Here is a 115,343-nt window from a genome sequence, read left to right on the forward strand (position 1 = left end):
ACCATCCACGAGAAGGACTTCGCCAAGCTCAAGAAGGTCGACATCTCACAGATGACCGACGACGAGGCGCAGGCGTTCCTCGACCGCTACAGCCTGATGTCCGACACCGGGAAAACGGACCACGGGCTGGAGTACATCACCCGGCCGACCGGCATGGGCCCCGAGCACTTCTTCGACAAATCCGTCTTCGGCCACCTCACATTCGACTAGGGGCCGACCGCCTTGACGAGTTGCGACCAGCCGTGTGACCAGTCATGACCAGCACATCCGACAAGCCTGGAGTTCCGTTGAGTCCCAGCCCCTTCGTCTACCGCAAGATCCTCGGTCCCTGGGCGCTGTACGCCGAACTCTCCGCCGCCGTCTCGACGCCGCCGACGCCGCCCGACGGCGCACGCCGGGTCACCGATCACGTGTGGCTGCACGTCCTCGACGACGCGGCCACCGAAGAGGACGTGACCCAGCTTGAGTTCGGCCTCCGTCAGGTGGCCGCGCAAATCGAGGGCTCACACCAGAGCGACCTCGTCGTCATCGAGGTCAACACGCTCGACTACATGCCGACCGACTACCAGCCGGAGGCCGCCGCCGCGGCCGTCGCCGAATGGAGCGCCCGCGAATTCGGCTTTCCGCCCCCGGCCGTCGAAGTGACCTTCGACCGCGCCACCGGCTACACCCTCACCTGGCCGCCATCCCACTGAAAACACCCTGCGGATCACTTCGGCGCCCCCGCCATGATGTCGCCTCCGGACACGCTTCTGGGGCGCAATTGACGCAGTGGCCGACGACGGAGCGCGTCGCGGTCGAGCGCGCTCACGAGGCGTTGCTGGCATTCGGAGTGAGCGATGGTCGGCCCATGTGGGAGGTCACCGACCTCATCGAGGGAATCGCACATGCAATGGGCGGCCTGGAACAGCGGCTTGTTCATCAGGGCGCGCTACGCGGTCCGGGGTCGGACGTGGATTGAAGGACAACGAGAAAAAGCCCCGGGCGATAAACCCGGGGCTTTGGCAATGGAGCGGATGACGGGAATCGAACCCGCGCTCTGAGCTTGGGAATCACAGGGGCGCGCGGTCGGTGAAGCTGCAGGTCGCGACCTATCGGCGGGCGGGCGGTTGCTTGTCGGGTGTGCGGAGCCTGACCGTGGTTGGCCGAGCCGTACCTGTGCGTCTGGCGCGATGTGGTGCGCGGCTCGACCAGAGCGGCACCTCGGCTGTCGGCCGGATCTCGGCCGTGCGTAGTTCCACCGGATACAACGGCAGTACCGAGAACTGGCAGACGGACATGGCGACGGTGTACGACGGCGCCGGCCGCGCCGTCGATGCGCTCGACATCACCGGCCAGGACACTCATACCGACTTCACACCGGCCTGGACCTCCGCAGGCGGAAACACCAACGCCGTCGGCATCACCACCTACAACGCGCAACGGTGGAAGGAGGTCTCCACACTCGATCCGCTGCGCGGTGTGCCGACCGAGGACATCGACGCCAACAACCGCGTCACGGACATCAGTTACGACGCACTTGGCCGACGCACTGCGGTCTGGCTACCAGGCCGTGACAAGGACGGCGGACAGAGCGCGGACATGACGTTCGCCTACTCGATCAACCCGGGCGCGGTGGCCGCCCCGGGGGGCACGATCACCTCTCCGGGTGCCCCGTCCACGGTGACCACGAAAACGCTGCGCGAGGACGGCACCTACGCAACGTCCATCGCGATCTACGACGGGATGCTCCAGTCCCGCCAGACGCAGAGCACCGCTGCCGGAGACAGCAACTCCGGCCGGATCATCTCCGACACCTTCTACGACTCCCACGGCTGGCCGACGGTGTCGTACGCCCCGTACTCCGAACCCACCGCGGTCCCCGGCACCACACTGTGGGCCGCCAACGAGAACGAAGTCCCTTCGGAGACCACCACCGAATACGACGGCGAAGGCCGCGCGGTCACCAGCACGCTGTGGCACCAGGCCGTCCAGCAGTGGCACACCACCACCGCCTATCGCGGTGCCGACGAGACCGACACCACCGCACCCGTGGGCGGCCGCACCACAGCCAGCTTCACCAACGCGCTGGGGCAGATCACCAGCAACGTGGTGAAGAACACCGGTGCGACCGTCACTCTCGCCGCCGGCCAGACCATCCCGTCCGGCACCTCGCTCACCTCCGACAGCGTACGGCTGACGATGCAGGCGGACGGAAACCTGGTCCTCAGCGCATTGGCCACCGGGACGACCATCTGGTCCAGCGGCACGAGCGGCAACCCCGGCGCCTTCGCTCAGTTCGGCACTGACGGAAACCTCGTCGTCCGCACCACGGCGGGCACGTCCAAGTGGACCACCGGTCTCACCGCCACCACTGGCGCAACCTTCCAGGTGCGCAACGACTCCACTGCGGCCGTCGTCTCCAGCGCAGGCGGCACGCTCTGGCACCAGGGAACCGCGGACGCCGTCCGGGCTGCCGACGCCACCACCCGCTACACCTACACCCCCGACGGCCAGGTCGAGTCCGTCAAGGACACCGCCGGCAACACCTGGTCCTACGGATACGACTTCCTTGGCCGCCCGACGACCCGGACCGACCCCAACGTCGGGCAGAGCAGTCTCGACAAATACGACATCGCCGGAAATCTGTTGCAAAGCACGGATTCCCGCGGCCAGGTCATGTCGTACAGCTACGACTGGGACAACCGCGTCACAGCCGAGTACAGCGGCGCCTGGTCGGCCACGCCCGACGCCACGAAGGAACAGGCGTCCTGGGTCTACGACACGCTGGCCAAGGGGTACCCGACCTCCGCTACCCGCTACCTCAACGGTGCCACGGGGACGACGAGCAAGGCGTACACCCAGGCTGTGACCGGCTACAACGCCGCCTATCAGCCGTCAGGTTCCACGGTGACCGTGCCCGCCGCGGACGGGTTTGCCGCCGCCGGGCAGAGCCAGCCTCCCGCGAGCGGCACTGTCACGTACAGCACCACCAACGCGTACACGCCGACCGTCGGTCTGCTGTCGACCGTTAAATACCAGGCAGACGGCAAGCTCCCGGCCGAGGACATCGACTTCGGATATACGCAGCAGGGAAACCTCGACGGCATCGGCGGGTTCATCAGCAGCTCCAACACGCCGTCCTACCTCGACACCGCGGTCCACGACCCGTTCGGGCGAGTGCTGCAGACCAACTACGGCCCCACCGGCAAGGAATTGGCGACCTTTGCCCAGTACGACGTCACCACCGGCCGCACCACACAGACATCAACGATGGTGCAGACCTCAGTCACCGCCCTTGATGTCGTCGACTACCGCTACGACCAGTCGGGTCAGCTCACCGCTGCCGACGACCTGCAGAACAACACCACGCACGACACCCAGTGCTTCAGCTACGACTCGTTCCAGCGGCTGACCGCTGCTTGGACCGACACCGCGGGAATCACGAACCCGAGCAGCGCCCCGGTCGGCAGCGTCGGCCGCTGCAACACCGCTTCCGTGCAGACGAGTACCACCACACCCGTCAAGACGACGACCGTCGGCGGCCCGGCACCGTACTGGCAGAGCTACAGCTACGACCTGCTCGGCGACCGTACGGGCATGGTCGACCACGACTCCACCGGCAACGCAGCAGGCGACTCCACTCAAGCCACCTCCTACACCGGCGCCAACGGCACGACCAGCGTGGCATTGCCCGACCAGGCGGGCGCCACCACTACGACAAACCCGACCACCGGCACCGCGACCTCGACGCCCGCGTACACCGACCCGACGCACGGCGGTGTCAACGCGGGCGACACGACCAATCGCAAGGTGGCCTCGACCGGACCGCTGATCAGCGGATTCGCTCTGAGCGGCGGCGGCAGGAAATGCGTCGAGGACGCCGCGTCCTCCACCACGCCCGGCGCCAAGGTACAGATCAACACCTGCGGTACCGCCAACGCCCAGAAGTTGTCGGTCGGCACCGACGGCACCATCCGGGTGATGGGTCTGTGCCTGGACACCACCGGTAACGCCACCACGTCGGGCACAAAGATTGTCATCGACACCTGCTCTGCAGATGTCACCCAGAAGTGGAAGATCACCAGTGCCAACACGGTTGTCAGCGCAGCTGCCACCACGATGTGCCTCACCGACCCGGCGGCCAGTGCCACCAACGCCACCCAGCTGACGCTGGCGGCCTGCGGAAGCAGTGGACAGACCTGGACCAACGCCGCGGTCGGAGCCGTGTCCGCCGGCCAGACGCAGACCTTCACCTATGACGCCGAGGGTCGTACCGCGAGCGTAGCCACCGGTAACGGAGCACACACCAACACGAGCAAGTACCTCTACGACGCTGACGGCAGCCTGCTGGAGCAGACCGCGGCAGTCGACAGCACCGACACCACCCGGGTCCTCTACCTCTTCGGTGGCACCGAGCAGATCACCCTGAACGTCGCCAACAGCACACTGACCGGCCTGCGCAACATCACCGGACCCGACGGCACCACCGTCACCCGTTCCAGCACCGGCACGGTCACCTACCAGGTCGCCACCGTTCAGGGCACCGCCACCACCGCCGTCGACGCCACCACACTGGCGGTCACCCGCCGTTTCTACGACCCCTACGGCAATCCGCGCGGCGCCAAGCCGACGACCTGGGTGGCTCCGGACGAGAATCGCGGCTTCCTGGGACAACCCACGGACGCGGCCACCGGACTCGACCTGCTCGGCGCCCGCAACTACGACTCCGCTCAGGGCCGTTTCCTGACAGCGGACCCGCTCTTCCAGGCGGGCGACCCCAACCAGATGGGCGGCTACGCCTACGCCGCCGACAACCCGGCCAGTGGTTCCGACCCCACCGGATACGACGACTGGTACAACGACCCGTCGATGAACACGTGCGCCATCGATTGCGGCCCGCCCCCCGGCAATCCTGACGCGGGTAGCACCTCCACCTCCTCCACCACCTCCAGCGGGAGCACTTCGAGTACTGGCAAGAAGAGCGGTGGTGGCGGTTGCCACAGCTTCTGGAGCTGTGCGGGCCACGTCGTTGAGAAGGCCGCACCATACGTGGCCGTGGCCACGGTCGCAGTTGTCGCAGTGACGGCTGTCGGGGTTTGTACCGGGGAGTCTCTCGGTGTTGCTGGACCAGCTTGTGCTGAGGCCGGAACCGCAGCGGTCGTTTCCTCATGTGCCGCCCTCATGGGCGACTGCGGCCCCGGTGTGGGAGGCGACCCCACCAGCGAGGACTCCGGCGAGGATTCAGGCGCGGCCAAGTCCGCGGAGACCGACGGCGGCAAGGCCAAAACGCCCACGGCCGGCACGAAGGCCTTCGAGGACGCAGCTGGTGATGGCCACCCGGCCCCCGCCGACAACTGGGAAGCGGACCCCGCCCAGAACAGGGCCGTAGCCGAGCCGAGCGATCCGGCTACGGGCACTGAAAAGCCCAGCCCACGGGGAACCACCTCACGCGGACCGCGCGGCGCGAAGTCTCGTCCCGCGTACCTGCACAAGGAAGCAGCCCCCGCAGACTGGTCACCGGCCGAGCGAACCGACCGAGGTGATAATCTCGCCCGTTCCGCGGCCGTCGACAACCGCGTCTCGAAACTCGCCACTCGATCGTATGTCTCGGGTTATCACACCGAGACTGGCGAGATGGCAGTTGCCTCGTCCGGTCCGGATGTCTTGGGCTGCGAAGCCACCTATTGCGCAGAAGGGAATGTGGTCCGCGCACTGGGCGGGGACTGGACGAAGGTGCGTCTTGGCATCGCCTACACAACGAAGGCTGTGACAGGGTCGGATCCAAGAGAATATGAGCCGGCTGCGAAGAGCGTCTGCATAAAGTGTCAACTTGATTATCCACCCAGTGCCTTCGGTCCGGGTGTCGAGGGCGAGCCGGGTGGAGTATGGTGATGTGGCCTTGAGTAAATAGTAAAGTAAACAGGAAAGTAAGTCGGGTGCTCCAGTACGACTTGCTCCCATCCTAGTTCGAGGAGCTGAATTAATTGAGTCTTGCGCGAAGAGAACTAGGTCGGCAGGACTGGGATGCGGTGGAGTGTGGTTGCGGAGAATCGGCGGTACATCTGATCGCGCTGCTGGAATCCGCGATCGACGGGAACCCGGGTGTGCTGCGCGCTTTGGACGGGCATGTGTTCATCCAGTCGATCCTGATGCCCCCTGCGCCTGCGGTGTGCACGGTTGTCATGGCGATGTTCGCCGACGGGCTGCCGCCGGCCCAGGTGGAAGAAGCCACATGGGCTGTTCTCGGGTTTGCTGCCGGAGAGGAAGATGGCGATTCGATCGAGTCGGGCTACTATTGGCGCTGCTTTGAGACTATTCGCGATGGTCTTTTGTTGCTGTATCAGGAGTTTTTGAGGGAGCACAGTTACGAAACCGGTGGATATCTCGATGACATTCTTGAGATTATGGAATGGGACGCCTCGCGTCTAGCGCACTATCGAAGCCGGCCCTGAATATCTACCACCGGGCGTCCTTGACTGCGCGTGCCCAGAATCGGTCTTGACAAAAAATAAGCCCCAGGTTTTCGACCTGGGGCTTTTTTATGGAGCGGATGACGGGAATCGAACCCGCGCTCTGAGCTTGGGAAGCTCATGTTCTACCATTAAACTACATCCGCGTGAAGGCCCTGGTGGGGGTGGCTTCGTGGGGGAGTCTACCGCATGTGGGGGGTGGGGTGGGGCGTAGGTTGGGGGCGGAGTGGTGAGTGGGTGCGCGGTGGGTTGATCCCCTAATGTGTGGCTTTGTCGTCCACGCCGGTTGGTTGGGGAAGGGACTTGATGGAGCGCACCGTTGTTCGTTGTGCCGAGGGGCATGTGTTCAGTACGGCTTCGTTCCCGATGCAGCATTTGGGGGCCGAGCGGTTGGGGCCCGGGCGGTTGTTGAGGTGTCCCAAGTGCGCGCGGCTGAGGCACGCGGTGCCGGTGGCCGGGGGCGGGGAGAAGCGGTAGTCGGAGGCCGGTGAGGTGGCGGCTCCGGGCCGGAGGATTGGGTCGGGGCCGCTCCGGGCGCGTAACCTTCGGGGCGTGCTTCTCTCTGACAAGGACATTCGAGCCGAAATCGACAACGGACGCGTGCGCGTGGACCCGTTCGAGCCGTCGATGGTGCAGCCGTCGAGTATTGATGTGCGGCTGGACCGGTTCTTTCGGGTGTTCGAGAACCACCGGTATCCGCACATCGACCCGGCGGTGGAACAGCCGGACCTGACGCGGCTGGTGGAGCCGGAGGGTGACGAGCCGTTCATCCTGCATCCGGGGGAATTCGTGCTCGGGTCGACGTACGAGGTCATCTCGTTGCCCGACGACATGGCGTCGCGGCTGGAGGGGAAGTCGAGCCTGGGGCGGCTGGGGCTGCTGACGCACTCGACCGCGGGGTTCATCGACCCCGGTTTCTCCGGGCATGTGACGTTGGAGCTGTCGAATGTCGCGACGCTCCCGATCAAGCTCTGGCCCGGAATGAAGATCGGGCAGCTCTGCCTCTTCCGGCTGACCTCGCCCGCCGAATTCCCTTACGGATCGCAGCAGTACGGCTCCCGCTACCAGGGGCAGCGCGGGCCGACGCCTTCACGGTCCTTCATGAACTTCCACCGCACCAAGGTCTGAGACCCCGGGGCGGGTCAGATCAGCGGCAGCTTGAACAGGCAGAGAAGCGCGATCAGTTGGATCGACGCCGCCCCGAGCGCCTTCGGCCACGGCAGGTCGTGCGACTTGCTGACCATCGAGGTGAGCAGCGCCGCGCAGCCCAGCCAGGTGAGCCAGCCCAGGAGTTGGACGAAGCTGTTGGCGCCGCCGAGGAAGAGCGCGAAGAACAGACGCGGGGCGTCGGTGAGCGTCGTGATCAGGAGCGAGAGCCCGATCGTCGGCGCCCAGGCGCCGTCGCCGCCGAACTGCAGCGCGAGGGTGTTGGTGACCGCGCCGAGCGTGACCGCGGAGATGACGACGGCGACGGCCGTGGTGAGCACCCACGGGATGCTGGTGGTGAGCGTCGCGTCCAGGACGTCGCTGCGGGCGGCGTCGAAGCCGAAGACGGCGAGCAGCCCGTAGAGGAAGGTCACGGTCAGGGCCGGGCCCCAGACCGTGTGGTCGCGCATTTGCCAGAAGGTACGGCCGGGGCGCAGCACGACGCCGCTCAGCAACTCCTTCCAGTGCAGCCGCGGACCGACCGGCGGCGCGGCGGACTGACCCGCGCGGTACGTCGCCACGTTGTCGCCCGAGTACGGGGGCTGGGCGTACGGGGGCTGGGTGTACGGGGCCTGTGCGTGCGAAGGCTGCGCGTACGGCTGCTGCCCGGCGTACGGATCGACGTACGGCTCCTGGCCCTGGCCCGCGAACCCGGCGCCCAGCGTGAACGCCTTCGTCTGGCCGGGCGACTCGTCGTACCCGCCGGGCTGCCCCGCCGCGGGCGCGTAGTACTCCGGCTCGCCGGGAGGCGTTCCGTACGGGCTCTGCCCGTGACCCGAGCCCTGCCCGTGACCCGCGCCGTATCCCGGCCCCTGGCCGGGACGGCCGCCCCGGCCACCGCCCTCACCGTGTCGATTCCTGAATCCAGCCACGTCATCGAACGTACCCGGTAAGCCGCCGCACCGCTCCTGTCGGCCGGTCCGCCGCCGCCCATTGCTGCCAACCTGTGACACGCGGCGGCGAACCCGTCGACGGACCCCCGGGCAAACCCCTAGGGGAACCCGTAAGGGCTGGTGAGGCCCCGGATCAGGCCGTCCCGGCCGGCGCTTCCTCGCTCAGCTCGGCCGCGTCCGCCGGCGCCTTCACCGACTGGAGGAGAAGCTGCGAGACGTCCACGACCTGGAGGGCCTCCTTCGCCTGGCCGTCGTTCTTCTTGCCGTTGACGGAGTCGGAGAGCATGACCAGGCAGAACGGGCACGCGGTGGAGATGATGTCCGGGTTGAGGGAAAGCGCCTCGTCGACGCGCTCGTTGTTGACGCGCTTGCCGATCCGCTCCTCCATCCACATCCGCGCGCCGCCCGCGCCGCAGCAGAAGCCGCGCTCCTTGTGGCGGTGCATCTCCTCGTTCCGCAGACCGGGCACGGACGCGATGATCTCGCGCGGCGGTGTGTAGACCTTGTTGTGCCGCCCGAGGTAGCAGGGGTCGTGGTACGTGATCAGGCCCTCGACCGGCGTGACCGGCACCAACTTGCCCTCGTCCACGAGGTGCTGGAGGAGCTGGGTGTGGTGGACGACCTCGTACTCGCCGCCGAGCTGCGGGTACTCGTTGGCGATGGTGTTGAAGCAGTGCGGGCAGGTGGCGACGATCTTCTTCGAGGCGCGCGGCTTGCGCGTGGAGGGGTCCACCGCGCCGTCCTCGTCGAGGGACTCGCCGAAGGCCATGTTGAGCATGGCCACGTTCTCCTGGCCGAGCTGCTGGAAGAGGAATTCGTTGCCCAGGCGGCGGGCGGAGTCACCGGTGCAGTTCTCGTCGCCGCCCATGATCGCGAACTTGACGCCCGCGATGTGCAGGAGTTCGGCGAAAGCCTTGGTGGTCTTCTTCGCGCGGTCCTCCAGGGAGCCCGCGCAGCCGACCCAGTACAGGTACTCGACCTCGGTCAGGTCCTCGACGTCCTCGCCGACGACCGGCACCTCGAAGTCGACTTCCTTGACCCAGGCCAGGCGCTGCTTCTTCGGCAGGCCCCACGGGTTGCCCTTCTTCTCCAGGTTCTTGAGCATCGTGCCCGCCTCGCTCGGGAACGACGACTCGATCATCACCTGGTAGCGGCGCATGTCGACGATGTGGTCGATGTGCTCGATGTCGACCGGGCACTGCTCGACGCAGGCGCCGCAGGTGGTGCAGGACCACAGCACGTCGGGGTCGATGACCCCGTTCTCCTCCGCCGTGCCGATCAGCGGGCGCTCGGCCTCGGCGAGCGCGGCGGCGGGGACGCCCGCGAGCTGCTCGGGCGTACCGGTCTCCTCGCCCTCGGCGTTCTTGCCGCCGCCGGCCAGCAGATACGGCGCCTTGGCGTGCGCGTGGTCGCGCAGCGACATGATCAGCAGCTTGGGGGAGAGCGGCTTGCCGGTGTTCCAGGCGGGGCACTGCGACTGGCAGCGCCCGCACTCGGTGCAGGTGGAGAAGTCGAGGATGCCCTTCCAGGAGAAGTGCTCGATCTGGGAGACGCCGAACTGGTCGTCCTCGCCCGGGTCCTCGAAGTCGATGGGCTTGCCCGCGGAGACCATCGGCTGGAGCGCGCCGAGCGCGACCGGACCGTCCGCGTTCCGCTTGAACCAGATGTTGGGGAAGGCCAGGAAGCGGTGCCAGGCCACGCTCATGTTGGTGTGCAGGCCGAGCACGATCGCCCAGATCATCGTGACGCCCAGCTTGACCATGGCGACGGCGTAGACGGTGTTCTGGAGGCTGCCGGTGCTCATCTTCCGGAAGGCGGCGACCAGCGGGTACGAGACGAAGTACGCGGCCTCGTAGTGGTCGACGCCGTGCAGGGCGCCCTCCAGGCCGCGCAGCGTCAGGATCGCCAGGCCGATGATCAGAACGACGTACTCCACGAAGTACGCCTGCCAGGCCGTCGAACCGGTGAAGCGGGACTTGCGGCCGGCGCGCGAGGGCAGATTCAGCAGCCGGATCACGATCAGGGTGAGGATGCCGAGGGTGGTGAGCGCCGCGATGAACTCGGTGTACACCTCGTACGGCAGCCAGGTGCCGATCCACGGCAGGATCCAGTCGGCCTTGAAGAGCTGGCCGTACGCGTTGACGATCGTCAGGCCGAGGGTGAGGAAGCCGACCGCCACGAACCAGTGCGCGACGCCGACGACGCCCCACTTGTTCATCCGGGTGTGGCCGACGAATTCCCTGGCCAGGGTCGTGGACCTGGCCACCCAGTCGTTCGTGCGGGAGCCCGCGGGCACGGGCTGGCCGAGCGTGACGAACCGGAAGATCTGCGCGACGGCGAGGCTGATCAGGGCGACGCCGACCGCGGTGAGGACCAGCGACACGATGATCGCGGCGAGTTGCATGTGGGCTCCTCGGGCCTGCGCGGCGGTTCAGTGGGAGGGGGCCGTGGGTTCAGGATCGGGCGGGAAGGCTTCGTGCTGGGCAAGGTCGTACGGGCAACGCTTGTACAGGGTCGTACGAGTCGTGCGGGTCGTACGAGCAAGGTCCCGTACGAGTCGTACGAGCAAGGTCGTACTAAGCGGTAACTTAATCCGGTCTCCGCTGAGATTACCCGCGATCCGCGGGCGCATACAGCCGTGCAACTCGTGATCTGCGTCGCGGTGCGGCCTGTCGCGCCCTGCCGTGACCGGCTCAGAGCCGCTCCACGCTCTCACCCCGGCACCGGTTCCGCGTGTCGAAGACGTACGTCGCCGCCCGCGCGACCATCGTGTAGTCGAAGACGTCGTGGTCGGTCGCGACGACCACCACATCCGCCGCCGCGGCCTCCTCCTCGGTCAGCTCCACGCACAGCAGGTCGGCGGGGAGCCGAGCCGGGTCCGCGTACGGCTCGACCGCGCGCACCCGGGCGCCGAGCGCCGTCAGCCCGGCCGCGATGGCGAGCGCGGGCGATTCGCGAAGGTCGCCGCTGTCGCGTTTGTAAGCGAGACCCAGCAGAAGGACGCGGCTTCCCTCGACCGGCCGCTGCCTGGCGTCGAGGCCCGCCGCGATCCTGTCCACTACCTGGGTGGGCATCAGCCCGTTGATCTCCTCGGCGAGCGCCGCGAAACGCAGCAGACCGCGGGGGACCGGCAGCCGGTGACCGCCGACGCCGGGGCCGGGGTGGAAGGGCAGGAAGCCGTACGGCTTGGTGGCCGCCGCGTCGATCGCCTCGCGGATGTCGGTGCCCATCGGCCCGGTGACGGTGGCCAGTTCGTTGACCAGGGCGATGTTCACCTGGCGGAAGGCGTCCTCGATGAGCTTGGTCAGCTCGGCGGTGCGCGGCGACGAAACCGGCACCGTATTGCGCACGATTCGGGAGTAGAAGCCGTCGACGGCGAGGAGCGATCGTACGTTCACACCGGAGACGACCTTGGGGGTGTTCTCCAGCCGCCACCGGGGGTTGCCGGGGTCGGTGCGCCCGGGGCTGTAACCCAGGTGGAAGGCGCTGCCCGCGGTCAGGCCGCTGATCTCCTCCAGGACCGGCCGCAGCAGCTCCTCGGTGGTGCCGGGCACGGTCGTGGACTCCAGGACGACGGTGGCGCGCGGGCGCAGGTGCGGGGCCACGGCCCGGCCCGCGTCCACGATCGCGCCGCGGTCGGGGACGCCGTCGTGGACCGGTACGGGGACGGTGATCACGCAGACGTCGAAGTCGCGGGCGTCGGCGTAGTCCGTACTGGCCCGGTAGCGGCCGGAGGCGAGGGCCTCGGCCAGCCGCTCCGCGGGGACGTCGCCGACGCGGGAGTCCCCGGCCGTCAGCCGTTTGACCAGCTGTTCGTCGATGTCGATCCCGGTGACCGTGAAACCGGCCTCCGCCGCCCGCAGTGCCAGCGGCAGCCCGACATGGCCCTGGCCTACGACGACGACGTGCCGGCTGTCTTCGGTGGGTTCCATGACGCTTAAATTAGCTCTAATCGTGACAAGTATGGCAAAGGCGACATTAAGTTCATCGGATGTCGGGCCACCGCGCGAGCGGGCCATGACGGACGAGGCGCCACGATCACGCGGGAGGAGGCGGGCATGCGGGCCGTGCTGCGCTGGGTCGCGATCGGAGCCGGGCTCCTCCTCGTGGTGACGGCGGGTCTGGGCTGGGCGTCCTACCGGAAGTTCAGCGGCAACATCCACACCGACCGGGCCGCGGAGAAGGTGCTCGCCCGGTACGCGAAGGAGCGGCCCCGCGCGCTGGTGCCGCAGGCGCGCAACATCCTGATGCTGGGCTCCGAAAGCGGCCAGGGCGGCCAGAGCGGCCAGAGCGGCCCGAGCGGCCAGGGCGCCCCGAGCGGCAGCGGAGCCCATGGCGGCCAGAACGCCGAGCGCGGCCCGGGCTCCGGCGCGCCCCCGGGTGAGGACACCTCCGACGCCGCCGTCCTGCTGCACCTGTCCGCCGACCGCCGCCACGCCGCCGCCGTCGGCGTACCGCGCTCCCTGAAGGTCGGCGTGCCGAGCTGTCCCCGCCCGGACGGCGGTACGAGCCCGGCCGCGTACGAACCCTTCGGCCGCGCCTTCAGCGGCGGCGGGGCGGCCTGCTCGATCCGCGCCTTCGAACGGCTCAGCGGCATCCGCGTCGACCACCACATGGTGGTGGACCTCGCCGGGTTCGACCGGATCGAGGCCGCGGTCGGCGCCCACGCCGGTGAGCGCCGCCGCGAGCTGTTGCGTACGCTGACCCGTGAGGCGCGCGGGGCGGACACGCTGCGCCATCCGGCCCGGTTCTTCGGCCTGGTCGACACGGCCACCTCGTCCCTCACGGCCGATCCCGGACTCAGTACGCTGCCCGCGCTGTACGAGCTGGCGGGAAGCCTGCGCAAGGTGCCGGACGGCGCCCTCGCCTTCCGTACGCTGTCGGCCCGGCCGGCCGAGTCCGGTCCGCTGCTGGCGGCGCTGCGCGCGGACCGCCCGGTGCCTGCCTCTCCAAGCCGCTGACGCGGCACCTCGCCGCACCTCGCCGCACCCCATCCGACCTGCGAGAACATCCGCCCTGCGCACATAAAGCAGAGATAAGTTGAGTGGGGTCGACTCACGTCTGTTGACAGAAGATCCCGGGTCGTGCAGTCTTGAGTCAGTTCCACTCAAGTCAGCAGGAGGATTTCACCATGGCACGTGCGGTCGGCATCGACCTGGGCACGACTAATTCCGTCGTCAGCGTTCTCGAAGGCGGCGAGCCCACCGTCATCACCAACGCAGAGGGCGCCAGGACCACGCCGTCCGTCGTCGCCTTCGCCAAGAACGGCGAGGTGCTCGTCGGCGAGGTCGCCAAGCGCCAGGCTGTCACCAACGTCGACAGGACCGTCCGGTCGGTCAAGCGCCACATGGGCACCGACTGGAAGATCAACCTGGACGGCAAGGACTTCAACCCGCAGCAGATGAGCGCCTTCATCCTGCAGAAGCTCAAGCGGGACGCGGAGTCGTACCTGGGCGAGAAGGTCACCGACGCGGTGATCACCGTCCCCGCGTACTTCAACGACTCCGAGCGCCAGGCCACCAAGGAGGCCGGTGAGATCGCGGGCCTCAACGTGCTGCGCATCGTCAACGAGCCGACCGCCGCCGCGCTGGCCTACGGCCTCGACAAGGACGACCAGACCATCCTGGTCTTCGACCTCGGTGGCGGCACCTTCGACGTCTCGCTGCTGGAGATCGGCGACGGCGTCGTCGAGGTGAAGGCCACCAACGGTGACAACCACCTCGGTGGTGACGACTGGGACCAGCGCGTCGTCGACTACCTGGTGAAGCAGTTCCAGTCCGGCCACGGCGTGGACCTGGGCAAGGACAAGATGGCCCTCCAGCGCCTGCGCGAGGCGGCGGAGAAGGCGAAGATCGAGCTGTCCTCGTCCACCGAGACCTCGATCAACCTGCCGTACATCACGGCGTCCGCCGAGGGCCCGCTGCACCTGGACGAGAAGCTCACCCGCGCCCAGTTCCAGCAGCTCACCACCGACCTGCTGGAGCGCTGCAAGACGCCGTTCCACAACGTCATCAAGGACGCCGGGATCCAGCTCTCGGAGATCGACCACGTCGTCCTGGTCGGCGGCTCGACGCGTATGCCCGCCGTCGCGGAGCTGGTGCGCGAGCTGACCGGCGGCAAGGACGCCAACAAGGGCGTCAACCCGGACGAGGTCGTCGCCATCGGCGCGTCCCTCCAGGCCGGTGTGCTCAAGGGCGAGGTCAAGGACGTCCTGCTGCTCGACGTCACCCCGCTGTCCCTCGGTATCGAGACCAAGGGCGGCATCATGACCAAGCTGATCGAGCGCAACACGACCATCCCGACCAAGCGCTCCGAGATCTTCACCACGGCCGAGGACAACCAGCCGTCGGTCCAGATCCAGGTCTACCAGGGCGAGCGCGAGATCGCGGCGTACAACAAGAAGCTCGGCATGTTCGAGCTGACCGGCCTGCCGCCCGCCCCCCGCGGGATGCCGCAGATCGAGGTCACCTTCGACATCGACGCCAACGGCATCATGCACGTCGGCGCGAAGGACCTCGGCACCGGCAAGGAGCAGCGGATGACCGTCACCGGCGGCTCCTCGCTGCCCAAGGACGAGGTCGACCGCATGCGCCAGGAGGCCGAGCAGTACGCGGACGAGGACCACAAGCGCCGCGAGTCCGCCGAGACCCGCAACCAGGGTGAGCAGCTCGTCTACCAGACCGAGAAGTTCATCGCGGACAACAAGGACAAGCTCCCCGAGGACGTCAGGTCCGAGGTCGAGACCGCGGTCGCGGACCTCAAGGAGAAGCTGAAGAACGAGTCGACGGACGACGGCAACACCGCCGCGATCCGCGAGGCCACCGAGAAGGTCGCGGCCACCAGCCAGAAGCTGGGCCAGGCGCTGTACGCGCAGACCGACGGCGCCTCCGGCAGCGCGACCGCCGACGCCCCCTCCGACGGTCAGGCCGACGCCGCCGCGGACGACGACGTGGTCGACGCCGAGATCGTCGACGACGAGAACGCCAACAAGAGGGACGGTGCCGCGTGACGGAGGAGCCGAAGGGCTTCGAGTCGGAGCCCGACGTCCCTTCAGAGGCCGGCGAGGAGCAGCCGGACGCCGCCGCGAAGGCCGCCGGGTCCGCCGATGAGGCGGGCCCGGCGGCCCCGGCCCCGGACGGGGACGCGAAGGAGCTGACGGCCCTGCGGGCACAGCTGGACCAGGTGCGCACCGCGCTCAACGAGCGCACCGCGGACCTCCAGCGGCTCCAGGCCGAGTATCAGAACTACCGCCGCAGGGTGGAGCGGGACCGGGTCGCCGTCAAGGAGGTCGCGGTTGCCAATCTGCTCACCGAACTGCTCCCGGTGCTCGACGACATCGGCCGGGCGCGGGAACACGGCGAGCTGGTCGGCGGCTTCAAGTCGGTCGCCGAGTCGCTGGAGACGGTGGCGGCGAAGCTGGGGCTGCAACAGTTCGGCAAGGAGGGCGAGCCCTTCGACCCGCTGGTGCACGAGGCCCTGATGCACAGCTATTCGCCGGATGTCACGCAGACCACATGCGTGCAGATCCTCCAGCCCGGGTACCGCATCGGGGAGCGCAATCTGCGGCCCGCCAGGGTCGCGGTCGCCGAACCGCAGCCGGGCAGCCAGGGCAAGGACGAGTCGGCGGCGGAGAAGAAGGCCGACGAAGAGGAGACCGGTGGCCCGGACGAGGGCTGACGGCGTAGAAGTAAGTGGGCGTAGGAGTGTGCCGGTCACCGGCGGCGCGCCTGGAAGTGGTGGAGAGGAGGGACGTCGGGGATGAGCGTCAGTAGGGACCTGTTGGAGAAGGACCTGTACAAGGTCCTCGGCGTGCCCAAGGACGCCACGGACGCCGAGATCAAGAAGGCGTACCGGAAGCTCGCCCGCGAGTTCCACCCGGACGCCAACAAGGGCGACGCGAAGGCCGAGGAGCGCTTCAAGGAGATCTCCGAGGCCAACGACGTGCTGTCCGACGCCAAGCGTCGCAAGGAGTACGACGAGGGCCGCGCGCTGTTCGGGAACGGCGGCTTCCGCCCCGGTCCCGGCGCGGGCGGCGCCGGCGGCTTCAACTTCGACCTCGGCGACCTGTTCGGCGGCACGGGCGGCCAGCCCGGCGGGCAGACCACCGGCGGGCAGGGCGGCGGCTTCGGCGGCGGCCTGGGCGACGTCTTCGGCGGTCTGTTCAACCGGGGCGGCGCGGGCACGCGGGTGCAGCCGCGCCGCGGCCAGGACATCGAGTCCGAGGTGACGCTGAGCTTCACCGAGGCGGTCGACGGGGCCACGGTCCCGCTGCGGATGTCCTCGCAGGCGCCCTGCAAGGCGTGCTCCGGCACCGGCGACAAGAACGGCACGCCCCGGGTGTGCCCGACCTGCGTCGGCACCGGGCAGGTCTCGCGCGGCGGCGGTGGCGGCTTCTCGCTCACCGACCCGTGCGTGGACTGCAAGGGCCGCGGCCTGATCGCCGAGACCCCTTGCGACGTCTGCAAGGGCAGCGGGCGGGCCCGTTCCTCGCGCACCATGCAGGTCCGTATCCCGGCCGGTGTCACCGACGGGCAGCGGATCCGGCTGCGCGGCAAGGGCGCGCCCGGCGAGCGCGGCGGCCCCGGCGGCGACCTGTACGTGGTCGTGCACGTCGGAGCGCACCCGGTCTTCGGGCGCCGCGAGTCCAATCTCACGGTCACCGTGCCGGTGACCTTCGCCGAGGCGGCGCTCGGCGGCGAGATCAAGGTGCCCACCCTGGGCGGCCCGCCGGTCACCCTCAAGCTTCCGGCCGGTACGCCGAACGGCCGTACGCTGCGCGCCCGCGGCAAGGGCGCCATGCGCAAGGACGGTTCACGGGGCGATCTGCTCGTCACCATCGAGGTGGCGGTGCCGGAGAAGACCGAGGGCAAGGCGCTGGACGCGCTGGAGTCCTACCGGGAAGCGACCGCGGGGCACGACCCGCGGGCGGAGCTGTTCAAGGCCGCAAAGGGAGCGTGACCTGAATGAGCGTCGACGGAAGCGGTATGAGAGGCCCGCGCGGCCGTAATCCCTACCAACTGACCGAGGAGTCCCCGGTCTACGTCATCTCGGTGGCGGCCGAGCTGTCCGGGCTGCACCCGCAGACCCTGCGTCAGTACGACCGCCTCGGGCTGGTCTCGCCCGACCGTACCGCCGGGCGCGGCCGTCGCTACTCCACCCGTGACATCGAGCAGCTCCGCGAGGTGCAGCGGCTCTCGCAGGACGAGGGCATCAACCTCGCGGGCATCAAGCGGATCATCGAGCTGGAGAACCAGGTCGCCGCCCTCCAGGCGCGCGTGGCCGAACTCTCCGCCGCCGTCGAGGGCGCCGCCGCCGTCATCCAGCAGCGCGAGGCCGCCGTGCACGCCTCGTACCGCCGCGACCTGGTTCCCTACCAGGACGTCCAGCACACCAGCGCGCTGGTGGTCTGGCGGCCCAAGCGCGACGGCTGACGCCCGCTCACCCGTACGGCCCACGGCTCCTTACGACGGACGGTCCGTCTCCCTCACCCGAGGGAGACGGACCGTCCGTCGTCGTGCGTCCGGTCGGCGGCGCCGGTCAGTGGAGCGCGGCCGGGACGACCTGGACGGAGTCGCCCACGGCGCGCTCGCCCGTCGCGTCCGAGGGGTTGTTGGCGAGGGTGCCGTCGACGGCGAAGGTGGTGGAGCCGCCGCCGTCGAGGTTGAGGGCCTGGACGGCGCCCAGGGAGCGCATGAAGGCGGCGGCCTCCATGAGTGTGAAGCCCTCGCTGCCGCCGCCGGTCTGGCGGCCGTCGACGGTGACCAGCAGCAGGCGGCCCCGGTCGTCGATCCCGGCCAGGGTGCGGGGCTGGCGGCCGTTGGCCCAGACGTAGCCGAAGGACAGGTCGAGCGGGTCGACGACGCCCTCGGCCGCGGCGTCCACGGCGATCCGGCCGTCCTGGACGAGGGTGGGGGCGGCGCTGACGACGCTGTCGTCGGGGCCGAGGGCGAGGATCTCGCCCTCGGTGTCGCGGATGGTCGTCCCGACCGATACGCGCTCACCCGTACGGGCGTACGCGGTCAGCCAGTCGGCGGCCGAGCCGATGCCCTGGAGCACCGAGCCGTCGGCGGGGACCCGGCCGCCGCGCGCGCCGACGGACACCACGTCGCCCCGGGCGTCGAGCACGGCCTGGACACCGGTGCCGGTGGGCAGGGCGGCGCCGAAGGCGGGGGTGAACACCACCAGGTCGTCCTTCTCGTAGCAGGTGACGTCCTGCCAGGGCAGCTCGCTCGGGGTGCCGCCGGGGCGCCCGCAGTCGCGGACCGTGCCGGGCAGCCGGTTGACGCCCTGCACGGCGTAGGACGCGCCGCCCGCGCGGGCGGTGGCCGTGCTGTTCAGGTCGGCGATACGGAAGTGCCGCCCGCCGTCGGCGAGCACCAGGGCGGCGCGCGCGCCGGCCGACATCGACTCCAGCCGCCCGTCGTAGGCGCCGAGTCCCGACTGGGTGCCCTGGATGCCGCCGGCGTTGGTGATGACGAAGAAGCCGCCGTTGACGGCGACCAGGGAGCCCAGCTTCCTGGCGACCGACGACGGGGTCTCGCGGCGCGCGACGTCGCCGTCGTGGGTGCCCGCGACCGTGCCGCGGAACACGCGCGGGTCCACGGTCGCGATGTGGATGTTCTGCACGTCGGCGGGCTGGTCGGCGTCGTAGCCGGTCCACTCGACGGCGGTGAGGAAGCCCGCCGCGGTGACGGGCTGCGCGGCGGCCGTGGCGGCGGCCTGCGTGGCGTACCCGCCGATCCGTACCCGCAGGCCCATCGTGCCGTGCGGGGTGTCGCTGTAGGCGGGCCACCGGACGGTCTCGACGCGTGGCGCGAAGCCCGCCGCGCGCAGCCGCGCCGCCGTGTCGTCCGCCCACGCCCTGTCGCTCACTTCGAGCCCGGTCGGCGCGCCGGTCAGCCTGCTGGTGGCCGGCCGCTGGACGGTGACGGTCCAGGACGGCGCCGCGTCCGCGCGCCGGATCGTCCCGGTGCGGACCTGGAGGCCGGGCGCGAGGTCCCGCGTCGTCCACCGCGACGAGACGGGGTTGCGGTGGCCGGTGGCAGCCGAGGGGTCCGGCCCGTGACCGGGCACGGCGGCCTGGGCCGTCGAGTCGAGGGCGAGCGGTACGACGGCGGCGAGTACGGCGACGGCGGCCACGACGGTGCGGACGCGTACCCGCGCGGCACCCTTGGTGTGCTCCATGAAGACCCCTTCACGTACGACGGCTGACGGCTGACGACTGCGGGCGGGCGGCTTCCGCGCCCGATGAGAGCCGTCCTACGCGAAGACCCCGCCTTGTGGGGGTGAGTTCCGGGCGAACAGCCGACGAATGCCGTCATCCGCCGTACGCCGTACGGGCGTTGCGGCTGTTACGCGTGTTGTGGGCGTTACGCCGACGGCGTGCCGTGATACCCCCTCACGCGTTGCCCATCGCCCGGGTCAGGGCGATCTCGATCACGACGCGGTCCGGGTTGGGGGAGGGCGTGCGGCCGTAGCGCTCGGTGTAGCGGCGTACGGCCTCGGCGACGCGGTCCGGGTCGGCGGAGACGCTGGCCACGCCTTCGAGGGTGGCCCAGATCCGCCGCTCGACCTGGCAGACCGCGACCCGCGCGCCGCCGGGGCCCGCCGCCAGGACGTTCAGGGCCTTGGTGCTCCTGCCGTTGGCGATGACGCGGGCGAGCCCCGCCTCGGGGTCGTACGTGACGCCGACCGGGACGACGTGCGGGGAGCCGTCGGGGCGCGGGGTGGTGAGGGTGCACAGGTGCCGCTCGCGCCAGAAGGCGAGGTAACCGGGTGCGGGGGAGCGGGGATCGGATGCCATGGACGGGACGGTACGCGGAGGCGCGCGGGCGGGTGCGCAGGGGGCGGCCGCGGGCTCGTACGGGCCGGCCTCCGGCTCGTACGGGTCAGGAGCGGGCTCGTACGGGTCAGGCCCGGGCTCGCACAGGTCAGGTCAGGCGGACCGGGAGCGCGGCGGTGCTGTTGCCCACGAAGCCCGGCAGCGGCGGGAGTTCGGCGTCGGGGACGGCGAGGGCGAGGCCGGGGTACGCGGCGTACAGGCCGCGCAGGGCGATCACCGCTTCGAGGCGGGCCAACGGCGCGCCCAGGCAGTAGTGGCTGCCGTGGCCGAAGGCGAGGTGCCGGTTGGCGGGGCGGGTGATGTCGAAGCGGTCGGCGTCGGGGCCGTACTCGCGCGGGTCGCGTCCGGCGGCGGCGTATCCGGCGAGGACGGCTGTACCACGCGGCACAGAGGTGCCGTCAACCACCAGATCGGTGATCGGGTAGCGGAACGGGAAATTCGCCACCGGGCCGTCCCAGCGCAGCGTCTCCTCGACCACCGCGTCCCAGGACACCTCGCCCGCCAGCACGAGCGCGAGCTGGTCGGGGTGGCCGCACAGGGCGCGTACCGCGTTGACGATCAGATTGAGGGTCGTCTCGTGCCCGGCGACGATCATCAGCAGCAGGGTGCCGGTCAGCTCGGCGTCACTGAGGCGCCCGCCGGAGGCAGCGCGGGAGCCGTCGCGGGAGCCGCCCGAGCCGTCGCCGGAGCCGTCACCGCTCTCCTCGCCGCGCGCCGCGATCAGCGCGCTCGTCAGGTCGTCGCCGGGTGCCGCGCGCCGCTCCGCGACGACCTGGCCGAGGATCGCGTACGTCTCGCGCTGCGCGGCCATCGCGTCGGCCGCGGAGCTGCTGGTGCTGACGATCAGGCGGCTGAGGGCGTGCAGCCGGTCCCGGTGGGCGGGGGCGATGCCCAGCAGCTCGCAGATCACGCCCATCGGCAGCGGATAGGCGTAGCACTCGCGCAGGTCGACCACGCCGTCGGCGTCCGCGCGGCCGGGGAGCGCGGCCAGCAGCTCGGCGGCCTGGGCCTCGATCCGCGGGCGCATCGCGGCCACCCGGCGCGGGGTGAACGCCTTGGTGGCCAGGCCGCGCAGCCGCCTGTGGTCGTCGCCGTCCGCCGTCGTCATGCCGTTGACCAGCGCGAAGGCGTTGAGCTGCCACTGTTCGGGGACCTCGCCCCGCTGGAGGGCGGCGAAGTGCGCGGCGTTCTTGGCCACCTTGGGGTCGGCCAAGAAATCGCGCAGCTCCTGGTAACGGGAGACGATCATCCCGGGGACGCCGTCCGGCAGTGTCACGGGGCAGACGGCCCCCGCCTCGCGCAGTGCGGCGGCGTCCGCGTGCAGCGCGGCGCCGGTCGGGTCCATGGAGTGCGCGTCGCTCATGGGAGTCCTCACGGACGGCGGGTATGGAGGAGTCAAGCGGACATGCGGCCGTACGGACAAGCGCAGATGCGGCCAAAACGGCTGGAGCGGACCCCAACTCCGCTGCCTTCCAGCGGAGTTGAAGCAGGCATTGTCGCACCGCCGCCGGGATTTACTCAACGTTCATACAAAAACACATCTGCTCGCCGCGGGGTCCGGCGCGCGGACTCTCCGCCCCGTTCCCGACGTCTCCGTGTGACCGTTCCCGAAGTCGCCCCAAAGTCACCTTGAGTGGAATAGACTCAACTTGCCTCATGTTGCTCAAGGCAGGTTTACGCCGATCGCATCGGAGCATCGGACACGTCGATCAAGAGGAGGAGCCGACGCCAGTGGACGCCGAGCTGACCAACAAGAGCCGGGAAGCGCTGAACGCCGCCAACGCCCGGGCCGTCTCCGAGGGCAACCCGGACCTGACGCCCGCGCATCTGCTGTTCGCCCTGTTGAGCGGCACGGACAACGAGAACATCCTCGACCTGCTGGCCGCCACCGGCGCCGACCCCGATACGCTGCGGGCGGGCGCGGAGCGGCTGGTCGCGGCTCTGCCGAAGGTGCAGGGCTCCACCGTCGCGCCCCCGCAGGCCAACCGCGACCTGCTGGCCGTCATCGCGGACGCCTCGCAACGCGCCAAGGAGCTGGGCGACGCCTACTTGTCCACCGAGCACCTGCTGATCGGGACCGCCGTCAAGGGCGGACCCGCCGGTGAGCTGCTCGCCGCCCAGGGCGCCAAGGCCAAGAGCCTGCTCGACGCCTTCGAGACCGCCCGCGGAGGGCAGCGCGTGACCACCCAGGACCCCGAGGGCACGTACAAGGCCCTGGAGAAGTACGGCACCGACTTCACCGCCGCCGCCCGCGAGGGCAAACTCGACCCGGTGATCGGCCGCGATCAGGAGATCCGCCGCGTCGTCCAGGTGCTGTCCCGCCGTACGAAGAACAATCCGGTGCTGATCGGCGAGCCCGGCGTCGGCAAGACCGCCGTCGTCGAGGGCCTGGCCCAGCGGATCGTCAAGGGCGACGTGCCCGAGTCGTTGCGCGACAAGCGGCTGGTCTCGCTCGACCTCGGCGCGATGGTCGCGGGCGCGAAGTACCGCGGCGAGTTCGAGGAGCGGCTGAAGTCCGTCCTGGCCGAGATCAAGGACAGCGACGGCCAGGTCATCACCTTCATCGACGAGCTGCACACCGTCGTCGGCGCGGGCGCGGGCGGCGACTCCGCCATGGACGCGGGCAACATGCTCAAGCCGATGCTGGCCCGCGGCGAGCTGCGGATGGTCGGCGCGACGACGCTGGACGAGTACCGCGAGCGGATCGAGAAGGACCCGGCGCTGGAGCGCCGCTTCCAGCAGGTGCTGGTCGCCGAGCCGTCCGTCGAGGACACCGTGGCGATCCTGCGCGGCCTCAAGGGCCGCTACGAGGCGCACCACAAGGTGCAGATCGCCGACTCCGCGCTGGTCGCCGCCGCCACCCTCTCCGACCGCTACATCACCTCCCGCTTCCTGCCCGACAAGGCCATCGACCTGGTGGACGAGGCCGCGTCCCGGCTGCGCATGGAGATCGACTCCTCGCCGGTCGAGATCGACGAGCTCCAGCGGGCCGTGGACCGGCTGCGCATGGAGGAGATGGCGCTCAAGAACGAGACCGACCCCGGCTCCGTACAGCGGCTGGAAAAGCTCCGCAAGGACCTCGCCGACCGCGAGGAGGAGCTGCGCGGGCTCAACGCGCGCTGGGAGAAGGAGAAGCAGGGCCTCAACCGGGTCGGTGAGCTGAAGGAGCGGCTGGACGACATCGGTACGCGGATCGAACGCGCCCAGCGCGACGGCGACTTCGAGACCGCGTCCAAGCTGCTCTACGCCGAGAAGCCCAAGCTGGAGGCCGAGCTGGAGGAGGCCACCAGGGAGGAGGAAGAGGCCGCGGCCCAGGGTCCCTCGACGAACATGGTCAAGGAGGAGGTCGGCCCCGACGACATCGCCGACGTCGTCGCCGCCTGGACCGGCATCCCCGCGGGCCGCCTGCTGGAGGGCGAGACGCAGAAGCTGCTGCGCATGGAGGAGGAGCTGGGCAAGCGGCTGATCGGCCAGACCGAGGCCGTACGCGCCGTCTCCGACGCCGTACGCCGCTCGCGCTCCGGCATCGCCGACCCCGACCGCCCCACCGGCTCCTTCCTCTTCCTCGGCCCCACCGGCGTCGGCAAGACCGAGCTGGCCAAGGCGCTCGCCGACTTCCTCTTCGACGACGAGCGGGCCATGGTCCGGATCGACATGAGCGAGTACGGCGAGAAGCACTCGGTCGCCCGGCTGGTCGGCGCGCCTCCCGGCTACGTCGGGTACGAGGAGGGCGGCCAGCTCACCGAGGCGGTACGGCGCCGCCCGTACAGCGTCGTGCTGCTGGACGAGGTGGAGAAGGCGCACCCCGAGGTCTTCGACATCCTGCTCCAGGTGCTGGACGACGGACGGCTGACCGACGGGCAGGGCCGTACGGTCGACTTCCGCAACGTCATCTTGATCCTCACCTCCAACCTGGGCAGCCACTACCTGGTCGACCCGGCGCTGGACCCGGCGCAGAAGAAGGAGCGGGTGCTGGAGACGGTCCGCGCGTCCTTCAAGCCGGAGTTCCTGAACCGGCTGGACGACACCGTGGTCTTCTCCGCGCTCGACCCGACCGAGCTGCGGCAGATCGCCCGGCTCCAGACCGACCGGCTCGCGGACCGGCTGCGCGACCGCCGCCTCACCCTCGAAGTCACCGACGGCGCCCTCGACTGGCTCGCCGAGGAGGGCAACGACCCGGCGTACGGCGCCCGGCCGCTGCGCCGCCTCGTGCAGACCGCGATCGGCGACCCGCTGGCCCGCGCGATCCTGTCGGGCGAGGTGATCGACGGGCAGAACGTACGGGTGGACCGGGCGGCCGACGGCCTGATCGTGGGGCCGACGACGGGGCCCGACCTCAGCAAATGAGGTGCCCGACGGGCAGGTGGTGACGCTCTTCGGGGGCGGGTGGTGACGCGCTTCGCGGGCAGGTGGTGACCCCCATCACCGGCGGGTGGTGACGCCTTTCACCGGCGGCCCCCCGGCGGTACGCCCAACGCGTATCGCCGGGGGTTGCCACCGCCCGGCGGGAATGGGGGAGGATGGAGGAGAAACGTCTCGAAGGGAACCTTCACCGTGAGCATCGACCCGTCCTCGATCCCCAATTTCGGGGGCCAGGACCCCGAGCCGAACGGACCCGCCGGCAGCGTGGTCATCCCTGACCAGGAACTGGTCAAGCAGTTGCTCGAACAGATGGAGCTGAAGTACCTCGTCGACGAGGAGGGCGACCTCGCCGCGCCGTGGGAGGAATTCCGCACGTACTTCATGTTCCGCGGCGAGGGTGAGCAGGCGGTCTTCGCCGTCCGGACCTTCTACGACCACGCGTACTCGGTCGACGACAAGCCTCAGCTCCACGAGGTCATCGACGACTGGAACCGCCGCACCCTGTGGCCCAAGGTCTACACGCACACGCACGACGACGGCTCCGTCCGTCTGATCGGCGAGGCCCAGCTCCTGATCGGCCTCGGCGTCGGCCTCGAGCACTTCGTGTCCAGCACGGTGAGCTGGGTGCGCGCGTCCATCGAATTCGACAAGTGGGTCGGCGAGACGCTCGGCCTGGAGAAGGACGTCGAGGGCGGTACGGACGGCGGCGCCGAGGGCGACGGCGGCAGCGACGACTGACGCGGTCCCCTCGCTTCGGAGGGGCACGGGTCCGTCAGAGGGGCACGGGGACGACCGTCAGCAGGTACGTCCCGTAGCCGAGTGAGATCCCGGCCAGCGCCGCCACCGTCACGGCGGCGGTGCGCGGCCGGGCTTTCGCGAGCGCCGCCGCGCACGGCACCAGCAGCGGGAAGGCGGGCAGCAGGAAGCGCGGCTTGCAGGAGAAGAAGCCCGCGCCGCCCAGCGCGATCACCACCAGCACCGCCGCGTACACCAGCAGCGGCAGCGGCATCCGGTCCAGCAGCGCCAGTACGAGCAGGACGGCCGCCGCCGCGCACACCGCCGTCGCCATGTAGGCGGAGAGTGTCTCGGGTTCGAGCACCATGTGCTTGACGTAGTGCAGCGCGTAGTGGCCGAAGTCGAACCGCGAGCCCCAGCGGGTCTGCACGTCGAAGTAGCCGCGGACGGCTCCGGTCCGCAGGCCCACCCACCCGAGGTAGCCGCACCAGCCGAGCGGCGCGGCGACGGCCGCGGCCCAGGCCCGCCAGTCGCGCGGGTCCCTGCGGCAGTGGGCGAGGGCCGCGATCGAGACGGCCGCGGCCACGGCGACGGCGTTCGGCCGGGTCAGCCCGGCGAGTACGGCCAGCAGCCCGGCGGTCAGCCAGCGGCGCGTGACGGCGGCGTACAGCGCCCAGGCGGCGAAGGCCGTCATCAGCGACTCGGTGTACGCCATCGACAGCACCACCGAGTGCGGCAGCAGCCCCCATACGAGGACCAGCGCGGTCGCCGTCCTGCGGCCGTAGCGGTGCTCGGTCACCGCGTAGATCCCCCACGCGGCGGCCACCGCGCCCGCCCACGCCACAAGCAGCGCGCACGCCACCGAGCCGACCGGGAGCACCGCGTCGGCGGCGCGCACCGTCATCGGGTAGAGCGGGAAGAAGGCCAGATCGTCGTACCGCAGGCCCGGCGCCTCCCAGGCCGGGATGAAGGTGCCGTAGCCCCACTCCGCGATCCGGTGGTACCAGAGGCCGTCCCAGCTCAGGCCGAGCAGATCGCGCGGGTGGCGGTGGGTGCGGTGCGCCCACAACGTCAGCACCACCAGGCCCGCCATCCGGGCCACGACGAAGCCCGCCACCGCGGGGCCGGCCCCCGTCGCCGCCCGCACGGCCAGTGCTTTCGGCGACGACGTCACCGGTTCGACGACGACCAATGGACCCGGCTCCTCGGGGGGCTCGCGAACTTCTCTTAGTCGGACAAACCGACTATCGCGCTCCGCGCCCCGTGGTCCGGGTCTGACACGCCCGAGGAGGACGCACGTTCACCCACGGTCGGGGGTGCCGGGGGGTCGCTTTTGCGGTCACCGGGTGATGGCGGGGTGACCGGCGCGGGCGGTTGCTGGGGCGCCGGTGGGTGACCGGCGTGACCGTCGCCGAGCGGTCCCGGGGCGACCGGCTCGGGCCGTCGCCGGGTGATCGTCGGGCCGCCCCGGCCCCCGGCTTAGGGTGCGGACATGACTTCCGCATTCGCCCGCAGCCTCACCCCGCACGAGCTCACCGCAGGTGACCTGCGTCTGCGCCCCTTCGCCGAGTCCGACGAGCCCGCCGTCGCCCGCGCCATGGAGGACCCGGAGATCCTGCGCTGGGCCGGTGGCCTGGCCGTCAACGCCGCGCCGGTCGCGGACCGCGCCGCCATATGGCTGGCGCCGCGGCTGGTCTCCTGGCAGAACGGTTCGGCCGCGCTCGCCGTCACCGACGCCGCCTCGGACGACCTGCTCGGCTACGTCACCATCCGCGACGTCCACCGCGTCCCCGGGCAGGCCGAGGCCGCGTACTGGGTCACCCCGGCCGCCCGTGGCCGCGGCGTCGCCGCCCGCGCCCTGCACGCCGCCGCCGGCTGGGCCTTCGCCGTCCCCGCCGCGGGCGGCCTCGGCGTGTACCGCATCAGCCTCGACCACTCGCTGGCCAACCCCGGCTCCTGCCGGGTCGCGGCCCGCGCGGGCTTCCGTGAGGAGGGCCTGATGCGGGCCTTCTTCCTCGACCCGGCGGGCGCGCGCCACGATTCCCATCTGCACGCGCGCCTCGCGACGGACGCGGTCGTGCCGCCCGCGTGAGGCCGTCGGGCCCTACGCGTCCTGCTCCAGCACGGACAGCACGTTCCCGGCCGGGTCGGTGAACCACGCGATCAGCGGGCCGCCGCCGCGGAAGATCCCCTTCTCGTCCGTCGGCATCCCCTCGTACCGCTCGAACCGCACGCCCCGGCGGCCCAGCTCGTCCACGGCCGCGTCGATGTCCGGCACGGGGAAGTTGAGAATCGTGAAGGTCGCGGGCCGGTGGTCCGCCCCCTTCGGGTACACCAGCACATTGCGGTCCCCGGCGAGGTGCAGCGTCAGCAGCCCGTTCGCCTCGGACACCCGGATTCCGAGCGTCTCCCCGTAGAACTTCCTCGCCGCTTCCACGTCGTCCACCGAGAATCCGCTGAACGCCTGCGTCTGTCCGAACATGACCGCTCCCTGTTCCTCGTAGGTACACCTCCCCCTACGACCGCCGGGGCACGGAAAACTCATCGCTCCCCGGGAATCGGTCCGTCCTGTCGGTCCTTGAGGTCAGCTCTCATAGTGGTAGCGGCACTGTGCGATCAGGACGCTGTCCTCGGTGACGCGGTAGATCAGGCGGTGCTCGTCATTGACGCGGCGTGACCAGTAGCCCTGGAATCCGTGCTTGAGGGGTTCCGGTTTGCCGATCCCCTCGTTGCCGTTCCGGGCGATATCCGCGATGAGGGTGTTGATGCGCTTGAGGATCTTCCGGTCCTGAAGCTGCCACCACAGGTAGTCCTCCCAGGCGCGGGAGGAGAAGGTGATCTTCACGTGCGGCCCTTATTCGTCCGTCGTGTCCGTCACGAGTTCGCGTACCGTGCCGCCGCCGTTCTCCAACTCGTCGATGGACGCGAGGAGGCGCCGGGCATTCGCCGGGCTGCGCAGCAGGTAGGCCGTCTCCTTCAGGGACTCGTAGTCCTCGAGGGAGACGATGACGACCGGGTCGTGTCCGGCCCGGGTGATGACGACCTCTTCGCGGTCGTCGTTGACGGAGTTGAGCACTTCGGCGTACCGCGCGCGCGACTCCGAGTACGTCATGGTCTTCATAGTCGGCCTCCTTTACGTACAGGAAATTGTACGTCGATCTCCTGGGGTGTGACAAGCGCCGGAGCGCCCGGCGCGACTGTCACCGTCGTGACCGTGTCACCGCCGCGTCCTGACCAGCAGATACACGAAGTACGGCGCCCCGATGACCGCTGTCATCAGGCCCGCGCCGAGCTGGGCGGGAGCGATGACCGTGCGGCCGAGGAGGTCGGCGACGGAGACGAGGGTGGCGCCGAGGAGGACGGCGACGGGGATGACGCGGATGTGGCGGCGGCCGACGAGGGCGCGGGCGGCGTGCGGGGCGACGAGGCCGACGAAGCCGATCGTGCCCGCGGCGGCGACCGCGGTGGCGCTGAGCAGGACGCTGACGCCGAGCAGGCCGAGGCGGGTCGGCCCGAGGGCGAGGCCGAGCAGGCGCGGGGTGTCGTCGTCGAGCGAGACGAGGTCGAGTTCGGCGCGGCGGGAGAAGGCCACGGCGGCGCCGACGACGAGGACGGCCGCGACCGGCAGCACATCGGGCATGGTCCTGCCGTACGTCGAACCGGACAGCCAGATCAGCGCCTTCGTCGCGTTGAACGGGTCGGTGAGGACGATGAGCAGGCTGATCAGGGCCGAGGTCCCGGCGGCGGCGCCGACACCGACCAGGACGAGCCGGTTCTGCTGGAAACCGCCCCGGGCACAGAGCCCGAAGACGACCGCGGCGGTGGCCGCCGCGCCCGCGAAGGCCGCGCCCGCCACGCTCCACGACCCGGCGGTCGGCACGGTGGTGACCAGCAGCACGGCGCCGAGACCGGCGCCGCCCGAGACGCCGAGGATGCCGGGCTCGGCGAGCGGATTGCGGGTGACGGCCTGGACGAGCGTCCCGGACAGGGCGAGCGCGGCGCCCGCCAGGAGCGCGGCCAGCACGCGGGGCACGCGGGTGTCGAGGACGAAGGTGACGACGTGGTCGGCCCTGCCCTGCGCCCAGTTCACGACGTCGCCGAGCAGCAGCTTGGTGTCGCCGAGAAGCACCGCCGCGACGGCCGCGGCGACGAACACGGCCACGAGTACGGCCAGGACGGCGACGAACGCCGCCCGGCTGGGGATACGCAGCCGGTCCGGCGCGGCGGACGCGCCGGAGCCGCGGGTGCGCAGCGCGATCACGACGAGGAACACGGAGCCCGCGACGCTCGTGATGACCCCGGTGGGCACGGCGACCGCCGACTCGGCGCCGACCGTGGCCCGCAGCAGCACGTCGGAGCCGAGGACCAGCGCCGCGCCGGCGAGCCCGGCGACCGGAACGGCCGCCCGCGCCCTGACCAGACCGCGGAACCGCCGGGCCAGCGGGCGGACGAGCGCGGGCGCGCACAGGCCGACGAAGCCGATCGGCCCGGCCAGCGTCACCGCCGCCGCGGACAGCAGCGTCGTGAGCAGGACGACCGTGACGCGGGTGCCCAGGACCGGCACGCCGAGCCCGCGGGCCGCGTCGTCGCCGAGCGCGAGCGCGTCGATGCGGCGGCCGGCCAGCAGCAGCCCGAGCAGGGCGAGCAGGGCGATCGGCGCCATCTGGTTCACGCCGTCGAAGCCGTTCTGGCTGATGCTGCCCTGGCTCCACTGGTAGAGGCCGTTGGTCTGCTCGGGGAAGAGCAGGAGCAGCGCGTCGGTGACCGAGCCGAGGCCGAGCGCGAGGGCGCTGCCCGCCAGCACCAGCCGTACGGTCCCGGCCCCGAGCCCGGACAGCGCGAGCACCAGCGCCGCCGCCGCGAGACCGCCGACGAACGCGACGCCCGAGGAGGCGAGCAGCGGCAGCGAGGCGCCGGTGACGGTGAGGATGCCGAGCGCCAGGTACGAGCCCGCGTTGACCGCGAGCGTGTCGGGCGCGGCGAGTACGTTCCGGCTGACCGCCTGGAGCGCGGCGCCGGCCGCGCCGAGCGCGACGCCGACGACGAGGCCCGCGACCATGCGCGGCAGCCGCGAGGCGATGACCACGGAGGCGTCGCCGTGCTCCGCGCGTCCGGTCAGCGCCTTCCACACCTCGCCCGCGCCGACGTCGGCGGTGCCCTGCGTGATGTCGACGACGGCGAGGACGGCGACCGCGAGGACGAGGACGAGGACCAGTCCGGCCGTCACCGCGGCCGCGCCCTGGGCGGGCGCGGCCGTCCGTGCGTCGGCCGCGGGCTCGGTGGTGCGCGGGGGAGTCGTGACGCTCACGGCGCTGCTTCGCCCTTTCGCTACTTCGTGAGGGCGGCGACGACGGCGTCCACGTACGCCTCCATCGACGCGGGACCGCCGAACATCCAGACGCCGTCGGGCAGTCGGCTCACGTGGCCCGCCTTGACGAAGGGCAGCGACTTCCACACGGCGTTCTTGGCGAGGGTGTCGGCGAAGGGGTCGCCGTCGGAGGCGTTCGCGATGTAGGTGAAGCGGATGTCGCCGAGCCCGGTGAGGCCCTCGACGTCGGTGGTGGCCAGGCCGTAGTCCTTGTCGCCCTTGACCTTCCAGGCGTTCGTGAGGCCGATCCGCTCGTTGACGTTCCCGATCAGGGAGCCGCTGGTGAACGGGCGTATCGAGACCTGGTTGGCCTGCACGTACCCGTCCCCGAAGGCGTACGGGGTCCCGGCGAGACCGGCGTCCGCGAGAGCCTTCTTGCCCTCCGCGAGCTTCGCGTCGAACGCCTGCTTGACCTCGGCCGCCTTCTGCGTGGTACCGGTCGCCTGCGCGATGAGGTCGAGGGACTTCGTCATCAGGCCGATCTGGTCGGTGGAGTCGGCGGACCTGATCTGGAGGACGGGGGCGATCTTCCGCAGTTGGGTCACGGCGGACGAGGTGAGGTCGGTGGTCGCGACGATGAGGTCGGGCGACAGGGCCGCGATCGTGTCCATGCTCGGCTCGCCGCGGGTGCCGATGTCCTTGGGGGAGTTCTTCAGCGGGGCGGCCTTGTCCCAGTCCGTGTACCCCTTCACATCGGCGACGCCGACCGGGTCGACGCCGAGCGCGACCAGGTCCTCGACGACGTTCCACTCGGTGCCGATCACCTTGGTGGCGGGCGCGTCGAGGCGTACCTCCGTACCGCTGGCGTCGGTGAGGGTGATCGGCCCCGGGGCCGAAGCGGAGGCGGACTCCGTGGTCTTGACCGACTCGTCGGCGGCGGAGTGCGTCGTTCCGCATCCGGTCAGGGCGAGGGCCGCGACGGCGGCGACGGTGGCTGCGGCGGCGGGTACGGGGAGGCGTCTCATGAGGTGGGGTGGAGCCTTTCGCTTCTGGTCCGGTCGCTTGTGGTCGGGTCGTTTGTGTTCCGGTCGCTTGTAGTCCGGTCGTTTGTGGTCCGGTTCTCGGTCTGGCTTCTGCTGTGGTGGCGGCCGACGGCACGGGTCCGCAGCCGGCCGGTCGAGGGGTCGGTGTCGACGTCGACCCGGATGCCGTAGACCTCGGTGAGGCGTTCGGGGGTCAGGACGTCCTCGGGGAGGCCGTCGGCGACGATCCGGCCGTCGTGGAGCAGCGCGACGCGGTCGGCGACGGCCGCGGCCTGGTCGAGGTCGTGCAGGACGACGCCGACCGCGATCCCGTGGTCGTCGGCGAGGTCGCGGATCAGGTCGAGCAGTTCGATCTGGTACCGCAGGTCGAGATACGTCGTCGGCTCGTCGAGCAGCAGCACGCCGGTCTCCTGCGCGAGGCAGCTCGCGAGCCAGACCCGCTGGAGCTGTCCCCCCGACAGGTGCTCGACGCCCCGCGCGGCCAGGTGCTCGACCCCGGTCAGCGTCAGCGCCCGCTCCACCGCGCCGGTCCCGCCGGGGTCCGGCCGGCCCCAGCGCCCCCGGTGCGGATACCGGCCGAACTCCACGACATCCCGCACGCTCAGCCCGCTCGGCGTCGGCCGCCCCTGGGTCAGCAGCGCCACCTGCCGCGCGAACTCCCGTGACGTGAGCTGGAATCCGTCCGTCCCCGCGTCCAGCGTCAACGCGCCCTCCCGGGCCCGCTGCAACCGCGCCAGCGTCCGCAGCAGCGTCGACTTCCCACTGCCGTTCGGCCCCACCAGCGCCGTCACCTCGCCCGGCCGCAGCGACACGGCGGCGTCATGCACGACATCCACCCGGTCGTACGCGACCGTCATCCCTGTGGCCGCCAACTCATGCCCCCGCGAGGGCATCCCGCCGCCAGCACTCTCCCCAGCTCTCACACCGCTTAGGTTAGCCTAACCTAATCCCCCCTTCCCGCCGGGGTCACCTTTGCCCCTCCGGGACCCGCGCCCCCGCGTCCGAACCCGGCCTCTCTAGGCTCCCCTGGTGGACACCTTGGGGGCCGGAGCGCCCTGGCACGTTCTGGAAGAGGTCCCGCCCGGGCGCGAGCGGACACCGGGGCTGCTGGCCGGACTCCTGACGGCTGCCGACCGGCGCGCCTCCTGGGCGGAGTTGGACAAGCGCCTCCGCGATCACGTCGGAGCCCCGTACTTCGCCCCGGCCGCCGCCGCTCTCCTCGGTCTTCTCCCCCCCTCGACCCGCACCACCGCCGCAGGGTCCTCGATCTGCTCGCCCGGCAGGCCCGCCTGCTGTCCGGGAAGCGGTGGCGGGAGGACCGGCTGGCGCTGGCCGCGCTGGTGGCCGGCCGGCCGCGGGTGGTCCCGTTCCTGTCCGACCCGCACGCGGGCGTGCGGACCTGTGCCGCCGTGTTCCTGGGGGAGGTCCCGGGCGACGACGCGTCGGCCCTCGACGGCCTCAGGAAGCAGGCGGCGGCTGAATCGGACCCCACGGCCCTGCAAGCCCAACTACTGGCGCTGGGAAGCCTGTCGGCGCACGGCGCGGTCACCGACGCGTCCTGGTTCCGGCCCTGGCTGACGCACCCCGACCCCCTGGTCCGGCTGGCCGCGATCCGGGCCGCCTTGCCGACCGCGACAACGTCCGCCGCCGCCAGGGGACTCGGCGGCACGGCCGGAAGCGCCTTCGTCGCGTTCGGTGCCGCGTCCCTGCCCGACGTGCCATGGGGGTCCCAGGGGCGCGAGGCGGTCCGCGGCTTCGCGGAACCGCTGCGGGCGCAGCCGCGGGAGGCGCGGGAACTGGTCGGCGCGTTGACCGGGGCCCCGAGGGCGGACCTGCGCCGCGCCGCCCTGGTGGCAGCCGACGCCCAACTGCGGTACTGGCGGCGTCCGTCGGCCGGACTGTGGGAAGCGGTCGTCGCCGGACTGGACGACGAGGACCGGGTCCGCGCGCAAGCGCTCGACATCCTCGCCGGGGGCGGAGCGGCGGTGACCCCGTACGCGGACCGGCTGGCGCGCTTCGTCCAAGAGCAGGACCGGGCCGCCACCTCGACGTCGACCGTCGATCTGGCAGTGCGGGCGCTGATGGGCGCGGCCGACGACCGTGCCCTGCCCCGGTATCGGGAGCGCTTCGGCAGCCATTACCTCAGGGGCGAGCCGCCGCCCCTGCGGTGGGCGCCGCACTTGCTGCCCGCCTTCCGCGAACGGCTCCGCGGCGGCCCCGGCGCCCGGGGCATACCCGAGGTGCTGAACGCCCTCACCGCGTGGGGCCCGTCCGCCGTGCCCGCGACACCGGAGTTGGCCGGACTGCTCGACACGACGTACGCCGGGCCCGCGGCCGACGCCCTGGGGCGGATCGGTCCCGCGGCCCGCACGGCGGGCGGCGAGGCGGTGGCCGACCTGCTCGCCGGACTCGCCCGCGGTGACCTGCGTCCCCCGCGCGGCGCCGACGGAATCGGCTGTGTGCCGCCGCCCGCGTCGCAGGGGTGGCACGGCGCGCAAACCGCTGCCTGGGCGCACTGGCGCGTCACCGGCGACCCCGAACTGGCCTTGCGCGTGATCGGCGCGGCAGCCCTTGCGGGCCTCGGCCGCCCGGCACTGGCCCGTCTCGCCGACCTCGGCTCCCTCGCCTTCCGCTACGCGGACGCCGTCCGGCCGTTGCTCGGCTGCCCCGGCGCGTGGAGCCGGCTCGGCGCGGCCGAGGCATGGTGGCGGCTGACCGGCGACGCGGCCACCGCCGTCGACACCCTGCTGCCCGAACTGCGTCCGCTGGCCGCGTACGAGGTCACGCCGCTCGTCCTGCGAACGGTCCAGGCGCTGGGACGCATCGGCAGCCCCGCGGCGGCCGCGGCGCCGACGCTGCGCGTCGTGCTGGACGCGGACCGCCGCTACGGCGGCGGCATCCTCCTGGACGAACAGATCTGCCGCGCGGCCACGGAGGCGCTGGACCGGATCGGCTGAGCCGCCTCGGCAGCCCGGCCCCGCTCAGCCGTTGAATGCCGTGCGGAGGCGGTCGGCGGCGTCGCGCAGGCCCGCCGCCAGCAGGTCGCGCTTGGCGCGGAGGTCGGCGGCGAAGTCGGCGTAGTAGGCGTCGGGCAGGGCGAGGGCCTCGGCGACGGCGTACTGGAAGGGCCCGGAGGCGACGTAGGTGAGGAACTGCTTGGTGGTGCGGACGGCGGCCACCAGCTCCCGCGACCCCGTCACCCAGGCCACGCCGTTTTCACGCACTCATTACAGCGGTAGGTCGTCGGGCAGGACGCGGAAGGATTTGTGCCGGCTCAATGGGCGGACGGCACGGAAGTCCCGACGGTCGAGCGTGAGAACGGCGTCAGTGTCGTACTCGGCAGCGAGTGCGACGTTCACGGCGTCGGCGAGATCGAGGCTGAGCGCGGCATACCGGGCGCGCAGCGTTTGTGCGGCTGAGAGGTGAGCCTCGGTGATTTCCGGCACGACGATCCGGCTTGTCCGCATCCACCGCCGGATGTCGTCGATCGCGCTGACAGCCGCTTCCCGTCCCAGCTCGCGGGTCGCGACATGATCGATCTCGGCGAGCAGCAGTGGGGACATCACGAGGAGTCCGGCAGCCATGATCGCCTCGTTGGCCCCCTGGTGTTCCGGGTGCGTGGAGTCGAGCGCGGCCAGCAGGCCCGATGTGTCGGCGACGACGATGATCACGCCGTGACCTCGGAGTTGCCCTCGCGCCGGACGCCGTCGGCGACCGCGTTGCGGACGTCGTCCTTGGAAGGAGTACGCCCCGAACCTTCAAAGGTGCGGGAGAAAAGCGGTTCGTCCCAGACGCGGTTCGCCATGGCGGCGAGATGGATGCCCTGCCGGATGATCTCGGCTTCACTGACCCCGCGCCGGGCGGCGGCTTCCTTGATGATCGCCAGATCTTCCGGGTCGGCGTAGACGTTGGTGCGCTTCATAGGCATGTACCAAGAGTAGTCCATGTGCCACGAATGGTGCATGTCGGTTGGCGGCATAGTTAAGCAGCGCCTGGCTGCGAAACGCGTCCCCTGGCCTCCGGGCCATGGATGACTGGGGGCCGGGGTGCCCTGGCACGTGCGATGGCCATGGTCTTGAGCGAGCGGGACTCACTCCGCCCGTGTTCGGCCCGGGAGACGGTGTGCGCCACGGGCACCTTCTGCCATGGCAGCGCTTTGAGCTGGGCCGACGCGGTCGGCTGATTGCCCTTGATCACCGCGATGTAGTGGGCTTTCTTCTCCTGCACCAGCCAGCGCACCTGGTCTTTGACGCTGTGCAGGGCGTCGAAGGTGACCACGCCGCCGGTCAGTTCGCGTGGTTCGGGCAGCGGCCGGAAGGCGGCCGTCTCGTTGGCCTTGGCCCCCACCTCAGCCTGGGCCAGGGTGACGGCGAGGGCGTGGGTGACTGCAGACAGCAGGTGCCGGTGGCGCTGCCGACGGTGCGCGGACCCGGACAGCGCCTTGCCGTCCACCGCGATCGCCGCCCCGGGGCGCCGAGCTGACGGCGCGGGCATCGGTGTGGCCGCGTTCGGCCAGGTAGGCGCCGATCGCGGCGTCCAGGGCATCGCCGTCGAGGGCGGCCAGGAGCCGGGTGAGGGTGGCGTGGGGACGGGGCGCATGCACGCTGTACCTGCTGGAGCACTCAGAGGAGTACCCCGACAACGGCTGTCGCGATCTCCCGTATGCGGTCATGCGCGATGCCGTTGCGCTGCGCGATGTCGAGGGTATAGCCCGTGTGCTCCAATCGATGGCCTCCCGCCGCCTGCTGTGTGGCGCAGGCACGCTCCAGGCTCGGCTGTCGGTGGCCACTGCGAGGATTCCCGGGATGCTACGCGAGGAGATCACGTGGGTACCTGGGACATCGGCCCCTTCGACAACGACACCGCCGCTGACTTCGCCGGCGACCTGGACGAGGCGGCGCTGGAGGAGCGCGAGCCCATGATCCGCAGAGTCCTCAAGCGCGCTGCCGATGCCAGGGATTTTCTTGAGACCCCTGACGCCGAGCGAGCCGTTGCCGCAGCAGCCTTGGTCGTCGCGCGGCAGCCGGGCGGCCGACCCGCGTGTTCGAACTACGGTCCGTCGGAGCCGCTGCCAGGGCTTTCGGCTGAACTCCGGACGCTCGCTGTCGAAGCCCTGGACCAGGTGGTGGCTGAGTCGTCGGAAATCGCAGAGCTGTGGGACGACGTTGCGGAAGGGCGGAAGTGGCACCGGGACATCACCCGCCTCCGTGATGTCCTCGACCCTCCGGTACCGCCGCAAGAAGAGGCCCTTTTCGGGATCTGACCGGTGACGTATACCCACGGACCGTGGGAGGCGGGCCACGATCGGCTCCCGGCCTGGCCCGGGTTTGAGGAGCCGGCACGCTGAGTAATTCGTTGGGGACGGCGATCCCACCTGGCTACTCTCCGAGCCATGAGCGGACCTGTGTTGGTGATCGAATTGGCTGAGGCCCCGTCGCACGCGGCAATCCTGCGGGTCCGCGAGTTCCTGGTTCGCTCCTCGGTGGGGGTTGAGGAGACGCGGCTGGGCGAGTACACCGTGCACATCCGCGGGGAGAGCCTTGGTGTCACGGACACCTCGGGCGAAGACGGACGTCGGCCCATCTTGGTCTCCCTCGTGGGATCCGGTATCGGCGACGAGGTCGTCTTCGAGGCCGAACACGCCGATGCGGTCGACCAGGAACCTCTTATCGGGTTCGCTCCGACCCACGCCGTCGATGTCGTCGCGTTCTGCAACAGTCCCGTCGACCATGTCGTGGCGGCCCTGCTGACCGCCGCCGTCATGGACTTGATCGGCGGCATCGCCAACGTCGAACTACGGGAGGACCAGGTACCGATCGTGACCGGCCTTCCGGGCATCGTCGCGACGGTGACCGATCCGTGGCTCGCCGCGTACGGCTCAGCCGACTTCCTCAGGGCGTGGGTACAACAGCCCGGCTTCCGACTCCTGAAGTAGCCGGGAAAAGGACGTTTCCCGGACCCCAGGTGCCCCCAGCTTCGCTGATCGGAAGGAGACCGATCCCGCGCAGGAAGGGGATGGGGCCGACCGGATTCGAACCGGCGTCCTCCCACATGCGGTGAAGGCGCGACGACCACTGCGCTACGAGCCCCATCCCGCTCGCGATCGTACGAGCCACCTGCACTCCACCGCTCCCGAATTGTTCGAGCGTGATAGTGGATCGCTCGGTGCGGCCAGCCTGCGGAGGCTGAGTCGGGGCCGCCGGACGTGAACGAAGCCCGTCGGGGCTGCGCCATCGGCTTCTATCACGGATTTCCGGTCTGACCCAGCTCCTGATCGTGTGGGACTGTCGGCTCCGGCGCGGGGGCTCGAGGACCGGGTTTCTCCTGCTGACGAGTCGTGCCGATGGCGAGCGAGGAGACATGGGATGGATGCGGGAGACGGTGGGGTCGTGGAGAGGGCCGACTGAGGGTGTGGTGTTCCGGTCAGCTTTGTAGCCCGGAAAATGCCGTCAGGCAAAACGTGTTTTCTGCGGATCATTGTTGTCATCCGCCGCTCGGAGGGAGCCAGACCTCCGACCGACGGCCGCCCGGCCCCGTGGCGTTGGAGCACCACCCGCCGGAGCGCATGACGTCACCACGATCAGCCCGCGCAGCGCCGCCCGGCTCGCGGATCTGCTCTCCCGCTCGACCTACGTTCAGGCCGCCTGACCGGGTCCGGACGAGGGAGAGGCCCCTGGCGTTGGAGCGCCAAGGGCCGTAAGGACTCCCGGACGACCGCCCTAAACGATCTACCCCGGCGCCGCTGGCCTGCCAGTCGATACGGCGCCGAGTGAGGAAGCCCTGTGGACCAGCCTACGTCTCGACTGTCACGGGCCTCGCCTTCGCAGCCCACTTGCGCACGGCAGAGGCCAACCGCACCGCCGGTCGGCCAGAGCGCCGGACGTGTGGCCGACGAAGCCTCAGTGAACCGCTGCCCTGGCAGTGGGGACCGGCGTGAACAGCAGTCGGTGTCAGCCGTCTCCCGCCGCCTGATGTGTGATCAATTTCTTTCGCGCACTGGGCGATTGGGCCCGCTTTGCGTGGTACGTTCTGTCACCGACGAACTCAATAGGGTGACCCCGGCAGCGCGCCAACGCTCCGGGGTCCGGCACAAGGAGTCCAAGCTCCCCATGCAGATTCATCGTAGCCGCCATGCGCGCGGCTTCACGGTCCTGCCCAACACGCTGCTGCAAGACCGGCGGCTGTCCTACACCGCCCGCGGCCTGCTGGCCGACCTCCTCTCCCGGCCCGACGGCTGGCGCGAGGACGGCCGCCATATGGCCGACACCAGCCCCCAGGGGCGTCTCGCGGTCGCGAAGGCGCTGCGGGAGCTGACCGCAGCCGGGTACTACCGCGTCGAACGGGTACGCCGTCCGGACGGCACTTTCGTCAGCGAAGCCCACGTGTACGACATCCCGCAGGCGGGACCGGGTGCCGTACGTCCGGGCTCCGGTCGATCAGCGGCCGATGACTGTGACGCCCACCCCGTAAAGGACCGTGGCAAAGAACCCACCCTCCCCGCCCAGCGGTCACGCCCCGCAGACGCCGGGGCCGTTGTGGGGGAGGACGGGCGGGGGAAGCCGCACATGGTTCAGCCCGACGGGACCGGTGCGACAGGTCTGGCCGACGCCGCTGTCAGCGAAGCGGTCTCCACGCTGTTCCGGGTGCTGCGGCCCGAGCCGCGCCTGCGGCTCGGCACCGTCGAAGCCCTCGCCCTCGCGCCGCTGGTCACTCCATGGCTGGAGCGCGGCTACAGCCAGTGCGACCTGGCCGAAGCGCTCCTCAGCGGCCTGCCCAACCATGTCCACAGCGCCCCGGCGATCCTGCGCGACCGCCTCACCCGCAAACTTCCTCCGGCGCCGGAACCGGCCGTCCCGGCCACGCCGCGCTGGGCGGGGGAGTGCGGCACGTGCGCCCGCCCGATCCCGCACGAAGGCGTCTGCCGCTCCTGTGCGGGTCTCGGCCGCCGGCCCGGACAAACCGAGGACATCGCGGCCCGAGCGAGCATTGCCGCCCGGGGCAGGGCCAAGGTCCGCGCCGCCCTGAACACCGGCCCAGGCCGGGTCCTTCCCGTCAGAGCCTGACCCCCCCCACCGCACCGTCCGCCGCCACCGCGCTCAGCGGACGGCAGGCCGCCGTGTGCCCACGTCCGCGCCCCGACTCGCGCGGATAGCGGTCGGCTGCCGGTCACTCCCACCGGAGCCGACACGCCCGTGTGCGACCTCACCGCCCTGCCTCCCTCCGGCATGCCCCGGAACACCCCGCCACCAGCCCGTCCCTGACTGGAGCCTCCATGCCCACCACCGCGCCACCGCCACCCGCCCACCAGACCCCGCTTGCCGAGACCGCCTCCGCCCGACGAACATCCTGGTGGGACCCGCTCACGCTGATCGTGCTCGGCCTGGCCGGCGGCGCCCTGTCGTACGACGCCCTGCGGCAGATGGCCGTCGCCGTCCACATCCGTCCGCACCTGGCCTACCTGTTCCCGCTGGTCATCGACGGGTTCATCGCCTACGGCATCCGTGCCCTCCTGGTCCTGCGCGACGCACCCTGGTCCGCCCGCGCCTACGCCTGGACCCTGTTCGGCGCGGCTACCGCGTCCAGCTTGTGGGCCAACGCTGTGCACGCCGTCCGCCTCAACCAGCCCGGCGTCCACACCCTGACCCTCGGCGATCACACCGTGGCCGTCCTGTCGGCCATCGCCCCGCTGGCCCTGGCCGGAGCCACCCACATGCACATCCTCATCGGCTGCCAGAGCAACAGCCGCCGCACGGCCGCCGGAACTCCCACCATGATTCCGGCGGCCCCGGCCATGATTCCGGCCGGGGAGCGGGCAGCGCCTCCGAAGCCCGCCCGGTCCACCGCAGCAGCCGGAGCGGAAGACGGGCCCGCCCTTGAGTTGGCGGACGCCGCCGGCCAGAACTACGCAACCTCTCCAGTCGCTGAGGAAAGCCCTGTTCACAAGGCGAGCGACAGTTCCGGCGAGCGCTCGCGGACCGGGCGTGGCGGACGCAAGGCCGAGGCGTCGATCGAGCAGCTCGCCGACATCATCAGCCGGTCCTATCCGGATTCCGGCCAGGTCACCCGCGCCCTGGCCCGTCAGGCCATCGAAGCCCAAGGGATCTCGGCGGGAAACGAGCGCGTAGCCGAGGCACTCAAGCTCCTCCATCCCAGCGACGAAGCCCGATCCCACCCCGGCACCGACTGAACCGGCCGGGGCGGCCCGACTTCGGCTGGCCCCGGATGGCCGCCACGCCCGCGCCGGGATTCCACGCGACCCCGGCCGCATGCCCCCACAGAGCCCGCCCAGGGCCGCACTCCTCCGCCTCCGTAAAGCTCGATGAACCCCGGAGAACCGCATGTCCCGCCACCACGACGCCAACGACCGAGCAAGCGAGGAGTGCACCCCTACAACTACACTGACCTGCAACGGAGCAGCCAGCCCCCAGCCTTGCGGGGGAGCAAGCTTGGGCATCCGTGCCACCGTTGGCGGCGCGGATGCGGGTGCCTCCACCCCAGGGGTGGCAGCGGGTCCGGCGGGGGCGCCGGACCTGGAAGTCGAGGCCGGGGGCTGCCGCGACTCGGACAAGCCCACGTGCGCGCACCCGTTCGTCACGCCGCACGCCGACACCGATCAGCCGAACACACCAGAGCCCGCCGCCGACCGTGTCAGCCTCGCCGCGTTCCTTCATGACGGCGTAGCCGCCCTGGACCGCCCACGCCTGTCCGTCGATCACCCCGACAGCCGGCCGATGAAGGCCAGGCGCCTACGCCCACGCGGCGCCGAACCGCGTGACCGGCACCGCTCCACGCGGTTCGCCGCCTCCGAGATCACTGTCGTGGAGCAGGCGGTCGCCGAACGCGGACCGTCGTTCTCCGGCTTCATAGCGGATGCCACGGTGGCGGTCGCCACGTACCGCATCGCGGCTCTCCTCCCGCACGAGCGTGCCCTGCGCGCGCTCGGTGAAGAGCTCGGCCGCGCCCTGTACGCGCTCGGCAACAACCTGAACCAGCTCGTTCGTCAGGGGCATATGGACATCCCGATCGAGCCGTCCCGGGTGGAGTACACGCTGGCTCGGCTGGACGACGTCCTGGCCGAGATCCACGACGTGACCCTGCGCCTGAACGAAGCGGCCTGATGGTCCCCGACATCCAGCGGAAGCTGGGCTCCGACGGCCGGGGCCTGCTCGGCTACCTCTACGGTTCCGGCAAACACGACGAGCACCTCGGCCCGCATCTCGTCGGCGCCTGGCTCGACCGCGGGGTGCCCGACCCGGGCCGCGACCAGGACGTGACCCTCACCCGGCTCGCCGACCTGCTGGACGTACCGGTCAACCGGCACCGCGCCGAGGGCCGCCCCCGCAAGGGCGGCCACGTGTGGCACTGCCCGGTACGCACCGCGCCCGAGGACCGCGAGCTGTCCGACGCGGAGTGGGGCGAGGTCGCACGGCGTGTCGTGCACGCCACCGGCATCGCTCCCGACGGGGACGAGATGGCCTGCCGCTGGATCGCCGTCCGCCACGCGGCCGACCACATCCACATCATGGCCACCTACGTACGCGAGGACGGCCGTGCCCCGCGCGACCACGGCGCGGCCCGGCGCGCCCAGGACGAATGCCGCAAACTGGAACGCGAACTGGGGCTGCGACGTCTGAAGTCCGGCGACAGGACCGCCTCCCGCCGGCCCTCCAGCGCGGAGGTGTACAAGGCGGAGCGGCACGGCTGGGAACAGTCGTCACGCGAATGGCTGCGGGAGCAGATCCGCACCGGTCTCGCGCACGCTGCCACACCTGAGGGGTTCTTCGACCTGCTGGAGACCGGCCTCGGAGTGAACGTCCACATCCGTCGCTTCACCGAGTCGGGAGACATCGCCGGCTACAAGGTCAACCGGCCCGGCGACGTGAACAAGGACGGCGAGCCGGTCTGGTTCGCCGCCTCCGACCTGGCCAAGGACCTGTCCTGGCCCCAGGCACGCGAACGCCTAGCTGCGAACCCGGCCCCGGAGGACCACCCGACCGCACGCCGTACACGGCCTGAAAATCCTCTGTTCGCATACGCCGATGCCATCGACACCCACCTCATCCCGGCCCTCGCCGACGACGCAGGAGACGACGGCACCGCCCAGGCGCACATCGTCGCCTTCCACGAAAGCCTCACCGTCCTCACCCGGCAGGTCCCGCCCGAGCTGAGGCAGCAACTCCGGCACGCCGAGCGGGCTCTCGCGCGGGCCACCGTCTCCCAGACCAAAGCCGAACACCAGGCCACCCGCGAGTTCCGGAAGACCACACGCGACCTCGTCTACCTCGCCACCAGCGGCACGACCCCGGGCGAGGACATCGTCGCCGTCGCGCTGGCCGCAACGATCTTCGCCGTCCAGCTCATCCAGCAATGGCACACCCGCCGCCACCACCAGCAGCAGGCAGAAGCCGCCCGCCAGACCGTCACCCACCTCCAACAAGCGGTCGACCATGCCGCACAACGCCCGCTTGACACTCTGGCTTGGCACGCACCCACACGCGGCACGGAACAGGGATTCGCCCGCGACCTCGCCGCCGCCATCCCGGAGCAGGCCGCACGCATCGCAGCCGACCCCCAATGGGCTGCCCTGGCCGGAGCCCTGGCCGAGGCCGTACAGCGCGGACACGACCCCCGTCAGCTCCTCCGCAGGACGGCGCGCCAACGCGAACTCGACACCGCCCGCAGCCCCGCCACCGTCCTCGCCTTACGCATCCAACGCCTCGGCCACCAGCCCATCCCCAACCACCGCGCGGAAGTCGCCCGCATGCGCAGTGTCGGCCATCAGACCGCCGCCGGACCTGGGCTGCTCACGTCGTCGCCCACGGCCCCCACCCCACAGGCCAGGGGCGGCCCCCGCGGCCTCTGATTCGAGAATCCCTCGTTCACCACCCAGCAAAGGAAGCGATCAGCATGAACAACTCCGTCGAGACCAGTGCCGCGAACGCTGCGAACACCGGAACCGAGGCGCCCCCGCCGTTCTGGCTCACAGACCCCGACACCCGCGCTCGCATACGGGTTTCCGTGCAGGAACTTGTCGGCGTGGCCTACTGGGCTGTACAGGACGACGTGACCTTCCTGGAAGCCCTTGAGCCCCTCGCTGTTTCAACCTGCGACGACTACAAACTGGACCGTGTCTTCGCCCCGCTGATTCAGGCTCGGGCGGCGACCTTCGCGGCCCAGTGGGAGGCAGAGTACGGCGAGACCGTCGATCCGCTCGGCGACGACTTCCTCCGGTACCTGGCCGCCTTCGGGAAGTACCCGACCGCAGTCCAGGCCAACTTGCTCGACGCCTACGACCGTCGCTGTGATGCGGACGGGTTGATAGAGACCGAGGTCTAACTGGAGGGACGGAGATCTACGGAAGGGGTGCGGTTGGTCGCCGCGCCCCTTCCATCTGAGCGGCGGCCCGGCGCAGATCCTCCGGCGTGTCCACGCCTATGCCTTCATCGGCGACGAGCACCGTTCGGACTTCGTAGCCGTGCTCGATGAAGCGCAGCATCTCCACGCCCTCGGCTCGTTCCAGAGGCCCCTGCGGTAGGGAGCGAAACGTTCGCAGGGCTTCCGGGGTGAAGCCGTACAGGCCGAGTTGCCGAAGATACGCCGGGTAGGCGTCGCGGGGATACGGGAGCGGCTGCCGGGAGAACATCAGGGCGTTGCCCGAGGTAGTCGTGACCACCTTGACGACATTGTGGTCAAGCACGGCTGCCGGCGCGTGGAGTTCCGCACAGGCGTTGACGACGAGCAAGTCCGATGGCGATTCGGCCAGAGCCAGTGATACCGCGTCGATGGCATCAGGGCTGATGAAGGGCTCATCGCCCTGGACGTTGATGAAGGCGTCGGCATCCAGATGCTGGACGCATTCGGCTACCCGGTCCGTCCCGGTGGCGTGTTCGCCGGTCATCAAGCAGCGAATGCCGAGATCGTCACAAGCCGCACGGATGCGGTCGTCATCCGTCGCCACCACGGCCTCGGTGATGGTGCGGGCTTCGAGACAGCGTTGGTGGACGTGCCACAGCAGCGGGTACCCGCCCAAGAGCGCGAGGGGTTTACCGGGAAACCTGGAGGCGCCCCAGCGGCAGGGAACCACCGCGATGTGGCGCGGACTAGATAGCTGGCGAAGAGCGGGGGGCATGACGCGGCTCCTATCGCTGAGGTGACTGGGGACGGGGCGACGACCAGTGGCGTCGCCGTCGCTTGAGCGGGGAGGGTTATCGATCCGGCGGAAGTGACCGTCCAGGAAGCCCTGTCGGTGATCGCCGTCGAAAGGCGCTGGGCCTTCCGTCAGGCGGCTTGGCGGGCGGTACGACGGGCGATGTGTTGCAGTTGCGCACCCATACCGGCCGCCAGGTCGACCCTGGGCTTCCAGTCGAGATGGGTGAGCGCCCGCGAGCTGTCGGCCCGTGTCACGGGGACGTCTCCGTTGCGGGTGGTGAAGTACTCGACCGAGACGGTGCGGCCGGTCAGCTGCTCGGCGAGCTGGATCACCTCGGCGAGGGAGGCGTTCGTCCCACCGCCGACGTTGACCACGCCGGTGTCGTCCGACGCTGTTGCCGCGGCCAACGTGGCCGACACGGCGTCATCGATGTAAGTGAAGTCGCGCCGCTGGTTCCCGTCGCCGTAGACACGGAGCGGGGTGCCGGAGAAGGCCGCGTACAGCGCCCGGTGGATGAACATGTCCGCGCGCTGCCGGGGCCCGTAGACGGTGAAGTACCGGAGGGCCAACACGGTGGTGTGGCAGTCGGGCCGGGCCGCGTGCGCGAGGCAGAGCTGCTCCTCGGCCAGTTTGGTGACCGCGTACGGCGACGCCGGGTGTAGGTGGTCGGTCTCCAGGCTGGCCCCGGCCTTCGTGAGGCCGTAGACGCTGGATGAGGAAGCCACCACGACGCGCGGGACACCGAGCCGGGTGGCGGCATCCATCACGCGTTGCGTGGCGAGGATGTTGCACTGCACGTACGTGCTGAACTGAGGTCCCCAGGAGGGCCGGACGCCTGGCATCCCCGCGAGGTGGAAGACAACGTCGGCATCGAGCAGCACCGGTTCGAGGGCACAGGTCAGCAGATCGGCTGTCACGGGCACGAAGCCGGGTTGGCCGATCAGCGGTGCCAGGTTGGCGGCAGCCGATTGGTCACTGTTCTCGTCGCGTCGGTCGACACCGATAACAGTGGTGCCTTGCTCCAACAATGCGCGCGCGAGGTGGGAGCCGATGAACCCGGCAGAGCCGGTGACCACGGCGCGGCGGATGTGTCGTCTCGGCAGTCCGGGCTGGGTAGTTCCGGTCATCTCATCCTCCAGATGAGTGAGGTAAGGATCTGGCAAGGCGGTTCAGAAGCGCGCGTCCGTGCGTCGCTGATTCGGGGTCGCCGGTCTCGTGACCCCTGTGCTCGGCCGAGGCCAGTCAGCCCGCTGCGCGTCCGCGGACCACGCCGCTGACGTTCCGCTGCGCTTGGCCGTGTCGTAGGAGGACGACCTCCGAGGTGATCATTCGGTGCCCTCGCGCTTCGTGTGACAGGAAGGGGACGCACCAAACCCCGGGACCCTTTGCTGGTAGCCGCCTCTGCCGAGGTACGGAGCGGTGAGAATGCCGTGCAGGCGCATGCAGGCGGCGAGTCGCTCCATGTCCGTCTGACCGAGACTCTGGTGGTGGAAGGAGGCGGCCCGGTTGTACTGGTCGAGGGCTTCGCGGACAGCGGTCGTGGGGAGGGGACCGTGCGTCATGGTGAGCGTGACGATCAGCTTGGCAAGGTCGTAGCCGAAGGGCGCGAGGGTGAGGTCGTCGACGTCGATCGTGACGATGGCGTGTGCCGTGATGAGGAAGTTACGAGGGTTGGCGTCCTTGTAGAAGGCAGCGGGGCCGGTGAGCGTCCGGGTCAGGAGCTCTTGGGCGGCGGCGAGGTCGGCCGGGCGCGGAAGGAACCCGGCCGAGTGGCGTGCGGCCAAGGCCCGCCTGCGCGACGTTGGGTAGTCCGCCAGCGCCAGGCCCTGGCCGGGCGTGTGCGGAGCGTCGAGCCGAGCGCGGTGCAGGTCGTCCACCCAGACGGCTCCGTGCACGTCTCCCATGTGAGCTGCGATTCGGGGCAGGTCCGCGGGCTCGGCGTGCCGACCCTCGATGAATTCGAAGACAAGGCTGGTGGGACCGACCGCACGAAGAGCCGGCAGCAGCAGAGGAGCCGCATGCTGCGCAAGCCAGGTGTAGTTGCGCACAGCGGTCTGGCAGCGCTCTGCACTGGTGTAGCGCTTGGTGTATCGGCTTGTCATCGGCGAGCTCCCGGTGGACGGGCGACGACGTAGGTGACGACCGAACTGGCGGCCACGGGAACGTCCGGAAGCCTGAGCCGGAGGGCCTCAGAAATGGCCTCTGCATCACCACTCAGGCCCGGCGGCAGGTGGTACTTGGGATTGGTCGCAACGTAGGCGGCCACGTGGGCCAGGTCCGTGAACCGGAAACAGTGCTCCTCGTGCTCTACGTGCAAGACATCGAAGGCGCCGGCCGCCAGCGAAGCGATATTGCCGCTGTGTGCCGCGGCATAGAGGCTTTCGCGGTGAAGCGCGTCCGGATCAAGTCCGGCGGAGACCACGAGCGAGTCCAGTTCACGGTAACTGTCCGCGCTCTTCGTCACCAGGATCACGACACCTCGGCGATCGAGGACACGTGCGAACTCGGCGAGCACCTGCGAAGGACGAGCCGAATGGTAGAGACAGAAGGCAGCGCTGACCAGGTCGTACGTGCCCGCCTTCAGCGGGAGGTGATGGAAGTCGGCCTGTACGAAGTCGGTCTTCGAGCCAGAGGTCGTGCCGACCCGTTCGCGCGCCGTGGCGACCATCGCGCGTGAGGCGTCGACGGCGGTCAGCCGACTCGGGCAGAGCCGCTCGACGAGCACTTGGCTGCTCGTTCCCCGACCGCAGCCGATGTCCGCCACCACGCGCACGGGAGTGTCCGCCGACGAGTGCTCGACGGCCAACTGCGCGATGGTGAGGGGTACGGAGCGACCCGAGACCTTCGCGAGGCCCAACGCCGACGTACGCGCGGCAAGGCGGTCGGCGCCGCCGTACAGCGACTCCAGGGACGGAGCCAGGAAGGGGTTGTCGGAGCCGTTCACCGCCTTGACCTCCCAGATCGGTAGGTGGCGGTACGGGGAATTGTCAGCGCATGTGGTCGGCCGAGACTTCGCTTAGCCATCGGCCTGCGTGTCGACGACCGGTGAGCAGCACTACGTCGGCGTGGCCGACAGCGAACTCCTCGATCTTCGCCAGCACGCGCGGCCTCATCTTGCGCCGGTAGGTAGCGACGTACTTGATCACGCCCCACGTGACCCGGTTGTGGACGCCGTTTCCCTTGTGACCCGCTCCATGTCGGAGTTGCCGCGAGACGATGCCCCACAGAGCGGCGAGGGTGGACACGTCCATGAGCACGACGGTGTCGCAGGCGTCGAGCCGGATCGACAGCGTGGAGTTGTAGTTGCCGTCGATCACCCATCGCGGCTCGGCCACGAGGGTGCGTTGGGCGGCGGCGAACTTCTCCGCCGGGAGCGCGTTCCACTCGTCGTCGAAGTAGACCGCGTCCAGGTGCGTCACCGGGGCCCGCAGCGCCGCTCCGAGATGACGGGCCAGGTGGGATTTGCCGCTGCCTCCGCAGCCGACGATGGCGACCTTCTGCATGGTGCTCCACGGTAGAGGGGTTGGACGAGCCGAGCAGGACAAGTCTCACCGCGTTGCCCCTTCCGCGCGGTCCAAGGCCGCAGCCAGGACCGCCTCCAGTGCCGCGACCTGGTGACTGAGCCGGAAGATCTCAAGCCGTTCGACGCATGCGGCGATGAGGTCGACGTGCGCCGCGCCACCAGTGCTCGCGCGCAGCTCGTTGATCCGACGCGTCACGTCGTCGCCGTCGTGCACGATCAGGGACGGGGGAACGAACGTTTCGACGCTGCGGATGCTCGACGGGGCGAGTGGCAAGCAGCCGGCCAGCACCGCCTCGAAGATCCGCTGTGTCATCTGTCCGGCTGTGGCGTAGCGCTCGGGCAGCAGAAGAAGCGTTGCCAGCGACCGCCCGTAAAGACGGTTCACTTCGGCGAAGGGGACGCGCCCGAGGAAGGAGACGCGGGGCCATGCCGATGTGCGCGGCCATTTGCCTGCGACCTGGTGGGGAACGTGCAGGGCCGCCGGTGCGAAGAACGTGTCGAAGGCGGCGTCCCTGTCGTACTGGTTCCCCACATAGCCGAGGCTGATCGGGCGTGGACGCGCCGCCAGCGCTACGGGATCGGCCGCGTCGAGGAGCGAGTCGTCCACGGGGAAGAGCAGTCGGCGGGAACCGGGACTGGGTGCGAGTGCGGCCTCGCACACCTGTACACCAGGGGCGTGGCGCCAGGGGTCATCCTGGCCCAGCTGGCGGTCCTTGTCCCAGATGACGGTCGGAGCGCCGTCCGGACGGGCGTACCGCCGGAGCAGATCGGCCTGGCGGTGGCGGTCGCAAGTGTGGTCGGAGGTGCCGCACGGAGTGGTGTTGCGGCCCTTGACGGGCCATCGCCATTCGAGGAAGAGCACGTCGATGTCCGGGAAGCCGACGGCATCGAAGGAATACGCGCCGCCGAGGTCGTCACCCGCCTCGGTACGGTCGCGGTCGGTCTGGAGGAAGACGACCTCGTGGCCCCGGGCGAGAAGGGCATCGATCAGGGGGCGGCGGTGACTGCGACCGCCGTCGGGGGTGTCGGTGATCCCCGATCCGAGGAAGCCCCAGAAGCTGTATCCGATCTTCACTTGGTGATCCACCTCCCGTCGAGCAGCAGGGCGTCCAGACCCGAGCCGACGAGGCAGCCGAGCGCCATGTCAGGGGTGCCGCAGATGGGCTGACCCTTCACGTTCAGCGATGTGTTGATCAGCACCGGGACTCCCGTCCGCCGACCGAACGCTTCCAACACTCTGTGGATGAAGGGGTTCTGCGCGGAGCTGACCGTCTGGAGCCGAGCTGTGCCGTTGGCGTGCACGACCGCCGGTATGCGTTCTCGAGCTGCCTCGGTGACGCCGGACGCCATCGACATGAAGGGCGCCCGCTGGCCGAGGGTGAAGAACTCGTCGGCCCGCTCCTCGGTGACCATCGGCGCGAAGGGCCGGAAGGGTTCGCGGAACTTGACGGTAGCGTTCAGCCTCTTCACCACCCCCGCTTGGAGTGGTGAGGCGAGGATGGAGCGGTTGCCCAAGGCACGCGGACCGGCCTCGAGGCGGCCCTGGAACAGGCCGACGATGGCGCCTGCGACGAGTCGGTCCGCCAGGAACTCGGCGGGGTCACCGGGAAGACGGTGCTCGTGCAGCGTCGGCCACCGGCCGAGGTCGAGCGTGGTGTGCGAGAACGTCGGGCCGAGGTAGCACTCCCCGGCGATCCCGGTGAGCGGGCCGGTGCCCCTGCGGTCCATGTGACCGGCTATCGCGGTGCCCAGAGCCGTACCGGCATCGCCAGGAGCCGGCGGTACGAAGACCTCTTCGAAGAAGCCGGCATCAACGATCCGACCGACGCTGACGCAGTTCGTGGCCACGCCGCCGCCGAGGCACAGCCGTCGCGAACCCGTCAGCTCTCGGGCACGACGGGCCAAGTGCAGCATGACCTCGTCGGTGCGCTCTTGGAGGGCGGCAGCGAGGTCTTGGTGGACGGCTTCGACCGGTGCGTCGGCCGCACGCGGTCGGCACGTCAGGTCGGCGAACCTGGGCGAGGTTCGCGCGTGGCCCGAGCTGAGTACGCGCAGAGGGAAGATCGAGGGGTCGAGGGTGAACCCGGTGCCGCTGGTGCGGATCGCCTGTTCGAACAGGTCGCGGAAACGAGCCGGGTCACCAAGGGCAGCGAGGGCCATGACCGTGCCCTCCTCATCGCCGCGCCGCCATCCCAGGTGTTCGGTGACCGCGCCGTACGCGTAGCCGAGCGAGGCGGGGTCGCGCAGCGCGTGCAGAACTTCGACGTCCGGCCTACCGGACGGGTGCAGTCGGCCTCGGCCGATCGTGGTGGTCTGCGTCTCGCCGAGGCTGTCGACGACCAGGACGGCCGCCTCGTCCCAGCCCGACGCCGCGAAGGCCGTGAGCTGGTGGGCCCGGTGGTGGAGCACCGGGTGGACGCGCGCCTGGGGGAACCGGTGGCCGAGTGACCGTAGGCGCCGCATCGTCCGTACGCCGACCTTGGCGAATCCGGCGGCGCGCTGGAGGGCCTGCGCCCGGGTTGCCGAGGACAGCGCCCACCGGGGCGCTTCCGCGACGGCGGCGAAGTAGCGCGGGCCCTGGAAGTTGTAGGCCACGACGTCGATGTCCGCGGGAGCGAGGCCGGTCTCTGCCGTCAGCCAGTCGACGGCGAGCGAGGGGTACTCCTTCGTGTGCTTGACGCCTGAAAGGCGCTCCTCCTCCACGAAGCCGACGAGCCGGCCGTCGACCAACAGGGCGGCGGCGGAGTCGTGGGTGAAGGCGCAAAGACCCAGCACCACGGACGGTGATCGCCTCACGGCCGCGTCACCTCGTTCCCGTGGCGGACGGGACCGGGAGCCAGCTTGGCGTACCACGCCGCCAAGGACGCGTGGAGCGGTCCGTCGATGTTCTCGGCGTGACGCCGCGCGTCGTCTCGGCGCCCCTGCTTCCACAGGCGATAACTGTGCATGGTGGCGGCCATCGCGTCCCATCCGGCGTGGCCCGTCGCTTCTCCGGCCTGGACCCGGGCGAGCTGGCCGTCGAACCCGTCCCAGCCGATGCTGAGTTCGGGCATCTCCGGCAAGGACGTCACGGACGTGATGGCCGCGGCACGCTCCATGTCGCGCTCGTAGACGTGCAGCGAACCGACGTGATGCCGGTAGTCGCCGGTCTCCACTCCGAGCCACCCCGCAACGAGTTCGTGGAGTGTGGTGTAGAAGAACAGGTCGTACGGCAGACCGATCCAGACGTCCTGGCCACGCATGGACGTGGCCATGTCCAAGCGGCCGTGGCGCAGATGGAACTGGAATCCGAGCGTGCAGGGCACGTCCCGGTGGCCTGCCGCGTCCCGGGCCGGGTCGTAGAGCTGGATCAGCGCCCGCCGGGAGTCCGGGTCCGCTTTGAGGATCTCGACGACGCGCCGCAACTGGTCGACGGAACCGCCCCATCGACGCAGCCGCGGCCCGTACGCACCACGCAGGATCCCGTCGTCGGCGTACTGAGCGAGCTGGTCGTTGAAGTCGAAGATCCACGGTGCGTCCGAGCCCGACAGGATCCACACCGTCTCGGCCACGGCGAAGGCCGGATTCGGGACGCGGGTCGGAGGAGCGAGCAGGAGGCGCGCACGTGGGTTCGTCAGCCGGATGCCGACGTCCAGCACTTCGCGCGTCGCCATTCCCCTCGGGCTGACGCGCTGGCCTTTGCGAGCGGCGCCGAGGGCGCCGGCGAAGAGTTCGGCGACGCTGTCCGCTGCGAACGTGATCATCGGGTCGTACCTCCTTGTGCCGTGTCGGGCCGAGTCGGTTGGCCATGCCTGTCGGGAGCGGTCGCCTCGACCTGGGCGATCGGGTGGGGGGAACGCTGTTCTTCGTCGGTGGCTTCGGGGAGCGCCTGGGCGACGATGTCCGCCACGGCTGCGGCGCTGCGGCCGACCTCATGGCAGATCGCGCGTTTGGCGGTCGCCGGTACCCGGGCCGAACCCGACTCCCCGGTGATGAACCCCAGCGCCGTGGCGATGTCCCGACCGGAGGAGCACCGCAGTGCGGCTCGTTGGTCGGCGAGGCCGAGAGTGCGCGTCGCCGGCAGCACGAGTTCCAGTACGGGTACGTCCAGCAGGACGGCCTCGATGCCGCAGGTGGATGAGGCGGAGATCAAGGCGTCCGCACCGGCCAGGCAGCCGCGAGCCCCGACGGCCGGATCTGCCAGGGCCACGGTGCCGTTGGCGGCTTCCAGCAGTGGGCCGAAGGCACCGGCGCCTTGGGCAGGGTGCGGGGCGATCACCAGTCCCCATCCGCTCCCCGCTTGCCGCAGCCCCTCCGTAATGACCTCGAACTGACTGCGCAGCCTCTGCTCACGGAATGGCTGGCAGGCCCACAGCAAGATCTTCGGTGGCACCTCCCGCGCCTGGTCCAACAGGACCTCCTCCAGGTAGCGGCGGTGGGCCACCCGGTCCACGTCGGCCAGGACGTCGAAACGCGGCTGCCCGACCACGTAGACCTGGGCGTCGGCTCGTCGGGTCCACAACCGCGCGGTGATCACGTCGCGGGTTCCCATGACGGCGATGTGCCGGCAGTGCTGCGCCCGCCAGGCGACCTGCCCCTCCACCCACGCCCCGTGCTGGACGTAGACCGTGTCGGCGCCCGCACGCTCAGCCGCTCGAACCGCGAGGGCACCGGCCGGGCTCGTGTCGTTGCTGCACAAGAGGACCGAAGGACGCAGCCGCGAAAGTACGGAGTCGAACCAGTTCTCGATCCTGACCGCCGCCGCCCAGGACGGCTGAGTGGCGTCCGCGCTGCGCAGCAGCACGCGCATGGCGAGTTCGGCCAGTTTCCGTACGGAGAACGCGTGTTGCCCGACTCGTGTGGTGCGTTCGCTGCGCACCTCACGAAGGACGTGGGCGGGCGGTCCGCCGTTGGCGGCCAGCAACTCCTGGGGCATCCGCAGAACAGAGATCATCGAGTGCCGCAGGTTGGGAACGGCGTGACTCGCGTCCGTGGCGAGATCCAGCACGGTGCTTGCGGTACCTCGACGGGCGAGGTCGGACAACACGGGCAGCATCGTCTCGACATGGCGGGACGACCAGGACACCGCGCACACAGGCGTCTGGGCGATCGGCGGATGCTGCTGCTCAGCCGACGTCCGAACGGGCAGGTATTCCTCTGTCGCATCGGGCGCTGCTGTCGCTGAGCGGTCGAGGAGGTAGGCCACGCCCGCGTCGGAGACGTGGTAGGTCACATAGCCGAGCGCGGGGTCGTGACGGGCGACCACCAGCTCGTGGCCTGTCCCGTCGTCGCCCAGGGCCTCGGTCGTCAGCCGCTTGACCACGCGTGTCACCAGCCGACGGACCGGGACGTGATGGGTGTGCAGCCAACTGACGCCGCCGGGCGTCCTGACCACGTCGCCGTACTCCTCTTCCATGGCGAGCATCAGCGCGTCTACCTGCTCTGTGATGCTCACGCTGCTTCCTCAGGGGCGAGCGAATCGCGCAGCAGCCCGAACAGTTGGGCGGGCTCGTGGGCCGTAAGGGGCTCCGGCGCCGTCGGCTCGCCGTATCCCCAGCCCGCGTGCACATAGCGGAGGCCGCCGCGCCGGGCCGCCTCCTGGTCCACGGCCATATCACCCACGTAGGTCGCGTCCGCCGGATCGGTCCCTGTCTCGACGAGGGCTGCCAGCAGGGTGTCGGGGGCGGGCTTGCCCCGCTCTCGTCCCGGTGCGCGGACGACCGAGAACGGACAGCGGAGGCGTTCCAGCAGGGGGACGGCTCGCGCCAGGGGCTTCGAGGTCACCACTCCGATTCGCTGACCACCGGCCGTGATGGTGTGCAGCGCGGCTTCGATGCCGGGGAACGGCCGTGCCAGGTGGGCGTCGCGCGTCGAGACGGCATCGTAGGTGCTCGCCACTTCCTCGATCTGTCGAACGCCGAGCGTCGCCATGATGTCGGAGAAGGGGCGGCCCAAGTGCTTTGCGTACGAGCGGAACGGGATGTCGATCCCATGCTGCGCACACACCGCCTGCCACGCGGAACGCATCACAGGAAGGGTGTCGACGAGAACTCCGTCGAGGTCGAAGAGAATGAGCTTAGAGACGGGCAGGGGTAAGGGCGCTGGAGCGCCCCGGTCCGGCCGAGGGGCATGCGTCATCACCACGGTTCTCCTTCTGAGTGCTGGTCGGGGCGGACACGGTCTGTCTGCGGCGTGGCGCGTGGCCATCCATTCGGCTGGCGCACCTTCAGGCCACGACGACGGCCTACGAAGAAGGTCGCGGATGGCGTTGCGCGCCGGTACGCCGTCGAGCCGTCGTTCCTACGCCGTTTCCGCACACCGAAATGGCGCCAGGACGGCGTACCGCCGACGTGGGCACGCCGGGCCTCGGGCAGCACGCTGGAACGCCCCGACCGGTGCTACCGGAAGCGAGACGAGACCGTGCCTGGATCCACAGTTGGACGCGTCACAACCGATGACCTCGGCGACGGGCTCGTCCAGCACCACCGCCTGGAACTGCTCACCTGCGACGAGCCGCAAGGTCTCGCGCGAGACCTCGTCCGTCGAGCGCTCAGCGGGCGTGCTCCGGAGCCGCAGATCGATGACGCCGTGGTCGTCGCGTGCGAACTGGTCACCAACGCCCTCCAGCACACGCCCGGCGGCCCGGTGCGGATGGACCTGGACGTGTACGAGGAAACGGCGGTCGTGTGGGTCCACGACGCTGAGCGGAATGCCGAAGCCGTGCGCGTACCCGAAGCGACTCGCGGAAGTGAGCTGTTGGAGAGCGGACGCGGGCTCTACCTCGTTGAGGTCCTCGCGGAGAAATGGTTCGTCCGGTCCGCGGACCGGGGGAAAGCGGTCGTGGCCGTCATGGCCCTGGGCAACGGCCGGCGAACTCCTACTCCGTGAACGGGAGGCTTTCCAGGACCTCCCACCGGTACTCCGCCCCGCACCTGCGCAGCTCCACGAGCTGCACGTTGGCGACACTGAGCTCGACGGCTTGCAGGGAACGCAGCGAGGCCACCGTCTCGATGACGGGGGCGGCGTCCCGTCGGCGGTTGTTGTACGCGAGGCTGAGGTGCGGTCGGAAACGGGCGGTTGTTTTCCTCACCGGCAGACCGACCGTGGTGTTGGCTGCGACGAGCGCGGCATGCAGGTTCACCAGCGGTTCCCATGGGCTGAGCGTCAGCCGCACCGCTCCCCGTGAGCCCGCCAGTGGAGCTGCTCGCAGAGTGAAGCGTCGAGGCAGCCTGGTCCGAGTTGTCTCGGCGAGTCGGCGTAGCTGCACGGAATCGACGGTGTCGGGGGAACCCACTCTGACCAGTGTCACGTGCAATCCGTCAGCGGGGACCGGGTCAAGACCGAGCGGCGACAGGATCTCTTGGCAGCGGAGTGCGAGGTCGTCGAGCTCTGGAACGCCGCGGAACGCGAGCAGCCAGTAGTAGGCCCGAGTGCCGTCCGACCAGCCGGGCCGCGACCAGTGGTCAGTCATCTCGTCGAGCGCGTCGAAAGCGGCCCAGTCGTGGACCGTGATGGCCTGGGCGTCGTTCAGATCGCCGGGAGGCTCCACCGGGAACGTGGCGGGGTCGGACGCGAGCAGATGCACCCGGCGTTCTCCTTCGGATTACAAGGCCCCGGCACGCGACATCGCCAGAACTGCGGGCTGGGAGCTCCACGTACGGAGTTCGTCCCCATACTCCCTTACGGCCAGGTGGTCCTGCCATTCGCGGGCCTGGTCGTAGAGGTCCCGAGTCCGCTGCCACACCGACCTGATCGGCGCATCACAGCAGAAGGCCAGTGCTTCCCGACCCAGCGACATCGCCCGGTCGACATCCGGCGTACGCTGCCGCAACAGGGCCGTGGCGACGTCGAGTCGGACGAGGGAACGGCTCCACGGATCCGAGTCCTCCACGAGGTCATCGATCCGCTCAGCCGTGGCGAGCACCTCCTCGACCTGGCCCGCGGACAGCTGAGCCGTGACGGCGTTCGCCACTGTGCGGGCGTACCCGTAGGGCTCGAAGGAGATGCACGGGGTGAGCCCGGCCGCGACGTCGTGCAGCGCCGAGAGCTCCAACGCCTGGCCGATCGCCCGCTCCACGGCCATGCGGTCGCCCATCTTCCCGAGCGCGCGTGCCCGGCCGTTGACCAGGAGCCGGATCGCCTGCGCACTGCCGGGGGCCATGGCCACCGCAGCCTCGGCGCAGGCGTCCGCCGCTGCGTATCGGCCCGCGTAGTAGTAACTGAAGGACAGCGTCCCCCGCGCCCATACCTCGGTCTCGATGTCATCAATCGCCCGACTGAGATCCTGCGCCTCCGTCGCGTACGCCTCGGCAAGCACGAAGTCGCCCAGGTTGACGGCCATGTACCCCAGCAGGCCGGCGGCCCGCGCGGCTAGCCGGAACAACTCCTGCCGGACGCGCGGCGGCTGGTGGCCGTCCAGGAGGGTGTGCATCAACTGCCGCAGCGAGCGCGCCTGCCCCCGGAGGGGCTTCGGCCCTTCGCGGTCGTACCGCGCGACGATGCCCTCCAGCGACGAGCCGAGGAAGGCGATCGTACGGCCGTCGGCATTGCTGGCCGTGAGCTGCCGGGTGCGGGTGACGATCTCCACGACGCTCTCTTCGCCGTCGCTGACTGCGGGGTGCGTCTCGGCCTGTCGGGGTATCGCGGCGAGGGAGGGCCTGCTGCTCGCCGCGTCGCCAGGTAAGCCGGCGAACAGCTCATCGGCACGGCTGCCCAGCATGCGCTCCAGCACCCGACACGCCCCAGGGTGCGGCAGCCCCCTCAACTCCCCGCCCATCCAGCGATCGAACTGCCGCGCCGAGACCGTGAGCGACCCCAACCGGGGATCGCCGTCGCGATCAGCCAACTCCCTTGCGGCCCGCTGGAACTGCGCGACGAACGCCTCGTAGACCGTGAGGTGCCGCTGCTGCAGCTTCCGCCGGAACAGGGTCTCCCTCGGCATAGCGCCGTCCTCCTTGCAGCGAAACGTAGGCACGCTGCCCCTTGAGGACATCCCGCACCAAGTGCCCAAGCTTTGCTACCTGTTGTGGTGTGACTCCAGGTAGCATGCCCGTCGCTGTACGCGGTAGGCAACCGCTTCCGCGTTGAGGCGGCTACGCCGCCACCCGCGTGATCCCGGTCGGAGCCGCACTGGGTGGCGTCGAGGTGATGCCGACGACTTCGACCTCGACGCCCCACGCTTCGAGCGTCCTTGCCGTCTGCACCAAAGTGACTTGTGAGAAGGGAAACAAGGTGTCGGCGGTGAGTTCGACACCGTCCTTCAGCAGGATCGCGAAGACGACCTTGGACAGCCGGAAGCCTTCCGGCAGGCCCCGCCCCTTCCGGGCCGCGGCCACCTTCTCGGCGAACCGCTCCCTGCCCTCCGGCGAGTTCCGCCAGGTCTGGACGGCGACGAGACCCTGGCTGAAGAGATGACTCAGGGCGTCGGACCCCTTGGCGCGCTTCACCATCACCAGGACGTTGTCCGGGCTGAGCAAGTCGCAGACCTCCACGCCGTTTCCGCGGTGCAGCGCAGTCCGGACGTTGTCGCGGTCCAAGCAGATGTACCCGGGGCGCTGATCCGGCACGGACTCGTTGTAGGCGCGCTCCTTCTCTCCGAGGACCCACGGGGGCAGGTCGACGGACGGGCTCGCGGTGATCAACCGCTCGGTGTGGGAGCGGATCGCCGTCAAGTACTCCTGGTCGATCTCGTACCAGTGCTCGTCCAGCAGGAAGAACCGGCGTGAGCCGAGAAACACCTCTGCCTCGATCCATCGGAGCGCGCTGGAGGTCCAGATCTCGTCGTCGCGATCGGCCCGGTCGTGCTGGTAGAGAGTGATGGTTCCTTCTCGGAGCGCGGCCACACGGGTGCCCTGCCGCTGGACGCGTGCCCGGCACAGGACGTAATCGAGATCGAAGTCGTCGGTCGGCTCGGCGGCTTCGCGGCTGTTGATCCTGACCCGAAACGCTCGGGCGGACATGTAGTCGTCCCAATGATCGACGGGAACGGCGACGTTGATCCTCCCGTCGGGCTCCTGACCCAGAAGGTCGTCGAGGACGGTCTCCAGGCGGGAGAGAACGCCGGGATCATCGGCAGGCACGACGTGCTCGACGAACTCGAGCTCCGGGCTCGGCTTCTGCTCGCGCAGGACGCCGGCGATCGCGCGAATGTCGGCGATCAGGTCAGGGGACTCCACCCCGAGCCGCATACGCAGCCCGGTACCGCCCTCGGCGCTGGAGACCTTCGCGGGGTTGTCCCGCGAGATGGTGAGCGGGAGATCGTCCAGATGGCCGCCGAGACGGCGCACGATCTGGGCGTGTTCCACAATGCCCAGACTCCCTACCGGAGCTCCGCTCGGGATCAGGGTGATGTCAGTGCGTCCTCCGCTCGGAGTGTGCGAGACCAGGTCCCGGATCTGGGCGGGGTCCACTCGGCGGGACGCGAACCTCAGCCCGAAGCGCTGGTCCTTCAGACGGTCGGGCACCAGCCGGAAGCCTTGGTCGTAGCCGATGGCGTACACCTCGCCGTCGACGGCGAGCATCAAGAGACCGGCCGAGCGGTTGACCGGACGCGACACCTCGACGCCCGTCGTACGGGAGATCTCGTCGCACCAGCTCGCCACGGGCCGTTCGAAGCTGCCGGTGATCAGCAGGGCCGGCACCCCAAGGGCACCGGGGATGTGGAGTTCCGAGTGGACACGCTCCAACTGCTCTGTGTCCAGGGCGTCGAACATGGCGTCGGTGGTGGGAGACACACCCCTGAGTCGGTACAGGGTCCGCTTGGACGTACGGGCCGTCATGATGTCGTTCCTCGTTCCTTTCTCTGTGGGCAGTGGCAGCACCACCGCCTGAGTGCGCGGAGCGTTGATCAGGGGGCCAGCAGGGCGACGATCGCCGCGACTTCGGTGGCCCAGACACGGATCTGGTCCGGAGTGGGACCGATCTCGTACTGGTGGTAGTGGCATCCCAGGCAGAGCTGGCTCCAGACGGCCTTCGCCCGACGGGCCGTTGTGACGTCGACGCAACCGCGCAGCCAGAGGAAGGCGGCCCGCTGGGTGCCCGCACTGATCGCGGGCGGCGCACCGTCGGCGGTGAGGCGCTGGGCGACGGTACTCTCCAGCGCGATGCGGAGTGCGAAGGCGGCACCTCGACACCGGTTCGTCGTGGTGGCCGTCGCCTGGGCGGGTACGGGCACCGCGGGAATCACGGTCACCTCGCCAGAGTCCGCGACGAGCAGGTCGGCGGTGTCGAGCAACTGGCGAACGGTCGCGTTCACGGCGCCTCCTCGGGCTTGCGGACGGCCAGGGCGACGGCCTTGATCTCATTTACGAACCGCAGCGGGTCCGGCATGGAGGTGCCCGACTCGTGAGCGCCCTCCTGGCACCGTCGGACGAGATCCACAGCTTCGGGGCCGCACCGCCTGCGCAACTCGCGGTAGACCTCACCCGCCGTCCTCGACGGCTCCCCGAAGAGCCCCAGCGACGCGATCTCCAGCAACCTGACGGCACCTACGACGGCCTTCTCCGCTTCGTCTTCGGCCACCCCTGCGCGGTGCAGCCGCAACCACGCGGCCTCGGAGAACGCGCGTTCCAGGACGGTGCGGCACAGACCAGGCAGCACATGCGTCATGGCGACCGGCGGGAGGCCGGGCGTACGGGCGAGGGCGCGCGCGTCGGCCAGCGCCTGGTCGATGGGGTCGGTCACCGGCCGCACCCGTACCGAGGATCCACCCTCCCGTTCCACCTCCATCACGGTCACCGTCAGGTCCTGGTCGGTGAAGGCCCTCTGGAGTCGCGTGTCGTGGGTGAAGACGACGACCTGCCGCGTTTCCCCGAGGTCGTGCAGGACCTTCGCGAGGCCATGGACCTTGGCGGGGTCCATGGACTGCACGGGGTCGTCGATCACGACGAATCCGAAAGGACTGTCCGGAGCGGCGGCGCGCGGAAGGAAGAGCGAAAGCGCGAGGGAGTGCAGCTCACCCTGGCTCATGACACCAAGGGCCGCCGCCTCCGTGCCGTCGACGGACACGTCCATCACCAGCTTGCGCACGGTGGCCTTCTCGCTGCCGGTCAGGCGCACGGAACGGAGGTCCACGTTGCTCTGCTGGCGCAGTTCCTCCCAGATCCGCTGCGAGTGGTCCTCGAAGGGCCGCAGCCGCTCCGCCCGCAGCTCGGCGCGCGCCTCCTTCAGCCATTTACGGGCCGCCTTGATGTGGCGAATCCGGGGCTCGCCGGCGTATGCCGTCCGGGTCCGGTCGAGCCAGCCCCCGAGGCGGCCGACCCAAGCACGCCACTCCTCGTCCAGCTTCGCCAAGTCCCGAAGGGCCTCATCCCGCATGACGACGCAGGCGTCGGCGAGGACGAGCGCGGCGGTCTCGGTACGCGCGGCCAGCCGCTCGGCGTCATCGATCAGTCGGCACGCCTGCCAGTCCTCCCACGGGTCCACGAGCGGGGCGGGCAGCCATGCGGGGACCGGCGTGACGAGGTAGCGGACGGCGTCCACCGCCTGCCGCAGGCCGGCCCGAGCCTGCCGTGCGGTCGCCGCCTCCTGCCGCAGGGCCGCCACCTGTTCGGCGGCCAGTTCGGCCCACGTCGCGTCGAGGGGCCGCTCGGACCCGCACACCGGGCAGGTGCTTTCGTTCCCGTGCCGGCGGCTGTGGTCCAGCGCCTTGGCCAGCAGTTCCGCGCGCTGGTGGGCGTCCTCGGCGTCCGAGTCGCGTACGTCGTCGAGTGCGGCGGCGGCCTCACGCAGCCGGTCCACGGCAGTGCCGACCTCGCCCAGGTCAGGTCCGGTGAGCGCGGCGGTCAGGCGCAAGACCCGCAGACGGCCCTCCTCGGCCTCGGGCAGGGCGGTCACGAGGGAGTCGAGTGCGACGAAATCGGGGACGCCGCCGGTGTCAAGGGCCGCGAGTGCGAGTTCTGCGCGAGGGTCGTGCAGCGCGGACAGCGCCTCGGCGAGCACAGGGCGTTCGGCCTCGACTTGCCGCAGCGCGGAGGCGAGCGCCTTCTCCATGCCGTGGAGCCGCTCGTCCGCGTCCGTCAGCTCACCGAGCCCGAGGATGGCGGCGACAGAGTCGTACTGCTCGCTGGGCCGACCGTTGAGGACCTTGTCGAGATCCGCGTACGACAGGAACGGCTTGTAGTCGTTCAGCGACTGTTCCCATCCCATGCCCGCGAAGGGCCGCCGACCGTGGCCCGGCCGCCTGAACTCGACGTCGGGGGTGGTGACATCGTCGCCGGACCAGGTGCACGTCAGCGTGGACGGACGGGGGTCGCCCGCCATGGCGAGGCGGACCTCGATCCTCGGGTCCGCACCGTCGTGCAGGTTGCGCCAGTTCTGGCGCCACACCTCGCCACGCCGACTGTCCAGCCGGTCGGTACGGCCCGTGAACGCCGTCTCGATGCCATCGGCGAAGCTGGACTTTCCCGATCCGTTGCGCCCCACGACGAGCGTGACGCCGGGCTTCGCAGTCAGCGGCAGACGCGCCCTGCCGCCGATGCCGCGAAAGCCGCTGACGCTGACGGAGTCGAGGAACACCCGCTGGGCCGGGTTCGGAACGGTAGAAACGTCGGAGGCGGTCGCCGTGCCTCCCAGCACCTCGCGCACGAGCGCCCGGGGCTCCTCGGCGAGCGCCGAGTTCTCCAGGCGGGCAGTGAGCCGGGAGAACGTCGAGGTGTCTCCCCGGCCCGGAGTGTTCGTCGCGTTCGGCTCGTTCTGTGCGGGGTGTTCGGTCATGGCGCTCTCCGCTCTCCGTGGTCCGTCCCGATGCCCGAGGGGCACCGGCTCCGGCTGGTGCGGTGAGCGAGAGGGGTGAGCCTCCGGCTTCGAGCCAGCCCGTTGTGACGGAACAGACGTTAGAGGCGAGGAACGGTCTCAAGCCATGAATTTGGCGATAACCCTAGTTATCAGGTATGCGAGACTTTTTACTGTCGCGATGAGACCGAACAAGACCGCGTTGTCACTCGGCGGCGCTTTGCTTCTGCGGCTTCAGCTACTGCTCCTTCGCGCCCGGCGCCCATAGGGCGGCCACGATCTCCATCTGCTTGAGGACCAGGTCGACCGCCTCGCGCTCCTCCTTTGGCGGGTAGTCGAACATCGCCAGCACACGGCGGATACGAGTGCGGAGCTTGGCGCGGACGGGCTCGCGGGACAGCCAGTCGACGGAGAGGTTCTTCTGGATGTCCTTGACCAGCGCTCGTGCGATTTTGGCGAGCGTGTCCTGACCGCCCTGCATCGCCTCGGCCATGTCGCGGTGTGCGACGGCGTCGTAGAAGGCCAGTTCCGCGTGGGTCAGCGGCGGGTCGAACTGCTCGCCGCGGCGAGCTTCCGCCGACACCTCCCGTGCCAGGACCGCGAGTTCGGCGATGACCTGGGCGCTGGTGAGTTGCTGGAGCATGTACCGCTTCATCAGGTCATCAAGCCGCTGGGAGAAGCTCTCGTTGCGGACGACGTTGTGCTTGGTCACCTCGCGCATCCTCTGCTGGATCATGCGGCGCAGGGCCTCGGTGACCAGGTGCGGGGTCTCGGAGTTCTCCAGCCTGTGCAGTTGCGCCTCGTTGAGCCGGGTGATGTCCAGCCGGCCGATCCCCGCTTCGGCGTACAGATCGGTGATCTCGTCTGCGTCGACGACCGAGGCCGCCAAGGCCTGGAGATAGCGCTGGACCTCGGCGCTTAGCGGCTCCCCGTTGGCCTCGCGCTGGGCCGCGTCGAGCTTGATCATCCAGGCCCGGACCTCGCTGAAGAAGGAGATGTCACGACGCCAGTCGGCCAGGTCCTCGCAGCGCTCGGCGATCTCCTTGCTCATCGCGCAGACGTGGTAGAAGCGGTCAAGGCGAGCGGCGCTGTCCTTGAAGCGCACGGACAGCGGCTTGCCACCCGGCTCGACCTTGTTGCCCGGGTTCTTCGGGTCGCGCAGGAAGTCAGCGGTCAGGCGCAATGCGCGCTTGCGGGTGTCGGGGCGGCCGGTTTCGGCCAGCCACTCCCGCCAGTGGCATCCGGCCAGCAGCCCCTTGATCGTGGCCAGCTCGTTCTTGACCTCGGTGACGGCCCGTTCGATGTCCGCGCCGAGGGTCTGGTCCTTGCGGTCCTGGTCCGAGTACTCGCGCAGGGCCTTGGTGAGGTTGTCCGTCAGAGGCGCGTATCCGACCAGCAGACCGTCCTGCTTGCCGCGGAAGCGACGGTTGACGCGGGCCAGCGCTTGCATGAGGTTGGCACCCTGCATCGGCCGGTCCATGTACAGAGTGTGGATGGGCGGCGCGTCGTAGCCGGTGAGCAGCATCGAGTGCACGATGAGGAGTTCCAGCTCGTCGTCCGGGTCCTTGGCACGCTTCTGGACGACCTTCTGCTGGGACGGCCGCAGAGCGTGGATGCTCAGGTGCGGTTCGTCGGAGGGCGGACTGTGGAAGACGACTTTCATGACGCCGGTGGTGACCTCGGTGCCGACCCAGTCGGGCCGCCGCTCGGCCAGCGCGTCGAAGACCCGTACACAGATTTCGCGGGTCGCGCACACGATCATGGCCTTGCCCGGACCGCCGATGTCGGGCTTGACCAGGTCGCGGCGCTGTTCCCAGTGGGCGATCAGGTCGTCGGCGAGCGTCGCTATGCGGCTGTTCGCGCCGTAGACGGTGTTCATCGTCGTGGCGTACTGGATGGCCCGCCGCCGCTCGGCGTCGTCCATGCCCTCGGTGAGCGTGTTGGCCTGCTCGTCGAGCTTGCCCGGGTCGACGCTCTTGGGCAGGTCGACCTCGATGACGCGCGGCTCGTGGAACACGCGGACGGTGGCCCCGTCGTCGACGGCCCGCTTCAGGTCGTAGATGTCGATGTACTCGCCGAAGACGGCACGGGTGTCTGCCTCGGCTTTCGAGATCGGCGTCCCGGTGAAGGCGAGCAGGGTGGCGTACGGCAGAGCGTCGCGCAGATGGCGGGCGTAGCCGTTGAGGCTGTCGTAGTGCGAGCGATGGGCCTCGTCGACGATCACCAGGATGTTGCGGCGCTCGGAGAGGAGGGGGTGGGACGTGCCAGCTTCTTTCTCCTCCTTGCTCAGGCCGAACTTCTGGAGGGTGGTGAAGACGATGCCGCCGACGTTGCGCCGCTTCAGCTCAGTGCGCAACTCCTCGCGCGTGTCGATCTGGTGGGCCTTCTGCTCAAGCAGGGCCTCGCTGTCGAGGAAGGTGTCGTAGAGCTGGTCGTCGAGGTCGTTGCGGTCGGTGATGACAACGACGGTCGGGTTGTTGAGGGCCGGGTGGCGGGTGACGAGGGCTGTGGTCTCCACCATCTCCTCGGACTTGCCCGCGCCCTGCGTGTGCCAGACCACGCCGGCCTGGCCGTTCGTGCGGGACGCCACGACGACCGCCTCCACCGCCTTGTTCACCGCGAAGTACTGGTGCGGCTTCGCGATGCGCTTGCCTGAGAGGGGTTCGCCCGGCTTCGGCGGGGGGAAGTTGACGAAGTTGCGGGTGAGGGAGAGGAATCGGTCCTGCGTGAACAGGCCGTGGAGGGCCACGTTCAGCGCGTCGAGGCCGTCGTAGCCGGGCTCGTTGGTGTCGACGCGTTCGCCCTCCTCGTCCACGTTCCAGGGCGCGAAGTGCTCATACGGCGTGAACACCGTGCCGTACTTGGCAGTTATGCCGTCCGAGACCAGGCACAGGACGTTGTAACGGAACGCGATCGGGAATTCCGCGAGGTATGTCTGGAGTTGCGCGTGGGCCGACTTGAGGGTGGCGTTCTCGTTGGAGGCGCTCTTCAGCTCCACTATCGCCAGGGGCAGGCCGTTGACGTACAGCACGATGTCGAAGCGGCGGCGGCTGCCGTCGGTGTCCCTCACAGTGACCTGGTTGACGGCGAGATAGCTGTTCGCGTCGGGGTCAGTGAAGTCCACGAGACGGACCGTCGGGGTCTGCTCGGCACCGAACTCGTCGGTGTACGCAAGCCGAATCCCGCCGGTCAGGTACGCGTGGGCCTGCCTGTTCTCCGGGTACGCCTCGCGGGAGGCGGGGTCGGTGGCGATCCGGAGTGCTTCGTGCACGGCGGTGGCGGTCAGCTCGGGGTTCAGCCGCTCAATGGCCGCCTGGAGCTCGTCGTGGAGGATCAGGTCGTCCAAGTTCTTCCGGTGGTTGGTTCCGGGGGCGAGGTCCTTCCCGGCCTTGACTTTCCAATCGAGATCCCTGAGTTCCTCCAGCGCGAGGCCCTCCCAGGTCGCCTCGGTCATCTTGGCGTCGAGGTGGGCGGGGGTGTGAGTGGGCTCTCTGCTGCCTTCACCAGTCATACGGCGTTCTCCACGATCTTTTCCGCGTCACGAACGCGGAGCTTGCCGGACATGAGCTGGGGGAGGAGGGTGTCGCGGAGGGAGGCCAGACTGCGTGATTCGGCCGTGGCTTGAGACGCTCTGCGATGCAGTGGTGCAACAGCCTGCGCAAAATTAGCAAGGGCCTGATCGCTCGCCAGCCGGATCGGCATGGCCTTGAAGTTTTTGCGACTCAGCTCAAGGAATGTCGACCCATTGGCCAGACTGATCATTTCTTCCACGCGAGAGCGCATTTCGTGGAGCAACCACCATCGCAACTCCTCGGTGGGTGGCAGGACCACAATGAAACCTTGGTTCACTGCGGCGGGAATCTGCGGCAGAGCGAAAGCCCCGATAGTTGCGCGGGAGGTCATGAAGATTGACTGCGCGGGGTAGAGTTGCGATGCGCAGTTTTCCAGACCTTCTCCTGTTACAGTCCGGCCAGTTTCAAACAGATAAGGCGCCGACAGTGCGGTTACGTCCGTTGGAGTTGTCCAAGCGATCCCCCCGCCCCAGTATTTTTCTGTCTTTGTACTGGGCGTCCCTCCGCCGACAACCTTCGCTGCTGAACCAAACGTGTCGGGACCAAAATTCAATTCTTGGGCAGCGCTGGTAAAATGGGCGTCTGCAAGTTCAATAGCCCCGGCCGCGATGCGCTCGTTGATCGCGATCTTGTCGTCCAGTGCCGCGAGTACCTCAGTGGCGGCGCGCTGTTCCCACAGTGAAGGATTCGGGACCTTGAAGCCCTTTACGGAAGCGACGGGCTGGACCAGTCCAGGAACGCCAACGGTGGAGACGTGGCTAAGAATTTCATGCTGACCAGCAGGCGACAAAAGCCAGTAATAGTAGAATTCCGGAACTGCTCGCGACGGGTCGAGTCGAGCTTTCACCTGGCTGGTGGAGAGTACATAGCGGGGATAGCGAGGCGACCTTGGGATCATGGATACTTGCCCGATCGTTCCTCGGTGCGTAATGACGAGGTCTCCTGGTGCAAGGTTAGCACCCGGAAGTTTATCGGCTTTCTCATCCGTAATGAAGACATAGTCGTCGTCGTGGTAGACACCATTCCCTAGGTTCACCCCGCGCACAAGAGGAACGCCATCTGAGACGTAGTCGTCTTTGGTGAAAGCGGAACCGTAGGGTTTGGAGAAGGAGCTTTTCTCGTCGGCGGCAATTTCCTCGAAGCGTACGATCGGCCACTCAGTCACTGATCCTCCCCAACTTCTCCCGCACCACCGCATCCAATCGAGCCGAATGATCCAACTGCTCGAACAACTCCTTTGTCAGCCGAACGATCTGTTCCTCTACTGGCTCTGCGTCCGGGTCCTCCTTGACCACCGCCGCTCCCACGTATCGCCCCGGCGTCAGCACATAGTCGTGCTTCTCGATCTCCTCCAGCGTCGCGCTGTAGCAGTATCCGGGCACGTCCTCGTAGGAAAGGCCGTTGTCCCTCGCCGATTTCGTGCCGCGCCACGCGTGATACGTGTCGGAGATCTTCTCCAGATCCTCCTCCGTGAGGACTCGCTCCGTGCGGTCGACCATCGTGCCCATCGCGCGCGCGTCGATGAACAGGACACGGCTGCGCCGATCTTCCAGCGCCTTCACGCCCTGCGGCCCCTTGTCCTTCGTCAGGAACCACAGGCACGCAGGGATCGCCGTCGTACGGAACAGGTTGGCCGGGAGGGCGATCATGCAGGAGACGAGGTCCGCCTCGACCATCGCCGCGCGGATTTCACCCTCGCCCGACTGCTTCGAGGACATCGAGCCGTTGGACAGGACCACGCCAGCGCTGCCACGGTCGCCCAGCTTGGAGACGATGTGCTGGAGCCAGGCGTAGTTCGCGTTCGACTGGGGCGGGGTGCCGTACCGCCAGCGCCTGTCGTCTGACTTCCTCGCCCAGTCCGACATGTTGAACGGCGGGTTCGCCATGACGAAGTCGGCTTTGAGATCGGGCAGTTTGTCGTCCGAGAAGGTGTCGGCCCAGCGGTCGCCAACGCCCTTGGGGTCCATACCGTGGATGGCGAGGTTCATCTTCGCCAGGCGCCACGTGCGCTCGTTGGCCTCCTGGCCGTAGACCGCGATGTCGTGCGTGTGGTCCTTGCCGCGCCGCCGCGCGACGAACTTGCCGCTCTGCACGAACATGCCGCCCGAGCCGCACGCCGGGTCGTACACCCGCCCCTCGTACGGCTCCAGCACCTCGACGAGCAGACGGACCACGCTCGCCGGGGTGTAGAACTCGCCGGCGAGCTTGCCCTCTGCCCTCGCGAAGCGACCAAGGAAGTACTCGTACGTCTCGCCCAGCACGTCCTGCGCGGGGCGGCCGCCGTGGCCCGTGAAGCGCGCGTCGCTGATGAGGTCGACGAGTTCCTTCAGGCGCTTCTGGTCGACGTTGTCGCGGTTGAAGATCTTCGGGAGGACGCCGGTGAGGGTCTTGTTGGCCTTCATCACCTCGTCCATGGCGGTGTCCAGGAGCACCCCGACACCGCCCTCCGTGCTGGCCGCGTTCTCGGAGATGTTGTCCCAACGGGCGGTCGGGGGAACCCAGAAGACGTTCTTCTCGGTGTACTCGTCCTTCTCCTCAAGGAAGGCCGCCCGGCGGTGCTCCGGGATCTGGGCCAGCTCGGGATCGGCGGCCAGTTCCTCGCGGCGCTCGGTGAAGGCGTCGGAGACGTATTTCAGAAAGACCAGGCCGAGGACAAACTCCTTGTACTGGGCGGCGTCCATGGAGCCGCGGAGCTTGTCCGCGGCCTTCCACAGGATGTCCTGGATCTCCTTGGTGCTGGAGACGCTGAGCAGTTCGCCCTGTCCGGCGGCTGCTGCGGCTCGCTTGCGGGGAGGCATCGTTCCTTCTTCCGACTGGTCGTGAACGGCTTACGTATGGCTGATGGTTCGGACTTCACCGAGGGTGAGGGTGCCGTCGGCCAGTCCCGCTATCGTCAGGTGGCGGGCTTCGGCGAGGGCGTCACACTGGGCTCGCAGGAGGTGCTCCCGGCGTTCTGTCTCCGCCAGGAGGGCATCGAAACGCAGCACCTCGTCGGGGTCCAGGTCGGGGAGTTGGTAGTCCTCGACGCGGCGTGCGGGGCGTACCGCGCTGGGGCTGCGGGCGGTGCCACGGGCCGCGCCGAGCAGCGCCGCCAGAACCCGGGGGGTGAGCGGGAGGGCTGCGTCGGCGTTGACACGGAGGACGCGGGCCGGAAACGCGACGAGCGAGAAACCGGCGTGGTCGACGTACACGCCGAGGCGGGGCGCGAGGGTGTAGACGATATCACCGGGCTCGGTGAGTGCCGCCCGTTCGTACGACGTCGCCAGCAGCAGGCGGTCGATGCGCCGCGCGCCCACAGGCCGTGCGCCGGTGATCTCCTCGGGGCCCAGCACGGTGTGGTGGCCGTCCTGAGTGAGGTCCTTCTCGTCGACACGGTGGCCGGGGAGCCGGGTCACCCTGCGATCGGCGATCAGTATGCCGAGAGTGGTGCGGCCTGGCAGTCGGCCGACCCTGCGCAGTACGATTCCTCGGTACGGTCCTCGTTCGTCCGCGTACGCGCGTGCGTCCGCCGTCGCCCGTCCGAGGCGTGCCTCGGCCTCGCCGATCAAGGCAGGGCGTTCGGTGACTTTGGCGGACCAGACCGCGGAGGCGGGCGGCGCGGGCGGGGTCAGCGGCCCGCCGAAGGCCCGGTCCAGGTCGGCGACGGGAACCACTCGGCCGTAGCGCGGGTCGTGGCCGTCGAGTGTCCGGAGTCCTTCCGCGCGCCAGAGGAGGACGTCTTCGGCCAGCCGCGTACGCACGCCCGGAGTGAGCTCTTCCGCGCTGATGTCGGCCAGGAGGACTTTGCCCTCCGCCGCGGGTACGGGACCACGCGTGAGCGTCCACAGTGCGGGACGGTAGCCGGGCCGGAAGGGGAGAACGCCGCCGGGCAGCGCGATGACCGACTCGACGATGTTCTCGCGCAGGAGGGCCGAGCGGAGTTGCGCGGCCTCGGTGCTCTTCAGTTCGTCGACCAGCGCGGCGGCCGGGCCGAGGACAAGGGCGGTACAGCCGGGGCGCAACAGGTAGGCGACGCGTTCGAGCTCCGTCAGGGCGGTGAGTACCGAGCGATCCTCACCCGGGCGGTACGGGAGTTGCGTGACGACGAGGTCTGGGTCCGCGAAGCGCTCCTCCAGGTCGGTGCCGGTCTGCACGTCCAGGTCGAGTTCGCCGACACCCGCTAGCAGGAGGCGGCGGCGCGTGATGCGGGTGAGCCGGTCGTCGGAGTCGGCGGCGAGGACTGTGACCCGGTCGCGGTCCTCGGTGTCGTCGAGGAGTGCGGCGAGCAGGTCACCGGCGCGGGCGTACGGGTCGGCGAGCGTGAGGGACTCGCCTCGTTCAAGGCGGACGCGGAGGTCCGTAAGCTGGATGAGCAGGCTCCGCAGCTCCGGGGAGACCGCGTCGGCGGCGAGGGCGTCCAGCCCGAGCCGGGACCGGGCGGCGAGCAGCCACTCGTACACACCGTGCTCGTCGTACGCGGCCTCGATCATGTCCTCGGCGAGGCGGGCGAGCGGAGCCGCTACGGCGTCGATGGAACGCAGCTCGCGGAGGACGAACTCGTCCTCGGGGTCGATCCGTTCGGCCCGGCGGAGGAGCGCGGACCAGCGGGCCTCGTCCGCCTGGATGCCCGGCGCGGAGGCGTCCGCGCTGTCGTCGTACAGCGGCTGCCCGTCGAGCCGACGCAGGCACAGCAGGCTGCCGAGCGTCTCGATCAACTGCCACGGTGAGAATCGGTCCCGAAGCGTAACGATACCGAAGAGCGCCAGCTCGGCTCGGAGCTCCGTCGGTGTCGCGTTTCCCAGGCCGGAGGCGATCAGCCAGTCCATGACCTGTGAGCCGATGAACAGCGGCCGCCCCGAGCCCTCGGACACGGCGGCCGGAAAATCTGGGTGGCGTCTGCGCCAAGTGGACACGACAGGGCGTTTCACACGAGAGAGAGCCGCGATGTCGGAAAGTGACATTAGAAGGGAAGCAGAGGCGCCCAGCGCCGTGTCCGGCAGATCTGCAACCACGGTAGGCACCTCCACTCCACATCTCAGCCGCACCGGCCGCCCTGGCCAGCTCTCCACGTCACTTCACACGCTGCGGTTCCGCCTACGGCTTCAGCTGTTTCAGCGCCACATAAGTTTATGACGATTCGCTGCCCACTGAGCTTCCCAAGCTCCGATAACTGGTGTTATCAAGCACCACAATGGCTGATGTCGCATGCCAGGGGGCGACATCGGCCCCATGTAGGAAGAAGAGCGTGTGAGTTCAGGACGTCAAGCGCTGCAAGCGGCTGACGGCTTCGTGGAGGACATAGTCCTTCTTGCAGAAGGCGAACCGGACCTGAGTACTCCCCGCGTCCGGGTCGTCGTAGAAGACGGAGTTGGGGACGGCGACTACTCCGCAGCGATCGGGGAGGGAGCGGCAGAAGGCGAGGGCATCCTTCTCGCCGAGGGAGGCGATGTCCGTCGTGATGAAGTACGTGCCCTGGGGGCGGTAGACCTCGAAGCCGGCCGTGGTGAGGCCGTCGGCCAAGAAGTCGCGCTTCGCTTGGAGGTCGTCGCGGAAGGCGGTGTAGTAGGTGTCCGGGAGGCGGAGGGCCTCCGCGATGGCGTACTGGAACGGGCCCGAGGCGACGTAGGTCAGGAACTGCTTGGTGGTGCGGACGGCCGCGACCAGGGGCGCGGAGGCGGTAACCCAGCCAACCTTCCAACCCGTGAACGAGAAGGTCTTGCCTGCCGAGGAGATCGAGACCGTGCGGTCGCGCATTCCGGGCAGCGAGATCAGCGGGATGTGCTCGCCGTCGAAGACCAGATGCTCGTAGACCTCGTCGGTGACCACGATGAGGTCGCGCTCCACGGCCAGCTCGGCGATGTCCGTCAGTTCGTCGCGGGTGAGCACCATGCCCGTGGGGTTGTGTGGGCTGTTCAGGAGCAGCAGGCGGGTGCGCGACGTGACGGCAGCCCGTAGGGCGTCGAGATCAGGGCGGAAGCCGGGCGCGCGGAGGGTCAGCGGCACCCGCACGCCGCCGGCCATCGCGATGCTCGCGGCGTAGGAGTCGTAGAACGGCTCGAACGCGATCACCTCGTCACCCGGCTCCAGCAGCGCCAGCATCGCCGCTGCGATGGCCTCGGTGGCGCCTGCGGTGACCAACACTTCGCTGTCGGGGTCGAAATCCAGTCCGTAGAAGCGGCGCTGGTGGTCGGCGATAGCGACACGCAACTCCGGAACGCCCATGCCCGGCGGGTACTGGTTGCCGTGCCCGTCACGCAGAGCTCCTACGGCAGCCTCCCGTACCGACTCCGGACCGTCCGTGTCGGGGAAACCCTGGCCGAGGTTGATCGCGCCGGTCGTCACGGCAAGCGCCGACATCTCCGCGAAGATCGTCGTCCCGAGCCTGTCCAGCCTGCGGTTCAGCAGTGGCCTGGTCATCTCTCCACCGTTCTCACTCGTGTCGCCATCGAGCTTCCGGGCCCCATCCTGTCTCATCAAGGCCCCCCCTTCCTACGGGGTGCGAGCACGGCGGTGAGCGGGGGCGTACCCGGGCTCCGCGGCTCGGGCTCCTCCGGTTCGCGGAGCACACCGGCTTTCGCGGAGATGTCTCGTAGGACCGCATCGCGCAGGGCGCGTAGCGTGGCGATCCTGGAGACCAGGTGCCGCGCCACCGCGTGCAGGGGATCTGCCGCAACGTGGAATTCAGCGCGTGTGAACGCGTCCGGCCATGTGACCTTCAGCCCCTTGAGGGCGCGGGCGGAGATCTCCCGGTTGTTCCGGCCCTGCGTCCTCTGCGTGATGTCACCGCTTCGGCTTCTGAGTTCGTGGAGCAGCCACCAGCGGTCCTCCTCCTCGGTGGGCCATACGGCCACGACACTTCTGAGGGGCGTCGCCGGGCGGTGCGTCACCGCGAGGTGCGCGCCATCGGGACGGGTGCTTAGCATCAGAGTTCCGGGAGGGCACCTGCCTCCGGGAGGGCACCTGCCGCCGACCTCCTCCGGACCCTTCAGGCGAAACGTCTCCACATAGGGGACGGGGAGGTCAAAGAGGTCGCTGGGGGTAATCACGTCGACGGTCGGCTCTGTTGTCTGAGGGGGGAGTGAGCGTTCGGAGCCCCTGCCCGTCCGCAGCATGGCGACATCGGCGAGGAGGTGTTCCGCTCCGGGCGGAACCGTTGAAGCCCAGTCGGCGTGGAGCGCGTCGGCCGTCTCCATCGCGAGGCGTGCGGTGTCCTCGTGGTGGGCGATCAGCTCTTCGATGAGGCCGATGGCCCGCTGGTAGGCGGTGATGACGTCTTGCGGCGGCAGCGGGAACAGCATGTCGCGGAGTGCACGGATGCTGACGGTGGGTTCGACGTGCGCCGTCACTTCCCCGTCGATCCAGGCTCGTGCCGTGGGCGTCTGCAGCCAGATGCGCAGCCACTCCGCAAGATGTGGTTCGGTGCGGATGATCCCGATCGACCTGGTCGCGGTCCAGCCCGCGTGCTCGGCGGTGACCGGCGCGGAGTCGCCGACGCGCCTGACGAGTACGACGGCGAGGTCTCCCGACCTGAGGATCACCCGGCCGTGAGGGGAGTTCCAAGGCTCGCGATCGCCGTTTCTCGGCGAGAGGATTCTGCCGTCCCGGACGTGCGTCGAGCTGACGATCCCGTGTACTCGATCGGCTTCGTCGTCATTGAGGAAGCCGCAAGTGGTGTAGATGCCCGCCCGCTCGATGGAGGTCACCGGCCACGCCGCCGTGTCCGCACCGTCCGGGGGGAGCCTCGCTTCCATCAGATCTCCTCCAAGGCGTCCAGCAGCCGGGCTTCCAGGTCATGCATGCGGTCGAGCTGATCAGCCAGTGCGAGCTTGAGTTCTCTGATCCGGCTCCGGGTCTCCCGTTCGGGGATGTGGGGCTCCATGGCGTAAGACGTGGGCATGAGGCTGTGCTCGCGACGTACGATCTCCTCGATGGAACAGCTGCGTGACCAGCCTTCTTCGTCCTCGTACGGTGCCGCAGTGGCTCCGCTTTCGGTCAGGCCGCGCCAAGCCGCGAGGGTACCCAGGATCGAGGCCGTGTTCTTGTGGCCGAGCTTTCGGGCCCGCGACTTCGGATCGGCTTCGAAGGCTCGCCGCGCGTTGATGAAGAGAACCTGGCGGCGACGGTCCAGTGCGCCCCAGTCGGGGCGCACGGCCTTGTCCTTGTTGATCACCCACAGGCAGGCAGGAGCCTGGGCGTGGCCGAACACGCGGGGCGGCAGGGCGACAACGCACTCGACGAGGTCATCACGCACAAGACGTTCCCGGAGCCTTCGGGGCGCGGGCTGTCGGCTATTGGCCACGTTGTCGGCCATCAGGAAGGCGGCGCGTCCCGTCGGGGCCAGGGCGTGCACGATGTGCTGGATCCACGCGGCGTTGGCGGCACCTCTGGACGGCGGCTCCTCCGGCCACCGCGGATCGACAAGAGTAGGGGGAGACGACCGACGGTCATTTTGTGCGGATCTGTCCTCCGGCCTCCAGTCGCGCTGGTTGAAGGGCAGGTTGGCCAGGATGATGTCGTGGAGTTCGGGTTCGGGCTCCGCGAGGCTATCCCCGGGCGGCAAGACGCGGGCGACGATCCCCCGTACCGCGAAGTTCATGCGGGCCACCTGCGAGGTGGGGCCGTGCTGCTCCTTGCCCCGCAAGGACATGGCCGGACTCAGCCCGACCTGATCGCGGACGTGGCGATGACACTCGATCAGCAGCCCCCCGGAACCACAGACCGGATCCAGCACGCTGTGTCCGTCGCGGGGCGCGGCGGCACCGACCATGAGACGCGCCACGTCGGCGGGCGTGAAGTAATTGCTGCCATCGGCCTGGGCCGTCGAGAGATCACGCAGGCACTGGTCGAGAAGGGGGCCGACCTGCTGGGCAGCCCCGATCACCTCGACGAGAGCGTGCAGGAGTTCTTCGGAGCCGGGCGGTGGAACCGGCACCAAATTCATCGTGCCCGCGTCTGCGTCCAGGTCCTCGATCGCGGGGAGATGGTGGGCCAGGCACTTGCTCACAGCAGAGCGAATACCCGAACTGCGCTCCACCGACTGGCTCAGCAACCACCCCCACGTCGGAACACCCGGTCCGGAAGCATTACGCGCGGCACGACTCAGGTAGAGCAGCCCGAGGACCAGCCGAGTCGCGTCCGGGGTGTTCATCAGCCGTGAGAGCTGCCTGAGGTGCTGGCTCACCTTCACTAGCACCTGGTCGAACGAGGGGGGCGGCGCGGTCTGCGTGCGCCCTCGAACCGCGTCCGTGCCGCTCACGAGCCCACCACCCCCATCGCGGCCATGATCGCGATGAAGAGCGGCAGGGCGCCGGTGAAGGTCAGTGCTCCGGTCTTGATAGCCGCGGTGCCCCGGCCGCCCTCGACGAGGGTAACGAGGCCGCCCGTCAGAGCGGCAATGAGCGCTGCGAGGATCGCGATGGTCACGTACATCAGTCTCAGCTGCACGTGGTTCCTTCCTGAGGTCGAAGGGATCTCACCGGGCGCGGACGAGTCGCGTGGTCCCCGGCTTCAGGAAGGACAGTAGGAGACGGAGCCCTCATCGCGCTGGGTGCACACCATTTGGGATTCTCTAAAGGCCAGATCCGGAGTTCACGCGCCTACAGCAAGTGCACGTCATTTGGGAATCATGCCAGTGGCTCGGCGAAGGGGCATGTAGGGGTGCCCACTCCATCATCGGAATAGGTAGGTGAAAACGGCTTGACCCAGCCGACCTTCCAGCCGGTGAACGAGAAGGTCTTGCCCGCTGAGGAGATGGAGACCGTCCGGTCGCGCATGCCGGGGAGGGAGATCAGGGGGGTGTGGACGCCGTCGAAGACGAGGTGTTCGTAGACCTCGTCGGTGACCACGAGGAGGTCGTGGTCGACGGCGATGGCGGCGATCTCGGTGAGTTCGGCGGGGGTGAGGACCATGCCCGTCGGGTTGTGCGGGGAGTTGAGGAGGAGCAGCCGCGTACGAGGCGTGACGGCGGCGCGCAGGGCGGCGAGGTCGGGGCGGAAGTCGGGGGCGCGCAGGGTCAGGGGGACGCGGACGGCGCCCGCCATGGCGATGCAGGCGGCGTAGGAGTCGTAGAACGGCTCGAACGCGATGACCTCGTCGCCCGGTTCGAGCAGGGCGAGCATCGCGGCGGCGATGGCCTCGGTGGCGCCCGCGGTGACCAGGACCTCGGTGTCGGGGTCGAAGTCGAGCCCGTAGAAACGGCGTTGGTGGTCAGCGACGGCGCGCCGCAGCTCGGGGACGCCGGGGCCCGGCGGGTACTGGTTGCCGCGGCCGTCGCGCAGGGCGCGGACGGCCGCCTCCCGTACGGACTCGGGACCGTCGGTGTCGGGGAAGCCCTGGCCGAGGTTGATCGCGCCGGTCGAGAGGGCCAGTGCCGACATCTCGGCGAAGATCGTCGTACCGAGGCCGTCGAGGCGGCGGTTCAGCAGCGGCCTGTCCCGCATGCGCCCACCTGCTTCCAGCCCGCCCGCTTCCCGCCCGCCCGCTTCCAGCCCGGCCATTTCCAGCCCGTCCGCTCCCCGCCCGCCCGCTTCCCGCCCGCCCATTTCCCGCACCCACTCTCCGTCGGAACCGTACGGGGACCGTACCGGGACGCGTCCCGGGTTCCGTACCGTACGGCGTCCGCAGCCGGGGGTGTGCGCCGGGCGCGCCCGGAAGCGGTGTGGGAACGACGTAGTGAACACGTGAGCCCTTAAGCGCTCCAAGGGATGGAAAGTACGCACAGATGGGTAAAAACGCTGAGGACGGCGCGAGTTTCATGATTCCGTAGCTCTCGGATCTACCGGACCCCACGTGGGCACCGAGCCGCCGCGTCTCTCCGTCAGACGCGGGTCGGCCCATCATCCACTGCGTGCTTGCGGAGCCGACCCATGCTCACCACCCTCCAGACCGCCTACACCGACACCCGTGCCGGAGACCTCGCGTGGTGTCTCGGGAAGGACCCGCTGCCCGCGCTCGCCGTGCTCGACCTCGAAGTCGGCGACACGCGCGGGCTGCGGGCCAAGGTCCAGATGCGGCTGCTCGGCGCGTCCCACCAGGTACTGGTCGACACCGGTCGTGACGGCGGGTGTTCGGAGACCGTCGCGTGCATGCCGGGCAGCCAGGCGCCGCTGCCGTTCGGCGTGGCACGCAGGGTCGGCGGCTGGGACTACGAGTTCGCGGCCCGGATCGAGACGCTGTCGCAGGGCTCCTTCGCCGGCCGCGCCCAGGAGTTGCTCGCCCTGGTCGCCGACCACCCCAACGGCCTCGCGGGCACCTTCCCCGGCGACCCGCACGCCTTCACTGCGATGCTCGTGCAGTGCGCGGAGGGCAGCGTGCGGTGGCGCACCTGGCACGCGTACCCGCAGGAGGGACGGCTGGTGACCACCAGGACCCGGGTGAACGCCCTTCCTTGAAGGGGTGTTGGGGCGTACGGCGCCGGTCCGCGCGGAGCCGCGCCTCCCGACCCGTGCGGTACGGACGTACGTCGGCGGCACCCGCGCGCGGGCGGTCCGGCGCGCGAACCGTACCTCCGTACGCACCGACGGACGAACGCCCGTACGGCCGACGGTACATACGTCCACACCGTGCGCCGCACCCGTACCCCCGTGCGCCGGTCCGGTCCGCGAAAGCGCCGTCAACCGCCCCTGATTACACCCCTGTGGGTGACTTGTGCCGCCACCGGACTGACATAGCGTGCACTCATGATCGACCAGCCAGGCCGCACCGCGGCACCACTCGACCTGCGGCTTCCCGTGGCCGCGGGCGCCGCACGCGCGCTGGTCCTGGCCGCCGTCTTCGTCTGCGCCGCCTGCGGCCTGGTCTACGAGCTCGAACTCGTCGCGCTCGCCTCCTACTTGGTCGGCGACTCCGTCACCCAGGCGTCGGTCATCCTCTCCGTGATGGTCTTCGCGATGGGCTGCGGCTCGCTGCTCGCCAAGCGGCTGCGGATACGGGCCGCGGCCGGTTTCGCCGCCGTCGAGACGGCGCTCGCGCTGGTCGGCGGGCTGTCGGTGATGGCGCTCTACGCCTGCTTCGCGTGGGCGGGACAGGCCCGACTGGCCATGATCGGCTGCGCGTTCGCGATCGGCGTGCTGATCGGCGCCGAGGTGCCGCTGCTGATGACGCTCGTCCAGCGGATCCGGCGGCAGGACGCGGGCGGCGCCGTCGCCGACCTCTTCGCCGCGGACTACGTGGGCGCGCTCGTCGGCGGCCTCGCCTTCCCCTTCCTTCTCCTGCCGCACTTCGGGCAGTTGACCGGCGCGCTGGCCACCGGCGTGGTCAACGCGGTGGCGGGCGGCGCGACCGTGCTGTGGCTCTTCCGCGGCGACCTGTCCGCCCGCACCCGCTGGTGGCTGCTGGCCGCGAACGTCTCCGTGCTCGCGGTGCTCGGCGCCGCCGCCGCTGCCGCCGGGCCCTTCGAAGCGGCGGCGCGGCACGCGGTGTACGGGGGACAGGTGCGCGTCGCGGAACAGACCGCCGTGCAGGAGATCGTCCTCACCGGCGGCGGCAGGACCGGAGCCCCGCTCCAACTCTTCCTGGACGGACGGCTACGGGTCTGCGGCACGGACGAATTCCGTTACCACCAGGCCCTGGTGCACCCCGCGATGAACGGCCCGCACGGCCGCGTCCTCATCCTCGGCGGCGGCGACGGCCTCGCCCTGCGCGAGACGCTGCGCTACAGCGGGGTCCGCGCCGTCACCGTCGTGGACCTCGACGACGAACTCGTCCGCCTCGCCCGTACCGACCCCGGCCTGTCCGCGCTCAACCGGCACGCGTACGACGACCCGCGCGTCACCGCCGTCACGGCCGACGCCTTCGACTGGCTGCGCGAGGAGCGGCGCGGACCGTTCGACGTGATCATCGCCGACCTGCCGGACCCGGGGATCTCGCGCAGCGCGAAGCTGTACTCGGAGGAGTTCTACGGGCTCGCCGCGCGCACGCTGGCCCCCGGCGGGCGGCTCGCCGTCCACGCGGGCACGCCCAGCGCCTCCACGCACACCTTCTGGACCATCGAGGCCACCTTGCGGGCGGTGGGGCTGCGGACGGCGCCGTACTGGATCACCGGCCGCACGTGCGGCGCGCAGGCGGGGCCCGACCGCTGGTCGGGCTCGGTGCCGCCGTCCGCCACGAACTGGGGCTTCGTGCTGTCCGGCCTCACCACCCCCGCCATCGCCCTCCCGCCCCGCCACCCCCCTGACCTCTGGCTGACCCCCGCGCTGCTGCGCAAGGCCGCCGCCGCCCCGCTGGCCGGCCGCCCCACCGAGTCCCTCCCGGCCTCGACGTTGCTGCGCCCGAGGGTGCGGTGAGACGGCCGGCCGGCGGGGACGCCGGGTGGCGTAAGGGGACGGGACGCCCGCGTACGGGTGCGGGGGCGGGCGTACGGCGGCGGGCGCGTCGACAGGGGGGCGGGTGTACGGCGCCGGGCGTGTGCACAAGGGGGCGGGTGTACGGCGGCGGCGTACGGCGGCGGGCGCGTCCGTACGGGCCCGGGCCCGCGGGTGTACGGCGGTGGCGTACGGCGGCGGGCGCGTCCGTACGGGCCCGGGCCGCGTGCCACGTATGCCCGTAAAAAGTTCCGCCCGCGAAGCCGCGTGGCACCGTCCCGGTGGGTAGGCTCCGCCGCATGGAGCACGAGGTCTTCGTCCCGGTCAGCCCCACCCGCATCGGCCACGCCCTGCGCAGCCCCGCGCGCGTGACCGCGAGCCTGCCCGGCTGGCAGCCGGACGCGTCCGGCGCCGCGGACGGCGCCGACGGGGCTGACGGGTCCGCGCCGGAAGGCGGCGCCGCGGGCCGCCTCCGCCTGCGCGTGGGCGGCTCCACGATCACCTACCGCGGCACGGTCCGCGTCACCGGCGCCTCGTCGCCCTTCGCGGCGGAGGCGAGCGGTACGGAGGTGCGCGGTACGGGCACGGTCAAGGCCACGCTGGAGATCGTCGTGGCCGAGGCCACGCACCCGGAGCCGGGCGCCCTGCTGATCTTCCGCGGCGCGGCCCAGGCCGAGGGCCGCCTGGCGTCGTACGAGCCGGACGTCGTGGAAGCGGCGGTACGGCGGCTGCTGGACCGTTTCTCCGCGGACCTGGCGGCGCACGCGCCGGAGGAGGAGACGGCCCCGGACCCGGCGTCCTCGGACGTGACCGTCGAAGAAACGATCGTGCCGGTCGTGGAGGCAGGGGCGGCCTCGGAGCGGCCGGAATCCTCGGAGCGGCCGGACGAGCCGGGCGCCGAGGCGGGAGCGGCGGACGCCGTGGCCGAGGAAGCCGCTGACACCGCTGGCGATACGGCTGACACCGCGGAGGACATCGCCGACACGCCCGCCGGGGACCCCAGGATCACCACGGAGTCCGACCCCTCCGACACCGACACCGCCGCCGACTCCGCCGAGGCCGACTCCGATGAGGACGCCGAGCCCGCCGAGCCCGAGGCGGACGTCGTGGACGACCTCGGCGAGCCCGCCCCGCCGTCCGACCTGGACGACTTCGAGCTGGTCGAGGTCGAGGTGGAGGTCCCGGAGAGCGCCGCCGCCCTGGACGACCTGGTGCCGCCCGCCGAGGCCGCGCACGCCCGCCGCACGATGATCGGCCGCAGCGCCGAGGAGGTCGACCACGCGCCGCCGCGCGGACGCTACGCGCCCGTACCCGCGCCGGACGCCACCTCCGCGGCGGCGACCCTGCGCTGGGCGGCCCCCGCCGCCGCGGCTCTCGTCGCGTCCGCCGTGGTCGTCGGCCGGGTGCTGCGACGCCGCAGGTAACACAGCCCGGTTACTCTCGTTCCGTGTCGAACGAGACGAAGCTGACGGCGGGCGACGCCGAACTGATCCTGCGGCCCCACGACGGCTGCCGGATCGCCTCATTGAAGGTCGGCGGGACCGAACTCCTGCGCCAGGGAGACAAATTCGGCGCCTTCCTGATGGTGCCGTGGTGCGGCCGTACGGAGAACGGGGTGTTCCGCAACGGCGGTGTCACCCATCAACTCCCCGTCGACGCGCCCCCGCACGCCATCCACGGCACCGGGCGCCACACCGCCTGGCAGGAGGCCGCGCCCGCGACCGAGACCACCGCCGCGTACTACTTCGACCTCGCCGAGCCGTGGCCGTACCCCGGACGGGTGACGCACACCGTCGAGTTGGCCCCGCACTCGGTGAAGCTGACGCTCAGCGTCGAGGCCGACGCGTCCGGCGACTCCTTCCCCGCGCAGGCGGGCTGGCACCCGTGGTGGCTGCGCAACCTCGGCCAGGGCGGCCAGGACGTCGAACTGGCCTTCACCGCCGCCTGGCAGGAGGAGCGCGGCGACAACCACCTGCCGAACGGCAACCGCGTCGACCCCAGGCCCGGCCCCTGGGACGACTGCTTCGGCATGCCCGACGGCGTGGACATCACCCTCACCTGGCCCGGCGAGATGACGGTCCGGGTGACCAGCCCCTCCGAATGGGCGGTCGTCTACACCGAGCCGACCGAGGCGGTCTGCGTCGAGCCCCAGTCCGGCCCGCCGAACGGCCTCAACACCCTGCCCCGCCTGGTCACCCCGATCGACCCGCTGGAGATCAGCACGGAGTGGACCTGGCACCGGATCGGCTGAGCCCCCGGCCTGCCGGGATACTGGTCGGCATGAGTGACCAGACGCGAGACGCGCTGCTGCGGCAGATCAAGGACAAGGCCGTGGTGCACGGCAAGGTGACCCTCTCCTCGGGGCTCGAGGCCGACTTCTACGTCGACCTGCGCCGGATCACCCTGGACGGCGAGGCCGCGCCGCTCGCCGGACAGGTGATGCTCGACCTCACCGCCGAACTGGACTTCGACGCGGTGGGCGGGCTGACGCTCGGCGCCGACCCGGTGGCCACCTCGATGCTGCACGCCGCCGCGGCGCGCGGGCAGCGGCTCGACGCGTTCGTGGTCCGCAAGGCCAACAAGGCGCACGGCTTGCAGCGCCGTATCGAGGGCGCCGAGGTCAAGGGCCGCCGCGTGCTGGTGGTCGAGGACACCTCGACCACGGGCGGTTCGCCGCTGACCGCGGTCGAGGCGGTACGGGAGGCGGGCGGCGAGGTGGTGGCCGTCGCCGTCATCGTGGACCGCGGCGCGGCCGGGGCGATCGCGGACGCGGGACTGCCGTACCTGGCCGCGTACTCGCTGGACGACCTGGGCCTCGCCTGAGTCGCGTGAGCCGCCTGAGCCGCGCAGCCGTGTCGCGGTCCTGAGCCGGTCCTGAGCCGGTCCTGAGCCGGACCTGAGCCGGTCCTGAGTCGGCGCTGAGCGGGCTCCGAGCTTGCCCCGACCGGGTCCTGAGCGCTTTCGACCGGCGCTGACCTGCGTTTTTCCGGCCTCCGGAGTGTTTCACGTGAAACACTCCGGAGGCCGTCGTCCACTGGGTGTGCACGGAGGTGGTGTAACCGTTCGAGTCTGGGAAGATGGGGGCGACAAAGACGTCGCCACGCCAGTAAGGCCACAGCAGGACCACCCGCAGATCATGAGGAGCGGACACGATGCCCATCGCAACCCCCGAGGTCTACAGCGAGATGCTCGACCGGGCGAAGGCAGGCAAGTTCGCCTACCCGGCCATCAATGTCACCTCGTCGCAGACCCTGCACGCCGCGCTGCGCGGCCTCGCCGAGGCGGAGAGCGACGGCATCATCCAGATCTCCACGGGCGGCGCGGAGTTCCTGGGCGGTCAGTACAACAAGGACATGGTGACCGGCTCGGTCGCGCTCGCCGAGTTCGCGCACATCGTGGCCGAGAAGTACCCGATCACGGTCGCGCTGCACACCGACCACTGTCCCAAGGACAAGCTGGACGCGTACGTGCGTCCGCTGCTGAAGGTCTCGCAGGAGCGCGTGGCCGCGGGCCGCGACCCGCTGTTCCAGTCCCACATGTGGGACGGCTCGGCGGAGAACCTGGACGACAACCTCGCCATCGCCAAGGAGCTGCTGGCCGAGGCCGTCAAGGCCAAGATCATCCTGGAGATGGAGATCACCCCGACCGGCGGTGAGGAGGACGGCGTCTCGCACGAGATCAACGACAACCTCTACACCACCGTCGACGACGCCTACCGCACCGTCGAGGCCGTCGGCCTGGGCGAGCAGGGCCGCTACCTGCTGGCCGCCTCCTTCGGCAACGTCCACGGCGTCTACAAGCCGGGCAACGTCGTCCTGCGTCCGGGCATCCTCAAGGAGCTCCAGGACGCGGTCGCCCAGAAGTACGGCAAGGCCAACGCCTTCGACTTCGTCTTCCACGGCGGCTCGGGTTCCACGCTCGAGGAGATCAACGAGGCGCTGGAGAACGGCGTCGTCAAGATGAACATCGACACCGACCTCCAGTACGCCTTCACCCGGCCCGTCGCGGACCACATGTTCCGCAACTACGACGGCGTCCTGAAGGTCGACGGCGAGGTCGGCAACAAGAAGACCTACGACCCCCGCGTCTGGGGCAAGGCCGCCGAGGCCGGCATGGCCGCCCGCGTGGTCGTCGCCGCCGAGAACCTGCGGTCGGCGGGCAACAAGCGCAAGTAATCCTCCGGACGGGTTCCGGGACGGCGTACTGCACAGGGCCGGCTTCCGGACGGGGTCCGGGACGGACCGCATGACGTTGTCGGTGCTCGTACGGCTGGATGTGCGGGCGGCCTCCGGGCCTCCCCGCGCGGTTTCGGGCTCGTCGCCGAAGGCCCCTGGCATCTGCCGGGGGCCTTTCCGGTGGGGGCTCGGGCAGACTGGAACGCATGGCCATCAACGAGAACCTGCTCGGGGGACCCGCCCCGACCCATCTGCCCGAAGACCCGGAGCCGCGCGAACTGCTCGCCTCCGGTACCGCGCCCGCCGAGGTCGCGGCGAAATACCCGGCCTCCTCGCTGGTCTGGGCGCAGCTCGCCGACGACGCCTTCGAGGCCGGCAGCGTCGTGGAGTCGTACGCCTACGCCCGTACCGGCTACCACCGCGGCCTCGACTCGCTGCGCCGCGCCGGGTGGAAGGGCCACGGTCCCGTGCCCTTCGAGCACGAGCCGAACCGCGGCTTCCTCCGCGCCCTGCACGCGCTGGCCCGCGCCGCCCAGGCGATCGGCGAGCAGGACGAGTACGAGCGCTGCACGGTCTTTCTGCGGGACAGCTCGCCGACCGCCGCCGACACCCTGACCTGACGGCCGGCCCGCCCTTCTTTTCCTGTTTCCCCCGCGTTCCCCCTGGGTCTCACCAGGGGGAACGTGCTTTGTCGCAGTCGTGCCACAAGGGCGGACCGACGCCTCAGCCCCCGTATCCATGTGCGATTCTGATCCGGTTGTCCACACGCAGCACGGGGTGAGACCGGCCGGGGAGCCGGGGCCTCGACGACCGCTGCGCCAGCGCAGGGGGAGTCTTGGCACAGCCACGCCGTCAACCGGGCCGACGTCGGACGAGGGGCCGCGCCGCGATAGTCGGCTCCGCCCTGGCCGTGGGACTGATCATGGTGACCGCGGGCGTCGGGTACGCCACCTGGAACCACGGCAGGAACGTCGACTCCGCCGCCGCCATCGACCACGGCCTCGGCGCCACCACGGCACCGGCCCGCGACGCCAGCGGCAGTGACGGTGACACCGGGGGCGGCACTCCGCCGTCCGCGAGGGACAAGGCGGAGCCGCCGAAGGTGCCCGTCTCCGGCACCGGCCGCTTCAGCACCGCCGACGCCAGCGGCAAGGCCACGGGACACGGCACCATCCGCCGCTACAAGGTCGAGGTCGAAGGCGGTATCGACCTGTCCGCCGCCGACGCCGCCCACGAGATCGCCGCCATCCTCGCCAACCCCCGCGGCTGGACCGCCGACGGCCACGACGGCTTCCAGCTCGTCTCCTCCGGCCGCGCCGACTTCGTCGTCAAGATCGCCACCCCCGACACCGTCGACGACATCTGCGGAGCCGCCGGTCTCCTCACCCGCGGCGAGGTCAACTGCGACGTCGGCTCCACCGTCGTCGTCAACCTCAAGCGCTGGCTGCTCGGCTCCCCCGAGTTCAAGGGCCCCATCGAGGGCTACCGCGCCCTGATCATCAACCACGAGGTCGGCCACCGCATCGGCCACGGCCACGAGGGCTGCCCGGGCCCGGGAAGGCCGGCCCCGGTGATGATGCAGCAGATCAAGGGCCTGAACGGGTGCCGAGCGAACGAGTGGCCGTACGACCCGAAGGGGACGTACGTGGGAGGTCCGGGGGTGGAGTGAGGGGTGAGCCCTCTGGCGTTGGCTCAGGGTGGCGGTGGGACGTGCGGGGGAGCCGTCGTGGGTGAGGTCGGGGTGGCGGCGGAACGTGCGGGGGAGCCGTCGTGGGTGAGGTCAGCGTGGCGGTTGAACGTGCGGGGGAGCCGCCTTGCGCAGGCTCACCGCGATCCCCTTTTTTTGCCGCCCTCTCGCCTCCGGCGGCTTAGATCCGGTGTCGACGGTCGATCGTGCTCGCTCCCTCGTTCCTCGGTCGCTGTGCGCGTTCTCCCTTTCAACACCGGCGCCGCCTTCGGCTCGCTGGCTACCGGCGAACCCCACCTGCGTAAACGCACCCGAGCGGCGAACCCCACCGCGCAGCGGTGCCGGAGGGGCGCAGCCCCTCGCGCGAGCGCACCCCGGGGGCGGTGGCCCTTGCGCAGGGGCACCCTGGGGGGAGCCGGGCCTTGCCGGATTGGGCCGCACCGCAGATGATCTCGGCGTAGCCCGGTGATCCCGGGTCCGCTTCTGGAGGTAAGACCATGTCCGACGCACCGACCGATGAGGCGGCGACCCCGAACCTCTCGTTCGAGGGCAGCACGCCGTACGAGGACTACGTGCAGGCGTCCGTACTGACCCACTTGCAGCACCCGTTGTCCGACGAGCCCGGCGAGATGGCCTTTCTGGTCACCACGCAGGTGATGGAGCTGTGGTTCACGTTGCTGGTCCACGAATGGACCACCGCGGCGGCGGCGCTCAGGGAGGACGACCTGCCGACGGCGATGGCGGCGCTCAGGCGCAGCCTGCCGGAGCTGGAGTCGCTGAACGCCTCGTGGAAACCGATCGCCAATCTCACCCCCGCGCAGTTCAACGCGTACCGGTCGGCCCTCGGGGAGGGCTCCGGGTTCCAGTCGGCGATGTACCGGCGGCTGGAGTTCCTGCTCGGGGACAAGTCCGCGTCGATGCTGGTGCCGCACCGGGGCACCCCCAGCGCGCACGCGGAGCTGGAGAAGGCGCTGACCGAGCCGAGCCTGTACGACGAGGTGCTGCGGCTGCTCAGCCGCCGCGGCTATGCGGTGCCCGCCGAGGTGCTGGAGCGCGACCCGGCGCTGCGGTACGAGCCGCACGCCGAGGTCGAGCGGGCGTGGCAGAGCGTGTACGCGGACGCCGACCAGGACACCGAGCTGATCAGGCTCGGCGAGGCCCTGACGGATGTCGCCGAGCTGGTCTGGCGCTGGCGCAACGACCACCTGGTGGCCACGCGCAGGGCGATGGGCGCCAAGTCGGGCACGGGCGGCTCGGCGGGGGTGGCCTGGCTGGAGAAGCGCGCCACGAAGAACGTCTTTCCGGAGCTGTGGACGGCGCGCAGCCATGTCTGAGGCCGTCGCGGCAGGAGATGCCGCCCTTCAGGACCGTGCGGACGCGCTGGACGCCGCCGATCCGCTGGCCGCCGTGCGGGACCGCTTCGTGCTGGACGACACCGTCTATCTGGACGGCAACTCGCTGGGCGCGCTGTCCACCGCCGTGCTGCCCCGGCTGAGCGACGTCGTCACCCGGGAGTGGGGCGAGCTGCGCATCCGGTCCTGGGAGGAGAGCGGCTGGTGGACCGCACCCGAGCGGATCGGCGACCGGATCGCGCCGCTGGTGGGCGCCGCGCCGGGGCAGGTCGTGGTCGGGGACTCGACCAGCGTGAATGTCTTCAAGGCGCTGGTCGCCGCCGTGCGGATGGCGCCCGCCGACCGCACCGAGATCCTGATGGACGCGGCGACCTTCCCCACGGACGGCTACATCGCCGCGTCGGCGGCCCGGCTGACCGGTCACACCGTGCGCGCGGTGGACGCGGCCGAGATCGCGGACGCGGCCGGTGACCGTACCGCCGTGGCGCTGGTCAACCACGTGGACTACCGCACCGGGCGGCTGCACGACCTGTCCGCCGTCACGGCGGCCCTGCACGCGGCGGGCGCGCTCGCGGTCTGGGACCTGTGCCACAGCGCGGGCGCGCTGCCCGTCGCGCTCGACGCGGACGGCGTGGACCTCGCGGTCGGCTGCACGTACAAGTACCTCAACGGCGGGCCCGGCGCACCCGCGTACCTCTATGTGCGGCGTGAGCTTCAGCCGCGCTTCGACTCGCCGCTGCCGGGCTGGAACTCGCACGCCGACCCGTTCGGCATGGCCCCGGAGTACGCCCCGGCGGACGGCGCGCCCCGCGGGCGGGTCGGCACGCCGGAGATCCTTTCGCTGCTCGCGTTGGACGCGGCGCTCGACGTCTGGGACGGTGTCGCCGTCGCGGACGTGCGGGCCAAGAGCCTGGCGCTGACCGACTTCTTCCTGGACTGCGTGGCCGCGCTGGTGCCGTACGGGCGCGCCGAGCCGATCACACCCGCCGACCACGCGGAGCGCGGCAGCCAGGTCTCGCTGCGCTGCGCGGGGGCGGCCGAGGTGATGCGCGAGCTGACCGCGCGCGGCATCGTCGGCGACTACCGGCGCCCCGATGTGCTGCGCTTCGGCTTCACACCGCTCTACACCCGGTACGCCGACGCCTTGCGCGCCGCCCGCGTACTGGCCGACGTCCTGGCCGGCGGACCGGGCACGCCCGTCGCGGCCCGACCCACCGCCGTACCCCAGAAAACCGACCCGCTCGACGTACCCGAAGGGACCACGTAACCGATGTCCGCTGCCGACCCCTCCACGTCCCCGCCCGCCGCCGATGCCGCCTCCGGGCGACGGGCGGCGGCCGAGGAGGCGTCGGCGTTCGGCCACGCTCCGGTGCCGCCGGATGCCACCGCGTCCTACGGCGACCACCCCGACCAGGTGGTCGACTTCTACCGGCCCGCCCCTGCCGAGGGCGCCCCCACCGGCCGTCCGGCCCCGCTGGTGGCCCTCTTCCACGGGGGTGCCTGGCGCGCCGCCCACGACCGCGCCCACGTCTCGCCGCTCGCGGCCCACCTCACCACCCACGGCTACGCCGTCGCGTCGGTCGAATACCGCCGCGGCCCGGCCCTCGAGGCGCCGCAGGAAGGCCGCGACCGCTCGGACCCCGCGCCCGACGCGCTGCCACCGGCCGGGCGCTGGCCCGACACCTTCGACGACGTGGCCGCCGCTCTGGACGCGCTGCCCGCGCTCGCCGTGCGGGCGCTCGGCGCCGACGTGGTGGACCCCCGCCGCACCGTCCTGACCGGCCACAGCGCGGGCGGCCACCTCGCGCTGTGGGCCGCCGCCCGTCACGTCCTGCCCCCTGAATCCCCCTGGCACCGCCCCTCACCTCCCCCCGTACGCGGCGTCGTGGCCCTCGCCCCGATCGCCGACCTCACCTCGGCGATCCGGCTGGGTGTCTGCTCCGGCGCGGTCGTCGACCTGCTGGGCGGACCCGAGCACCTGACGGCACGTCTGCCCGACGCCGACCCCGCCGCGCTGCTGCCCACCGGTATCGCCACAACCATCGTGCACGGCACCACTGACAATGAGGTTCCGTCGCAGGTCAGCCAGGCTTTCGCCCGTGCCGCGGCGGTCGCGGGAGAGGAGGTCGTCGCCGCGTGGCTGCCCGGCACCGGCCACTTCCCGCTGATCGACCCGTCCACGGCGGCCTGCGCGGCCGTCGCGGACGAGATCGCCCAACTCGCCTGGTAGCCGGGGCCGCCCGGCAGCGCGAAGGCCCCCGCCCGGTTCGACCGGGCGGGGGCCTTCGTGTGCGTGCGGTGCCGAGGGGGTCAGCGGGAGCGCTTGGCCAGCCGCTCGACGTCCAGGAGGATCACGGCGCGGGCCTCCAGGCGGAGCCAGCCGCGGCCCGCGAAGTCCGCGAGGGCCTTGTTGACGGTCTCGCGCGAGGCGCCGACGAGCTGGGCCAGCTCTTCCTGCGTGAGGTCGTGGACGACGTGGATGCCCTCTTCCGACTGCACGCCGAAGCGGCGGGAGAGGTCGAGCAGCGCCTTGGCGACGCGGCCGGGGACGTCGGAGAAGACCAGGTCGGACATGACGTCGTTGGTGCGGCGCAGGCGGCGGGCGACGGCGCGCAGCAGGGCGGTGGAGACCTCGGGCCGTACGTTCAGCCAGGGCTGGAGGTCGCCGTGGCCCAGGCCGAGCAGCTTCAGCTCGGTCAACGCGGTGGCGGTGGCGGTGCGCGGGCCGGGGTCGAAGAGCGACAGCTCGCCGATCAGCTCACCGGGGCCGACCACGGCGAGCATGTTCTCGCGGCCGTCGGGCGAGGTGCGGTGCAGCTTGACCTTGCCTTCGGTGACGACGTACAGCCGGTCCCCGGGGTCACCCTCGTGGAACAGCGAGTCGCCACGCGCGAGCGTGACCTCCGTCATGGAGGCGCGCAGTTCAGCGGCCTGCTCGTCGTCGAGCGCCGCGAAAAGCGGGGCACGGCGCAGAACGTCGTCCACGAGCTCTCTCCTTGTCGACATCGCTGGGATTTCCCCATGATGCATGACGTCTCAAACAGTGCGATCAATCACAAGGATGTCTTATCCAGGCCCGTAGCCGTGCTCCGGGGGTCCGATTGGGGGTCCGATCGGGGTCCGTAAACGGCTCAGGAAGGGCCGAACGGGTGGACCCTGAGCCGGATTCCGCTATGAGCGAACAACATAACGGCTGGGGCGTCGGAGTGGGCCCTTCGCGCGCGGCCGTACGAATTTCGTACGAATTCCTGCGCGCCGGACGGCTCGAACGCCCGCGTCGGCGCGGGTTTACCGGACCTTCGCGGATTTACGGCACCGGCACCGGTTCAGGCGCCGGTGCCTGCGCTGCGGTGGACGTGCCCTCATGGGCGGCCTCCGGTGCGGCCGTCCCCGGCGCCGTCGTCAGGAAGCGCGCGGCCACCGACCGGTTGTATTTGGTGAACATCGCACCCAGCGTGCGCCGTTCCTCCTCGGTCCAGCCGTCGAGCAGCCCGGCCAGGCTCTCCGCGCGCCGGGCGCGTACCTCCTCCATCCGCCGCAGCCCCTCGGCGGTCGGCGTGACGATGCTGCGCCGCCGGTCGGTGGGGGCGGGGGAGCGGGCGACCAGGCCCTGGGCCTGGAGCGCTGCCGCCTGGCGGCCGGCCGTCGAGGGGTCGAGGCCGAGCGCGGCGGCGAGCGAGTTGATGTCCTGCGGGCCGCCCCCGGCCAGGGTGCGCAGCAGCAGGTACTCGGCCCGGTCCAGGGTGTCGTGGATGTCGGTGCGCCGGTAGAACAGCTCGAAATTCCTGACGAGCACGGCGGTCTGATGCTCGATCACATCGAGCGCGGCGGAGGTCCCCTCGGTCCCCTCTGCCTTCGCGGTCCCTGCCACGGCCACTCCAGATCCAGATATCGGTACGATGCACGTGTTAATATCGGCATCATACCGATGAATTCGGCGAGGCCGAGCGGGAGGGGACGCGGTGGGGTCGAGCGGCTGGACGCGCGAGGTCTGGGACCGGATAGTCGGATCGGACCCGGGCCTGCAAAGACTCCGCACGGCGTTCGGCGCGGCGGTCGCCATGAGCACCACCCTGGCGATCGAGTACGGCTACGGGCGCGCCACGCACGCGGGCCCCCAGGGCACCCTCGTCGGCATGCTGCTGGGCACCGTCATGGCGATGATGGGCTCGATGGCGCTGGACGGCACCCAGGTGCTGCCGAAGATCCGCACGGCCGTGTTCTTCCCGGTCGCCATCGGCACCGGCATGGTCATCGGCGTCTCGGTGGCCGGGCACACCGACGCGATGCTCGCGGTCTTCGTCGCCGTCATGTTCGTGGCCGTCTTCATCCGCCGCTTCGGACTGCCGTACTTCTTCTACGGCTTCATGATCTGGATGGGCTACTTCTTCGCCGCCTTCCTCAACGCCCGCCTCGCGCAGCTCCCCGACCTGCTCGCCGCGGTCGGCATCGCCACCGGCTGGGTCCTGCTGCTGTCCACCACCGTGCTGCGCGCCCACCCCCAGCGGACGCTGACCCGCGTCCGCCGCGCCTTCGGCGCCCGTGCCGGGGCCGTCGCCCGGGTCTGCGCCGACCTGCTGGAGACCGACCCCGAGGACGTGCGGCGGCTGGCCCGGCTCCGCCGCGAGCTGCACTCGCGCCAGCTCAGGCTCGCCGAGACCGCGCTGGTCATCGAGGGCTGGTCGGCCCACCCCGGCACCCTGCCGCCGGGCCGGTCCGCGGCCGGAGTACGCCGCAGGACGCTGGACGCACATCTGGCGGTGGACGCCGTGGCGACCGCGGCCGACGCGCTCGCGGGCACCGGAGGGCGCCTCGCGCCCGAGGCCGCGGCCATCGCCGCGCACCTGGCGCGCAGCGAATACGCGGCGGCCGAACGGCGGGCCAGGGACGTACTGTCACTCGTCGACTCCGACGACCCGGTGACGGCCGCGCGCGCCGAACCCGCCACAGATTGCTTCGCCTATCACCTGGCCACCGCCGCCTGGGAGTTCACGGTGCTGGTCAGGGAGGTCAGGCGCGCCGCGGAGGCGGACGTCGGACGATCCCACAACGGAAGCGGGCACAAGGTGCGGCGCCCGAAGGCCGCACAAGGCGCGGCAGACGGCCCCGGCCGCGACCCCCGTCCCGCTCACGGCACCCACGACGACGCTCTCGACGCCCCGGCCGACTTCGCCCCCGCCGTGACCCTGGCCATGGGCGGGCTGCCCGGCTCCGCCGCGGTCGCGGGCGGTGTCTCGGCGCGCGGCGGCTGGCGGCGGCTCAGCGGCCTCTCGCTGACCACCCGGCAGGCGATCCAGGTGGCCGTCGCGGGCACCCTGGCCATCGTCATCGGCCGCGAGCTGTCGGAGGCCCGCTACTACTGGGCGGTGATCGCCGCCTTCATCGCCTTCACCGGCACCGCCACCCGCTCGGAGACCTTCATCAAGGCGACCAACCGCGTCGTCGGCACCCTGCTCGGCCTCGGCGCGGGCATCGGCCTCGCGCACCTGACCGCGGGCCACACCCTGTGGGTGATCGCGGTCATCGTGCTCAGCATGTCCTGCGGCTTCTACCTGGTCAGCCTCTCCTACGCGGCCATGATCTTCTTCGTCACGATCATGGTGTCGCAGCTCTACACCCAGCTCCACGAGTTCTCCGCCGGTCTGCTGATGCTGCGTCTCGAAGAGACCGCCATAGGCGCCGCCATCGGCATAGCGGTCGCCCTCGTCGTCCTGCCGACCAGCACGCGCGACACCGTCAGCAGCGCGCGCGGCAGCTACTTCGCTGCCGTGGGCGAGCTGCTGCACGCCGCCGCCGCGCGCCTGGAGCACGACGGCCGCTCCGACCGCGAGGACGGGTCCGCAAGCCCCGACGGCGCCGACCTCGACGCCCTGGTGCGCGTGGTGGACCACCGCCTCCAGCAGCTCGCCCTGGTGGCGCGCCCGCTGACCCGCCCCCTGGTGTGGGGCAACGACCCGCGCCTCGTACGGCACCGGCTCACCCTCTACGCGGCCGTCACCCGGCAGACCAGGGCCCTGGCGCTCGGCCCGCGCCGCTCACCCGGCCTCGCGCCCGCGCCGCACCTGGCGGAGGCCAGCCGCGCGCTCGGCCATGCGGCCACCGCCCTGGCGCTCGCGCCCGCCCCGCAGGGCCGGCCCGCGGCCGAGGTCGCCCGCGCCCTGCGCACCGCCGACGCGGCGCTCCTGACCAGGTTCCCCGCCGCCGGTACGGTGCTGCCGCCGGTCACCAGGCCGCTGCTGCGGCTGCGGCAGCTCCTGCACGAGCTGGCCGTACTCCCGCCGGGACACGGCGTCGGCCGCGGCTTCACCGGGCGCGGCGCGGGCCCCGCCGACACTTCGCGATCGTCACCGGCTCGCATGCCGCCGGGCCCGTACGGGAAACGCCGCACGGCGTGACGGCGGGTGCCGCGGGGGAGCGCCCCGGACCGGGGGACGACCTCCCGCACGCGTCCGGCGCGGCCGGTGACGGCGCGCCCCGCCGCCCCTGAGCCGCCGGTCGCGGCCCCGCGACACCGCGCCCCGATCGTTGTGGCGCCCTGTGTCGGCGGCGGCCCGTAGGCTGGCGGCATGGCGACGAGTGGTGCGGTGGTCAAGAAGATCAAGAAGGCGAAGGTCGCGCAGACGCATGCGGGACTGGTACGGCAGGCGCGGCGGATCAACCGCGAGCTGGCGGAGGTTTATCCGTACGCGCATCCAGAGCTGGACTTCGAGAATCCCTTCCAGCTCCTGGTCGCCACGGTGCTGTCCGCGCAGACCACGGACCTGCGGGTGAACCAGACGACGCCCGCGCTGTTCGCGAAGTACCCGACGCCCGAGGACATGGCGGTGGCCGACCCCGAGACGCTGGAGCAGATCCTGCGCCCGACGGGCTTCTTCCGCGCCAAGGCGAAGTCCGTGCAGGGGCTCTCGGCGGCGCTACGGGACCGGTTCGGCGGTGAGGTGCCCGGCCGTCTCGAGGACCTGGTGACCCTGCCGGGCGTCGGCCGCAAGACGGCCAATGTCGTACTCGGCAACGCCTTCGGTGTCCCCGGCATCACCGTGGACACCCACTTCGGCCGCCTCGCCCGCCGCTTCGGCTGGACCGCGTCGCAGGACCCGGAGAAGGTCGAGGAGGACGTCGCCGGGCTCTTCCCGAAGTCGGACTGGACGATGCTGTCGCACCGCGTCGTCTTCCACGGCCGCCGTATCTGCCACGCCCGCAAACCCGCCTGCGGCGCCTGCCCGATCGCCCCGCTCTGCCCGGCCTACGGCGAGGGCGAGACGGACCCGGAGAAGGCGGAGAAGCTGCTCAAGTACGAGAAGGGCGGCGCCCCCGGACAGCGCCTGAAGCCCCCGCCGGACTACCCGGGCCAGCCCGCGCCCCCGCTGGCGGCCTCATGACCCACGCGCGGGGGGCGGGCACCGGAGCGGACGCGGGTGCCGGGCCGGAGATGGGCGCGGGCTTCGGCACGGACCCGCGAGCGGGCCTCGGCGCCGACGCGCGAGCCGGCTTCGGCGCCGATGCCGGAGAAGGCACCGGGGTCGAGATCAGCACGGCCGGGCTGCCGCGGTGGCTCGAACCGGTGGCCGACGCCGTCGCCGGGGTCCGGCCGGAACAGCTCAGCAGCTTTCTGCCGCCCGAAGGCGGCGGGCGGCAGTCCGCCGTCCTGATCCTGTTCGGGGACGGCGACCGGGGCCCCGAGATGCTGCTCATCGAGCGGTCGAGGGCGCTGCGTTCGCACGCGGGCCAGCCCTCCTTCCCCGGCGGCGCCCTCGACCCCGAGGACGGCGACCCGGACGGCGACGGGCCGGTGCGCGCCGCGCTGCGCGAGGCCGAGGAGGAGACCGGCCTCGACCCGACGGGCGTCCAGGTCTTCGGCGTGCTGCCGCGGCTCTACATCCCGGTCAGCGGCTTCGTCGTGACCCCCGTGCTCGGCTGGTGGCGCAGGCCCACCCCGGTCGGCGTGGTCGACCCGGCCGAGACCGCGCGCGTCTTCCGGGTGCCTGTGGCCGATCTCACCGACCCCGCCAACCGCGCGACCCTGACCCACCCCAGCGGTTTCCTCGGGCCTGCCTTCCTGGTCGAAGGCGCGCTGGTCTGGGGTTTCACCGCGGGGCTGATCGACAGGATCGTGCAGTTCGCGGGCTGGGAGCGGCCCTGGGACCGCGACCGCAAGGTGCCGCTCGCCTAGGGCGTGTCCGCGCCGTACCCCGCCTCTGCGAGGCTCGTACGGCGGTCCTCGGGGGCGCGTGCCGAGGCGCGTACGGCGGTCCTCGGGGGCGCGTGCCGGGGCTCCGCCGAGGGGTGTCCAGCGCGTGTCCGGGGCGAGTTCGGCCTCCTGATGCCGGTCATCGGCCGTACCGCGCAGGTCACCTGGGCCGTACGGTGCCGTCGGGCGGGGCGGCCATGAGACCGTGTCCAGGTGAACGTGCTGGACTTTCTGCTCATCCTCGCCGCCGTCTGGTTCGCCGTGGTCGGTTACCGGCAGGGCTTCGTCGTCGGAGTCATGTCGGTGGTCGGCTTCCTCGGCGGCGGTCTCGCCGCGATCTATCTGCTGCCGCTGTTCTGGGACAAGGCGACGGACCACTCCTCGCCGGGTTCGGTCGCGGTGATCACCGCCGTGGTGGTCGTCATCGTGTGCGCGTCGGTGGGGCAGGCGTTCACCACGCACTTGGGCAACAAGCTCAGGACCCGCATCACGTGGTCGCCCGCCCGCGCCATCGACGCGGGCGGCGGCGCGCTGGTCAATGTGCTCGCCATGCTGCTGGTGGCCTGGCTGATCGGCAGCGCGCTGGCCACCACGGCGCTGCCGACGATAGGCCGCGAGGTGCGCTCGTCCAAGGTGCTGCTCGGCGTCTCCAGGGTGGTGCCGCAGGAAGCCGACACCTGGTTCACCGACTTCAGTTCCACCCTCGCGCAGAACGGCCTGCCGCAGGTCTTCGGGCCCTTCGGGTCCGAGCCGATCACCTCGGTGCCCCCTCCCGACCCGAACCTCGTGCACAGCGCCGTCGTCACCGACGCCCGCCGCAGCATCGTCAAGATCGTCGGCACCGCGTCGGGCTGCGGGAAGGTCCTCGAAGGGTCCGGCTTCGTCTTCGCCAAGGACCGCGTGATGACCAACGCGCACGTCGTCGGCGGCGTCTCCGAGCCCACCGTGCAGATCGGCGGCAAGGGCCGCCTGTACGACGCCCGCGTGGTCCTCTACGACTGGCAGCGCGACATCGCCGTCCTGGACGTGCCGCGTCTGAACGCGCCGGCGCTCACATTCACCAGCGGCGACGTACAGTCCCGCGACGACGCCATCGTGGCCGGTTTCCCGGAGAACGGCGCCTTCGACGTACGCGCCGCCCGCGTCCGCGGCCGTATCGAGGCCAACGGCCCGGACATCTACCACCGCGGCACCGTCCACCGCGACGTCTACTCGCTGTACGCGACCGTCCGCCAGGGCAACTCCGGCGGCCCGCTGCTCACCACGAACGGGCAGGTGGCGGGCGTCGTCTTCGCCAAGTCACTCGACGACTCGAACACCGGTTACGCGCTTACCGCCGACGAGATCCGCCCGGACATCGCGGCGGGCACGGCGGCGAGCCGGCAGGTCGACACGGAGAACTGCGCGCTGTGAGGTGACCGACGGCCGGCCCGGCGTACCTGTCGGCCGGGCCGTCCGTCGGCCGGGCGGTCACTGCGCCCTGGCGTGCCGCAGCCGGGCACCGACCCAGCGGGCCCGGCGCCGCAGGATGCGCGGGATTCCGATCTGGGGCTCCCCCGGCGGGAGCACGGCCAAGGGCGCCCCGCTGTTGACGGAGACGGAAGTGTTACGGCGATTGCGTGATACGTCACGGTAGTCGTGCGTCCAACCCATACGAAGCTAAGTGCCCGCAGCCCTTGGTCGGTAATCGCCCTTCGGTCGCCCGGTTGGCGTATGCGTCCGGCATTTTGCGGATCATATGACCGACACGCGGACGCCTGATGCGTACGGGGCGGGCGCGCTGGCAGAGGGACACCTGATGGCGGGTCAGAGCCTCGCTGAGGGTGAGTCAGTTACGGCGCGAGGCCGTGCGGAGGCGGCGGCTTGGGCCCGTCGGGAGCGTACGGCTCAGCGGTCCGGCTCCGGGTCCTTCAGCCAGTTGATCAGCTCGGTCGAGAACGCGGCCGGGTCCTCCTCGTGCGGGAAGTGCCCCAGGCCGTCGAAGAGCCGCCAGCGGTACGGCGCCTCGACGTACTCCCCGCTGCCCGCCGCGCTGCGGCTGCGGATCGCCGGGTCGAGCGAGCCGTGCAGGTGCAGCGTCGGCACCCGGACCGGCCGCTTCATCCGCCGGTTGAACTGGATGCCGTCGGGCCGCGCCATCGACCGCACCATCCAGCGGTACGGCTCGACCGCGCAATGCGCCGTCGAGGGGATCTGCATCGCGCGCCGGTAGACGTCCACGGCCTCGTCGTCCGGCAGTCGCGGCCCCGACCACTGGTGGATCAGCCGGCCGACCAACTCCGCGTGGTCCGCCACCAGGTGACGCTCCGGCAGCCAGGGCGACTGAAAGCCCCAGATGTAGGCGCCCGACTTGCTGTGCCGCAGATCGGTCAGCATCGCGTTGCGCCAGCGGCGCGGGTGCGGCATCGACTCGACCGCGAGGCGGCGTACGAGCTTGGGCCGCATCGTCGCGGCCGTCCACGCCAGGTAGCCGCCGAGGTCGTGGCCGACCAGCGCGGCGTCCGGCTCGCCCAGCGACCGGATCACCCCGGTGACGTCGAGCGCGAGGTTGCCCGCGTCGTAACCGCGCGGCGTACGGTCGCTGCCGCCCACCCCGCGCAGGTCCATCGCCACCGCGCGGAAACCGGCCTCGGCGAGTGCGGGCAGTTGGTGCCGCCAGGTCCACCAGAACTGCGGGAAGCCGTGCAGCAGGAGGACGAGCGGGCCGTCGCCCATCTCGGCGATGTGGAAGCGAGCGCCGTTCGCGGCCACGTCACGATGGGTCCACGGCCCTTCGAGGCGGGGGACGGAACCGCCGCCGCCCGCACCTGACGGCCCGGTTCCCGGCCCGTTCCCCGAGCCGTTCCGCGACTCTTCTCCCGAACCGCTCCCGCTGTCGTTTCCCGTGGCACTGCCCGACCTGCCGACGACCCTCATGGTGGAGAGAGTGTCACATCTTCAGGTCGGGTGCTCTGGTCGAACCGGCCATCGAATCCGGCCCGGCGCCGGATACCGAATCCCGGACGCCGCCGCGTCCCGCGTCCCTGTCCGCGCGGGGAAGCGCGGGCTTGGCGGCGGCCTTGTCCAGACTCGTGGCCGTGTCCTGCGGACGCGGGTGCGGCTTCGCGTTCTTCATCACCGCTGCGGTCTGCTTGGCCGACTCGATGGAGCGCTCGGGCTTCTTCACCTTCTTGAACCGGCCGTACGCGATCAGGCCGAGGAGCGCGGCGATCAGCACGTACGCCCCGGCGACGATCAGGAACGACCACCCCAGGGTGATCCCGAGCGCGTGGATGCCGTACGCGGCGGCCATGCTGAACATCGGCATGGCGAAGAAGGCCAGGGTCAGGGCGACACCGATCGCGCCGCTGCCGAACAGCGCCCGCTTCACGTCCTGCCGCAGTTCCACCTTGACGAGGGCGATCTCGTCGTGCACCAGGGCGGAGACATCCGCCGTGGCGGAGGCGAACAACTGGCCGAGGCTGCGCCCGTCGTCGTCGTGGGCTGCGCTCATTGCGTCCTCCGTCGTCAAATCGTTGTCGTTCCGTCAGATCATGCCTCAGCCGGAGTCATCTCCGCCGTCGCCCCCGGCCAGACGGGCGAGCCTGCGGTGTTCCGCGGCCTTCCGTTCCAGGATCTCGGCCATCCGCAGGTGGTAGGCGGGCTGGTCCTGCTCGTACACGTCGGGGACCCCGTCGCCGTCCTCGTCGCGCTCCTCCTCGTCGCACAAGGCGCGGTATTTGTTGTTCCGCAGCTTCAGCAGAATCGTCGCCAGCACCGCGGAGAGCAGCGAGCCGACCAGGACGGCGGCCTTCGCCTCGTCGGCGAGCAGCGCATCGTCCTTGAAGGCGAGTTCGCCGATCAGCAGGGAGACGGTGAAGCCGATCCCGGCGAGCGAGGCGACCGCCAGGACGTCGGGCCATTTGAGGTCGGCGTTGAGCCGCGCCCGGGTGAAGCGGGCCGCCAGCCAGGTGCCGCCGAACACGCCGACGATCTTTCCGACCACCAGTCCGATCAGCACACCGAGCGTCTCGGGCTTGGTGAACACATCGCGCAGCGAGCCGCCCGAGACCGCGACCCCGGCCGAGAACAGGGCGAACAGCGGTACGGCAAGGCCCGCCGAGATCGGCCGCACCAGGTGCTCGATGTGCTCGCCGGGAGATTCGCGCTCACCCTCGCGCCTGGTGCAGCGCAGCATCAGGCCCATGGCGACGCCCGCGATGGTGGCGTGCACGCCGCTGTTGTACATCAGGCCCCAGATGACCAGCGCCAGCGGCACGTACACGTACCAGCCGCGTACTCCCGAGCGCAGCAGCAGCCAGAAGACGACCAGCCCGGCCGCCGCTCCGCCGAGCGCGGCGTAGTTGATCGAGGAGGTGAAGAAGACGGCGATGATCAGGATGGCGAAGAGGTCGTCGACGACGGCGAGGGTGAGCAGGAAGGCGCGCAGCGCGGCGGGCAGGGCGGTGCCGATGACGGCGAGGACCGCGAGCGCGAAGGCGATGTCGGTGGCGGTGGGGACGGCCCAGCCCTTGAGGGAGCCGCCGCCGGTGGCGCTGACGACGGTGTAGAAGATCGCGGGGACCGCCATGCCGCACATGGCCGCGATCACCGGGAGCGCGGCGGCCGAGGGGGTGCGCAGCTCGCCCGCGACCAGTTCGCGCTTCAGCTCGATGCCCGCCACGAAGAAGAAGACGGCGAGCAGGCCGTCCGCCGCCCAGTGCGCGACGGACAGGTCGAGGCCGAGCGTGGAGACGCCGAAGTGGAAGTGGCTGACGCTCTCGTAGCTGTGGTGCAGGGTGTTCGCCCAGACCAGCGCCACCACGGCGGCCACCAGGAGCAGGACTCCGCCGACGGTCTCCGCGCGCAGCGCGTCCAGGACGAAGGTGCGTTCCGGGAGCGGCAGCCGTCCGAGGACGGTGTCGGCGCGACGGCGCGGTTGCTCAGTCACGCGGGTACTCGGTCATGGGGGCGGCCTCCTGGGCGGGTGCGGCTGGCTGCGGACACAGGTGTCCCGTGTGCCGACCAGACTTCCCGGCGCGCCCTTAAGTTTTGTCGCGATCCTGCCGCGATGTGTTGTCAGCCTAACCCGAACGTGTGAGGGGCGTCCCGGTGGTTGCCGGGGCGCCCCTCACGGGTGTGGTCGCGCGGGTGTGGCCGCGCCGGGTGTGTGCCGGGGGCCGGGGGTGTCAGTCCTCGCTGGGCGCGCTCGGCAGCTTGCTCTGGATGAGGTCCATCACCGTGGAGTCGGTGAGGGTGGTGACGTCGCCCAGCTCCCGGTTCTCCGCGACGTCGCGCAGCAGGCGGCGCATGATCTTGCCGGAGCGGGTCTTGGGCAGCTCGTTGACGATGAGGATCCGCTTGGGCTTGGCGATCGGGCCGAGCGCCTTGCCGACGTGGTCGCGCAGCGCGCCCGCGAGGTCCGCGCTGTCCTCCGCGGTGCCGCGCAGGATGACGAACGCCACGATGGCCTGCCCGGTGGTGGCGTCGGCGGCGCCGACGACGGCGGACTCGGCGACCTTCGGGTGCGAGACCAGCGCCGACTCGACCTCGGTGGTGGAGATGTTGTGGCCCGAGACGAGCATGACGTCGTCGACCCGGCCGAGCAGCCAGATGTCGCCGTCCTCGTCCTTCTTGGCGCCGTCGCCCGCGAAGTAGCGGCCGGGGAAACGGGACCAGTAGGTGTCGATGTAGCGCTGGTCGTCGCCCCAGATGGTGCGGAGCATCGACGGCCACGGCTCGGTGAGGACCAGGTAGCCGCCGGAGCCGTCCGGCACCTCGTTGGCCTCGTCGTCCACCACGGTCGCGGCGATGCCGGGCAGCGCGCGCTGCGCCGAGCCGGGCTTGGTCTCGGTGACGCCGGGCAGCGGGGAGATCATCATGGCGCCGGTCTCGGTCTGCCACCAGGTGTCCACGATCGGGGTCCTGCCGCCGCCGATGTGCTCGCGGTACCAGACCCACGCCTCGGGGTTGATCGGCTCGCCGACGCTGCCCAGCACGCGCAGGCTCGTCAGGTCGAACTTCGCGGGGATATCGTCGCCCCACTTCATGAACGTACGGATCGCGGTGGGCGCGGTGTAGAGCAGCGTGACGCCGTACTTCTGCACGATCTCCCAGAACCGGCCCTGGTGCGGGGTGTCCGGCGTGCCCTCGTAGATCACCTGGGTGGCGCCGTTGGAGAGCGGGCCGTAGACGATGTACGAGTGGCCGGTGACCCAGCCGATGTCGGCGGTGCACCAGTAGACGTCGGTCTCCGGCTTGAGGTCGAAGACCGCGTGGTGGGTGTAGCTGGCCTGGGTGAGGTAGCCGCCCGAGGTGTGCAGGATGCCCTTGGGCTTACCGGTGGTGCCGGAGGTGTAGAGGATGAACAGCGGGTGCTCGGCGTCGAAGGGCTGCGCGGTGTGCTCCGCGGACTGGCGCGCGGTGATCTCGTGCCACCACACGTCCCGGCCCTCGGTCCACTCCACGTCCTGTCCGGTGCGGCGCACCACCAGGACGTTGGTGACCTGCGGGGAGCGGGAGACGGCGTCGTCGATGGCGGGCTTGAGCGCGGACGGCTTGCCGCGCCGGTAGCCGCCGTCGGAGGTGATGACGAGCTTGGCGTCGGCGTCGGCGATCCGGGACGCGACGGCGTCGGCGGAGAAGCCGCCGAAGACCACCGAGTGCGCGGCGCCGATCCGGGCGCAGGCCAGCATCGCGATGACGGCCTCGGGGATCATCGGCAGGTAGACCGCGACCCGGTCGCCCTTCTCGACGCCCAGCTCGGTCAGCGCGTTGGCGGCGCGGGAGACCTCGTCCTTCAGCTCCGCGTAGGTGATGCTGCGGCTGTCGCCGGGCTCGCCCTCGAAGTGGATGGCGACCCGGTCGCCGTTCCCGGCTTCCACATGGCGGTCGACGCAGTTGTACGCGACATTCAGCTCACCGTCGGCGAACCACTTCGCGAACGGCGGGTTCGACCAGTCCAGGGTCTGCGTGGGCTCGGTGGCCCAGGTCAGACGGCGGGCCTGCTCGGCCCAGAACCCCAGCCGGTCGGCCGCCGCCTGCTCGTACGCGTCCGCCGTGACGTTGGCGGACGCCGCCAGTTCGGCCGGGGGAGCGAACCGCCGCTCCTCCTTCAGCAGGTTGGCCAGGCTCTCGTTGCTGCTCACGCCAGCTCCTTGTCAGGGTGTCCCACATGTCCCAGCACTACCTCACCAGTCCTGGGCCACCCTGACAATAGCTACCCGAAAAATGGTTTAGACCTTTGCGGCCTCCCGGGCGGTGTCCGGTGCGGCATCGGGCCCCACCGCCGCGAACACACTCGTCGAACCGTCCAGGATGTACGCCTGCGCCTCCGCGACATGGAAGTACATGCCGTGCAGTTGGAGCGTGCCCTCGCTGACCCGACGCGCCACGCAGGGGTGCGCCATCAGGTGTTCGAGCTGCTGCATCACATTGACCAGGCTCAGCCTTTCGAGGTCGTCGGCGACCGGCCGGTCCGCCAGCGCCACCTCGCCGCGGCCGAGTCTGCCGATCCGGTTGAGCCGCGCCAGGCTGGGGCGGCCGTGCCGCAGCCACCGGGCCAGCGGGGTCTGCGCGCCCGGCTCGTGGTCGGAGCCCAGCAGCGCCTGCATCGCGCCGCAGCCGGAGTGTCCGCAGACCGTGATGCTGGAGACCTGGAGCACGTCGACCGCGTACTCGACGGCGGCGGCCACCGAGTCGCAGGAGGCGTCGGAGCCGGGCGGCGGCATCAGATTGCCCACATTGCGCACCGTGAAGAGGTCACCGGGACCGCTTGAGGTGATCATGCTGGTGACCAGCCGGGAGTCCGCGCAGGTGAGGAAGAGCTGGCCGGGCCGCTGTCCTTCGCGGGCCAGCCGCGCCAGCTCCTCGCGGACCAGCGGCGCGGTGTTGCGCTGGAAGGCGCTGACGCCGCCGAGCAGTTGACCGCCGCTGGTGGCGGGCACGGTGCCGGAGCGGGTGCAGTGGTGGTTGCGCCACGGCGTCCAGGGGCGGCAGGCGTGCGCGCTCACCGGTTCGCTGACGGTCCGTCCGACCGCGTCGCCGAGCGTCGCGTGTCCGCCGCGCGAACGGTGCCTGGCGCACCAGGCGTTCAGCGCCTCGTAGGCCGCGTGGTCCATGAAGGAGCCGTCCAGCTCCACCACCGCGTTGGCCCCGTCGGGGACCTGGGCGAAGGCCCGGGTCAGCCGGGGCACCGCCAGGAACGTCAACTGGCCGGTGACCCGCACCCGGTGGCACTCCGGTTCCTCGGTGACGGTGATCCGCGTGTGCGTCAGGCGGCGCAGCGACAGGCACAGCGCGACCACGATCCCCACGATCACGCCCTGGAGCACACCGAACAGCACCACGGAGCCGAGCGTGGCCGCGTACACCGGGAATTCGCGGTGCCGCTGGACGTGTCTGATGTGCGCGAAGCTCACCATGCGGACGCCGACCAGCATCACCAGGGCGGCGAGCGCGGCCAGCGGGATCAGCTCCAGCGCCCAGGAGGCGAGCCCGGCGCAGAGCAGCACCCACACGCCGTGCATCACGGTGGCGCGGCGCGTCACGGCGCCCGCTTCGACATTGGCCGAGCCGCGGATCGCGCCGCCGGCCACCGGCAGGCCGCCGAGCAGGCCCGACACCATGTTGGCCGCGCCCTGGCCGAGCAGTTCGCGGTCGAGCTTGGCCGGCGGGGCGTGCGGTCCCGGCCGCCGGCCCTGGAGGGTGTCGATGGCGACCGCGGACAGCAGCGACTCCATGCTCGCGACCAGGGTGACGGTGAGCACGGCGGCGACCACTCCGAGGACCGGCCCCGTGGGCAGGGTGGGCAGCACGGGCGCGCTCCACGCGGGCAGATTCACCCGCGGCAGCGACAGACCCGCGCTTACGGCGGTGGCCAGGACGACCGCGGCCAGCGGCGCGGGGATCGCGCCGAGCAGCCGTCCCGCCCTGCCTCGCAGCCGCCGCCAGCCGAGCAGTACGGCGACGGTGATCGCGCCGATGGCGGGTGTGGCCGGGTTGGTGACCGCCAACTGGCCGGGCAGCGCGGTGATGTTGTCGAGGGCGGAGCTCTGCGGGCTGCCGCCGAGGACCACATGGAGCTGGCCGAGGGCGATGACCGTACCGATGCCCGCGAGCATGCCGTGGACGATCGCGGGACTGACCGCGAGCGCGGATCTGGCCACCCGCGCCATGCCGAGCACGAGCTGCGCGAGCCCGGCGAGCACCGTGATGGCGCAGGTGCTGCGCCAGCCGTAGCGGTGGACGAGATCGGCGGTGACCACGACCAGGCTGGTCGCGGCGCCGCTGACCTGGAGGGGCGCCCCGCCGAGCAGCCCGGCGACGATGCCGCCGACGACCGCGGCGACGAGGCCGGACTGGAGAGGCGCCCCGGTCGCCAGCGCGAGGCCGAGCGACAGCGGGACGGCGATCAGGAAGACCGTGATCGAAGCGGACAGATCGGACCGGTGGATTCTCTGCATAATTCCCGTCTCCTTCGGTGGGCGGCGGGACGTGATTGCGGAGCGTTATCGCTCGCTACTCTCAAGCGTCAGTAAATGGAGAGTAATCGACTGACTGCGGAGAGTGAAGTCCAGAGGTCTGATCGGGGCTTTATTTACTGCTATCGAGTGAATTGGCAGATAAACGGCCAGGTCGTTGCGGTCACGACAAGGTCGCATGTCACTTTTTGGGCAAATCCCTTTTTCTGTGATGTGAGGTACGAATGCACTCCCTGCGCAAGGCACCGGCGCTACTCGCCGTAGCCGCGCTGGCCGCGGGCGCGGTCGCGTGCTCCGCCGCCGGCGGCTCGGGCTCCGGATCAGCCGCCGGGTCCGGCACCGGCGCCGCCCCGGCCGTCGGCCGCGCCGAGCCCGGCAACGCGGGCACCCGCCCCGAAGCCGCGGCGCCCCACGCCGGCCGGCTCATCGGCGACGGCTCGACCGCCGACACCGGCCCGCAGCCCCATCAGCCGGTCTTCGCGCGCCTGAAGCCGGGGGAGCGACCGCCGCAGCTCGTCGTGTTCTCCTGGGACGGCGCGGGCGAGGACAGCCAGAAGCTCTTCTCGCACTTCCGCGAGGTCGGCGAGCGCTACAACGCGGCGATGACGTACTTCCTCAGCGGCGTCTACCTGCTGCCCGGCGACCACAAGGACGTCTACGCCCCGCCCAAGCACCCGCGCGGCGCCTCCGACATCGGCTTCAACGACCGCCAGGGCATCACCGACACCCTGCGCGAACTGCGCCTCGCCTGGCAGAACGGCAGCGAGATCGGCACCCACTTCAACGGCCACTTCTGCGGTCCCAACGGCGGCGTCGGCACCTGGTCGAGCGACGAGTGGTCCAGCGAGATCCAGCAGGCCGAGGGCTTCGTGAAGAACTGGAAGACCAACTCCGGCCTCACCAAGCTCGACCCGTTGCCTTTCGACTACAGCAAGGAACTGGTCGGCGGGCGCGCCCCGTGCCTGGAGGGCCAGCACAATCTCATCCCGGCCGCCAAGGCCGCGGGCTTCCGCTACGACGCCAGCTCGATCGGCGGCCGGCAGACCTGGCCCTCCAAGATCGACGGCGTCTGGGACTTCCCGCTCCAGGACATCCCGGTGCCGGGACGCGCCTTCGAGACGCTCTCCATGGACTACAACTTCCTCGCCAACCAGTCGGGCACCGTGCACGGCGACCCCGCCAAGCAGGCCGCCTGGGGCAAGCAGATGCACGACGGACTGGCCGCCGCCTTCGAGCGCGCCTACAACGGCAACCGCGCCCCGCTCTTCATCGGCGACCACTTCGAGTCCTGGAACGGCGGCGTCTACATGAAGGCCGTCGAGGACACCGTCAAGGAGGTCTGCGGCAAGGAAGGCGTGCGCTGCGTCAGTTTCAAGCAGGTCGCGGACTGGATGGACGCGCAGGACCCTGCGGTGCTCGCGCGGCTGCGGACGCTGGACGTCGGCCAGGCGCCCAAGGACGGCTGGAACACCTTCATGGGCGGAGCGCCCGCCGCCACGACGGCGGGCGGTCCCGAGCGGATCAGGCCGGCTGTGCGCTAGCGGCCGCAGCGGGGCGGGGCAACTGCTCGTCCTGTTCCCGTTCGCCGAGTACGAAGTCGGGGTCGACCTGCGCCGCCAGGTCGGCGCCCGTCTTCGCGTTTCCCCAGCTCTCCGCGTTCTTGAGGTGGAAGTGCACCATCTGCTGGGTGTAGCGCGCCCAGTCCCTGCGCTCGTACGTGGCGTCCGCCCGTTCGTGCAGCGTGCGCAGCGCGCGGCGGTTGTCCTCCTCCAGCCGCGCGAACCGCGGCGGCCTGCCCTTCTCCATCGCGCGCACCCAGTCCGAGTGCCCGACGGTGACCAGCAGGTCGTCGCCGACCTCTGCGCGCAAGAAGGCCAGGTCGTCCGCGTCCCGCACCTTGTTGCCGACGACCGCGAGATCGACGCCGAAGTCGCGGGCGTACTCCTTGTACTGGCGGTAGACGGCCACACCCTTGCGGGTCGGCTCGGCGACCAGGAACGTCATGTCGAAGCGGGTGAACATCCCGGAGGCGAAGGAGTCGCTGCCCGCCGTCATGTCCACGACCAGGTATTCGTCGCGGCCGTCCACCAGGTGGTTCAGGCAGAGTTCGACCGCGCCGACCTTGGAGTGGTAGCAGGCGACGCCGAGATCGGACTCGTTGAAGGGGCCGGTGACCATCAGCCGCACCGTGTCGCCCCCGGTGTTCCCCGCGCTCTCTGTGTCCCCGTCGTCTCCGTGGCCTCGGTCCAGGTGCACGGTGCGCGCGCAGGCCGCGTAGACGGGGTTGTCCTCGACCAGCCGCAGCAGCCGGGATCCGTGGCCGGGCGGGGTGGTCTTGATCATGGTCTCGGCGGAGGCGATCCGGGGGTTGGCACCGCGCAGGTATTCCTTGATCTCCGGCAGGTGCGCGCCGAGCGCGGGCAGCGCGGCGGCGTCGTCCTCCGCCAGCCCGAGCGCCGGGCCGAGGTGCTGGTTGATGTCCGCGTCGATCGCGACGACCGGCGCGCGGGAGGCGGCGAGATGGCGGATGAAGAGGGAGGACAGCGTGGTCTTGCCGCTGCCGCCCTTCCCGACGAAAGCGATCTTCATGTTCGCCAAGAGTAGTGGCACGGATACGGATCGTGAGCGTTTGGAGTGGGGAAGGCCACTCTTTCGGGGTCGTTCCGCGGGTTGGGGGGTGGCTAGGGTCGGAACCATGGCTACGAACGCTGATCCCGCTCCCGCCGCCGGTCGGACGGACCCGATGGCTGTCCTCGGCGCGCTGCCGGGCGTACCCGAATCGGTGGACGCCGTACGGCAGGCGGTGGACAAGGTCTACGGGCACCGGGTGATGCGGCGCCGCTCCACCGAGGTCACATCGGAGGCGGCGCTGCGCGGTGCCCGCGGGTCCGCGGCGCTGGCCGGCGCCGACTGGCCGCTGGAGGAGGTGCGCAGGCGCAGCGACTTCTCGGCCGACGAGCAGGCGCGTACGGTCGGCGCGGCGCTGCGGCTGACCGCCGAGGCCGGTCAACTGCTCAGTGTCTGGCGGCAGTCGCCCGTGCAGGCGCTCGCCCGGCTGCACCTGGTGGCGGCGGGCGGAGTGGCGGACGAGCGGACGGTGGGCCGCCCGCGGCGGGCAGGGGAGCCGGTGGACGAGCCGCTGGTCGAGATCGCCGAGATCCCGCTGCCCGACCCCGCCGAGGTCGCCGCCCGGCTGGACGGTCTGACCGGCCTGCTGCGGGCGGGCACCGACGCGCCCGCGCTGGTCGTCGGCGCGGTCGTGCACGGCGAATTGCTGTGCCTGCGGCCCTTCGGCTCCTTCAACGGGCCGGTCGCGCGGGCCGCCGAGCGGATCGTGCTGGTCGGCAGCGGTCTCGACCCGAAGTCGATCTGTCCGGCCGAGGTCGGTCACGCGGAGTTGGGCCGGGCCGGTTATCTCAAGGCGCTGGAGGGATACGCGTCCGGTACTCCGGAAGGCATGGTCCAGTGGATCAGCCATTGCGGGCGGGCACTGGAACTCGGGGTCCGCGAAAGTGTCGCGGTGTGCGAAGCGCTTCAGCGGGGCGCCGCCTGAGCGGTCGACCGCCGGATGTGTGGTGGCTGAAAAGAGATGCGGCGGCACCTTGAGGTGCCGCCGCTGCCATGTCCGTCAAGTTACCAGTGCGTGCACGGTAATTGCCGATCAGGCCGGGATCTTCGCCCGTCACCTGGTGCGGCTGGCCCGATAAGCGGGTCGGCTCCGCGTGGGTGCCTGACTTCCATGCTCGGTCCGTGGGGCCTGGTGCTGTGAACTGCGGTCTTCCTCTCGGAACTCCGTGGTCTCGCGGGCCGCTACGTCCTTTGTACCGCCGTGGGAGGCGCAGGGGAACCCCTCGCCCGACTTCTTTACTTTTCGGATCAATCAGGACATAAGGGCGGGTCGACGGCGTCGGGACGCCAGCCACACCAGCCCGGCCGTCGCAGCCGCCGCCCCCACGGCAGCCGCCGCGAGCACCGGCCGGGGCGGCATCGACAGCGACGGAATCCGCTGTCTCAGCCGCACGGGACGGCTGAAAGTCAGCACTGGCCAGTCACGTGAGACGGCCTCCTTGCGCAGCGCCCGGTCGGGATTGACCGCGTACGGATGACCGACCGACTCCAGCATCGGGATGTCGGTCACCGAATCGCTGTACGCGAAGGACCGCTCCAGGTCGTAGCCCTCCGACTTCGCCAGCTCGGCGATGGCGTCCGCTTTTGCGGGACCGTAGACGTAGTGCTCGATCTCCCCGTTGTACGCGCCGTCCTCCACGACCATCCGTGTGGCTACGACATGGTCGGCACCCAGCATCGCGCCGATCGGCTGGACCACCTCGGAGCCGGAGGCGCTGACGATCACCACGTCGCGGCCCGCGGCGTGGTGCTCCTCGATCAGCGAGGCCGCCTCGTCGTAGATGATCGGGTCGATCAGGTCATGCAGCGTCTCCGCCACGATCTCCCGCACCTGCTGGACATTCCAGCCCCGGCACAGCTCGGAGAGGTATTTGCGCATACCTTCCATCTGGTCGTGATCCGCGCCACCGACCAAGTACACGAACTGGGCATATGCGGTACGCAATACCGCACGTCTGTTGATGAGACCGCCCTGGTAGAAGGAGCGCCCGAAGGCGAGCGTGCTGGACTTGGCGATCACGGTCTTGTCGAGATCGAAGAACGCCGCGGTGCGCGGTGGCAGGTGGTTTTCCACGTGACGAGCATAGGCAACCACCATTCGGCGTAAGCTCGGGCGTGTGGGTTTGCCTGAGAAGGGCTTCGGGTACACCATGGAAGTCACGGATCGTTCGCGACCGTGCTAACCCGGTCTGGCTCCTCCCCCCCCGAGTCGGACCGTGGGGACGACCCCCGCTCTCCCCCCCGGCGGGGGTCGTCGCATGTCCGGATGCCTTTTCCCGGTTCTCGCGACGTCCTTCCACTCGCATCCTCATGTCGTTCCCCCTCGCGTGCGGCACGGCTGTGATGCGTACGACGTGTGACGGTCCGTAATCGTTGCCAGGCGTCGGCGAACTCACCCGTGAGAGTGGCGGAGTTATCCACAATCGCTGAGTTGTCCACAGATTCCGACCAAGATCATCTCAATTCTCCTGTCTGCCCCAACCTGATCGCAGGCGATGCACACCGGTGCTCGCGTCAGAAGCGACGGGGGACAGGAAATGACGGGATCGACGACACCCGACCAGCGGCCGACCGCCATCGAAGGGCCGGCCGGCCCGCTGATTGTCACCGAGGACGAAACGCTCCTCGACGACCTGCTGCGGCTGTGCGCCGCGGCCGGTACCGAACCGGAGGTGGTCTTCACCGCGCCCCCGCGCGCGACGAGTTGGGACACCGCGCCCCTCGTCCTGGTCGGCGCCGAGGCCACCTCGCGGGTCCAGGACACCGTCCGCCGCAAGGGAGTTCTGGTCGTCGGGCGTGATCTGCACGACCACGACGTGTGGCGCAGAGCCGTCGCGATCGGCGCCGACCATGTCCTCTTCCTGCCCGACGCCGAGACCTGGCTGGTCGACCGCATCGCCGACATCGCCGAAGGCGTGAGCGAACCCGCCCTGACCGTAGGGGTGGTGGGCGGCCGGGGCGGCGCGGGCGCCAGCACGTTGGCCTGCGCGCTCGCCGTCACCGCGGCCGGTACGGGCAGGCGCACCATGCTCATCGACGGCGATCCGCTCGGCGGCGGCCTCGACATCCTGCTCGGCGCCGAGCGCGTCGGCGGCCTGCGCTGGCCCGACCTCGCCGACTCACGGGGCCGCGTCAACAGCGGGGCACTGGAGGAATCCCTGCCCAGGCTCGACGCGTTGAGCGTCCTGAGCTGGGACCGCGGCGACTCCGTGCTCATCCCGCCCCAGGCCATGCGGTCCGTGCTCGGCGCCGCCCGCCGCCGCGGCGGAGTCGTCGTGGTCGACCTGCCACGGCGCGTGGACGACGCGGTCGCCGAGACCCTCGCCCAGATCGACGTCGGACTCCTCGTCGTACCCGCAGAGTTGCGGGCGGTCGCCGCGGCCACCCGCGTCGCCGCGGCGGTCGGCATGGTCCTCAAGGACCTGCGCGTCGTCGCCCGCGGCCCCTTCGCCTCCGGCCTCGCCGACGACGAGATCGCCCGTCTCGTCGGCCTGCCGCTGGCGGGCCAACTCCCTCCGGAACCAGGCTTGTCGGACGCCCTGTCCGGCAGCGGACCACCGGGCTCCGCGAGCCGCGGCCCGCTCGCCCGCTTCTGCGCCGCCTTCCTCGCCCAGGCCCAGCCAAGCGGCGGGAGCGTGACGGTATGAACGCCGAACTCCTCGACGCCGTACGGCTGCACCTCGCGGAACACGGCGGCGAGCCCACCCCGGCACGCGTGGCCGCGGCGCTGCGCGCCCGCGGACGCCTGCTCGGCGACAGCGAAGTCCTCGACGTGGTCGCGGCGCTGCGTTCCGAACTCGTCGGCGCGGGACCGCTGGAGCCGCTGCTCGCCGACCCCGCCGTCACCGACATCCTCGTCAACGCACCCGACCAGGTGTGGATCGACCGCGGCAGCGGTCTCGAACGCGCCGCCGTCCGCTTCACCGACACCACCGCCGTGCGCAGGCTCGCCCAGCGCCTCGCGACCACCGCCGACCGCCGCCTGGACGACGCCCACCCGTGGGTCGACGCCCGACTGCCCGACGGCACCCGGCTGCACGCCGTCCTGCCGCCGGTCGTGGTCGGCTCGCCGTGCCTGTCGCTGCGCGTGGTGCGGGCCCGCGCCTTCACCCTCGCCGAACTCGTCGCGGCCGGGACGCTCGACACCGAGACCGCCCGGCTGCTGCGCGCGGTCCTCGACGCCCGGCTGTCGTTCATGATCAGCGGCGGCACCGGGTCGGGCAAGACCACACTCCTGAGCTGCCTGCTCGGCCTCGTCGACCCCGCGGCCCGCATCGTCCTGGCCGAGGACTCCGCCGAATTGCGCCCCGACCACCCGCACGTCGTCCGCCTGGAGACCCGCCCCGCCAACCAGGAGGGCGCGGGACACGTCACCCTGCGGGACCTCGTCCGCCAGGCGCTGCGCATGCGCCCCGACCGGCTCGTGGTCGGCGAGGTCCGCGGCGCCGAGGTCACCGACCTGCTGAGCGCGCTGAACACCGGCCACGAAGGCGGCTGCGGCACCGTCCACGCCAACGCCGCCGCCGACGTCCCGGCCCGCCTCGAAGCCCTCGGCTCCACCGCGGGCCTCGACCGGGCCGCCCTGCACAGCCAGTTGGCCGCCGCACTCGCCGTCGTCATCCACCTCGCCCGCGACAGCTCCGGCCTGCGCCGCCTCGCCGAGATCCACGTACTCAAACGGGGCTCCGACGGCCTGGTCGCCACCGTGCCCGCCCTGCTCCGCGACGCCCGCGGCCACCACGAACGCGGCCCCGGCTGGGACCGGTTGGCGGCACTGTGCTCGGCAGGTGCGTCATGAGCGCCCTGCTTTCTCAACCTGATGTCGTGCGAGCTGCCGCCCGGCGTGGTGTTTCTGTTGCTCGCGGGGGTTCGCTGGCGCGCCTCGAATCCCCCTGGCCTGGGCTGCGAGCTGCGGGTCGCGCATCGCTGGGCAGGTGCGTCATGAGCGCCCCGGTCTCTCCACCTTCGGTCGTCGGGGCCGCCACCCGGCGTGCTGTTCCGGCGGGCGTGGGGGTTCGCTGGTACTGCGGTCCGGGCCGTGAGCCGGCGGTCGGACATCGCCGGGCAGGCGCGTCATGAGCGCGGCGACCTTTCAGCCCTCGGTCGTGTGGGCCGCTGCCCTCTGCGCTGGCTTGGCCCTCCTCATGACGCGCTGGCGCACCTCCGATCCTCGCCGCCGGGCGCGCGATCTGCTGATCGGACCAGGACCCGAAGAGGTGGGGGAGGGCGAGCGGGGACCGGTCACCGGCGAGCAGCGGGCGAATCCGCTGGCACGGCTGAGGAAGGCGGGGGAGACGGCTCGCGGCGAGTGGGCGATCCGGCTTGCGCGGTGGCGCGACGGACGGACGGCGGGCCGTCGTCGGGCGTGGGAGCCGCTGCGGATCGCCGCACGGTTCGCCGGTCGGCGCGGCCGGGTCGGGCCCGAGGCGGTGTGCCTGCCGGTGGGCGGTGGGCTGGGGCTGCTGACGGGATCGGTACTGCCGGTGGTCGCGGGCGCCGTGGCGGTGCCGCTGGTGGGGCGGGCGTTGCGACGGAGGGGCGAGCGGGCGGCGGCCGAGCGCGGGGCGGTCGCGGTGAGCGCGCTGTGCGGCACCGTGGCCGGAGACCTCAGGGCCGGACGGCCACCGCACGCGGCGCTGACCGACGCGGTCGAGTCGGCGGGCTGGCCCGCCTCGCCCGACCTCGCCGACGCGGCACGAATGGTGCTGTCGGCGGCCAGATTCGGCGGCGACGTGCCGCACGCGCTGCGGGAGGCGTCCCGGCTCGGCGCGGGGACGCACGGGCTCGCCGCGGTCGCCGCCTGCTGGCAGGTCGCGGTGGACGGCGGCGCAGGACTGGCCGCCGCGCTCGACCGGGTCGCCGCGGCGCTACGGGCGGACACCGATCAACGCGACGACCTGCGCGCCCAGTTGGCGGGTCCGAGGTCCACGTCGGTGCTGCTCGCGCTGCTGCCGCTGTTCGGCGTCGTGCTCGGCGCGGGCCTGGGCGCCGACCCCTCAAGAGTGCTGCTGCACACCCCGGCGGGACTGCTCTGCCTGGTCACGGGCGGCTGCCTGGAGTGGGCGGGGCTCGCGTGGACGGCGCGGATCATCCGCGCGGCGGAGGGCGGACCGACGGCGGCCAGAACTCGGCCCCCCGGTCCTGCGAAGGGCGCTTCGACGGCCGCCGTTTCCGTGAGGGACGGTTCCTCGGGGGGCGGCTCTCCAGCGGCCCGTGGCGCGGTGCTCGATTCCGCGGTGGCTGGCCGGGGAAAGGCGGCGAGCCCGACGGGGTCGCGGGACCGGGGACGGCCGTGAACGCCGGGAGTGTCCACAGCCTGGGGACAGCCCTCGTGGCGCTCGCGTTGGTGGCGGCTGCGGTGGCCGCCGTCGGCGGGGCGCTGGCCGCGGCGCGGAGGGAGAGATCGGCGGCGCGGCGGCTGCGCGTGGCGCTGGGGACCGGGCGGTCGCGGAGGTCCCCCCGGCGGGCGCTCCGGCGGCTCAGGGGACCGCTGCGCGACTGGGGTCCGCCGGTCGCGGCCGGGCTGGGGGCCGCGACGTTGATCAGCGGGGTGCTGGGCGGCCTGGTGGGGGTCCTCACGGCCCTCGGGGTCAGGAGATCACTCCGGGGGCGGCAGAACGCCACAGAGAGCTCCGGGGTGGACGAGGAGCCCGATCCGTCGGAACTCCCGCTCTGCGCGGACCTGATGGCCGCCTGCCTCGCCGCCGGGGCGTCACCCGGAGAAGCGGCGGGCGCCGTGGGCCGGTCGTTGGCCGGGCCGCTCGGGACCGCGCTGATACGGGTCAGGGCCGAGCTGCGGCTGGGCGGCGACCCGGCGGAGTGCTGGCAGCGGTTCGGACGCCTGGCCGCCGCCCGCGAGATGGGGCGCTGCCTGGCCCGCGCCTCCACGACGGGCAGCGCACCGGTCGCGGAGATGTCCCGGCTGGCCGCGGACTACCGGGCCGCGTACGCCCGTTCGGCACTCGCCAGGGCCCGGCGGGCCGCGGTGCACGCCACCGCGCCCCTGGGGGTCTGCTTCCTCCCGGCCTTCCTGCTGGTCGGCGTCGCCCCCGTGGTGATGGGCCTGGCGGGCACCGTCCTCGGCCGCACGGGCTGACGCCCCGCCCCGGACTGCCCGCGCCCGACGCACCACCCGAAGCGAACGACTCGAACACCCATGTCCACACGCACACCCACACGCACATCCACGACACCAGGAGATCCCGATGACGCATCAGACGATGGACCAGCACCTCGCCCGGACGGCCCAGCCGGCCCTGGCGAAATCGATCAACTCGATCAACTCGAAGAACGCGCCCGGTGCGAGGGCCTCGGCTCCGCCCGCGCTCCGGGTGCCGCCGGTGCCGCGCGCGGTTCGTCTGGCGCGGGCCGAGCGGCGGCGGTGGGTCGCCCGGATGCGGCGGAGGGCGGCGCGGTACAGGGACGTGAGCCGTACGGCGGCGGAGGCGGGGATGAGCACGGCCGAGTACGCGGTGGGGACGATCGCGGCGTGCGGGTTCGCGGCGGTGCTCTACAAGATCGTGACGAGCGGGCCGGTGCGCTCCGCGTTGACCGGCGTGATCGTGAAGGCACTCCATGTGCCGTTCTGAGCGGGGCCGCCCGCCGCGCGAGCAGGGGTATGTGACGGCGGAGGCCGCCATGGTGATCCCGATGCTGGTGGCGCTCACCGCCGCCCTGATCTGGGGCCTGATGGCGGCCGCGGCGCAGGTGCGGTGCGTGGACGCGGCGCGGGCGGGGGCGCGTGCCGCGGCGCGCTCCGAAGCGCCGGGCGAGGTGCTGCGGGTGGCGCGGGAGGCCGCGCCGTCCGGAGCGCTGGTCGGCGTGGAGCGGTCGGGCGACCTGATCCGGGTCCGGGTCACCGTCCCGGCGCCGCGCTTCCCCGTCACCCTGCGGGCCGAGGCCGTCGCGCTCGCCGAGGACGCCGTGGGCGGGGGTGGGCAACCGTGAAGGTCCCCGCGCCCCGCGGGGACCGGGGCTCCGCCACCGTGTGGTCACTGGGGCTGATCGCCGTGCTGGGCGCGGTCTTCGCCGCCGTGCTCTTCATGGACGAGGCGGTCATCGCCCGGCACCGGGCGGGCGGCGCCGCGGATCTGGCGGCGCTCGCCGCGGCCGACCACGCGCTGGAGGGCCGTACGCGGGCCTGCGGGCTGGCGGCCGAGGTGGCGGCGGCGCAGGGGGCCCGGCTGGTGAGCTGCGTGGTGGCGGGCGAGATCTCCGACGTCACCGCGGAGGTCGACGGCGCCCGTGTGCGGTCCCGCGCGGGACCGTCACTCGACCCCGGTCCCGACCCCGGCCCGGCCACCGTCGGCGGCACCGGGCGCGGCCCCGGGACCGGTCTCGGCCCCGGGACCGGTCTCGGCCCCGGACCCGGCCCCGTCTCCTGCCTCATGACCGACCTCATGACCGGCCCCGGCCCCGGTGCCGTCCCCCGCCTCAGGCGCGGCCCCGGGACCGGCCTCGGCCCCGGACCCGGCCCCGTCCCCCGCCTCAGGACCGGCCCCGGCGCCGTCAGCGGCCTCGGCGGCGCCCGCCGTCAGCAGGCAGTCCAGGAGGCGGACGGCGGCGGCCTTGTCCAGGGGGTCGTTGCCGTTGCCGCACTTGGGGGACTGGACGCAGGAGGGGCAGCCGAATTCGCATTCGCAGGAGGCGATGGCCTCGCGGGTGGCGGTGAGCCAGGTGCGGGCGGTGTGGAAGGCGCGTTCGGCGAAGCCCGCGCCGCCGGGGTGGCCGTCGTAGACGAAGACGGTGGGCAGGCCGGTGTCGGCGTGCAGGGGTA

96 protein-coding genes, 2 tRNA genes and 3 pseudogenes (2 of these 101 only partly in view) are annotated in these 115,343 nt (G+C 70.7%); 46 read left to right on the forward strand and 55 right to left on the reverse strand.

Annotated elements, in window-relative coordinates; translation table 11 throughout:
• Positions 1-210 carry the 3' portion of an RHS repeat-associated core domain-containing protein gene (locus ACIOC1_RS04255; protein WP_401851749.1) on the forward strand. Its footprint begins 4,389 nt before the window's first position, so only the last 210 of its 4,599 coding nucleotides appear in the window; its start codon lies off the left edge, out of view; it ends in the stop codon at positions 208-210.
• Between the two features lie 77 nt (positions 211-287).
• Positions 288-695: a hypothetical protein gene (locus tag ACIOC1_RS04260; RefSeq protein WP_391041602.1), complete on the forward strand. Its 408-nt coding sequence runs from the start codon at positions 288-290 to the stop codon at positions 693-695.
• Positions 696-709: 14 nt separating this feature from the next.
• Here ACIOC1_RS04260 and ACIOC1_RS04265 read toward each other — a convergent pair whose 3' ends face one another.
• On the reverse strand, positions 710-922 hold the full coding sequence (locus ACIOC1_RS04265) for a hypothetical protein (protein ID WP_401851751.1): 213 nt from the start codon (positions 920-922) through the stop codon (positions 710-712).
• Positions 923-1,071: 149 nt separating this feature from the next.
• Here ACIOC1_RS04265 and ACIOC1_RS04270 point away from each other — a divergent pair, with 149 nt between their 5' ends.
• Positions 1,072-5,874 carry a ricin-type beta-trefoil lectin domain protein gene (locus tag ACIOC1_RS04270; protein WP_401851754.1) on the forward strand — a complete coding sequence of 1,601 codons (4,803 nt, stop codon included), beginning with the start codon at positions 1,072-1,074 and terminating at the stop codon, positions 5,872-5,874.
• Between the two features lie 92 nt (positions 5,875-5,966).
• Entirely contained in the window at positions 5,967-6,434 is a 468-nt protein-coding gene (locus tag ACIOC1_RS04275; RefSeq protein WP_391041598.1) for a hypothetical protein, read from the forward strand.
• Between the two features lie 90 nt (positions 6,435-6,524).
• On the opposite strand, the gene ACIOC1_RS04280 is transcribed toward ACIOC1_RS04275, so the two are convergent.
• Positions 6,525-6,598 (reverse strand) — tRNA-Gly (locus ACIOC1_RS04280).
• 406 nt (positions 6,599-7,004) lie between these two features.
• Between ACIOC1_RS04280 and dcd the strand changes: the two genes are divergently transcribed.
• A complete protein-coding gene (gene dcd, locus ACIOC1_RS04285) occupies positions 7,005-7,580 on the forward strand; it encodes a dCTP deaminase (protein ID WP_355346279.1) in 576 nt (191 codons plus the stop codon).
• A gap of 14 nt (positions 7,581-7,594) precedes the next feature.
• On the opposite strand, the gene ACIOC1_RS04290 is transcribed toward dcd, so the two are convergent.
• The 3 genes from ACIOC1_RS04290 to ACIOC1_RS04300 form a co-directional block, all read right to left on the reverse strand.
• Complete coding sequence (locus ACIOC1_RS04290; protein WP_401851758.1) at positions 7,595-8,530, reverse strand: YIP1 family protein; 936 nt, start codon at positions 8,528-8,530, stop codon at positions 7,595-7,597.
• A 154-nt stretch (positions 8,531-8,684) separates the two neighbouring features.
• Positions 8,685-10,955: a heterodisulfide reductase-related iron-sulfur binding cluster gene (locus ACIOC1_RS04295; RefSeq protein WP_391041594.1), complete on the reverse strand. Its 2,271-nt coding sequence runs from the start codon at positions 10,953-10,955 to the stop codon at positions 8,685-8,687.
• 289 nt (positions 10,956-11,244) lie between these two features.
• Positions 11,245-12,483 carry a nucleotide sugar dehydrogenase gene (locus ACIOC1_RS04300; RefSeq protein ID WP_401851760.1) on the reverse strand — a complete coding sequence of 413 codons (1,239 nt, stop codon included), beginning with the start codon at positions 12,481-12,483 and terminating at the stop codon, positions 11,245-11,247.
• Between the two features lie 126 nt (positions 12,484-12,609).
• On the opposite strand from ACIOC1_RS04300, the gene ACIOC1_RS04305 reads away from it, so the two are divergent.
• From ACIOC1_RS04305 to ACIOC1_RS04325, 5 genes are all read left to right on the forward strand, one after another.
• Positions 12,610-13,512, forward strand: coding sequence for an LCP family protein (locus ACIOC1_RS04305; RefSeq protein ID WP_401851763.1), 903 nt, complete (start codon positions 12,610-12,612; stop codon positions 13,510-13,512).
• A 170-nt stretch (positions 13,513-13,682) separates the two neighbouring features.
• A complete protein-coding gene (gene dnaK / locus ACIOC1_RS04310; RefSeq protein ID WP_355346264.1) occupies positions 13,683-15,560 on the forward strand; it encodes a molecular chaperone DnaK in 1,878 nt (625 codons plus the stop codon).
• Complete coding sequence (gene grpE / locus ACIOC1_RS04315) at positions 15,557-16,228, forward strand: nucleotide exchange factor GrpE (RefSeq protein WP_355346261.1); 672 nt, start codon at positions 15,557-15,559, stop codon at positions 16,226-16,228. The genes dnaK and grpE overlap by 4 nt, the downstream gene beginning before the upstream one ends.
• Before the next feature lie 81 nt (positions 16,229-16,309).
• On the forward strand, positions 16,310-17,509 hold the full coding sequence (dnaJ, locus tag ACIOC1_RS04320; RefSeq protein ID WP_355346258.1) for a molecular chaperone DnaJ: 1,200 nt from the start codon (positions 16,310-16,312) through the stop codon (positions 17,507-17,509).
• 5 nt (positions 17,510-17,514) lie between these two features.
• The gene (locus ACIOC1_RS04325) at positions 17,515-17,982 is read left to right on the forward strand and encodes a heat shock protein transcriptional repressor HspR (RefSeq protein ID WP_391041587.1); all 468 of its coding nucleotides are present in this window, start codon (positions 17,515-17,517) and stop codon (positions 17,980-17,982) included.
• Positions 17,983-18,088: 106 nt separating this feature from the next.
• On the opposite strand, the gene ACIOC1_RS04330 is transcribed toward ACIOC1_RS04325, so the two are convergent.
• The 3 genes from ACIOC1_RS04330 to ACIOC1_RS04340 all read right to left on the reverse strand — a co-directional run bounded on the left by ACIOC1_RS04330 (position 18,089) and on the right by ACIOC1_RS04340 (position 21,756).
• On the reverse strand, positions 18,089-19,735 hold the full coding sequence (locus ACIOC1_RS04330; protein ID WP_401851768.1) for a phosphodiester glycosidase family protein: 1,647 nt from the start codon (positions 19,733-19,735) through the stop codon (positions 18,089-18,091).
• A 214-nt stretch (positions 19,736-19,949) separates the two neighbouring features.
• Entirely contained in the window at positions 19,950-20,354 is a 405-nt protein-coding gene (locus tag ACIOC1_RS04335; protein ID WP_401851771.1) for a pyridoxamine 5'-phosphate oxidase family protein, read from the reverse strand.
• A 127-nt stretch (positions 20,355-20,481) separates the two neighbouring features.
• Positions 20,482-21,756, reverse strand: a complete 1,275-nt coding sequence (locus ACIOC1_RS04340; RefSeq protein WP_401851774.1) for a cytochrome P450 — start codon at positions 21,754-21,756, stop codon at positions 20,482-20,484.
• 368 nt (positions 21,757-22,124) lie between these two features.
• Between ACIOC1_RS04340 and clpB the strand changes: the two genes are divergently transcribed.
• Together clpB and ACIOC1_RS04350 are read left to right on the forward strand one after the other, a co-directional pair.
• On the forward strand, positions 22,125-24,740 hold the full coding sequence (clpB, locus tag ACIOC1_RS04345; RefSeq protein ID WP_401851777.1) for an ATP-dependent chaperone ClpB: 2,616 nt from the start codon (positions 22,125-22,127) through the stop codon (positions 24,738-24,740).
• Between the two features lie 207 nt (positions 24,741-24,947).
• Entirely contained in the window at positions 24,948-25,493 is a 546-nt protein-coding gene (locus ACIOC1_RS04350) for a YbjN domain-containing protein (RefSeq protein ID WP_355346246.1), read from the forward strand.
• A 34-nt stretch (positions 25,494-25,527) separates the two neighbouring features.
• Here the strand turns inward: ACIOC1_RS04350 and ACIOC1_RS04355 are convergent, their stop codons facing one another.
• The gene (locus ACIOC1_RS04355; protein WP_355346243.1) at positions 25,528-26,682 is read right to left on the reverse strand and encodes a hypothetical protein; all 1,155 of its coding nucleotides are present in this window, start codon (positions 26,680-26,682) and stop codon (positions 25,528-25,530) included.
• 300 nt (positions 26,683-26,982) lie between these two features.
• On the opposite strand from ACIOC1_RS04355, the gene ACIOC1_RS04360 reads away from it, so the two are divergent.
• Entirely contained in the window at positions 26,983-27,582 is a 600-nt protein-coding gene (locus ACIOC1_RS04360; protein ID WP_391158257.1) for a GNAT family N-acetyltransferase, read from the forward strand.
• 12 nt (positions 27,583-27,594) lie between these two features.
• Here ACIOC1_RS04360 and ACIOC1_RS04365 read toward each other — a convergent pair whose 3' ends face one another.
• The 6 genes from ACIOC1_RS04365 to ACIOC1_RS04390 all read right to left on the reverse strand — a co-directional run bounded on the left by ACIOC1_RS04365 (position 27,595) and on the right by ACIOC1_RS04390 (position 32,698).
• Positions 27,595-27,972, reverse strand: a complete 378-nt coding sequence (locus tag ACIOC1_RS04365; RefSeq protein WP_355346237.1) for a VOC family protein — start codon at positions 27,970-27,972, stop codon at positions 27,595-27,597.
• Between the two features lie 102 nt (positions 27,973-28,074).
• Positions 28,075-28,335: a Txe/YoeB family addiction module toxin gene (locus ACIOC1_RS04370; protein ID WP_355346234.1), complete on the reverse strand. Its 261-nt coding sequence runs from the start codon at positions 28,333-28,335 to the stop codon at positions 28,075-28,077.
• Positions 28,336-28,344: 9 nt separating this feature from the next.
• A complete protein-coding gene (locus ACIOC1_RS04375) occupies positions 28,345-28,611 on the reverse strand; it encodes a type II toxin-antitoxin system prevent-host-death family antitoxin (protein ID WP_391041576.1) in 267 nt (88 codons plus the stop codon).
• A gap of 96 nt (positions 28,612-28,707) precedes the next feature.
• Entirely contained in the window at positions 28,708-30,798 is a 2,091-nt protein-coding gene (locus ACIOC1_RS04380; RefSeq protein WP_391158255.1) for a Fe(3+)-hydroxamate ABC transporter permease FhuB, read from the reverse strand.
• Between the two features lie 20 nt (positions 30,799-30,818).
• Positions 30,819-31,823 (reverse strand): iron-siderophore ABC transporter substrate-binding protein, encoded by a 1,005-nt coding sequence (locus ACIOC1_RS04385; protein ID WP_401851780.1) that lies wholly within the window; start codon positions 31,821-31,823, stop codon positions 30,819-30,821.
• On the reverse strand, positions 31,820-32,698 hold the full coding sequence (locus tag ACIOC1_RS04390) for an ABC transporter ATP-binding protein (RefSeq protein ID WP_401851783.1): 879 nt from the start codon (positions 32,696-32,698) through the stop codon (positions 31,820-31,822). Before ACIOC1_RS04390 ends, ACIOC1_RS04385 begins: the two co-directional genes overlap by 4 nt.
• A gap of 552 nt (positions 32,699-33,250) precedes the next feature.
• Between ACIOC1_RS04390 and ACIOC1_RS04395 the strand changes: the two genes are divergently transcribed.
• A complete protein-coding gene (locus ACIOC1_RS04395; RefSeq protein ID WP_401851786.1) occupies positions 33,251-34,798 on the forward strand; it encodes a hypothetical protein in 1,548 nt (515 codons plus the stop codon).
• A gap of 57 nt (positions 34,799-34,855) precedes the next feature.
• Here ACIOC1_RS04395 and ACIOC1_RS04400 read toward each other — a convergent pair.
• The 4 genes and pseudogenes from ACIOC1_RS04400 to ACIOC1_RS04415 all read right to left on the reverse strand — a co-directional run.
• A pseudogene (locus tag ACIOC1_RS04400) lies at positions 34,856-35,050 on the reverse strand (aminotransferase); the annotation flags it as partial.
• An 18-nt stretch (positions 35,051-35,068) separates the two neighbouring features.
• A complete protein-coding gene (locus ACIOC1_RS04405; protein ID WP_401851788.1) occupies positions 35,069-35,512 on the reverse strand; it encodes a type II toxin-antitoxin system VapC family toxin in 444 nt (147 codons plus the stop codon).
• The gene (locus tag ACIOC1_RS04410; RefSeq protein WP_401717289.1) at positions 35,509-35,769 is read right to left on the reverse strand and encodes a CopG family transcriptional regulator; all 261 of its coding nucleotides are present in this window, start codon (positions 35,767-35,769) and stop codon (positions 35,509-35,511) included. The genes ACIOC1_RS04405 and ACIOC1_RS04410 overlap by 4 nt, the downstream gene beginning before the upstream one ends.
• Positions 35,770-35,822: 53 nt before the next feature.
• Positions 35,823-36,293: a hypothetical protein gene (locus tag ACIOC1_RS04415; protein WP_401851791.1), complete on the reverse strand. Its 471-nt coding sequence runs from the start codon at positions 36,291-36,293 to the stop codon at positions 35,823-35,825.
• 373 nt (positions 36,294-36,666) lie between these two features.
• Here ACIOC1_RS04415 and ACIOC1_RS04420 point away from each other — a divergent pair, with 373 nt between their 5' ends.
• Complete coding sequence (locus tag ACIOC1_RS04420) at positions 36,667-37,104, forward strand: DUF4259 domain-containing protein (RefSeq protein ID WP_401851794.1); 438 nt, start codon at positions 36,667-36,669, stop codon at positions 37,102-37,104.
• A 129-nt stretch (positions 37,105-37,233) separates the two neighbouring features.
• Complete coding sequence (locus ACIOC1_RS04425) at positions 37,234-37,776, forward strand: DUF6368 family protein (protein WP_401851796.1); 543 nt, start codon at positions 37,234-37,236, stop codon at positions 37,774-37,776.
• A gap of 81 nt (positions 37,777-37,857) precedes the next feature.
• Here ACIOC1_RS04425 and ACIOC1_RS04430 read toward each other — a convergent pair.
• A tRNA-Ala gene (locus ACIOC1_RS04430) sits at positions 37,858-37,931 on the reverse strand.
• A 1,019-nt stretch (positions 37,932-38,950) separates the two neighbouring features.
• Between ACIOC1_RS04430 and ACIOC1_RS04435 the strand changes: the two genes are divergently transcribed.
• The 5 genes from ACIOC1_RS04435 (at position 38,951) to ACIOC1_RS04455 (ending at position 44,177) form a co-directional block, all read left to right on the forward strand.
• Positions 38,951-39,904, forward strand: a complete 954-nt coding sequence (locus tag ACIOC1_RS04435) for a hypothetical protein (protein WP_401851799.1) — start codon at positions 38,951-38,953, stop codon at positions 39,902-39,904.
• A gap of 209 nt (positions 39,905-40,113) precedes the next feature.
• Positions 40,114-41,028 carry a DUF2637 domain-containing protein gene (locus ACIOC1_RS04440; RefSeq protein WP_401851802.1) on the forward strand — a complete coding sequence of 305 codons (915 nt, stop codon included), beginning with the start codon at positions 40,114-40,116 and terminating at the stop codon, positions 41,026-41,028.
• A gap of 259 nt (positions 41,029-41,287) precedes the next feature.
• Positions 41,288-41,959 carry a hypothetical protein gene (locus tag ACIOC1_RS04445; protein WP_401851805.1) on the forward strand — a complete coding sequence of 224 codons (672 nt, stop codon included), beginning with the start codon at positions 41,288-41,290 and terminating at the stop codon, positions 41,957-41,959.
• Positions 41,959-43,704 (forward strand): mobilization protein, encoded by a 1,746-nt coding sequence (locus ACIOC1_RS04450; RefSeq protein ID WP_401851807.1) that lies wholly within the window; start codon positions 41,959-41,961, stop codon positions 43,702-43,704. The genes ACIOC1_RS04445 and ACIOC1_RS04450 overlap by 1 nt, the downstream gene beginning before the upstream one ends.
• 44 nt (positions 43,705-43,748) lie before the next feature.
• Complete coding sequence (locus ACIOC1_RS04455; protein WP_401851809.1) at positions 43,749-44,177, forward strand: hypothetical protein; 429 nt, start codon at positions 43,749-43,751, stop codon at positions 44,175-44,177.
• Positions 44,178-44,193: 16 nt separating this feature from the next.
• Here ACIOC1_RS04455 and ACIOC1_RS04460 read toward each other — a convergent pair whose 3' ends face one another.
• From ACIOC1_RS04460 to ACIOC1_RS04505, 10 genes are all read right to left on the reverse strand, one after another.
• Positions 44,194-44,970 (reverse strand): 3-deoxy-manno-octulosonate cytidylyltransferase, encoded by a 777-nt coding sequence (locus tag ACIOC1_RS04460; protein ID WP_401851811.1) that lies wholly within the window; start codon positions 44,968-44,970, stop codon positions 44,194-44,196.
• 149 nt (positions 44,971-45,119) lie between these two features.
• Entirely contained in the window at positions 45,120-46,118 is a 999-nt protein-coding gene (locus ACIOC1_RS04465) for an NAD-dependent epimerase/dehydratase family protein (RefSeq protein WP_401851814.1), read from the reverse strand.
• A gap of 198 nt (positions 46,119-46,316) precedes the next feature.
• Positions 46,317-47,093, reverse strand: coding sequence for a phosphotransferase (locus tag ACIOC1_RS04470; RefSeq protein WP_401851817.1), 777 nt, complete (start codon positions 47,091-47,093; stop codon positions 46,317-46,319).
• Positions 47,090-47,935, reverse strand: coding sequence for a class I SAM-dependent methyltransferase (locus tag ACIOC1_RS04475; protein ID WP_401851820.1), 846 nt, complete (start codon positions 47,933-47,935; stop codon positions 47,090-47,092). The genes ACIOC1_RS04470 and ACIOC1_RS04475 overlap by 4 nt, the downstream gene beginning before the upstream one ends.
• A 43-nt stretch (positions 47,936-47,978) precedes the next feature.
• Positions 47,979-48,494 (reverse strand): topology modulation protein, encoded by a 516-nt coding sequence (locus ACIOC1_RS04480; protein ID WP_401851822.1) that lies wholly within the window; start codon positions 48,492-48,494, stop codon positions 47,979-47,981.
• 45 nt (positions 48,495-48,539) lie between these two features.
• Positions 48,540-49,589 carry a hypothetical protein gene (locus tag ACIOC1_RS04485; protein ID WP_401851825.1) on the reverse strand — a complete coding sequence of 350 codons (1,050 nt, stop codon included), beginning with the start codon at positions 49,587-49,589 and terminating at the stop codon, positions 48,540-48,542.
• Complete coding sequence (locus ACIOC1_RS04490) at positions 49,586-51,310, reverse strand: carbamoyltransferase (protein ID WP_401851828.1); 1,725 nt, start codon at positions 51,308-51,310, stop codon at positions 49,586-49,588. The genes ACIOC1_RS04485 and ACIOC1_RS04490 overlap by 4 nt, the downstream gene beginning before the upstream one ends.
• Positions 51,307-52,257 carry a thymidylate synthase gene (locus tag ACIOC1_RS04495; protein WP_401851831.1) on the reverse strand — a complete coding sequence of 317 codons (951 nt, stop codon included), beginning with the start codon at positions 52,255-52,257 and terminating at the stop codon, positions 51,307-51,309. The genes ACIOC1_RS04490 and ACIOC1_RS04495 overlap by 4 nt, the downstream gene beginning before the upstream one ends.
• Positions 52,254-53,948: a hypothetical protein gene (locus ACIOC1_RS04500; RefSeq protein WP_401851833.1), complete on the reverse strand. Its 1,695-nt coding sequence runs from the start codon at positions 53,946-53,948 to the stop codon at positions 52,254-52,256. Before ACIOC1_RS04500 ends, ACIOC1_RS04495 begins: the two co-directional genes overlap by 4 nt.
• Complete coding sequence (locus tag ACIOC1_RS04505) at positions 53,945-54,631, reverse strand: HAD family hydrolase (protein WP_401852018.1); 687 nt, start codon at positions 54,629-54,631, stop codon at positions 53,945-53,947. The genes ACIOC1_RS04500 and ACIOC1_RS04505 overlap by 4 nt, the downstream gene beginning before the upstream one ends.
• Positions 54,632-54,685: 54 nt before the next feature.
• Here ACIOC1_RS04505 and ACIOC1_RS04510 point away from each other — a divergent pair, with 54 nt between their 5' ends.
• The gene (locus tag ACIOC1_RS04510; protein WP_401851835.1) at positions 54,686-55,381 is read left to right on the forward strand and encodes an ATP-binding protein; all 696 of its coding nucleotides are present in this window, start codon (positions 54,686-54,688) and stop codon (positions 55,379-55,381) included.
• Here ACIOC1_RS04510 and ACIOC1_RS04515 read toward each other — a convergent pair.
• From ACIOC1_RS04515 to ACIOC1_RS04580, 14 genes and pseudogenes are all read right to left on the reverse strand, one after another.
• On the reverse strand, positions 55,371-56,078 hold the full coding sequence (locus tag ACIOC1_RS04515; RefSeq protein ID WP_401851838.1) for a 2'-5' RNA ligase family protein: 708 nt from the start codon (positions 56,076-56,078) through the stop codon (positions 55,371-55,373). The two genes, ACIOC1_RS04510 and ACIOC1_RS04515, sit on opposite strands and share 11 nt — an antisense overlap.
• Positions 56,079-56,096: 18 nt before the next feature.
• On the reverse strand, positions 56,097-57,434 hold the full coding sequence (locus ACIOC1_RS04520) for a hypothetical protein (protein ID WP_401851839.1): 1,338 nt from the start codon (positions 57,432-57,434) through the stop codon (positions 56,097-56,099).
• Between the two features lie 151 nt (positions 57,435-57,585).
• Positions 57,586-59,271: a TIGR04141 family sporadically distributed protein gene (locus ACIOC1_RS04525; protein WP_401852021.1), complete on the reverse strand. Its 1,686-nt coding sequence runs from the start codon at positions 59,269-59,271 to the stop codon at positions 57,586-57,588.
• A gap of 68 nt (positions 59,272-59,339) precedes the next feature.
• Positions 59,340-59,747, reverse strand: coding sequence for a hypothetical protein (locus tag ACIOC1_RS04530; RefSeq protein WP_401851842.1), 408 nt, complete (start codon positions 59,745-59,747; stop codon positions 59,340-59,342).
• Positions 59,744-62,206, reverse strand: coding sequence for an AAA family ATPase (locus ACIOC1_RS04535; RefSeq protein WP_401851844.1), 2,463 nt, complete (start codon positions 62,204-62,206; stop codon positions 59,744-59,746). The genes ACIOC1_RS04530 and ACIOC1_RS04535 overlap by 4 nt, the downstream gene beginning before the upstream one ends.
• A 256-nt stretch (positions 62,207-62,462) precedes the next feature.
• On the reverse strand, positions 62,463-65,735 hold the full coding sequence (locus tag ACIOC1_RS04540) for a type I restriction endonuclease subunit R (protein WP_401851847.1): 3,273 nt from the start codon (positions 65,733-65,735) through the stop codon (positions 62,463-62,465).
• Positions 65,732-66,961 (reverse strand): restriction endonuclease subunit S, encoded by a 1,230-nt coding sequence (locus tag ACIOC1_RS04545; RefSeq protein ID WP_401851850.1) that lies wholly within the window; start codon positions 66,959-66,961, stop codon positions 65,732-65,734. The genes ACIOC1_RS04540 and ACIOC1_RS04545 overlap by 4 nt, the downstream gene beginning before the upstream one ends.
• Positions 66,954-68,594: an N-6 DNA methylase gene (locus ACIOC1_RS04550; RefSeq protein ID WP_401851853.1), complete on the reverse strand. Its 1,641-nt coding sequence runs from the start codon at positions 68,592-68,594 to the stop codon at positions 66,954-66,956. Before ACIOC1_RS04550 ends, ACIOC1_RS04545 begins: the two co-directional genes overlap by 8 nt.
• Positions 68,595-68,624: 30 nt before the next feature.
• Positions 68,625-70,646: a hypothetical protein gene (locus ACIOC1_RS04555; protein WP_401851855.1), complete on the reverse strand. Its 2,022-nt coding sequence runs from the start codon at positions 70,644-70,646 to the stop codon at positions 68,625-68,627.
• 382 nt (positions 70,647-71,028) lie between these two features.
• A complete protein-coding gene (locus ACIOC1_RS04560) occupies positions 71,029-72,192 on the reverse strand; it encodes a pyridoxal phosphate-dependent aminotransferase (RefSeq protein ID WP_401851858.1) in 1,164 nt (387 codons plus the stop codon).
• Positions 72,193-72,248: 56 nt separating this feature from the next.
• Entirely contained in the window at positions 72,249-73,526 is a 1,278-nt protein-coding gene (locus ACIOC1_RS04565; protein ID WP_401851860.1) for a hypothetical protein, read from the reverse strand.
• Positions 73,526-75,031, reverse strand: coding sequence for an N-6 DNA methylase (locus ACIOC1_RS04570; protein ID WP_401851863.1), 1,506 nt, complete (start codon positions 75,029-75,031; stop codon positions 73,526-73,528). The genes ACIOC1_RS04565 and ACIOC1_RS04570 overlap by 1 nt, the downstream gene beginning before the upstream one ends.
• Positions 75,028-75,198 carry a hypothetical protein gene (locus ACIOC1_RS04575; protein ID WP_401852029.1) on the reverse strand — a complete coding sequence of 57 codons (171 nt, stop codon included), beginning with the start codon at positions 75,196-75,198 and terminating at the stop codon, positions 75,028-75,030. The genes ACIOC1_RS04570 and ACIOC1_RS04575 overlap by 4 nt, the downstream gene beginning before the upstream one ends.
• Before the next feature lie 275 nt (positions 75,199-75,473).
• A pseudogene (locus tag ACIOC1_RS04580) lies at positions 75,474-76,214 on the reverse strand (aminotransferase class I/II-fold pyridoxal phosphate-dependent enzyme); the annotation flags it as partial.
• A gap of 426 nt (positions 76,215-76,640) precedes the next feature.
• On the opposite strand from ACIOC1_RS04580, the gene ACIOC1_RS04585 reads away from it, so the two are divergent.
• The 11 genes from ACIOC1_RS04585 to ACIOC1_RS04635 all read left to right on the forward strand — a co-directional run bounded on the left by ACIOC1_RS04585 (position 76,641) and on the right by ACIOC1_RS04635 (position 88,520).
• Positions 76,641-77,165, forward strand: a complete 525-nt coding sequence (locus ACIOC1_RS04585) for a DUF2617 family protein (protein WP_355346222.1) — start codon at positions 76,641-76,643, stop codon at positions 77,163-77,165.
• Between the two features lie 288 nt (positions 77,166-77,453).
• A complete protein-coding gene (locus ACIOC1_RS04590; RefSeq protein ID WP_391041565.1) occupies positions 77,454-79,058 on the forward strand; it encodes a polyamine aminopropyltransferase in 1,605 nt (534 codons plus the stop codon).
• A 317-nt stretch (positions 79,059-79,375) separates the two neighbouring features.
• Positions 79,376-80,500: a CoxG family protein gene (locus ACIOC1_RS04595; protein WP_401851866.1), complete on the forward strand. Its 1,125-nt coding sequence runs from the start codon at positions 79,376-79,378 to the stop codon at positions 80,498-80,500.
• Positions 80,501-80,523: 23 nt separating this feature from the next.
• The gene (locus ACIOC1_RS04600) at positions 80,524-81,327 is read left to right on the forward strand and encodes an aldose 1-epimerase (RefSeq protein ID WP_355346213.1); all 804 of its coding nucleotides are present in this window, start codon (positions 80,524-80,526) and stop codon (positions 81,325-81,327) included.
• A gap of 29 nt (positions 81,328-81,356) precedes the next feature.
• Positions 81,357-81,899 carry an orotate phosphoribosyltransferase gene (pyrE, locus tag ACIOC1_RS04605; RefSeq protein WP_391041562.1) on the forward strand — a complete coding sequence of 181 codons (543 nt, stop codon included), beginning with the start codon at positions 81,357-81,359 and terminating at the stop codon, positions 81,897-81,899.
• A gap of 329 nt (positions 81,900-82,228) precedes the next feature.
• Positions 82,229-83,251: a class II fructose-bisphosphate aldolase gene (gene fbaA, locus ACIOC1_RS04610; RefSeq protein WP_355346207.1), complete on the forward strand. Its 1,023-nt coding sequence runs from the start codon at positions 82,229-82,231 to the stop codon at positions 83,249-83,251.
• A gap of 206 nt (positions 83,252-83,457) precedes the next feature.
• A complete protein-coding gene (locus tag ACIOC1_RS04615) occupies positions 83,458-83,871 on the forward strand; it encodes a DUF3151 domain-containing protein (protein ID WP_355346204.1) in 414 nt (137 codons plus the stop codon).
• Positions 83,872-84,161: 290 nt separating this feature from the next.
• Positions 84,162-84,920, forward strand: coding sequence for a DUF3152 domain-containing protein (locus tag ACIOC1_RS04620; protein ID WP_391041560.1), 759 nt, complete (start codon positions 84,162-84,164; stop codon positions 84,918-84,920).
• Between the two features lie 515 nt (positions 84,921-85,435).
• Entirely contained in the window at positions 85,436-86,272 is an 837-nt protein-coding gene (locus ACIOC1_RS04625; protein ID WP_401851871.1) for a tryptophan 2,3-dioxygenase family protein, read from the forward strand.
• Positions 86,265-87,557 carry a kynureninase gene (kynU, locus tag ACIOC1_RS04630; RefSeq protein WP_401851874.1) on the forward strand — a complete coding sequence of 431 codons (1,293 nt, stop codon included), beginning with the start codon at positions 86,265-86,267 and terminating at the stop codon, positions 87,555-87,557. The genes ACIOC1_RS04625 and kynU overlap by 8 nt, the downstream gene beginning before the upstream one ends.
• A gap of 3 nt (positions 87,558-87,560) precedes the next feature.
• Entirely contained in the window at positions 87,561-88,520 is a 960-nt protein-coding gene (locus tag ACIOC1_RS04635; RefSeq protein WP_401851876.1) for an alpha/beta hydrolase family protein, read from the forward strand.
• Between the two features lie 80 nt (positions 88,521-88,600).
• On the opposite strand, the gene ACIOC1_RS04640 is transcribed toward ACIOC1_RS04635, so the two are convergent.
• Together ACIOC1_RS04640 and ACIOC1_RS04645 are read right to left on the reverse strand one after the other, a co-directional pair.
• Entirely contained in the window at positions 88,601-89,275 is a 675-nt protein-coding gene (locus ACIOC1_RS04640; protein ID WP_033174884.1) for a Crp/Fnr family transcriptional regulator, read from the reverse strand.
• Positions 89,276-89,597: 322 nt separating this feature from the next.
• Positions 89,598-90,161, reverse strand: coding sequence for a MarR family winged helix-turn-helix transcriptional regulator (locus ACIOC1_RS04645; protein ID WP_401851879.1), 564 nt, complete (start codon positions 90,159-90,161; stop codon positions 89,598-89,600).
• 190 nt (positions 90,162-90,351) lie between these two features.
• Here ACIOC1_RS04645 and ACIOC1_RS04650 point away from each other — a divergent pair, with 190 nt between their 5' ends.
• The 4 genes from ACIOC1_RS04650 to ACIOC1_RS04665 all read left to right on the forward strand — a co-directional run bounded on the left by ACIOC1_RS04650 (position 90,352) and on the right by ACIOC1_RS04665 (position 95,891).
• On the forward strand, positions 90,352-92,685 hold the full coding sequence (locus ACIOC1_RS04650; protein WP_401851881.1) for an FUSC family protein: 2,334 nt from the start codon (positions 90,352-90,354) through the stop codon (positions 92,683-92,685).
• 171 nt (positions 92,686-92,856) lie between these two features.
• Positions 92,857-93,669: an endonuclease III gene (gene nth, locus ACIOC1_RS04655; RefSeq protein WP_391041550.1), complete on the forward strand. Its 813-nt coding sequence runs from the start codon at positions 92,857-92,859 to the stop codon at positions 93,667-93,669.
• Positions 93,666-94,460 (forward strand): NUDIX hydrolase, encoded by a 795-nt coding sequence (locus ACIOC1_RS04660; protein ID WP_401851884.1) that lies wholly within the window; start codon positions 93,666-93,668, stop codon positions 94,458-94,460. The genes nth and ACIOC1_RS04660 overlap by 4 nt, the downstream gene beginning before the upstream one ends.
• Before the next feature lie 231 nt (positions 94,461-94,691).
• Positions 94,692-95,891 carry a MarP family serine protease gene (locus ACIOC1_RS04665; RefSeq protein WP_401305924.1) on the forward strand — a complete coding sequence of 400 codons (1,200 nt, stop codon included), beginning with the start codon at positions 94,692-94,694 and terminating at the stop codon, positions 95,889-95,891.
• 57 nt (positions 95,892-95,948) lie between these two features.
• Here ACIOC1_RS04665 and ACIOC1_RS04670 read toward each other — a convergent pair whose 3' ends face one another.
• The 6 genes from ACIOC1_RS04670 to ACIOC1_RS04695 all read right to left on the reverse strand — a co-directional run bounded on the left by ACIOC1_RS04670 (position 95,949) and on the right by ACIOC1_RS04695 (position 103,921).
• A complete protein-coding gene (locus ACIOC1_RS04670) occupies positions 95,949-96,131 on the reverse strand; it encodes a hypothetical protein (RefSeq protein ID WP_223187240.1) in 183 nt (60 codons plus the stop codon).
• 234 nt (positions 96,132-96,365) lie between these two features.
• Positions 96,366-97,394, reverse strand: coding sequence for an alpha/beta fold hydrolase (locus ACIOC1_RS04675; protein ID WP_391158230.1), 1,029 nt, complete (start codon positions 97,392-97,394; stop codon positions 96,366-96,368).
• A gap of 13 nt (positions 97,395-97,407) precedes the next feature.
• Positions 97,408-97,971: a phage holin family protein gene (locus ACIOC1_RS04680; protein ID WP_355346170.1), complete on the reverse strand. Its 564-nt coding sequence runs from the start codon at positions 97,969-97,971 to the stop codon at positions 97,408-97,410.
• Between the two features lie 45 nt (positions 97,972-98,016).
• Positions 98,017-99,408 (reverse strand): Na+/H+ antiporter NhaA, encoded by a 1,392-nt coding sequence (gene nhaA, locus ACIOC1_RS04685; RefSeq protein ID WP_401851888.1) that lies wholly within the window; start codon positions 99,406-99,408, stop codon positions 98,017-98,019.
• A 238-nt stretch (positions 99,409-99,646) separates the two neighbouring features.
• Positions 99,647-101,605, reverse strand: a complete 1,959-nt coding sequence (gene acs, locus ACIOC1_RS04690) for an acetate--CoA ligase (protein WP_355346164.1) — start codon at positions 101,603-101,605, stop codon at positions 99,647-99,649.
• A gap of 87 nt (positions 101,606-101,692) precedes the next feature.
• Positions 101,693-103,921, reverse strand: a complete 2,229-nt coding sequence (locus tag ACIOC1_RS04695) for a SulP family inorganic anion transporter (protein WP_355346161.1) — start codon at positions 103,919-103,921, stop codon at positions 101,693-101,695.
• A gap of 242 nt (positions 103,922-104,163) precedes the next feature.
• Between ACIOC1_RS04695 and ACIOC1_RS04700 the strand changes: the two genes are divergently transcribed.
• The gene (locus tag ACIOC1_RS04700) at positions 104,164-105,480 is read left to right on the forward strand and encodes a hypothetical protein (RefSeq protein ID WP_401851892.1); all 1,317 of its coding nucleotides are present in this window, start codon (positions 104,164-104,166) and stop codon (positions 105,478-105,480) included.
• Here ACIOC1_RS04700 and ACIOC1_RS04705 read toward each other — a convergent pair.
• Entirely contained in the window at positions 105,461-106,528 is a 1,068-nt protein-coding gene (locus tag ACIOC1_RS04705) for an ATP-binding protein (RefSeq protein ID WP_401851894.1), read from the reverse strand. The two genes, ACIOC1_RS04700 and ACIOC1_RS04705, sit on opposite strands and share 20 nt — an antisense overlap.
• Before the next feature lie 106 nt (positions 106,529-106,634).
• On the opposite strand from ACIOC1_RS04705, the gene ACIOC1_RS04710 reads away from it, so the two are divergent.
• On the forward strand, positions 106,635-107,492 hold the full coding sequence (locus ACIOC1_RS04710) for an oxidoreductase (protein WP_401851896.1): 858 nt from the start codon (positions 106,635-106,637) through the stop codon (positions 107,490-107,492).
• Between the two features lie 327 nt (positions 107,493-107,819).
• Here ACIOC1_RS04710 and ACIOC1_RS04715 read toward each other — a convergent pair whose 3' ends face one another.
• Positions 107,820-108,665 carry an HAD family hydrolase gene (locus ACIOC1_RS04715; RefSeq protein ID WP_355346325.1) on the reverse strand — a complete coding sequence of 282 codons (846 nt, stop codon included), beginning with the start codon at positions 108,663-108,665 and terminating at the stop codon, positions 107,820-107,822.
• Positions 108,666-109,104: 439 nt separating this feature from the next.
• Between ACIOC1_RS04715 and ssd the strand changes: the two genes are divergently transcribed.
• The 7 genes and pseudogenes from ssd to ACIOC1_RS04750 form a co-directional block, all read left to right on the forward strand.
• On the forward strand, positions 109,105-110,214 hold the full coding sequence (gene ssd, locus ACIOC1_RS04720; RefSeq protein ID WP_401851898.1) for a septum site-determining protein Ssd: 1,110 nt from the start codon (positions 109,105-109,107) through the stop codon (positions 110,212-110,214).
• A complete protein-coding gene (locus ACIOC1_RS04725) occupies positions 110,211-111,365 on the forward strand; it encodes a TadA family conjugal transfer-associated ATPase (RefSeq protein ID WP_401851900.1) in 1,155 nt (384 codons plus the stop codon). Before ssd ends, ACIOC1_RS04725 begins: the two co-directional genes overlap by 4 nt.
• 346 nt (positions 111,366-111,711) lie before the next feature.
• Positions 111,712-112,863, forward strand: a complete 1,152-nt coding sequence (locus ACIOC1_RS04730; protein ID WP_401851902.1) for a type II secretion system F family protein — start codon at positions 111,712-111,714, stop codon at positions 112,861-112,863.
• Between the two features lie 35 nt (positions 112,864-112,898).
• Complete coding sequence (locus ACIOC1_RS04735) at positions 112,899-113,663, forward strand: type II secretion system F family protein (protein WP_401851905.1); 765 nt, start codon at positions 112,899-112,901, stop codon at positions 113,661-113,663.
• A 109-nt stretch (positions 113,664-113,772) separates the two neighbouring features.
• Positions 113,773-114,156, forward strand: a complete 384-nt coding sequence (locus ACIOC1_RS04740) for a DUF4244 domain-containing protein (RefSeq protein ID WP_401851907.1) — start codon at positions 113,773-113,775, stop codon at positions 114,154-114,156.
• Complete coding sequence (locus ACIOC1_RS04745) at positions 114,143-114,514, forward strand: TadE family type IV pilus minor pilin (RefSeq protein ID WP_401851910.1); 372 nt, start codon at positions 114,143-114,145, stop codon at positions 114,512-114,514. The genes ACIOC1_RS04740 and ACIOC1_RS04745 overlap by 14 nt, the downstream gene beginning before the upstream one ends.
• Before the next feature lie 62 nt (positions 114,515-114,576).
• Positions 114,577-114,762 (forward strand): annotated as a pseudogene (locus ACIOC1_RS04750) (Rv3654c family TadE-like protein); the annotation flags it as partial.
• 72 nt (positions 114,763-114,834) lie between these two features.
• Here the strand turns inward: ACIOC1_RS04750 and ACIOC1_RS04755 are convergent.
• Positions 114,835-115,343, reverse strand: the 3' end of a protein-coding gene (locus tag ACIOC1_RS04755) for a DEAD/DEAH box helicase (RefSeq protein ID WP_401851911.1). The gene runs 2,098 nt beyond the window's last position; only the last 509 of its 2,607 coding nucleotides appear in the window; its start codon lies off the right edge, out of view; it ends in the stop codon at positions 114,835-114,837.

Source organism: Streptomyces sp. NPDC088197 (genome assembly GCF_044741185.1).
Classification (GTDB): domain Bacteria; phylum Actinomycetota; class Actinomycetes; order Streptomycetales; family Streptomycetaceae; genus Actinacidiphila.

Excerpts from the sequence above, each read along its gene's own strand:
- dnaJ (WP_355346258.1), top strand. The coding sequence starts at position 16,310 with ATGAGCGTCAGTAGGGACCTGTTGGAGAAGGACCTGTACAAGGTCCTC.
- ACIOC1_RS04730 (WP_401851902.1), top strand. The coding sequence starts at position 111,712 with ATGACGCGCTGGCGCACCTCCGATCCTCGCCGCCGGGCGCGCGATCTG.
- ACIOC1_RS04670 (WP_223187240.1), bottom strand. The coding sequence starts at position 96,131 with ATGGGTTGGACGCACGACTACCGTGACGTATCACGCAATCGCCGTAAC.
- ACIOC1_RS04550 (WP_401851853.1), bottom strand. The coding sequence starts at position 68,594 with ATGCCTCCCCGCAAGCGAGCCGCAGCAGCCGCCGGACAGGGCGAACTG.
- ssd (WP_401851898.1), top strand. The coding sequence starts at position 109,105 with ATGACGGGATCGACGACACCCGACCAGCGGCCGACCGCCATCGAAGGG.
- ACIOC1_RS04450 (WP_401851807.1), top strand. The coding sequence starts at position 41,959 with ATGGTCCCCGACATCCAGCGGAAGCTGGGCTCCGACGGCCGGGGCCTG.
- ACIOC1_RS04385 (WP_401851780.1), bottom strand. The coding sequence starts at position 31,823 with ATGAGACGCCTCCCCGTACCCGCCGCCGCAGCCACCGTCGCCGCCGTC.
- ACIOC1_RS04390 (WP_401851783.1), bottom strand. The coding sequence starts at position 32,698 with ATGACGGTCGCGTACGACCGGGTGGATGTCGTGCATGACGCCGCCGTG.
- ACIOC1_RS04465 (WP_401851814.1), bottom strand. The coding sequence starts at position 46,118 with ATGACCGGAACTACCCAGCCCGGACTGCCGAGACGACACATCCGCCGC.
- nth (WP_391041550.1), top strand. The coding sequence starts at position 92,857 with ATGGCGACGAGTGGTGCGGTGGTCAAGAAGATCAAGAAGGCGAAGGTC.
- ACIOC1_RS04480 (WP_401851822.1), bottom strand. The coding sequence starts at position 48,494 with ATGCAGAAGGTCGCCATCGTCGGCTGCGGAGGCAGCGGCAAATCCCAC.
- ACIOC1_RS04435 (WP_401851799.1), top strand. The coding sequence starts at position 38,951 with ATGCAGATTCATCGTAGCCGCCATGCGCGCGGCTTCACGGTCCTGCCC.
- ACIOC1_RS04330 (WP_401851768.1), bottom strand. The coding sequence starts at position 19,735 with ATGGAGCACACCAAGGGTGCCGCGCGGGTACGCGTCCGCACCGTCGTG.
- ACIOC1_RS04625 (WP_401851871.1), top strand. The coding sequence starts at position 85,436 with ATGTCCGACGCACCGACCGATGAGGCGGCGACCCCGAACCTCTCGTTC.
- ACIOC1_RS04615 (WP_355346204.1), top strand. The coding sequence starts at position 83,458 with ATGGCCATCAACGAGAACCTGCTCGGGGGACCCGCCCCGACCCATCTG.
- ACIOC1_RS04660 (WP_401851884.1), top strand. The coding sequence starts at position 93,666 with ATGACCCACGCGCGGGGGGCGGGCACCGGAGCGGACGCGGGTGCCGGG.
- ACIOC1_RS04300 (WP_401851760.1), bottom strand. The coding sequence starts at position 12,483 with ATGGAACCCACCGAAGACAGCCGGCACGTCGTCGTCGTAGGCCAGGGC.
- ACIOC1_RS04680 (WP_355346170.1), bottom strand. The coding sequence starts at position 97,971 with ATGAGCGCAGCCCACGACGACGACGGGCGCAGCCTCGGCCAGTTGTTC.
- ACIOC1_RS04695 (WP_355346161.1), bottom strand. The coding sequence starts at position 103,921 with ATGCAGAGAATCCACCGGTCCGATCTGTCCGCTTCGATCACGGTCTTC.
- ACIOC1_RS04725 (WP_401851900.1), top strand. The coding sequence starts at position 110,211 with ATGAACGCCGAACTCCTCGACGCCGTACGGCTGCACCTCGCGGAACAC.
- ACIOC1_RS04715 (WP_355346325.1), bottom strand. The coding sequence starts at position 108,665 with ATGGTGGTTGCCTATGCTCGTCACGTGGAAAACCACCTGCCACCGCGC.
- ACIOC1_RS04675 (WP_391158230.1), bottom strand. The coding sequence starts at position 97,394 with ATGAGGGTCGTCGGCAGGTCGGGCAGTGCCACGGGAAACGACAGCGGG.
- ACIOC1_RS04635 (WP_401851876.1), top strand. The coding sequence starts at position 87,561 with ATGTCCGCTGCCGACCCCTCCACGTCCCCGCCCGCCGCCGATGCCGCC.
- ACIOC1_RS04740 (WP_401851907.1), top strand. The coding sequence starts at position 113,773 with ATGACGCATCAGACGATGGACCAGCACCTCGCCCGGACGGCCCAGCCG.
- ACIOC1_RS04460 (WP_401851811.1), bottom strand. The coding sequence starts at position 44,970 with ATGCCCCCCGCTCTTCGCCAGCTATCTAGTCCGCGCCACATCGCGGTG.
- ACIOC1_RS04535 (WP_401851844.1), bottom strand. The coding sequence starts at position 62,206 with ATGACCGAACACCCCGCACAGAACGAGCCGAACGCGACGAACACTCCG.
- ACIOC1_RS04495 (WP_401851831.1), bottom strand. The coding sequence starts at position 52,257 with ATGATCACGTTCGCAGCGGACAGCGTCGCCGAACTCTTCGCCGGCGCC.
- ACIOC1_RS04710 (WP_401851896.1), top strand. The coding sequence starts at position 106,635 with ATGGCTACGAACGCTGATCCCGCTCCCGCCGCCGGTCGGACGGACCCG.
- fbaA (WP_355346207.1), top strand. The coding sequence starts at position 82,229 with ATGCCCATCGCAACCCCCGAGGTCTACAGCGAGATGCTCGACCGGGCG.
- ACIOC1_RS04375 (WP_391041576.1), bottom strand. The coding sequence starts at position 28,611 with ATGAAGACCATGACGTACTCGGAGTCGCGCGCGCGGTACGCCGAAGTG.
- kynU (WP_401851874.1), top strand. The coding sequence starts at position 86,265 with ATGTCTGAGGCCGTCGCGGCAGGAGATGCCGCCCTTCAGGACCGTGCG.
- ACIOC1_RS04360 (WP_391158257.1), top strand. The coding sequence starts at position 26,983 with ATGACTTCCGCATTCGCCCGCAGCCTCACCCCGCACGAGCTCACCGCA.
- ACIOC1_RS04590 (WP_391041565.1), top strand. The coding sequence starts at position 77,454 with ATGATCGACCAGCCAGGCCGCACCGCGGCACCACTCGACCTGCGGCTT.
- ACIOC1_RS04455 (WP_401851809.1), top strand. The coding sequence starts at position 43,749 with ATGAACAACTCCGTCGAGACCAGTGCCGCGAACGCTGCGAACACCGGA.
- ACIOC1_RS04335 (WP_401851771.1), bottom strand. The coding sequence starts at position 20,354 with ATGGCATCCGATCCCCGCTCCCCCGCACCCGGTTACCTCGCCTTCTGG.
- ACIOC1_RS04325 (WP_391041587.1), top strand. The coding sequence starts at position 17,515 with ATGAGCGTCGACGGAAGCGGTATGAGAGGCCCGCGCGGCCGTAATCCC.
- ACIOC1_RS04305 (WP_401851763.1), top strand. The coding sequence starts at position 12,610 with ATGCGGGCCGTGCTGCGCTGGGTCGCGATCGGAGCCGGGCTCCTCCTC.
- ACIOC1_RS04425 (WP_401851796.1), top strand. The coding sequence starts at position 37,234 with ATGAGCGGACCTGTGTTGGTGATCGAATTGGCTGAGGCCCCGTCGCAC.
- ACIOC1_RS04410 (WP_401717289.1), bottom strand. The coding sequence starts at position 35,769 with ATGCCTATGAAGCGCACCAACGTCTACGCCGACCCGGAAGATCTGGCG.
- ACIOC1_RS04650 (WP_401851881.1), top strand. The coding sequence starts at position 90,352 with ATGAGCACCACCCTGGCGATCGAGTACGGCTACGGGCGCGCCACGCAC.
- ACIOC1_RS04340 (WP_401851774.1), bottom strand. The coding sequence starts at position 21,756 with ATGAGCGACGCGCACTCCATGGACCCGACCGGCGCCGCGCTGCACGCG.
- ACIOC1_RS04595 (WP_401851866.1), top strand. The coding sequence starts at position 79,376 with ATGGAGCACGAGGTCTTCGTCCCGGTCAGCCCCACCCGCATCGGCCAC.
- ACIOC1_RS04440 (WP_401851802.1), top strand. The coding sequence starts at position 40,114 with ATGCCCACCACCGCGCCACCGCCACCCGCCCACCAGACCCCGCTTGCC.
- ACIOC1_RS04585 (WP_355346222.1), top strand. The coding sequence starts at position 76,641 with ATGCTCACCACCCTCCAGACCGCCTACACCGACACCCGTGCCGGAGAC.
- ACIOC1_RS04525 (WP_401852021.1), bottom strand. The coding sequence starts at position 59,271 with ATGACGGCCCGTACGTCCAAGCGGACCCTGTACCGACTCAGGGGTGTG.
- pyrE (WP_391041562.1), top strand. The coding sequence starts at position 81,357 with ATGAGTGACCAGACGCGAGACGCGCTGCTGCGGCAGATCAAGGACAAG.
- ACIOC1_RS04745 (WP_401851910.1), top strand. The coding sequence starts at position 114,143 with ATGTGCCGTTCTGAGCGGGGCCGCCCGCCGCGCGAGCAGGGGTATGTG.
- ACIOC1_RS04560 (WP_401851858.1), bottom strand. The coding sequence starts at position 72,192 with ATGACCAGGCCACTGCTGAACCGCAGGCTGGACAGGCTCGGGACGACG.
- ACIOC1_RS04520 (WP_401851839.1), bottom strand. The coding sequence starts at position 57,434 with ATGCCGAGGGAGACCCTGTTCCGGCGGAAGCTGCAGCAGCGGCACCTC.
- ACIOC1_RS04265 (WP_401851751.1), bottom strand. The coding sequence starts at position 922 with ATGAACAAGCCGCTGTTCCAGGCCGCCCATTGCATGTGCGATTCCCTC.
- ACIOC1_RS04470 (WP_401851817.1), bottom strand. The coding sequence starts at position 47,093 with ATGACAAGCCGATACACCAAGCGCTACACCAGTGCAGAGCGCTGCCAG.
- ACIOC1_RS04540 (WP_401851847.1), bottom strand. The coding sequence starts at position 65,735 with ATGACTGGTGAAGGCAGCAGAGAGCCCACTCACACCCCCGCCCACCTC.
- ACIOC1_RS04705 (WP_401851894.1), bottom strand. The coding sequence starts at position 106,528 with ATGAAGATCGCTTTCGTCGGGAAGGGCGGCAGCGGCAAGACCACGCTG.
- ACIOC1_RS04295 (WP_391041594.1), bottom strand. The coding sequence starts at position 10,955 with ATGCAACTCGCCGCGATCATCGTGTCGCTGGTCCTCACCGCGGTCGGC.
- ACIOC1_RS04365 (WP_355346237.1), bottom strand. The coding sequence starts at position 27,972 with ATGTTCGGACAGACGCAGGCGTTCAGCGGATTCTCGGTGGACGACGTG.
- ACIOC1_RS04565 (WP_401851860.1), bottom strand. The coding sequence starts at position 73,526 with ATGGAAGCGAGGCTCCCCCCGGACGGTGCGGACACGGCGGCGTGGCCG.
- dnaK (WP_355346264.1), top strand. The coding sequence starts at position 13,683 with ATGGCACGTGCGGTCGGCATCGACCTGGGCACGACTAATTCCGTCGTC.
- ACIOC1_RS04700 (WP_401851892.1), top strand. The coding sequence starts at position 104,164 with ATGCACTCCCTGCGCAAGGCACCGGCGCTACTCGCCGTAGCCGCGCTG.
- ACIOC1_RS04505 (WP_401852018.1), bottom strand. The coding sequence starts at position 54,631 with ATGACGCATGCCCCTCGGCCGGACCGGGGCGCTCCAGCGCCCTTACCC.